The following is a 115,343-nucleotide window of genomic DNA, read 5'->3' on the forward strand; positions in this document are numbered from 1 at the left end:
CACTTTGCCGATAACATCGGTGCAGTCGAAGGTGGGATCGGGCACCACGCGCACAGTGGCAGAGGCCTCACCTGACGCGGCCTGACCTGAGAGTTGGTTGAACATACGGGCGCGGTTAACATATTTGCCCTCGCCCACACCGGAACCCACGACCAGCAACAGTTTTAATACGCGGGTTTCTTCCGCCTCCACGCGCAGATCCGACCACCTCAATTGCAGGCCTTCGCTTTCAGGCTCAACCGCTTCTCCATCAAGGCGCGCCGAGCCCGCGACATATTTGAAGCCTGCCGGGAAGTAATCTACTAGCTGTAGATCTGTCAGTGGAATTGGCAGCGTATTGCCAAAAGTAATGGTGTAAGGAACCAACTGACTGCGGGTTACATTGAGCATGGCCGCGGTTTTGGTGATGGATAGCGCCCCTTCCAACTCCGGGTCCATGGCGACATGGTTGTTGAACAGCTGGCTTTCCCCTGGAATCTGACCATCATCCAAAGTCATTCGCAGGTAGTAGTCCGTTGCCGCATCCCGCGCCTCGACATCAAGAGAGGGGTGAGAGAACGATTCCTGAACCTCACAATGATTTGCGGTCGCAGGAACCATATCGGCGTTGCTGCCCAGGCAACCGGCCACATCAAAACCGGCAGTTTCGCTGTTGGTCTGAGAAGGAATTACCAGTGATTCACCACCCACATAATCCTCATCCGCGATATCCACCTGAATCAGGTAGTCCGCGTTGGATGGACAGGCTGCATCGCTGAAGTTGATATCAAACTTGTAGTAACCCCCAGACTGGGTTACCTGCCCTTGTTGTTTCTCATCATCAAAACAACGCGCAGGCAATTCCTGACCGGAACTCACCCTCAACATAGTGAGGGTGGCACCCTCAATGGCGGAGCGGGTTACTGAATCGTAAACCACGCCATTGGGTGTTAGAGGCAAATTCAAGTCCTGCGGGTTCGCTCCCGAATCTACATAAATTTCAATAATGGACTGCGGGCCGTTGGTGAAATCAGAAACAGAGTTACCCAATGAAGCTGTACTTTCAGTAGCATCTGGTGCGGTGTAACGCATTTCATAGCTAAGGCCACCATAGCTGTTCGGTACAAGCCCCTGGAACTGGAAGTAACCATTTTCATCAGACTGAACTGTTTCCATCAATTCGTCATTGAAATACAGGTCTACCGCCCAATTAAACAGCAGGCTCTCATCCGTATCCAAGGCATCATTGAAATTCACATCGTGCCACAGATAACCAGCCAGGTTGGCAATGCCCGGGGTACCGCCAACGTCAATGGCAACACTGGCCTGAGCGCTGGAAGCCGGATCATTCCACTGTACTTCTGCGGTATTTACTACAGTAAAACCATAATCCAGGTTTTCTGACATCTGCGCCTGGAAACGCAGAGTAACCATCTCTCCCGGTTCCAAATCACCGTAAGTTGTGGCGTAGTCTGCAGTGATTAGTGTATCGACAACAGTTATTCCGTCAGTCTGCCCGTTGAGCATGGCCGAATCAGCGATATAAGTAAGAACTCCATCTCCAGCTATAGCCAGGTCATCGGTGATCTCAATATAAGTTGCTGGGACACCGCTGATATTTTCGACGGTTACCAGGTATTCCAATACCGCACCCGCTTCTGCGGCACCGCCACCGACAACCGCAACTTCTTTCACAATGGAGAGCAACTGGGCATCACCCACAACAACGTCAGTTGGCTGTGCACCATTGGCTGGGTTGCCATCTGCGTCGGTCAGGGTAAGTGCCAACTCATCTGCTTCAACACTACCCTGGTTACTGATAACCGTGCCTGTCGGGGTGCCAGCATTCACCATTACCTCAAATGTGACTGTGGCAGTTTGACCCGAGGTAATAATGCCTTCATTGGCTCCTGGTAGCGGCGGTGTCAGGTCATCGGATGAAACCGGTAGGGCAGAATCCAACTGTGAATTACCACCACCGTTATCCGCTACCACTTCACCATTTAAAGTGGTGGTGCCAGCAACATAAGTAGTGTCATTTGGTACCTGGTCGGTAAGCGCTACTTCGAGAGCATCTACACCACCCATATTGGTGATTGCGATGGTATAGCGAAGTACATCACCCGGATCGACAATCCCTGCGGAAATATAGTCTTCGGCAATCTCCACAGTCTTGTGGGCAATTAACAGGGGTACATCGCCAACAATATCGATCGTGGGATCATTGGGAGCATCGGTATTCGGATCATCGGAGGGCACTTCATCAAAAGTACCGCTACCCGCACCTTCACCATTTACAAATGCCTGGTTTGAAATAACGGTGCCATCATTAACGTCATTAATGGTGACGTCAAAGGTGATGACCGCTGCAGGTGCGCCATTGGCCGTTGCGCCGATAAAACCATCGGCTTCACCATCGGTATTAATGCTCATACCTGCAGCCAGAGGAGAGGTGCCGCTGACATCAGACAATGTGGAGCCATTCAGGGTGGTAGAGCCACTGACATAAGTTGTATTAGATGGGATCTGATCCAATATCAGGGCATTGATCGCATTCTCATTACCGGCATTTTCCACGGTAATGGTATATCGCAGGGTATCCCCAACCATCAGCAGATCTGCATCATCAGTCATATCTGCCGACGTTTTTTCTACCACCAGTAATGGCTCTGACTCAATCAGTACTTCTGTGGGATCTTCATCACCTGCCGTATCCGGATCATCAGTGCCGTTGATATTGGGATCATCACTGTCTTGCAGTAATTGCCCGGGAAGCTGAACCTGGGCCTGGTTGAAGACTTGGGTCCCACTATCAATAACTGCTGCCAGGGTAACTTCATAAACAATCTGGATAGAATCTCCCGCGGTACCGCTCGCCGTAAGATCCAGATTACTGACTTCCAGATAGCCACTATTCCAGGTACCGGCAGAAGCATCGATAGCACTGCTGTCACTGCCAGTCGGAGCACTCACCAACTGTAAAGTGCCCGATTCAAACAGTGCCGAATTATTTAATCGACCCAGGTCATCGGTAATCTCGGCTCCGTTCACATCAACACCACTCGTATTGGTCAGAGTCAATGTGTAACGTAAAACTTCCGTGGGGCTGGCGGCAGTGGCCGGGTTTTCTCCACGGCTGATATTTTCCACAGCTTTGTAGAAAGTCACTGTCGGCACAGAGGCGCTAACCGAATAAGCATCCTCATGATCCAGCACACCGGGAGTACCATCGGTGGGCGCCGCACGGGTGTACTGGCGAACTTCAGTGAGGCTGCTATCCCAGCTGTGCCACTGAGTAACACCAGCAATATTCGTCAGCGTATCCCCATCGACGGTGTCGGCATCCAAATAGGCATCGTAACCAATCAGCAGATGGTAATCCGCATCCAGCATTGCCACTGAACCAATGGAGGTGATTGTGAGGGTGCAGCTATCGTTATCGAATACCGCGCTAAAGTCGGAACCTTCTGTCAGGGTGGCCGTGGTGGTGCCGGCGCTGTCAGTAATTTGCGCGGTGAAATTGGCCGGGGCCGTTTCACACATTCCACCGGGGTTATTATCCGGCAAAATATCGGTAACACTAATATCCCAGGCCGGGCCCGTACCGGTATTGTGCAAATCTAAAGTAAAGGTACCGCCTACACCGGACTGGACACTGGTGGGGCCAGTTTTAGTCAGGGTAATAGCCGTGGGCTCTACTACCGTCATGTCCGCCGTAGTATTGCCGCTACCCGCACCCTGCCCTGCAGAGGAATTATCATTATCGTAGTTGTAGCTGTAGCTGGCACTGGCGGCAAAATTCAAACCGTCCAAATTCGGCGGGTCCATATCCAGCAGTCGCAGTGTTACATCAATAACGACTTGCTCGCCGGCGGGCACATCAATTCCGTTAGTGCTATCTGCAATACTGAGACTGGTGGAGCTGCCGTTATTTTCCGGAGTGAAAGATGCACTGCCAGATACTTTACTGGCACTGACAAATTCCAGATCCGCAGCAGACGTAGTCAGATCCATCAGCACAGTGACATCGTGAAGCGCCGTGGTCTGCACCGTTTCCGGGATGGTAATGCGATAGTTAAACGGCTCGCCAATGGAAGCTGTTAATTGGGTAACTTCAATCAACAGTGGCGCGGCATTGGGAGTATTAAATTGGACACTCACCGGAGAAGTCGGGCCATAATCCTCACGTAAATCGTCAGTGACCGCCACGGAATTCAGAGACGGCAAATCGTTATCATCAAGCGAATAATAAACTTCAACATAGGCCGCATTTTGCAGGCTAAGTCCAGCACCTAAATTAGAATCCGCTTCAACGCGATATACCATTTCCATGGACTCACCAGCGTTGATTCCGTAACCCGTACCTGCGGCAAAATCCCAAACGGCTTCGCCATTACTACTATCGAAAGTAGGCGCAACCACTGTTGCTGCGGCACCATTTACCGTGAGGGACTGGACACTGACTCCCCCTTGGCGCAGACCTAAAGGAATCACATCGCGGAATACCGGATCATAGGCTGGTGAAGAACCGTTGTTGGTAATCGTAACGGTATATTCAATGGTATCGCCGGCGGAAAGCGTGCTGCCATCTGCGGGAGTTGAGCTAATAGCTACGGCGAGATCCGGCTGTAACAGGTCCAGTGTTTCGCTATCACTACGGGTTTCAGCTCCTGTGGCAGCATCAAAATCAAACTCTGCAGTATTGGTCAGCGCGGTGTTCGTTGCTGGCCAGGGGTGGGAATCCTCATTGAGAACCCGCACAAGGTAACGCACAACAAATTCATCGTTGCTGGTATCGTTATCACCCGTGTTGACCAGGTCGGGAATACTCCAGGTAACCGTAGTGGCACCAGTAGAAGGATCACCAGACTGCACTGGCTCTGCAATATCGGTGTGGGTAAAGGGCGCCGCAGCCGTAAATGGTGCAGAAGTCTGGCCATTAATTGAAAGTGTGCTTACAAACACCATTCCCTGGGGCAAAGTATCGACAATAAGCCCATTGGAGGCCGTGCCCTCTGGTAGGGAGAGGGTAATCTGGTATTCAACCAAGTCGCCCACTCGCAATTGCTCGTCAGCGCTACCATAGCTGTCATCTGAACGGATTTTGCTAATTGTACTGTCATTGGCAGCATCTAGCTGAGCAGCAATATTTTCCAGCAAGTAATCATTCAGGCCGCCGCTGCCATCAGCACCGTTACGTTCATAAATACTGCTGTTATCTTCATCGAGACTGGTCCATTCCACACTGGCAGTTGCGGACAGCGCAGCTGCTGGCTGTACGCTGTCGAGTACAACTACATCGAACACCAGTTCACTGTTATCACCTGCGGTGATATCCAGATCACTATTGGCCCTATCCCAAACCAGGTTTTGTGCACTAGTAACTCCGTCACCATTCACGGTGGGATCTGCCTGGGAGGCTCCGGCAAAAGTCACGGTGCCCGGTACAAACTCAAGCCCCAGGGATAACAACTCATTAACCGAAAGATCGTAAGCTGCAGAATTTTCCGCATTACCCGCAGCACTGAGATCCAGGGTAAAACGCAGTACATCGCCCGCATCCGGATCGTTACCGGGGTTGGTTTGATTTGCGACAGAGGCAATTGCACTTATTTCTGGCTCGACGATGGTAAGTGTCGCCGCAGTACCAGTGCCTCCGGACTGAGAAGTGCCGCCATCAGTCGCGGCATAAGAATAAGTCACCTCATTTTCAAAGCTGTGGCCAGCCTGGGCTGTGGCATTGTTGGCAACCCGGGCGCGAACTTCAAAAATTGCCACGGTACCGGCTGGGATAATATCGATTGCCATATCGATATTATTGCCAGTGGTATTATCGGTGTAGGTAAGCCCATTAATCTCCTGCAGTTGCACCAACTCCAGGCTAGTGTCCAATACATCGGCAATTGCAATATCGTAAATGGCCGAGGTGGTGCCGCTACCGGGGACCTGTATCTGGTATACAACCTCGTCACCGACAGCGGCAGTAGTCGCTGTTTGCAGTGTTTTTTGTGGAGCAGTCACACTGGTCGCAACAGTGCCCATCGGATAGGGAGTGCCCAAGGTAACTGCAGAGTACTGTTCGCCATTACTAGCTTCCAGCGACCAGAATTCATCGACGGCAAAAGTGTTAACCCAGCTTTCACCGCCACTAATATCTGTATAGAAACCGATCTGGTAACTGATTTCCAAACAGGTGCCCGCTTCAACCGGCACCAGGAAATCGAAGCCCATATCAGCACCGCGCGTTGCCGGCGCGCTATAGGTGTAATCTGCTCCCTGTGTCAGTACAGCACCGTCGAGGCTCACCTGGAGATTGGCAATGGAACTCTCGTCCATTTGCGTCGCTAAATCGTCAGTTAGCGATAGGTTGTAGGCGGGGGCAAGACCCGAGTTACAGGCCTGCAGGGTAAACTGCATAATATCGTTGGCCGGGTCCACATTCATATGGGAGCTGGGCCAGGTAGCATCGGTCTTGGTGAGATTGTCGATCACCGGTTGCAGTACAGTAATATCGGCGATGTCCTGCAAGGTACTGGCGGCACCGGTGTAATTTAGCTGGGCCGTATTGGTCAGGGTTGCGGTAGGCGCGGTGATTCCCGAACCCGCCACTACTTTAGCGGTGTACTCAATAACAAAGTTATTGGTATTACCGAAATTACTGGTGATATCCCCCAGATCCCAGGTCACCGTGCCAGTATCACCGGCAGTGGGAACCGAAATCGCTGAATAGGTAAAGTCATTCAGGCTATCGTCGTAGGGAGCAGTGGTATCCCCATTTACGCTGAGAACAGTGTCAAACTCCAAGCCACTGGGCAGCGTATCATCAATAGTTACTGCAGGTGTTGTTCCCGCCTGTAAATTCAAGGTGAGCTGGTAAGTGACAGTATCGCCAACACGCAGAGTGCCCACAGCAGTTGCGGTATCTGTGTCGGCAATTACTGCTTTTGTAATGCTGGTATTGTCTACCGTATTAATACTGGCTTCTGCAGGACCAACACAGTAATCATCAGGTGCGGAAATACTGGGGCATCCAGCACCGTCGCGCTCATAGGCCAGGTCATTGATGCTGCCATCGTCCAGGGAGGTCCAGTCCAGCATCACACTGTTGCTGATAGGCGAACCAAAAACGCCTGTAACTTGGGTTCGGTAGGTGAGCACCAGAGTTTGACCCAGCGCTAAATCCAGACTGTTATCGCCGTTGTCACGACCCCATACGAGTGGACCTGCTGGAGCTGCCGCTGGTGTGGCGACAAAGCCGGATACCGCGGTACCGCCTATTTCTGCGGTGGGTGTAAAGCTGCTGTCAAAAGTCAACTCTGAAGGCAGCGTATCGACTAAATTCAGCTCATAAGCTGCGGCACTGGAGCCCGCATCATGTTCCACGGTAATAACATATTCCAGCACATCACCACCCACCGGCAGATTGCCGGGATTGGTGGCATTACTCACTGTCTTGCTAATCTCGAGTAACGGCTCTACTACCGTTACACTGGTTGTGCTGTCGTTGATATTTTCTGTGCTGCCACTTTCCCCATTGCTGTAAGTAAGCGCGGCATTATTTTGGCGATTATCACCATCATTAGTGGCGAGATCATTTTCGATGCGGGCAAAATAGGTAATTCGAATCAGCGGAGCAATTGTGCTTCCGGCCGTGTCATTTTCACTGCTGGTATCGACGGTGCCGATATCCCAGGTAGCATTTCCGGAAGTATTATCCCCCGGAAAACTGTTAAAGGCCGATTCAAATGGCGCGCTGCCATTAATAGTTTCAATACCGACAAAATCGTAAGTGATATCGTAGTCAGTATTGTGAGAGAGCACATAACCCTCAGGGCTACCCAGCTGATCAGTGATAACTACATTTTCACTGATACCTTCCGGCAAACTGATTTCCAGTTGGAATTGTTTATGGGCACCAATGGTGGGAACTACCGAGGTGCCCAAATCCGTTTTAGTCAACGCTAATGAAGGTACTTCAGTCTGGGCATTGGCAGTGATTTCATAATCATTGATAGGATCGCCGACATTGGGCAAAACACCAATACGCATGCCGTCAGCGGTACCATCAATGCCAATAGAATTGCCACTGTTAAGTGCAACATCCGAGCCCGGCAGGGACTGCCAGCGGGCTTCAACGGTGTTGTCCAGAATTTCATGGGGCTCAACGCCCTGCTCTACCTGGACTTCAAAAGTGAATGTTTTTGTATTGCCAACCGCAATAGTGTAATCGCTATTACTGCGATTCCAGCTAAAGATGGGAGCATTGGTGCCCACCGTAGTGACATCGACATTATTGGGTGGATCGTTACCGCCCACATTTCCCAGGTAAATAAGATTACTGCCGGTGAGATCGTCGAGCACCTGCAAGTTGTAGGCATCGGCACTGCCAATATTTTCTGCTGTAACCGTGACTGTCAAAATATCGTCAGCATCACTATTGGTAACAGCAAAGGATTTGGTCAGCTGTATTTGTGGCTCGAGTACTGTTATTTCATGGGCATCAAATGGCACCGCCACCGCAGCACCGGACTCATCCACATAGGTAACTTGCGCAGTGGTATAGCTGCCGCCATTACCCAAAACATCGCCGTCATTGGTGTTACTGCTGTTTTCAATACGGGCAATAAACTCTACCGGAAAATCAAACAGGCTACCGGATACGGTGGTGAGTTCCTGATCACCAAAATCCCACTCAACGTAATCTGCAGTACCTGTGCTGGTACAGGTAGCATTAAAAGTACCTCCCGGTACAAAGCCAGCGGCATCGTAAGGGGAGGCACTTAAATCGATGGTCTCCCCTTCGATACAGCGCATACCTGCCGGCAATTCATCACGAATCACAAAATCTCGCAGTTTCGCTGCCGGAATCTGTGCTGTCAGTTCGTAACGTACCTCTTCACCGACAACCGCTGTGTCACTGCTGGTTCCACTGGCCGTGCCGTTGGAGAACTCAAGGGCTTCTTTCGGCTCTGCCTGTACTTCAATAATCCTCATCTGCGCTTCGGCATCATCGGACTGGTAGTGGCGTGCCCGACCGGCTGCAGGAGTGCCATCACCGACACCATCATTGTCCGTGTCACTATCAATTTGCGGGGAAGTCTGATTACCAAAATCGCCTTCCAAGCTGTCATAGCGAGCAAAGAAAGTATTGGTAAATAGCTGTAGTGGTGCCACTGACTGGTGTGGTTTCACACGGTAATACAGGGTTACGGAGTCACCCGGGTTAATTCGCTCAAGGGCAGTGGAATGCTCATAGGAAAAAGTAATAATAGCCGGAGTACCACCATCACTACAGTGGGTAGCTTCTGAATAGTTATTTGCACCGGAGGTAATTCCCACCAAGCCATCATCACCACTGACAGTTTCCGAACTGCCATCAGCATCATTATCCAGGCTATCGGAATCCATTGCCTGCACACACATCTGGCCGGAAGAATCCAGGGTATCAGTTACTACAACATCGTATGCAGGAGCGCGATCAACACCGCTATCCGCAGCCCGGTTGGTCACCGTGAGACGGAAGATATAAGTCTGGTCCCGGTGCCCTTCATTAGTAAAATCAACGAATTTGCTACAGCTTGTTCCTGTGCCGTAGAGATTTTCATTACAGACTTTTTTGTCGACTTCTATCGAGGGTTCAGTAACGGTGACAGATTCCGACCACTCGGTGATATCCGGAAAACCAGGGACCGTGGTTGGAACACCATCAATATTGGTCAGGGTTCCACTGGTATTGTAGTTATCTACGATAATCGTTTCAGTATCAAAAACCGCAGTAAACTGGGCGCGAGCGTAATCGATACTGTCATTTGCGTGTTGATTCGGATCAGTGTTTTCTGTATCCACTAGGTCATTCAACAAGCGGGTTGTCATATCCGCAAGGAACCAGCGATCTTTCGCTGTAATATTGGTAGTAATATCCCACTGTAAATCTGTCTCACTCAGAGAGTTATTCAGACCACCGCCCTCGACAATATCACTGCTCGAAATAACCACACAATTTGCCTGAGAGGTGGGATCAGGAAGGCTCACGTCTGAACAATTTAGCGGTGAATCCGCAATATAACCCTGGCCGTCGGGAAGATCATCGATAACATCAATGTCCTTCACTTCTATCAAAGTAAATCCCGGTGTATCGAATCCAAACCAACCACCGGCTTGAATTTCAAAACTACACTCTTCACCAATCAATACACTGCTATTTGGGAAAGCAGTTTCACTGGTCAGCTCGGTACATTCATCGGAACGGTCCTTGACCAGGTTAAAACCCATTACCCGCGCGCGCATACCATCAAGGGTATAGTTGTTGGCCAGCTGTTGACTTGGTGTTGTTTCGGTAATTACGGCAGGGCTCGGAAAGTACAGAGGTGTACCATCATTCAGAGTGATCTCACCGATCACATCTGCGCGAAAAGTCAGGTCGTCATCGGTGGCCGAGTGATTCTTTTCAACCACAAAAATCACCCGTTCTGTATCACCGGGTCCAATTTCACCACCAAGATCACCACTGTCACAGCGATACACTGTTGAGGAATCTGGCAAGTAATCCGGCTGGTTCCATACAGGGTGCTGAGGTACAGTGCCTACATTCGGATTGCCCAACGCCGTACAGCTGCGGTCGTTAGACAATACCCTCATCGCCTCACCGAAGGTGACATAAACGGAATAATCATCCGCATCGTGGCCACCGTTATTGGTGATATCCACCGTCAATTCTGAAGTGCCACTATCGCGAACAATATAAAGTGGATGAACAGTACTAACATCCAGATCTTCAGGGTCGGGCGTAACCGATTCCGTATCTACCTGAGTAGCAGGGCTGGTTGAAGAACAGAAATCCTCGTAATCAATAGTGAGGACATTGTTTGCAAGGGCGATATTGCTATTTGGATCGGTACCGGTAGTAGAAGACTCCTCCTCTACATCCAGGTCAGCATCCAAGTCATAGAAATCTGGCTCAATCGTAACGATGCGGAAACGAATTTGAATTTCATCTCCATGTCGCATCATGTGCTCTTGGTCTGAGTATACCGAGTGAACTGTACTACTCAGCAAACGGAATTCCGGTTGGTTATTATTAAGTGGATCTGTATCCCATTGATTCCAAGTAGAACCCACACGCCATTCCAGCGTATCGGCTTTGCCGTCATAGTCTGAGCTGTAGTTAGCGCCATGGTTATCAATACCGCGACGCTCTCGGGTAATTTCCGGTGTAAAGGTGGTATCAACCACATACTCATCGGGCAGATCGCTGACAAACTGGATATCTCTTACCGAGCCACCCGTCCGGTTATTTACGGTTATAGTGACGTAACCGGAAGCACCGAGCGGTTGATTCAAGTTGGTACCGGTAATCTCCTGGGTAATAGTGAGATCAGTTGAAACTTCAACACGCATTTCCGAAGTATCAGAGCCCGGAGCCGAGGCTTCCGCAGGGCTTGAAATACCGCCCACACCCGTATCACCATCAATTTCACAACCCCACTGTAAACCTGACACTGTATTGGTGCCATTAGTGCAGGAGGTATTTACCTTACCTACCAAGTAGATATCCAGGTCGCCACCAGACGGAACGTCAGTGCGCCCTGAACTATTGGAAAAATTACCATCCAGCTCAAAGTTATTAATAGAATTACTTGCGGAAACACAGCTACTGCCACCAGGCGCAACACCATTATTATTGGCAACAGCTTCAGCGGCACTTTCACTCGGACAGGCGTAGTTGATATCCATATTGGGGTTGGACATCAAATCATCAAAACGCGCATCCTGCATATCTGCGTCACCATCATTGGAGATACGAATACGCCAGATCACATCATCTTCAATATTGCCATAGACATTATTGGTGTAGTTTGTTTGCGCCGCATCAATATTACGGCCGCGCTTGTCCATGGAGGGTTCCGGCTCGCGGATCGCCAACTCCATGCTGTGAGTATCTGTAGTGGTGGGGTAACTGCAGTAGTCAAAAGTTGCGGTAGCATTTAGGGTGCGATTATTAACAACCAGCTCTTCCTCTTCTTCATCCTGACTGCGCACGTTGAAGGTGATAGTCAGGGTCGTATTTTCGTCGCGCTCTGCGAGTGCTGACAGGTCATTTTGATCCCAGGTAATTGTGGTACCACTGATAGTGGGCTCACCCAGAACAACCCCGGAACTCACTGAAGTAGAGCCAGTCACATACTCAAGACCGGAGGACCCGAGGTTCTCCCTAATAACGATATCCTGAATAGACTGGGTACCCGATAGGCCACTGAAAATACTGGGTACATCAACTTCGATGGTTACCTGACCATCACCACATAAAACGCACCAACTTTGGCCAGAGCGGTGACTGAGAATATTAAACCCTGCAGGATCATCGGTAATAGAAGGACAGTTGGATTGAGCAAATGCCTGCGGTGCAGTTAGCAGGACCACCGCACAGACCAATAAAAATCCAATAATCACAGACCTGCAGGATTTTTGCTCAACAAATTCCGACTTCATTATCACTTAACGGCCGCCACTTTCTAATACAGATGTTTGGAGATAAATCGGGCATTTACACCAGACACTCCACGGTGGGCGAACTTTAATTACAACCCACTTAGGTAGCCGTGAAACAAGTCATAATTAGCCAGCTGACAAGTGGAACTTTTGTAGGGATTGCCAAGTGGTTCTCAGGCGGGCCCTCAGTGAGGGAAAATTTTTGTCCAGAACGGACAAAAAATAATTGAACAGGTATGACGAAAATTTCATCACCATGAAACGGCCGGAACCCACTATTCAGTGGGCTCCGGCCAATTATCAGCCTAGGTTGGCGGGAAGAAGTCAATCGGATAAAGAATGGTTATGGTCGGTACCCCGGCCTTTTCACCAAAGTTAAATCGTTTGACCCTAGCCACAATTTTTGCATTGAGTGACGGCGAATCCACATCACTGGAATCTACACTCACGGCAGAAACCGATCCGCTGGGCTCAATAGTAATCTTCAACACCATCTTACCTTGCAGCGCGGGATTATTACGCAGCTCACGATTGTAGATACGGTACAAGGTGGCTTTGTAGCGATCAAAAACAATCTGGATTTCCTCATCTGTCCGCGAAGGACCAGCACCATCACTGAGAGGACGGTCCTCACCGGCAAAGTCACCTTCAGTACCGATAGAACTTTCCACTCGCGCAAAGGCAACGCCACCCAAGTCCGAACCAGACCCACCCACATTGCGACTCAGCTCCGCCGTATTGATACCACCACTACCCGCCGTAGATGCTGCAGTGATCAGTGAGCGCTGACTGCGGTTCTCTTTTTTACCGGCCGTGCTCAGCTGGGTTTGCTGGCCGAGGCGGTTATCCAGATCATCCTGTATCAGGTCCTGGAAGTTATCCTTAAAGGCGAGAACACCGGATCGCTCAGCTTTTTTACGCGCCTGCTTTTTCTCCGTCTTGGAGGGTTTCGGGTCCTGCTTGGCTACCTTCTGTTCAGGCTTCTTCTCCGGTTTTTTCTCCTCTTTCTTAGGCTTGGCTTTTTCTGGCTCCGGCGGTGGCTTGGGCTTGGTTTTCTTCTCAATAACCAGCTTGGCCAGGCGCTCGGGAATTTCCACTATTTGAGACTCGGGCTGGGGCACCGTATACAGAGGAATCAGGTAGCCCAGCAAGGCGGCGATAAATAGTGAGGCAAAGACACAGCGGCGAAAACGCTTTTCGTCCTCACCCTGCTTGTGCCATGGCATCACCATAGGACGGAACTTGGGCTGTTCGAATTCCCGTGTTATCTCGAACTCGAACTTTGACTCTTCCTCCTCGCGGCGCAGCTCATCCGCGCGCTCATCCAGCGCAAAGACCTCTTCCTGGCACTCGCTTATGCTGTTCTGTATAGCACTGCGCTCATCGCGCAGCTGCTCCAGGCCCTGGTTGAAACTGCGTGTCGACTGACCGATCCGCTCGATAACCTGCGCAGAAGCATTCTCCCGATAATCTTCCGCCCAGAACATTTCTCCCGCGCCCGCTTCTTCAAGCTTGCGCAGGCGTTCGGAAATCTCGTCGAGCAACTGGTACTTGGACCCCTGGTCCTGCAATTCAGCCAGCTTCTCTTCGATCTGGTGCCGCTCATCCTCGAGCAGCTGCATGCGATGGTGAACCGCCTCAAGCGCCTCACCTACCGCCCGCTGTTGTTGAAGAAAATTACTCACAAACTTCCATTAACCCTGAGATGCTTTCTGAATAACCGCCAGTGAAACTTTGGTATAGCCAGCGTCTGTACAGCTGGACATCACCTTTTTCAGCAAACTGAACGGAATGCCTCTGTCCGCGAGAATATTGACCTCCGGTGGTTCTGGATCCTGCCCCCCTCGACATCACCCTCACCTGAATCTGCCGAGGCCTGTGCAACTCCAATTGCCTTGGCCAGCTCTGCAACCATCGCTTCCTTAATGGCCGCAATAATGGTTTCCTCGCTTTCCAACACTTCGGAGGTGGCAATTATCGAGTTGGACTCCACCAGGATTTCATCATTGGTCACCATCAAGGTCACCGTTTCCCGAGGCTTGGTCTCCACCACAGAGTCCGGCAAGGTAATCACCTTGGGAGGCTCCAGCGCTTCATTGCTGGAGGTATTAGTCAGCAGGAAAAACACCAGGATCGTAAAAACATCCATCAGGGAAGTCAGGTTCATGCCCGAGGTTTTCTTGCGCTTATGGCTTCGCGCCATACGCTTCATGCGTCGGCTTTCATTTCTCATGGCGCATCTCCTATGGAAATATCAGGAAATAAAACCACCTTTTCCACCGCTTCCAGGTCACTGGGATCACTCCCCTCAACACGTACTTCAGCTCCGCGCACAGTATCCATAATGCCCACCAAATGCTCATAGGCGATTGTGGGCTCCATCAGGATGATGGAATCAGTTTTTTCCGGATAACTGGCCTTAACTTCCAACAAAAACTGCGTGAGCTTCTTTAGGTCATACACCTCTGCTGTGGGCAGCACAGCGAGAATCTCAGCCTGTTCTGTATCTGCTCCAACGGGAGCCTCAATAGGAGCATTTTCACCCTCACCTTCGATATTCAGGTTGGGGAAACGTGCGATAACCTTTTCACCATCACTGATTTCCACGGCCTGTTCTCGCACAACCACCTCCACCGTAACTGTGGGATCATCCGGTGCTCCACCACCGGCACCACTCGGCATATTCAGTTCGAGAATTGTCACCCGCGAAAATACCGCCGATACCAATAGAAAAGGCACCAATACCACCATCAAATTCAAGAAAGCAGTGATATCCAGCTCAGGAGCTTCTTTATCCCGCCCGTGGCGCCGCCTTCTCATTACGCAGTTTCCGCTTGCTGTGCTACTGGATTGGTTTTAGCTGGGGCAGTTTTTTCATTAGACGGCTTGGATTTTGCGGGCTCCACTTCAAAACGGCGACGGGTTGCACCATCAATCAGGTTGGATGCTTTTACAGAGACCATCTCCAGGCTATCGATAATTTCACCGGTAAGTGAGTTCAGCAGTGCGTGAACGATCAACAATGGAATACCAGTCATCAGACCAAAGGCGGTGGTGTTCATCGCCACGGAAATACTGGCGGAGAGCAGGTCCGCTTTTTCTGCCGGGTTGGCATTGGCTACCGCCGTAAAGGCCTCGATCAGACCCATAATGGTTCCCAGAAGCCCCAGCAAAGTTGCGATATTGGAAAACAGAGCTACGTAAGGGGTGCGTTTTTCCAGCTGTGGAGTGATCTCCATCATGCTCTCTTCCATCGCGATTTCGATATCTTCACGACGGCGAACAGCCCCCTGCCGGGCCAGCCCCATAGACAGTAATTTACTCACACTGGATTCGTCCTGTTTTACCAGGTTGCGGGCGCGATCGAAGTCTCCTGAAGCTAATACCGGCTGCAGCTTATCCCACATATTGCGGTTGCTGCGGCGCTCCAAATGCAGTCGTATAAAGCGCTCGATAGCCACTGCACCACCCAGTGCGGCAACCACGAGAATCGGGTACATGAAAGTACCGCCCGTCTGGAAAAACTCGATGACGTTATTGAAAAAGTCCATTACAAACCCTCTTGAGAAATACAGCTAAAACTTGGTGCTACTCCGGCGACAGCCAGAATCAATATGGCGTTAATCGCCGGACAGGCTGAGTTGATAGAACTCCAACTCACGCATGAAAACTTCCTTGTCGAGCGGTTTGAGTTTGTCGTCCATCAAGCTGGAGACAAGGTCGCTTTCGACACCCACTTCGGAACTTTTCCAGGGGACAATATAGAGAGACTTAGGGGCTTCCTTGTTACCGATAATAGAAATACCCGACAACTCCTTAATTTTTGAATCCACCTTTTTATCGGTGGATTCTTTTTTCTCCTCTCCCTCAGACTGAGCCAAGGCATAAGGAACAACCATAAAGCTGGCCACGAATGGCAAAGCCCAACGAAGTTTAATCATTTACCAGCCCTCCGTTGAATATCAGCTAACCAGATAGTGACATCCCGGTCCTCTGGTTCCAATTGAACATATTGTTCGAATTGTGCCAGAGCACACTGGAGATCTTGCAGATACAGATCACACAATATGCCCAGATTTTTTATCAAAGGTAGATATTCTGGATTTTCTGCCAAAGCATTCACATATATTTTTCGCGCCTCGGCAAAGCGCCCTTGCTTTCGGTAGAGAACGGCCAGTTCATTAGTTGCCACCGGATGCTTTTCGTCCAACGCCAATGCCTTTAAAAAAGCCTCTTCCGCTTTTGCCTCATTGCCACTTTTGTAGTGGGCAATACCTAGATTGATATAGGGTGCCGGAAGGCGCTGCTCGCGCTCCACCACTGACTGCAGAAGTTCAATAGCACTCGCATAATCCTGCTCGGCAAGATATTCCAGGGATCGCTCAAAGTCCCGACTCACACTGCCCGATACCCGCACCGAAGAATAATCAGAGATTTTTCCAGACTTGGTTTGGGTGCTGGCGCAAGCTGCCAACAACAAGGCTAAGCCCACCAGAAAAAACAAACGCATTTGTTTTTGCATAACTTTCCACTCCAAAAGGCAAATGCCTGTTATTACTGACCCGAAACTGCTGATCCCGCTGAAGGCAATTCCGGCTCTGGCGGCAGGGGTACAATAGTCTGGAGATACTCACCAGCCTCTTCCGCCCGTGCATAGCGAGCGGGCATTAAATTGGCAAGCTTGCCAATACTTTTATCAATCCAGGGGTTATAAATACCGACGCCCAGCAACTCGACATTCTTCTGATGAACAGAAATGGCTTTTTCCTCGAAGGGATAAATCTGCTCCTCCAATGCCAACTCATACTCTTCCAGCTCCAAGGCATTCAGGTTGGTTGGACGCTCCGAGTCCTTCAGGGCCACGCTAAAGTGGAGATAAATTTCAGCCAGGTAAAAGGTTGCCGCAGCGGTCACATCGGCCACCTGATAATCAATCAGGTCAGTAAATACACGGGTGGCTGCTTTCATACGCTTGCGCTTGAGGTTGAGGCTTTTCTCGATAGGCGCAACCAAATCCACCTGGGTGAAAGCCTCAAAGCTGGGTTCAGCCAATAGCAGGGCCGCATTACCTGCGAGATAACGGGTGCGGTCGCTGCGCTGGGAACCACCGCGGGACTCAACTTTCACCAGTTCACGAAGCTCTGCCATATAAAGCTTTTGATTCCCGGACACTTTGTAGATATCGGCAATTTTCTGGCGGGTCTCCAGCGCCGGCTCCATGGGTTCGGGGAAATAATCGACGTAGCGACGCAAAACAGACAGCGCTTTAGCGCTATCTTCTGCCGCTGCATAAAGATCTGCCGCCTGGGTTAAGGCCTCACGGCGTATTTCATCGTCCTCGGATTCCCGCTCAATACGCTCAAATTCCGCAGCTGCTAGCAACAGCTCACCGCTCTCCTGGTAAACCACTGCCAACTTCTTGGTGACATCTTTCGCCAGCTCATGCTCCGGGAAGTGACTGCGGAAGTTATTCAATACCGTTGCCGCTTGTACCCAATCCTTAAGAACGATCAATGATGCGGCAGCATCATACTCCGCCGTAGCCAGAATGGTCGCGCCAGGTGCAGTACCTCGAATACGCAGGAAGTGACTCGCTGCGGTTGCATGATCCTCCTGTTTACGGGCCATATCACCCTGCTGGTAGATGGAAGCCGCCAGGTTATCTACCAGTCCCGCCCTATCCTTTGCATCCTGGGCAGTCAGCGTCAAAGTTTCACCGTAAGCGATTTCTGCATCCGCAAAGGCCGCAGTATCGAAAGAAGCGTGAGCCACCAGCAGCCAGGCAGAACGTCTAATCTCCTGCTCCGCAGCGGGAAACTGCTCCAACAGTGAACGACCATTGGCGATTGTCGGGGCATAGTCTTTTAACCCGTAGAGATCCTCCACCGCTCCTAACATGATCTGTGGTGCTTTGGCATGCTCGGGGAATGTGGCCGCAAAAGTCAGCGATGAACGAATAATTTCCCGCAATAGTGGTGCACGCTGCTCATCCGTTGCATCTTTTAAGTTATTAGCCAGATGTTCGCGATAAGCGTAAACCGCTGCGTAGCCTGCTTCGCTGGAATCCTTATGCGCAGGATATTCATAGGCCGTGCGCTCATACTCCAGAGCTGCACCATGGAAATCCCGGTTTTCCAACATCAATCCGGCAAGCTGATAATTGATTTCCGGTGCGCGCTCAGTTTCCCGGAAGGAATCGAGATAGCTGCGATACCAGTGAATCGCCTCGCGATAATTCTCGGCCTTCTTGTCTTTTAACTTCTTATTCTGGTAAGCCGCATGGTAGTGCCCGGCGAGGTCGATCAGGTTGGTCTGCAGGAAGGCAACCACCTCACCGTATTCGTTAATATCGAAGACAGTCCAGTAATCGGCATTAAGTGCATAAGTAGTGGCGAAATCCTTCTTCGCTTCCAGCACCAGCTTGGGAAAGCCGCCTTTACTGTAGATTTCAATAACACGAATTGAGAAATCCGCAGATACTCTGTGCAACTGGTTTCGATCAACAAACGCAATATAGGATTTTGCCGCATCCTGGTAGCGACGCTTTTCCAAATAGTATTCACCCAGCTGGCTGTATACCCGGAATTCGTAATCTCTATTGCCCTTGCGGGTGAAGTAATCGACAACCGAATCAGGGCCTTCCAGGTAAGAAAAGCTCAAGCTGACCACACGGAAAGTATCGTCAATATGCTTGCGCTCACCCTTATTGTTTTGCTGGTCGAAGTCATAGCCCTGGGAGACTTTGTAATCCAGCATGGCGATATAGTCATCCAGGGCCATTTCATACATATCCTGCTTAAACAGCGCCCAACCGCGTTTATACAGGGCAAGCTCGTAGAAACTGGATATCACACCAATATCGATAACTTTTCCGTAGGACTCTTCCGCATCGAGAAACTTCTTGCGGGTAAAATAATATTCGCCCAGCCGGAACCAGGATTCATCGATATGTCGCGAGTCCGGATAGTTGGCCACCAGCTGACGCAGCACATCCACCGCTGCATCAATCTCTCCCGCTTCTTCATAAGCTCGGGATAACTGATACATCACCTGGTCGTTGCGGTGATACAGGGGGTACTTTTGCAGCAATTTAATATAAAGATCGATGGCCTCGCGGGCATTGGCTGACATCATCTCTTCAGAATCAACGCCCGGCGCTTCAAGCGGGGTTTCATCTGCAGCTATTTCTATGCTGCCACTAGCCCGGGTTTCAAACTCCTCATCAGACTCGACAACCCCAGGGGCCTGCGCCTCAGCCACTACCGGCTCTACCTTCGCCACCGGCGCTGTCTTCTCTGGAGCATCCAGGGTATTTTCAGCCATAGCTTCTGACGCATCGACAGAGATCACCGCCCCGCTTCCAGCAGCTACTCCAGCAAGGTTATCGAATTCTGCATCTTCAGCGCGGTGTGCCTGCTTGATTTTTAGGTCGGCAATCCTGCGCATCGCCTCGGGGGTCAGCTTGGATTCAGGGGTTTCCTGCAAGTACTTCTGGTAGCTGGCCAGTGCCTTCTCCAGGCTGCCATCAATATGTTCTTCCTTAATTTCTACTTCGACATTTTGAAGACTGCCGATTGTCTTGCCGCTGTTTCCCGCACAACCCCCTAGCACTATAAGTGCAGAGAGAAGACCAGCGGCACGATTGAGAGATTTACCAGCTTGAGATTTAGATTTGAGCAACTTACTCACGAATCACCTCCCTCTGCTGACTCTTCTTCCTCCACCTGCTCCATCTCCGGTGGATTCTCCTCAGGAATTTGCTCTTCCAACAGCGCCTTGTGCTGCTCTACCTTAAATTCATCTTCACGCTGCTCCTGCAGCTCATTAGCGCGGTCGTAGCTGTCTGCCAGGGCAAAGCGGGCTTTAATTTGATAACTCTCCAACTGTGCGCGACGGCGTTCTAACTCGGCAATTGCCAATGCCTCAAGCATGGTGCCCTGGCGCGCCATCAGGGTTTTCAGTCGCCGTTGGGTTTGCTGGATACGCGCGCGCAAACGAGTAATATCGCGGTCGTAACCGGTATAGCTGTGAGTTGCCGCCTGGCGACTGCGCACAAAGGAATCGTAAACAGACTGGAGACTTTCGATCTCCTGGTTTAATTCCGCCAGGTGTTTGTAGGCCTCGGTCAAACGCTGGTCGTACTCAAAGGAAAGACGCAGGTCCAATACACCTTTAAGCCGCTGAACCCGCTCCAAAGTAGTTTCAGTAAAGCCCTGGGGATGCTCAGCAATTTTTCCGCTAAGTTCCAGGAGCTTCAATCGCGCCTCCTGCTCTTCGGCCGTTGCCAGGTATTCTGGGTGGCGGGAGATCAGCATCTGCTCTATACGACTGGCAAACTGATCGCGCTGCTCCATCCGCAGCTTGATACGGGCGTCGAGCTCCCGGAATTGCCTGTCCAGCTCCGGCAACAAGGGCTCGTAATAGTTGCGGCGAATACGAATAATATCTTCGTAGGCTGTGAGGCTTTTTAGCCACTCTTCATTGCGCTCATATAAATCGTTGAGGTCGCGATAGTTGCACAGAAATTCCTGATAGTCATTGGACGCCATCAGGTCGAGTAAGTAATGGGTCTCGGGGGCTTCCGGTAAATTGCGCAAGGCCACTACCCAGTTCTGTACCTGGGTAGCCTCTTTACGACGCAACGCCTCAAGGAACTTACCTTTGCGAATACTATGAATAGACTGAGTGAGGGTATCAATCTCGCGCCCGAACGCGTCTAATGCGCGGCCATAGTTAATTGCTGCCGTACTGTGGACATCCAATTTGCCATAGGCATAGGGCACCGCCAACATGACCTCTTGCACTGGCTCACTGGTGCCTTTGCGGTCTTGCAACAGTTTCCAGGGCACCAGTGCCCGGTCATAGCGACCCGCGCGGGCCTCTACCCAGCCAGCGCCCAGCAGCGCCCTATTTGAAAAAGGGCCATCGAGGTTTACACGATCAAAATAGGGGCGCGCCATATCCAGCTTGCCCAGCTCCATTAAATGGGAGCCCAATAAGAGGTTGGTTTTATCGTAAAGGGCCTGCAGGGCCGCCTCTGAACTGCGCTTTCTTCCCAGTGCAGTCAACTCCAGAACACCGCGCGCCTCTTCTCCCGCCTTCAGTTGGGCAATACCCAAATTGAAGGAAACAAAGCCCTCTAGCGACTCTTCACCCTTTAGGTCTTGCAGCAGTTCTACGGCCTCCTCGAATCGACCGAGCTGCATATAGACTCGAGCACGCAAAAACTGCTCATCTGCACGGACCCTCTCGGGAACCCGCCCATCAATCATTTCCAGGGCATGTAAGGCGTTGCGCGGCTGTTGTTTGTGATAGTGAATTTTTGCCAGTCGATACGCGGCTTCATTGCGCACCGGCTGGGAAACATTTCCCTGCAGTACAGCCTCAATAGCCCGCCCAGCCTCCCTGTGCATTCGATAGGACAATTCCAAGTCACCCACCGAAAACTCAGCTTGCCCCAAGTGCGCACTGAAAGGATCGAGTTCAGGCTGATCTAAGCGGTGATACTGAGCAAGTTCTGTGTCCAGTGCCACAATCGCATCAAAATAACTTTCCTGATGGGCATGAAACATTGCCGCACCAAAAAACAGGTCTTTAAGTTCTTCCTGCGGTTCAGTCGCCGCTGCAGCGGGGAGAGCAGCCAAAGAACAAAGGGATAGAGCACCAAGCATCACCCTGGTTTGACAGGACAACACATTTACCAGGGACCTGAGCATGATTACCAGTCCTTGAAGTTTATCGTGGACTCGGTTCCCAGAACCTTAATCTCGACAAATTTAGGACCCACTGCCTTCTCTACAGTGTAGGAAGCTGTGGCCCGATACTCTTTTCCTGATGGGGTTTTACCGAGAAAACTAACCTCTAATGGGTGCCCACCCACTTGCACATTGCCAGTGTATATTTTTTGTACCCCACCTTTTTGCAGGGACTCAATTTCCCGGTAGGTATAGAGGTGATGGGCAACTAATTTGCCATTCAGTGTGACCTCAACCGACTCCAGCTCGAAGGGCTTTTCATCAGCCACCGAGACAAAAAGAGCTACCTGCGTATTAGAGGGGAATAAGAGCTTTTCCTCCAGCTGTGACAACTCAGCAGTGAGATCAATAACATCTTTCTTAACATCCTGAATCTGCTCATCCAGGCCACGGATATCATCTCTATCAATAGTCTGAGCATGCCCAGTACTGGCCAACAGAAAGAAAAGTACAATCTGAAGAATTCTGAACATGTGGCCTACCTCCGACCCAACCCTAAACTATCAATTCCTGTCAGATAATCTGGAACAGGACCGCAATAAACCCAGGCACAACAGAGCCTTGAGCTGCGGCATTGTATTGAATAGAGGGTTAATCAGATGTGAGGAAATTCAAATCTCACAAAAACTCAAAGAATGGATAAATTTTGAAAAAAGCACTTCCAGCAAATAAAAGAGATCTACAGCACAAAAGAAATGAGACGCACTTCACTTGCGATCAAGAAAGCTCTCCGCTTTGGCTCTCTGGCCTACCGATCACAAAGAACATGCAAACAATCAAACCAACCAAGGCTAGGTAAGCATTTACTGTAAAAGCTCTATCTATACCCGAAGGTATATCTGGAGCGAAGGCAATGATTGTAGCATTCATACCCAAACCAACCGCACCGCCACCAATTTTAAACATATAGAGGATAGCGCCTGCCAAGCTGGCACGGTGAGGTTCCACCACCGTAATACCCGCAGTCGTACTGGATGGATTGAACAGCCCAATACCCACTCCCAACACGACCAAGCCCGGACACATATCCAGAAAACCCGTGTCCGAAGTCAGGTTCGAAAGCATGAACATTCCAACACTCATCCCCAAAATACCTAATGAGACGAGTAATTTTGGTCCAGCTAGCTCATAGAGGCGGCCGGAGATAATAGCAACCAGCCCCGATATAACCATTAAAGGGACCAAAGATAAACCGGCCTGAAATGCTGAGTAACCACGAAAATTCGCCAAAAATTGGGGGACATAGAGAATTGCCGATAGGAATACTACGGAGATTAGAAGTGTCGTAACACCTACCGCTAGGAACTTCCGGTTCTTTGCAATATCAGGGGGAATCAGGGCATCTTTACCAACTCGATACTCCACGATTGTAAACAGGCAGAGCAACACCAGGAACACAACGATCAGGCTGATAACCACAGGATGCTTGAAACCAATTTCCGCGGAGACATCCAGTGCAAAAAGCAAACAAAATAGCGAGGTGCACAGTAGTAGCACACCGAAGAAGTCTATTTTTTCCTCAGTGTCACGAGGTTTATCGGGGGGTACTGCCCACCAGCAAGCCAGCATTGTTGCCAGAGTGAGGAGAATATTAACGAAGAAAATCCATCGCCAACTGAAAAAATCTGCGAGCACCCCACCCAAAACTGGTCCAGCTGCATTCGCTAACCCACAGGTGGCCATCAGGATACCACCCGCCAACCCTGACCTTTCATAGGTCAACAGGTTAAAAGTCATTGCCAAAGTGGACGGCCACATCAATGCCGCACCCACTCCCATCAATGCGCGGGATATCAATAACATCCACATATCCATTGCCAAGCCACCCAGCACGGCAAAGAAAACGAATATTCCCGCTCCAATCATAAATACTCTGCGGCGGCCATAGATATCCGCCAAGCGGCCACCGGTTATGATGAAAACACCAAAAACCAAGGCGTAGCCGTTAATGATCCACTGGGAGCTAGTTATGTCTGCATTGAATTCTCTTTCGATGGCAGGTAGTGCGGGGGCAAAAGCAGTATAGTCATTACTAATAAGGAAGGCCGCGAGAACTAATGCAGCCAACCCCAAGTACTGATCTCGTGTAATTTTGCCGCTCTGTTTAGCCATACTGCGTAATTCACTCGACACCCGAGCCGATCAGGTAATCCTTCAGAACCTAATTAGCTTGCGATATATTTTTGTTACTCCCGCCTAGAGCCTAGACCACTCGCTCATTTACACGCCTTTTGACTAGTCAGTTTTCACTGTCGATACCGATCATCATCTGCCTTGTAACTGGCAGCTCATATCTTATGCTTAAAGGACATCCAAGCGCCGTAAAATTGAATTAGTGATTGGATAGCCTAATGAGTTCCCTAAGATCACGCTAATAGATGAGATTAGTAAATGCATAAGTTCATTGTGCTTGTCTTGGTTCTGTTGACTTCTTCTACATTCGCCCAGGGATCTACGGTGAACGACCTAAAAGATTTCCAGTGGAAAAACCGCATTCTATTACTGAATATCCCGGAAGATCCCAATAGCACAATCAATGAATTACTCAAGTTAGCGCCGCAGTTTGCAGAGAGAAACTTGATATGGTTCCTATTCTCTAACAGCACCCTTGAGACTAACTTCCCCGGTAAAGTCACAGACAATTTTGCTAAAAATGTACGGGAAAAATATCTGCAAGGACCAGCAATGCAAGTACTTCTTATAGGGAAGGATGGGGAAGTAAAGTATAAAGCCAATAAATTCTCAGCCGTCGAAGTTTTCCAACGTATCGACAGCATGCCCATGCGACGCAATGAGATGCAGCAAGGATCTGCACAGTGAACAATTATTAAACATCCACAATCTGATAGAGAATTTTTGTATCTTCCAGAATTACTGAGGAATCCCAGAGTTAGATTTCCCTCAGTTAATTACGCTTCGGCCTTCTTTGCTCACCAGACAACCTTTCCAGCTGGCAACTTTTAACAAACATAGACATCTTTGCGCTAAAGTACGCTATTAGCCTTGCGAACTTATAATCAATGGAAATCGACCTCCAATGAGCATAAGAGCCATTATCCTCGGAGCTACGGGCCTTATCGGTGGCCATCTCACAGAGCAACTGGCTGGTGAAGAAGTCTTTGATGAAGTACTTACACTCACTCGACGCCCCAAAGCCACTGCAAGTCAAAAAATACATAATCATATTGTCGACTTTGATCGGTTGGAGGAAGCTGCACCTCTTTTTCAGGGAAATACTCTATTTTCCTGCCTCGGCACCACTCGCAAACAAGCCGGCAGCCTAGCCGCACAGCACAAGGTTGACGTTGAATATCAATACAAAGCGGCCCAATTGGCAGCGGAGGCAGGAGTCAGCCATTACTTACTGGTTTCATCCAGCGGAGCCAATGCCAATAGCGCCAGTGCTTACTTACGTATGAAGGGTGAGCTGGAAGAGAAAATCAAGAAACTTCCATTTAAGCGCATCAGTATACTGCAACCCTCCCTACTCCTCGGAGATCGTGCAAATGCCCGCCCCGGTGAGAAAATCGGAGGCACCCTCCTACCAGTAATTTGTATGCTGCCGGGGCTGAGACGTTATAGACCCATTGAGGGGCGTGAAGTAGCCAAAAAAATGGTTTATTTAAGTCGACAAGAACGAACAGGGATTGAGACCCTGCGTTTGGATGAGCTATTCAATGCTTAAGGAGCCTCCGAATAATTCTACAATGTCTTTGCGGGTCTGGGAGGCTCCTTAAACCCCAAAGGTTAAATTCGGGAGCTTAAAACAAGTAAATCGCCCCCGAAAATTGCGGTTATTCTTTTATCTTAATCCCTAACCAGTGCGGGTATTGAGTCAAAACAATAAGGACAATTGCATCGTAGACTGCGTGCCAAATTATTACTCCCAATAAACTTCCGGACACTTGGTAAACCACTCCTAAAACCACACCAATTCCCAAAGTCAGAAAGAAATTGGTCCACGATGAGAAATGAAGTAGCGCAAATGCAATTGCGGAAATTAATAACCCCAACAATGGCGAGCTAAGTTCTGACAACCAGGACTGCAAAAACCCCCGAAACAAAAGCTCTTCGCAAATTCCGACTACAACAGAAATCAACAGCAGCTGAAAGAAAGACAATCGTGAAAATAGCGGAATCAGGGCGATCGATTGACGCCGCATTGACTTGCCAAGGGTCGTTTCTGAGCGAGTTAACGACAACATCACACCGTAGGTAGCCATTGCACCAATGATGCCAATTGTTACTTGCAACCCTACACTATCACCAATGATCACTACCTTGAGTGAAGCCAGATAAAAGCCCAGAAGGGCCAGCAACAAGCAAACAACCTGAGTGCCAATTAATAAAAGAAAAACTGGTGGATTCCCTTTTGTTTGGTCAACAGCATCCATTTGTGACCGTCCTTTTTATTAGTAGTTTATCGAGGTAGTCGAGTGGCTCAGTACCTAAATAGACTGCCTTAGGATTCCGTACCAACTAGAAACCACACCGAAATTCAATCAGCCGAAATAAGCACACCCGCCATCAGCAATAATCTAACAGAAAATGATGACAGGCATAATCCTCCGCCAACAGCCTATCTCTATCCGTTTAGTTTGACGTCAGACAGCTTATCCCCTTTGAAAAACTGCCTGACTTTAGCCGAAAAGCCAGTCACAGTGCTATGCTCGACAATATCTCTGGAACCGGATAGCTCGTAGAGACTACCCGGTTTCCAGCCCTCTTATCAGTAGATTGTCTTGCAAAGAAACTACACAGCAACTAATTCCAACCATGACACAAGAAATCATAGGACTGGGCCAGCTGCTGAAGGATATTGAGGAGAAAAGTCAGGGGCAGGAGAAAATCTCCATCCAGCATGTTATTGAGGCTGTGGGGCTTCGATCCTTTGCCCCATTCCTTATCCTTATCGGGTTGATCCTGTTTTCCCCTCTGAGCGGTATTCCCGGAATGTCTACCGCGATGGGCGTATTGCTACTACTGTTTGCCCTACAACTGCTGATGAAGCGCAACTATATCTGGCTTCCACAGTGGTTAATCAACCGCTCCATATCCAGCGAGAAGCTGATGGATGCCCTGCACTGGATGGAAAAGCCCGCCCGGTTTGCCGACCGCTGGATTCAGCCACGGATGGATTTTATCGTGCGCCGATATGGCACCTACGCTATTGCTGGAACCTGCATTTTTATTGCATTGACCCTGCCAATAATGGAAGTAATCCCCTTCTCTGCCTCAACTGCTGGTCTTGCTCTCACCATTTTTGGGCTATCGCTGGCAGCTCGAGATGGACTCTTAGCGCTTATTGCTTTTATCCTAACGGCCTCCCTGGTACTAGTGGTGATCGTTGCCGTGATCTAGGGAGCCTCTGAATAACTCCGTGATACCTCTGGCTTGCAGAGCGGTTCACAATCAAGGCGCGGCTTCGCAGGAATGTCTAGACCTTTCAAGAAGTCGCAACGCCTAGGGGCCCGCGAGTAACTCCGTAACATCTCTGTGGGTCTCCAGACCAAAGCTGGCTACTTACCCTCGCTTTAAGACTTGATTTTTTAATCCGAGCAAATGGGGAAAGTGCACTATGGCGAAAATTGCCAAAAGGTCGTATACCGCATGCCAAACAATCGCCCCCACCAAGCTCCCGGACATTTGGTAGAAAATGCCTAAAATAAGCCCAATCATAAAGGTGAGGAAGAAGTACACCCAGGAAACACAGTGCAGTAATGCGAATATCAGTGATGCACCCAATAAACCGAGGAATGGCGTACTGAGCTGGGAGAGCCAAGACTGTAGAAAACCACGAAACAACAGCTCCTCACAAACACCCGCAGCTAAAGCAACCCATACCATTTGTGATGGGGACAACTTGGAAAATAGCGGGGTCAATTGAGTACAGTGGAGCCGCAGCATTTTCCCAAATAGCGTCTCAGAACGAGCTAATGTCAGTACTACCGCAAATGTGACAATAGCGCCTAATAATCCCAACAGCAGTTGCAACCAAACCGTATCACCAATAAATGAAACTTCCATTGGCACAAGGTAGAGCCCCAGAGCCGCAAGCAATAGACAGCCCAGTTGAATATCCATTAAAAAAAGAAAACCGGCAGGCTGCGCCGTGCCGGACCAATCGCTTCCATTCCTGATTTTTCCCTTTGCCTATTGATTTCCTGAGCCTCTGACAACCTTCAAGCTCGCTCGCCCATCCGCAGAAATCATCAATTCGGCCACGCCACCGTCCCGCAGTTGTTTTTCCAGATCCAGGGCTTTTTCCTTTGGAGCAAAGTAGGCTTCAATACCGTAGCGAATCCGGTAGCTATCTGATGAATTCCAAAAATTCTGGCCTGCTACCCGCCCTCGAATAAAGACTCCGCCCTGTGGTTGTTCAAGGCTGACAGAGGCTCGTTCATACAATCCGGATGCCCCTTTTTCTAAGCCCACATAAACCACCTCTCCCTGACGCAGTCGTCCCTGCCCTTTAAACAAGGCTTTATCTAAGGTGGAAAAGGCGTAATTTAATTGGGCATAGTTACCCCGAAACAATGAGCGCGGGTCTACAGGAACAGTTTTCACTGAGACAGGCTGGCCCGTCCACAGCGGCATTTGAGCCTTAATATACATTCCTAACAATATAAAAAACTGCACGCCAATGGCGGCAACCAGGCCAATCACAACTCTACGTTTCATCGCAAACTTCCCCCCGCCTGGTGATATTTCCAATACTTGGCTGCTGCCAGCAATAAAACTGCGAAGAGAATAAACAGGAGAGATGCTCCTATATAGTCGCCAATCAAGTCAATATAACGCAGCAGAGCCGTCAACAGGACCGCCATAACTCCGAGGAAGAAGTAGTGCGAGATACCATCGTGAATACCCCTGAAGATCAACCAGATTCCACAGGCAATCAGGGCGAAGTTTGTAAAAATTTGTAACCAAACTGCGTAGTCACTGGAGCTGGCATTCGTTACGAACGCAAGTACTGCCGCAAAAACACCGCACAACCCCAGTCCGAATAGCAACCTCTGAGACAGCAGCGCCAACACTATCGACACGGCAGACATAACTCCTACTACCGCCCACATAGAAGGTAGGTGACTCCAGGGGGCTTCTATCATCTCCTCCCAGGGATATTCAAAGCTAAAAATCAGTAAGCCAATTAAAGTAAACCGAAGGCACCAAATAGAGATTACTGCTGCGTAGTCCTTGGCTACCGCCGACGGGCGAGTTGCCAACCAATGGGCAAAGCAATACATCAGGATAAAGAGCGAGACTGCAACAGCAAGGTTCTCTGGATAAATATCCGCACTAAATTTCCCATCCTGCAAACGCCAAAATTCTGATAGGGAAAATTCCAGCCAAAAACCTAAGCCAAAGATAAAGGTCAGCAAGAGAATCACGCTCGCACGACCACTTAACAGGATATAGAGGGCCCCCAGCAAGAAAATTGGGAACAGGGCGGGGTAAAAGCCTAAACTCGACTCCAGGAAGAACCAAAGCAAAGCCAAAAGCAAAGACTGCTCTGCAATCCATGGGCTGCGGGTAATTAAAGCAAATGGCAAACTACCCAGTGCCCACCAGAAAATACCATCTGGCATATGCTCGCCCAAGTGGTATACCTGTGCGATTAAAATAATCGCCGCACCAAAAAACAGGTTACCCAACAAGAACAAGCCCTCTCCGGCCTTCCGGTCTCCAGACAGGTAAACCTTAAACGCCACTCCCTGGGTCACCAAGGTCAAAGCGATCAGCCCCCCCATTCGCAGCGCTCTGGGGATTTCCTCCCAATTGGCTCCAATCAGTGTAATCACCGCCAGCCCGATAAAGAGATAGGCCAACCCAATCAAAATACGATATCCAAGTGTTCTTTCTTGCGCCCGGTGGTAATCCACTTCATAGCGGGCACAGATCTGCTCAGCCTGAGCTTCACTGATCACACCGTCTTCAACCCAATCTCCGGCTTCGCGGGCCAGGTCATGCTTAAGCAACCGAATCAATCGCATAGATGCGCCTTGTGAAAAATTACCCATACCCGATGGATGGGTATTAATACTTTGGTCCCGAGTATCCCCGATGTAACCAGCGACCTCAAATTGGTACGGATTGCAGACTAAATTATCGCCAGGCTGCCTAGATAGCAGGAAACTATCTAAGATATTTAAATTGTTAATTTCTATTATTGGTTGCCAGTCAATAGCATAAACAGCATCAAAGTTAAGAGCCAGGCACCCAATAAGGAGCTAACCATGTCCCGCTATATCGAATCCGAACTCAAGCCGTTTAACGCCAAAGCCTACCAAAATGGCGAATTTCACGATGTAAGTGACTCTGACGTCAAAGGTAAATGGGCCGTATTCTTCTTTTACCCCGCCGACTTCACCTTTGTATGCCCCACTGAATTAGGCGATCTGGCAGACAACTATGAGGAGTTTAAGAAGCTGGGTGTAGAGATCTACTCAGTCTCCACAGACACTCACTTCACCCACAAGGCCTGGCACGATTCCTCTGACACCATCGGTAAGATCCAGTACCCGATGATCGGTGATCCTACCGGTACCATTACCCGCAACTTCGGTGTAATGATTGAGGAAGAAGGCATTGCCGACCGCGGTACTTTCGTTATCGACCCGGAAGGCCGTGTTCAAATTGTGGAAATTACTGCTGGCGGTATCGGCCGCGATGCCAGTGAGCTGCTGCGCAAGATCAAAGCTGCCCAGTACATCGCTGCTCACCCCGGTGAAGTTTGCCCAGCAAAATGGAAGGAAGGTGAGGAAACCCTGGCCCCCTCTCTCGATCTGGTAGGCAAAATTTAAGTCTTCCCAAGCCCTCACAGGATTGGAACTGGCCTTGCCCGCCCTTTTGGCGGGCATTGTCGTTAATCAAATATTGCAAATCGGTGTTAATGGCTTCTTTGCTTCGCAATAAGTGATAAAAGCAAGCAACATACAACTCCTCCTAAGAGGAACACAGGAACTACAAAGATTGCTGTTTGTATTCCGTAACTTTCATCTAACCACCCCACCAAAGCATGCGCCAGAATCAAGAAAATTCCCCCCATGCCTAAGGAGAATGAAACTGTAAAAGGGGGATTCTTACTACAATGTGTCAACCATTCCATGGCATAAGGAAACAAGTAGGATAGTGTCAATCCACATACTGGAAACCATAGTGGACTCACCCAGTAGCCCAGAGAAAATACGGCTGCTGTCGATAAAAAGGAGACTATCAACCAGAAAAAAGCACTTCCCTTCAGCAGGATAAAAGTGAAGGCCACTCTCCCCAAACAAAGTAATCCGAAAAAGATTGAAAGCAAAATATCCGCCTCAACGGCCCAATGCCCTCCCCTAGCTTCAAGAAACAGCACCATCCTACTCGCCAATATATGTTCAGCGCCGTTGTAGGCAGAAACAATAAACCCGCCACCAATTGCGATCCACCACTCTTTCGGTTCTTTATCTCGTTGGCTCGCCTCTTTATAGGCGCCAGGGTTAAAAGAACTCCCATTTTTCCTCAGTTTTCCTTTTCTTCTTATTAATCCAGACAAGATGAAAAATAATATGCTTGCTGCTATCCCCCCAAACAAGTAGAAACCGCCCTCCCATCCAAAGTGAAATTTATATAACAACCCGGGTAACAAAGGAGACAATACGGAGGCAACCCCATAGGTACTATGTAATCCACAATAACCTTGACGAGTTAAGTTTTCAGGCACAAAAAGGGGGATTGCCACATTAATCAAAACCATGCTCCCTCCGGCACCCAAACCAAAGAGAAAGCTGCCCAGAATAAGCAGGGTAAACGAGTACAGATATCCAGAAACACCTGAAAGTACCGACCCTACCCCCATAAAAACTACGAATAATGCTAACCCAGAGATCACTCTGATTTTTTTCACCCAGATAGCCCCTGATAAAGTCATCAGTAAGGCTGAAAAAGTGGACAGGAAGAAAAAGGTGGAGCCCTTTGTTGGGGAAACGGAAAAAAAATCTAAAATTTTGGGGTAAATTGGAGCTTTATAGACCTCCACAAAGCCCAGTAAAAATAGAGCCCCATAGCATGAAAGCAATCCAAACCAATAGATGTTGCGTTTCACGCAGCCCTTCTTTTGATATATTGATCACATTCTTCAATCATTCGGATTGCTTGTATAGAATCGGCAAGAGGAAGATCCGGTGATTCTATGAAGTTTTTTTCAATACATAATTGAACGGCCTGTGCCTCATAATAAAGCCCTTCAGAATTTGGATAATTAAACCTGCCTCTTATTCTCGGTAACGGGAATTCGTACAACTTAGTCTCATTATCTGTCCTTCGATCACCAGTGATCCGCGTCACTGACACCCTAGTTGGACAATGTGCCGGGGCAAACACTTTTATTCGCCCTTCTGTACCATAGATTTCCAACTCTTCCGCACCCTCAACCAGATGACTCCAGGAAACTACAGCTGTTGATCCACTATCGAAGTGCGCATAAATGAGCCCGGCACCATCCTTCTGGAAACCGTAGTTATCCAGCACCCCAGAGAACTCCAGGTCTGATATCCCCCTACCCAATACCATCAGCGCCGTGTGGACAGGATACACTCCGGCATCCATACCAGCTCCCACCTTCCATTTTGGAGACTGCAACCCTTCATCCTTGCGCAGGTCAAAGCTCAAATCTGCACGAAGCTGGCTTACCTTACCTATATTTCCAAGACTAATAATATCTCTACAGTATTTAATAGCAGGGAAGAACCTCATCCACATCCCTTCCATGCAAAACAGCTGTTTTTTATTGGCAAGCTCTTTAATCCTTACAGCATCCTCAACTGTTAACGCCAGAGGTTTTTCAATAAGAACAGGCTTACCTGCCATTAATGCTAATTCAGCATGTTGTCGGTGTAACTCGGGGATAGTTGCAATATAGACAATGTCAATATCAGGATCAGAAACAAGTTCCAGGTAACTGCCATAAGCCCTACTTGCTCCATGACTATTCGCAAACTCTCTCGCTCTATTAAAATCCCTGGAAGCTACAGCAAACACTTCTGAGGAATCCAGGTAATCGAGGACTAATGCAAAATCATTTGCTATTCTTCCACAGCCTATAAATCCCCAGCGCAGCCTTCTCAAAGGTAGTTTTTTAGCGCTTTGATGACTGGTCAAGTCTAATTGCTTAGGTAAATACTCCTCCTCTGCTATTTCATCAGGATCCAATATGAGCTCTGGATGACGAGTGAGCCTTTCTTGTAGGTCATACCAAGCGCTTTCCAGATGGTTCGCCTCTATCTTATTGACCCAAATACAGTTTCCTAAAGGGGCTGGGAGAGGCGCTCGCAAAGTACCGGAGCGATGAATCGAGATCTGTTTTATTGCCGTCTTGTATACATCCAGGCTCAGCCCTTTGACACTAGCTGCAAGTCCCAGCTGCACGTAAATTCCAAACAGTAACTCAATGTCTGCCTTGGATATCAATCCCATTTTTTCAGCTACCAGCGAAGTAAACAGGCAATCAATGCCCACAGCTTCACCATGCATCAACCTAAAAGCCTCATCACGCTCCAACCAGCGGGATAACGTATGCCCAAAGTCCATTGGTCTAGATAAGTTCTCTTCTTTTAAGTCTCCCGCAATACTATCCAGCATGGCATCAATACAATTTATCAGCAGTTTATAGGATGCATCTCCCGGCAGGCCATCAGGTTCTAAAAAACTATTTTCCAACAGAGTGGCACCCTGAGCTGACAAGGTATCGAGCACATCCTTGTTGAATACCACTCCAACCTTAATCATTTCACCAATTGCACTTTTTAATACCCGCTGTGGATTAGTTTTCAAGAAGGAGGGATCAATAATGGTATGCAAGGGACAATGAAAAGCACCAATCCCATTCTTAATATTGTGGTTCACACTGACTTTAATGCCGATAGAGGAGTCAATCATTCCCATTAGAGTCGTTGGAATACGTATCCAGGGTGTATTCCGTCGCCACACCGCACTGACAAACCCAATCGTATCGGTTACCGCCCCTCCGCCCATAGCTAAGATTGGCTCCCTGTAACGAAGAGGATTTGCCTTCCATATCTCATCAATCATACTGATAAGACTATTAATATTTTTTGACTGTTCGCCACCCTTCATAACTATCGGGATGAACTCAACCCCCATGGACTCTTGCCACTCGGTAATACCCTTCCCATAGAGTTCCCATACCTTGTCATCAACACAACAAATAATTCTGTTCTGCGGCGGTCTTAGGAGTTCTATAAGGAATTTATTACCAGGATTAAAGAGTCCATGGTGGTACCAGATTCTTTGGTTTGTTGGAGCCTGACAAATAGTATCTGAAATTTGTACGATAGAATGATGGCTTTCATCTTCTCTTAATTGAGCCTTAATACTGGGCTCTATCGCTGCGGCTAATTCGAGAACACCACATGCATGAAGCAGTCGCGGCAGGCTCAAGTATTTCTCATCATCGCTATCTAGAATGGATTCAATAAACAGCCGCTTCAGATTGTAATAATCTCGCTCAAACAAGTAGCAATACCACATCCCTCCCTTTTCTTTTCTAGTAAGCTCAAGTGCCCGATCAAGCACATCTTCCATGGCCTGCCGAATAAAAACAGGGTCACCTCGAAGGCCTTTTCGTATCACTATGCAATTTTCTACGCCTTCACAACGGGTAGCCAGAAAAGAGAAACTCACTCCCAGATTAGTTTTTAGCGTAAAAGACAGCTTTTTGAAGTCCTCGATATCACCGAAGCGCTTCTGCACGGTTTCATCTCGATTCACTACTACATCAGTAATGTTGTGAGGAGCAAGGTTCCACTTTGCTATACAGAGTTCAAGTTCATGGCAACACTGGTTGAGCAGCATACCCTCGGAATTTTGCCTAAAAATGCTTTCCAGGTTGGCTTCCGGATGCGGGTTGTGATGAATGAATCCGACACTCCTGGACTTCAACTTCCATTGCTCGTTAAGCCTCTCGGCTCTATCCACGTAATTTGCGATATGCTTTTGATAGCCAACAACAACATTTACATTATTCCTGTCGGCAATCCTTTCCATTTCACGCAGTTTTTCCAGCGAGTCTGCACCTGGTTTTTCAAGGTATATATTCCTATATCCTTTATTAACTACCGATTTAAAAATCCCCTTCGCGAGTGGAGTCCTCACCGAGATAACAACCAAATTTTTAAAGGAGGGATGCGCATCAGGTATTTGCGCCACCGAGGAATAAGTTTTGAAATCGCCATACTGAGCTTTAAGTCTTGCCATCTCGTTTCGGAAAACCATCCCTTTTTCAGATGACTCGACATCACTGGAAAGCCAATACTCTTCAACAATCGCATCCACCACTACATTTCGCATATTCATTAGCTGAGACAAATGCAGCCATCCGATTGACTCCCCAGGCAGACCGACACCTACCACCGTGACATGCACCACATTCTGATTCATAGCGGCAACATTTAACCTCACATCCGCTGGCACTACCCAGATCATCAGAACCGGGCTTGCACTTCTAACTTATTGCTAATGTGCGCTGATTTACGACTCAACTCTTTTTTGATGCCTGAGGGTATGGACCGCGATCAACACATCTATATGTCGTCTTTGCGGCTCAATAGACATCAGGATGCACCGATAAGGTTTCACCTAACGGCTGTCGCTTTGCCAAAGCCATTAAATAGCGGCTAAACACCCAATCAATCAAATAGCCAACAACGATTGCCAAAAGCTATCACACGCATTTACATTAATAATTTTTATCAAAGAGCATCGACCGATAGTATTGATCCCACTTCCAAACAACGACCGACAAGACAGTGATAAATAAGGAGCTATCCATGTCACGTTACATCGAATCCCAGCTGAAACCCTTTAACGCCAAGGCTTATCAAAACGGCGACTTCTTCGATATCAGCGACGCCGACGTTAAAGGCAAGTGGGCCGTATTCTTCTTCTACCCCGCAGACTTCACCTTCGTCTGCCCCACTGAGCTGGGCGATCTGGCGGACAACTATGAAGAGTTCAAGAAGTTGGGCGTTGAGATCTACTCCGTATCTACCGATACCCACTTCACCCACAAAGCCTGGCACGACTCTTCCGACACCATCGGCAAAATCCAATACCCGATGATCGGCGACCCCACCGGCACCATCACCCGCAACTTCGGTGTGATGATCGAGGAAGAAGGCATAGCCGATCGCGGCACCTTTGTAATCGACCCGGAAGGCCGTATCCAAATTGTCGAGATCACTGCCGGCGGAATCGGCCGCGATGCCAGCGAGCTGTTGCGCAAGATCAAAGCTGCCCAGTACATCGCCGCTCATCCCGGTGAAGTCTGCCCGGCCAAGTGGAAAGAAGGCGAAGAGACCTTAGCCCCCTCCCTAGATCTGGTAGGAAAGATTTAACCCAAATACCTCTGACCCGGCCCATCAAAAGGTGGGCCACAACCAAGCCTTAAATTGTTAGAGAAAGGACACACCGATGTTGGACGCAAACCTGAAAAAACAACTGGACACTTACCTGCAGAATATCGTCAAACCGATCGAGATTCGTGTGTCCACAGATAACAGTGAAAAATCCAAAGAGCTGGAGGCGCTGGTAGATGAAATCTCCGGACTCTCCAACAAAATTACTGCACAGCAGAGTCAAGCCAAGCGCACGCCGAGTATGGCCATCGCCCCTGCCGGAGAGGAACCCCGGGTTAGCTTTGCCGGTATTCCCCTGGGACATGAATTTACCTCACTCGTACTGGCACTATTGCAAGCGGGGGCCATCCCTCAAAAGCAGACCCGGAGCTACTGGAGCAGGTACGAAACCTGAAGGGTGAATTCCACTTTGAAACCTATATCTCCCTCTCTTGCCAAAACTGCCCGGATGTTGTCCAAGCGCTGAACCTGATGGCAACCCTCAACCCAAACATCACCCACGAAATGATCGACGGTGGCCTGTTCCAGGAGGAAGTTGAAAAGCGCAATGTTATGGCTGTACCTGCGGTTTACCTCAATGGTGAACACTTCGGCCAAGGCAGGATGTCCCTCGAAGAGATTGTTGGAAAACTGGATACTGGCGCAGCCGAGCGTAAAGCTGAAGAACTGAATGAAAAAGCACCCTACGATCTTTTAGTGGTAGGGGGTGGCCCAGCGGGCGCAGCGGCTGCTATTTATGCCGCTCGCAAAGGCATTCGCACTGGCATAGTGGCAGAACGCTTCGGCGGCCAGGTAATGGATACCGTAGGCATCGAGAACTTTATCTCTGTACCTTATACCGAGGGCCCCAAGCTCGCAGCCAGCCTTGAGCAACACGTAAAAGAGTATGGTGTTGATATCATTACCGATCAACGCGCAGCCAACTTGCGACGCAACGAAATGGTAGATATCAAACTACAAAGCGGTGCTACCCTATCCAGCCGCTCTGTAGTATTGGCTACCGGTGCCCGCTGGAGAGAACTGGGGGTACCTGGCGAAGCGGAGTACCGCACCAAGGGCGTAGCCTACTGCCCCCATTGCGACGGCCCCTTCTTTAAAGGTAAGCGCGTAGCTGTTATCGGTGGCGGCAACTCGGGCATCGAAGCAGCGATCGACCTCGCCGGAATCGTCGAGCACGTCACCGTACTGGAGTTCGCCGATAAACTGCGTGCAGACGAGGTGCTGGTACGCAAGGCTCAGTTAATGGATAACATTGATATTATCGTCAATGCGCAAACCACCGAAGTACTCGGCGACGGCAACAAAGTTAACGGCCTGGCCTATACCGATCGAGAGAGCGGTGAAAACAAGCAACTCGACCTGGCAGGCGTCTTCGTACAGATTGGCCTGGTACCCAATACGGAGTTCCTTAACGAAACCGATATAGAGATGAATCGCATGGGCGAAATCGTGATCGACGAGCGCGGCGCAACTTCAGTCCCCGGCGTCTACGCCGCCGGCGATGCGACCACTGTCCCCTACAAACAGATAGTGATCTCTATGGGTGCAGGTGCAACTGCTTCGCTGGGCGCATTTGACTACTTGATTAGGTCTTCGGTTGAATAACACCAAAGCGTTAAAAAGGGCCAGTCATTGACTGGCCCTTTTTTATATTCACTTTAAGCATGGACAATATAGGAGAACAGATTTCAAGCTAAGACCTGAGCCCACATAAAATATCATGCGCCATTTATAAACCTATATTTATAATGGACACTAAATCCGCACCTTTAATTTATATATATTATTAACAAACCAAAAACAAACTGATTAAACCCTATAAAATACCACTTGGCATCACCTATCAATTACTAATCGAAAGAAAACTTTAGAGTAAATAATAGACTCATTATCTTGGGAGCCCCCCATGAAGAAGCCAAGCCTAACGCTATTTTTAACCCTGCTACCAACCTTTGGATTACCTTTAGCCTCAAACAGTTTTGCTGTGAGCTGTGGTGACACGATTACTACCCAGGAATCCCTCACAGAAGACCTCTCCTGCGAAACCAATCCAGCCCTCACAATTGACGGCCCCGGTGGCGGGCTGAACTTAAATGGGTTTACTGTTACCTGTATAGAACCATTACATGAGGGCATCTATCTAACAGGGCTAGCTGCAAGCCTGTTTAACGGCGTAATAGACAATTGCAATGACTCAATAGCACTTACGGAAGATGGTGTTCATTTTGTCAGTGATATTGAGATTAACAATCTTGTAGGTGTGGGCGTACGTATTGAAAGTAACAGTAATTTTGTTACCGGCATCGTGATACCTTTTAATGGTACGCAATATGCAATAGGCATAGAAACAGCTAATCCCGCAAGCCTCAATCAGATCACTGGAAATTTTCTAGAGTTCCCGGGATTTTCAGGAATATATATCGAGGGGCGAAGCAATACAGTCACCGGAAATGAAATTCTTAACCCTGGTGATTTTGGCATAGCTCTTGATTCCGATGGAGGGAGCAACTTAATCCTACTTAACACTATAATCAGTGACAGTAAAGCGAGAATATTCAACACTCTCAATGGCGATGGAGATGTGGGAATATCTGTAAGTTCAGATTCAAATCTCATTTCTCAAAATAGTATATCGAACAGTACCACTGGAATCAGAATCAATAACAGTGACAGCAATACAGTAAGCAGCAATGAAGCTGACAATAACATTGACTATGGCATAGTGATCGAGGGAACTAGCGCAGAATTCAATAACATTTTATCTAATACAGCCAATGACAATGGTATATTCGACCTTTACTCCCCTGATGATCCGAACTGCACATCTTCGAACAACTGGATTGGCAATAGTTCTACCATTAATGACCCTAACTGCTTGGATTGAGGCTTTGCCAAACTAAATCCATAAAATTATCTAGTTAAGCAATAGCCGAGCGGTATATTGCTTACTTATAAAGTATAAAAAAAGTAAAGAATCTCTTAGCAATCATTCGTAGCTAATACTCCCCGATAACGGATTGAGAGTGAAATCAATACTCACATCTTCATAGCCCCCAAATTACAACCATGCCAGCACTAATGGGATAAAGCTAAAACTGACTTCTACCAGAAAAACTGCACATCTTCGAACAACTGGATTGGCAATAGTTCTACCATTAATGACCCTAACTGCTTGGATTGAGGCTTTGCCAAACTAAATCCATAAAATTATCTAGTTAAGCAATAGCCGAGCGGTATATTGCTTACTTATAAAGTATAAAAAAAGTAAAGAATCTCTTAGCAATCATTCGTAGCTAATACTCCCCGATAACGGATTGAGAGTGAAATCAATACTCACATCTTCATAGCCCCCAAATTACAACCATGCCAGCACTAATGGGATAAAGCTAAAACTGACTTCTACCAGAAAAAAAGTATTACGCAAAAGTTCCAGACACCCATAAACCTTACTGAAAGTAAGATTCAATATTTACAATGGGTTTTAAAATCAAAGCCATAATTTAAATTAAATATTATCGAAAACAAATAAAAAAGCTAATAATAGTAAAAGTAACGCTAGCCCAGCTTACGCACTCATCCAATCTAACCATAGAAAATGAATCACCCTCAATAACATAACAACCGCGAACAAGGAATGGAAAGTATGAAAAAACTAAAATTAGCCCTTGCCTATTTTCTTTTGCCCGCTGCTGGAATAGCAATTTCCTTCGAAAGCTATGCTGTTAGCTGTGGAGATACCATTACCTCCCAAGAAACACTGACTCAGGACTTAGTCTGTGCCACTAATCCCGCACTAACAATTACCGGTCCCTTGGGCGGACTTGATATGGATGGATTTACTGTTACGTGCTCTGCCTCAACAGACGACGGCATACTCCTAAATGGCCTATCTGCTAGTTTAACCTCTGGAGTTATCGATAACTGTAACAACTCTATTATGTTACAAGACGATGGGTCCCACTATGTTACAAGTGTTGATATAGATGATCCTGATGGAGTAGGAGTACTTATTTCAAGCGATAGTAACTTTGTCACCGGCATCCAGATACAATCTGATGGCGTAACCTCCAGAAATGGTATAGAAACTGAAGATCCCGCTAATTATAACCAAATCATCGGAAATACTATCGATAGCACCGGTGGAGATGGAATATATCTAGAGGGATGATCCTACCCATCAACAACGAACACACCACTAAGCGACTAGTTGTTCCTCAAACGCCTCAGGGCTGAGATAGCCATTGGCGCTGTGTAAGCGATTTCGATTGTAGTCTATCTCTATATACTCAAATACGGTTTCTCGCATGAGGCACCTTGTAGGAAAGCGGTTACCATGGATTGCTTCTACCTTAAGTGAGTGGAAGAACGTTTCTGCACAAGCATTATCATAGCAATTACCTTTGGCGCTCATGCTGCACCGCAGATCATACGCTGTAATTAAAGATTGATAATCTTTAGAACAATACTGGCTTCCCCTGTCAGTATGCACGATAACATTCGTAGGTTTCTTACGTCGCCATAAAGCCATTTGAAGGGCGTCACAGACCAATGTAGCCGTCATCGTTTCTGACATCGCCCAACCAATAATCAGCCGACTATATAGGTCTATCACTACAGCCAGATATAACCAACCTTCTTCCGTTCGTAGGTAGGTAATATCCCCAGCCCATTTCTGATTCGGCGCTTCAGCATTAAAGTTCTGCTCAAGCAAATTTGGAGCTACTGGCAGACCATGTTTTGAGTAGGTTGTGGCTTTATACCTCCTGCCTGCTTTAGCCCGTAGGCCCTGTCGACGCATGCTGGCAGCAATTGTTTTCTGATTATATTTACTCCCCTCACTGGCCAACTCCTTCGTCAGACGAGGGGCGCCGCTACGTTCTTTGCTGGCTATAAAGCGCTGCTGTACCAAGCTATCGAGCTGCATTCGGTACTGCTGGTGCTTGGATTGGTCAGCCGATCTTGAAACCCAGTTATAAAAGCCACTGCGAGATACGCCCAATACCTTGGCCATCGCTTTGATGCTGAATTCATGCCTGTGCTTTTGCATGAAGGCGTACCTCATTTCAGGCTCTTTGCAAAGTACGCTGCGGCCTTTTTTAAGATCGCCAGCTCCTCTGCCTGCTCAGCCAGCTGCCGCTTAAGTCGAGCATTTTCTGTGGCCAGCTCTCTCTCCGCATCCCCTCGGCTCTGATGTAACTTAGACTTACTTCGCCATCCGTAAATCTGGGAAGGATGCAATCCAAGCTGTTTAGCGGCAACGCTTACCCCGACCTTGAGCGCCAGTGCTAGGGCATCCTTCCTATACTCCTCTGAGTATTGTTTACGAGTGGTTTTGGTTGGTTTATTTGATCTTGTCATAGAGCACCTCTGCTGCGTAGTTTATCGCTTAAGAGAGTGTCCATCGTTGATGGGTAGGATCAGGAATCTCAAACAATGTTACTAGCAATATAATCACAAATGCTGGTGGTGACGGTGTTGATTTCGATCCCGATGGTCGTTCAAATATCCTTATATTGAATGTTATTGATAACAGTACAGACGTTGGCATTGAGATAGATTCCAACTCTAATCTCATTTCTCAAAATGTAGTGACAAATAACGTGACAGGTATCAGGGTTGAGAGCGCTGATAACAACACCATTAGTGTAAATAGTGTAAGTGATAACAATGACTACGGAATATCTATTGAAAGTGGAAGCGCCGACGGTAATACCGTCTTATCTAACTCCTCCTTAAACAATGGGATCTTTGACCTTTACTCACCCAACGATCCAACTTGCACTGATAACACTTGGATAGGTAATACTTTTGTTACCCGTGACCCTTCATGTTTAGAATAAATTAAACCCTAAATAACTCAAAACTAAAGGCGATAATCAAGTTCTGTATCGCCTTCTCTCAATGACTATCATTTGGGCAATAGAATACCTTGTAAGTTAAATCATACATTGTTACCGGCAGTCCTCTATCAAGCTTTCTTCAGCAAGAATTTCAAACCGACAATAAGTAATACCTCCCATTAAACTAATGTCCCACTAAATCAGCACTTACCTCTCATAGCATCTATCTAGGCCATCTATCAAACTCATACTTGTATCAACCCCATTCACAAGGAGTACGTGCCAGATTGTCGGCCAAATTCCGATGATCAGGCTAGTGAACGGTGATTGATACGACCTCAACCTTGAAAATGCAATGGAAAACGACATTGGTCGTACAGTCTCATCACTAAAGGAGTTTATGATGAAGAATATTGCACCTCTAGCCGCCAGTATTGCCCTGGCAATCATTAGCCAGGGCGCTATCGCCGACACCAATACTGCAACGGTTTACCAAGAAGGTCTTGGGAACACTGCAACAGCTGATCAAAGTGATCCAACCGCCACAAACAATACCATCGATCAAACTCAGATCGGTGATAACAACACCAGCTATGCGGAGCAATCCGCTAACAGTGATGGTGGCACGATCATTCATAACCAAACTGGCGATATGAATACCGCCGAGTCCTATCAGGATAACTCTGTAGGCGCCTATATCGAGATCAATCAGGGAGACAACAATCAGTACGTCTTCACTCTCCAGTCATTTGTTGACGGTAGCACCATGTCCATTACCCAAGATGGGGATGGCCACAGTGCAACCTTAACTCAAACCAATAGTACCGATGATGTTATTGTGGTGACTCAAGCTGGGGTAAATCAAACCGCATTTGTTACCCAAACACTGACGTCAAACAGTGAAGTCTATGTAGATCAGCTCGGCGACTCCAACCTGGCGACCCACAATCAAGTCAATGGGGACTCCAACTACTCCTACTCATATCAGGACGGTACTACCAACACCCTAAATGTGATTCAAACCAACGATGATCACGAGAGCAACCTCTGGCAAATTGGCGACAACAATGTTGCCATTCATAACCAGACGGGTTCAGATCACTACGCACTGACCGAGCAGCTCGGAACTTCCAACTTTGCCAATATTACGGCAACAGGTATTGGTTCTTCCGCTCAAACTTACCAGAATGGTGTGGGTAACGCCCAAACAACAACACAAATTGGCGATGCGCAATCCGCTATTGCCAATCAAACCGGAAACGCAAACGTAGGTGTAATTCTACAGTAAACGCTTCATCTCGCAGTGCTGCCCATAAATGGGCAGCACCCATGGACTCATTGGCACCGAAAGATCATCTTCCAAAGAATTATTTCCGAAACAACTCTTGCCTTACATACATACCCCCAGTAATGGCCAAATTTTTTACCAACGTATATAGGCGATTCCGTGCTCGTCATAGGTACAATCCGCACTGTTAGTTAGTCTCTCCGTCCCAGCTATCAGGATAAGTCGCCTCTATCTGATGACGTAATATACCTTTGCCCCACGCCTAACTAAACAAAGGGTAGTCAAGACTTCCTCGCCTTTCAGCAGCCCTATTCGCCACTTATCCTAATTTTAATCCAGAAGAATAAGATTCCTCTAAGATGGCAAGCATTCAGCAGGTGAACACAGAGAGAATAGTTATGCGATATATTCAAACTAGATTTTCAAAGACAAACGCAAAGTTAAAGACGCTTTTCTTAGCCGCCGGCCTGTTTTCTACTACAGCAAGTGCTGGTGGCATTGATGGAGAGTGGAAGGCCACTATCCAAACAGATAACGACAAGATACTTCCGATTGTCCTCCATTTTGATCAGGATAACGATAAATGGACGGGCGTACTGGATAGCCCTTCACAAAATGCCTATGGCATAGAGATGTCATCCTTGGACATTAGCGGCAACAACATATCCTTCGAAATTGAAGACTTACAAATCAGCTACGAGGGGGCGTACAACCCAGTAGTTGAGCTTATGTTCGGATCATTTACTCAAGGGAAGTCACAGACTCTTAACTTCAGAAAGATAAATACTGCTAAACCGGATAACCGTCCACAAATACCAACAGGCCCCTATCCCTATACTGTTGAAGAGGTAAGTTTTAAAAGTACAATCACAAATAATATAATCTCTGGAACATTGACCAAACCAAACTCAAGGATAAAAGCTACTGCGATCCTGATTAGTGGTTCGGGGCCGCAAGACCGGGATGAAACCGCATTCGGCCATAAAGCATTTGCGGTAATTGCCGACGATTTAACCCGGCAAGGGTACGCGGTATTACGTTATGATGAACGAGGAATTGGTGACTCTACCGGGAGTTTCTCCACGGCAACTACCGAAGATTTTGCCAATGATACCAGTGCAATTGTGGATTATCTGAACAGTCGTAACGATCTCCCCAAGGGTAAAACGGGCTTGATTGGGCACAGCGAGGGGGGATGATTGCCCCCATGGTAGCCAGCAATCGTGATGATATTGCGTTTACAATTCTTCTCGGCGGCCCAGGGGTTAAAATGCAAGAGCTCTTTTTCGACCAGTGGCACAGGGATAGAAAGCACAGCGGTGTGACTGAGAAAAACCTACAAGAGTTACGCAAGCTTGATAAAATTATTTTTGAACAATTTGCTCGTCTTCCCATAGGGGGAACTATCAGTGATGGCTTACATCAAGCTCTTCATAAGAGTGTTAAACTCGAAGGTTTGGAAGGAGGCAAACTGGAAGCTCAAGTTGAGGTACTTAAGAAACAGTATTCCACCCCTTGGTTTCGTTATGCATTGAACTTCAACCCTGAGCCCTATTTAGAGGGTACAAAATGTCCTATTTTGGCTCTTAACGGCTCACTGGATTTTCAAGTTGATGCGGAAATGAACTTAGGCAATATAGAAAAGGTGTTGAGTAAATCCAATCATAAGGATTATGAAATTATTGAACTCGATAAAATGAATCATCTCTTTCAAACAGCCGAAACCGGCAGCTATGCCGAGTATGCGGAAATAGAGGAAACCTTTTCCCCTATTGCCCTCGAGATGATGTCAACCTGGCTGAACGAGAGATTCTGATTTTAATTAAACTCTGTGGCCCCAGAACAAGGGGCCATTTTATTAACATGTATTAATTTATGAAGTTACTGAAGTCCCCCGCACCTACGACAAAGTTCTTAGCGTATCATTTTGGCGGCTGGCTAATATTCGCCCTAGTGAACTCCATTTCTCGGGGCTTACTTACCGATGAAAGTTTCGAGCAGCTCGCCATACATGCACTCACCCTGATATTAACCTGCGGAGCTTTAACGCTAATTATCCGAGAAGTGATTTATCGCTTTGACCTCTTAGATAAAAACTGGAGGCAACAGTGGCCCTACTTCTTTCTATCTTCAATATCACTTGCATTTGCATGTGCCTATATTTCAGTTATCTTTCTATTCTCATATTATAATTTAATGGGGTATGCCATCCCCGAATCAATTTGGCACAACATACTTGGCAACTGGCTTATCATGACTATTTTATTAGTAAGCTGGACCCTGATTTATGTTACAGCAGTTAATCAAGACCGTTTACTCAAAGCTGAACAGGAAGCCATTCAACTTAACCTACAGCTCAATGAGGTTAAAATGGCAGCACTTATGGGGCAGCTTAACCCACATTTCCTTTTCAATGGACTAAACAATATCCGGGCCTTAATTCTTGAGGATGCTACTAAATCAAGAACGATGCTGACAAACCTCTCTGATCTACTGAGATATACATTGATGGCACATAAACAGAAAACCGTGCCACTCAGAGATGAGCTGGAAATTGTTTGTCAATATATCGACCTCCTCAAAATACAATATGAAGATCGTTTGACTTTCAGGTTGATAACTGATCCAGAATTGATGGGAGAACGAATCCCTCCTCTTATTATCCAACTGCTTACAGAAAATGCGATACGCCACGGAATTGAAAAGTCCAAGCATGGCGGTGAAGTAACCATCAGAGTATCCCATGAAGAGGAACACCTAGTCATCACGGTATCTAACCCAGGGACCTTAGAACTAAACACACCTCTAGAAACAAGGCCCAGCAAAAAGAAAAATGAAAATACCGGATTGGGGCTAGCTAATATAAAAAAACGATTGACTCTTCAATATGGTAACAACACATCCTTCCAGATAAAGCAACAAGGGCAGCAAGTTATTGCCCAATGCCATATTCCTACTTCATCTCTACAGTTGGCGGTATAATAAGTGAAAGCCATTATTATTGAAGATTCCAGACTCGCTCGTAATGAATTGAGAGAGCTGTTAAAGCCTCACAAAAATATAAATTTAGTTGCAGAGGCAAAAGATTGTGAGCAGGCAGTTTCTCTGATTCTAAAAGAACAACCAGACTTACTTTTTTTAGACATTGATCTACCGGACGGGACTGGCTTCGACATACTAGAACAGCTTGAAACTGCACCCCAGGTTATTTTCACAACCGCTTATGATGAATACGCCATACAAGCATTCGAAGTCAACGCATTAGACTATCTCCTCAAGCCGATCAACCCGGAAAAATTAAAGCGGGCCCTTAACAAAACACTAAGTGATTCTTCCTTACAGGATGATAATCACTCATCGAACTACCTAGACACCGACAACAAGATCTTTATCAAGGACGGAGAGCGTTGCTGGCTAATAGAAATAGGAAATATCCGTTATTTTGAAAACTGTGGAAATCATGCTCAAGTATTCTTTGATAGCAACAAACCGTTCATTTATAAATCATTATCTAAAATTGAGCAGCGTTTAAATCCTGAGATTTTCTTTCGCGCCAACCGCCAGCAAATCATAAACCTGAATTTTATTCAGGATATTCAACCATGGGTCAACAGCGGACTACTAATAACAATGACCGATGGAAAAGAAATTGAGGCTGCAAGACGCCCCGCTACTCGCTTACGGGAGATGCTAAGTTTGTAGGTCAGCCGTATAACCTGCTGTCAGTTATCATACTGGCAGCAGCATCTCTATTACTCACCTCGTATACATACTCTGCCGCTAATCTGAAACATCAATCTTAGCGGCAGACTTTTAATCCAGTAAAGTCTAAAGATGGACAGCTTGCCAAACTACCTGAATATCGGTTCACCTTATGGAATATGTGTCCATAATAGGAGATGACACAATTCTTTGCTCATTTTTAATATCGTTCAAAAGACGTCCTGAAACACCCCCTCACTTATGTAAAAAGGAATCTATCAAATGTTCAAACGAGCTTCCTGTTTTGTTTTAGTAGCCCTTTTATTCAGTATTACCAATTTGGTGGTAGCGCAGCCAAATAACCTAGAAGAGAATAAAAAACTCGCAATGCAAGCTGTGGGTTTGTGGCTAAGCGGAAATAAGATAGATCCCATGACAATTTTATCTCCTAACTATATAAACAACCTGGATTCTGCGACAACGGATAGCGCAGGCCCACAAAAGCGTAACCTCAAACAATTTGAACAAGAAGTGGCTAAGTTTCACAAAGCATTCAAAGACATCAAGGCAGTCAGTACCAAGCAAGTAGCTGAAGGAGATCTAGTCGCAACTCATGTTACAGTCAGCGCTAATCATGTCGGCTCGTTTATGGGGGAAACTCCAACCAAAAAAATAATCACCTGGGATGCTGTGGAATTCTCCAAGATTCAGGACGGCAAAATAGTCGAAGCTTGGGTCACTTGGGATAAATATGGATTCCTAAAGCAGCTTGGTGCACTGAAGTAGTCAATTGCGGAGTAATACTATCCTTGACAGCAAGTCAGGATACATTCCCGAATGCGGCATTCATGCTGCTCTGACCCCAAATAATCAAGATCGTCGATATTTTGATCGGTGTCTTTTATGAGTTTAGAAACTCCATCTCGAGAACTTGGCCCACAAGAGGCCTTGTTTATAGAGATGACAAGGCTGTCCTATGGTGGCTTACAATTTGTTTCTTTCATTAGAGTCTGCAAATCGTTAAGTGTTGACACTTTACGCACAGGGTTAGAGTACCTACACAGACGCCACCCTCTTCTACGCGCTCGAATCCAAAGAGGGGAAAAACTTCGCTGGATTTGCGACGTTGACTTCAATGATATCCCGTTAAATATATGCCAAGTTGGTGATACCCTCAATTTAGAGGATGAGTTTAGAGATCACGGCATAAACTGCCTGGACAGTGAAAAATATGTATACAGCATAAAGCTCTACCTCAACAAAGGAGGTCTCGTAGAGTGGATTTCCGTCATCAATATTCATGCGGCATTTGATGGCAGATCAGTAATGACTATATTTTCAGATTTAGACAAATTTCTGCGATCTAACGAAACACTTGAACAGACCAAGTCACTACCACTACAAGAGAGTATTGCAAGCCAGCTAGAGTCAGCTGGATACTATGGAGAAAAAGAAGTTGAACATAAGAACACTGACGATTTCATCTGGCCGGTAGAAAAGCAAGTCGCCCCCAAAGAGCGTAGGTCCTGTGCTATTTCATATGTTATGCCGCCAGAAAAAACTCAAAAACTCGTCAATTGGGGCAAGAGTAACGGCATAAAAATTACTGCAATTTACTGTGCCATTGCATCTATTGCCGCGCGAGCAGTACCGGTTGACAAAAAATTAACAGAAGTCACTTTATCGATGGATGCCAGGGGCTATGCTCCCCTAACATTCCCTTAGGACATATTGGAGCCTTTTCCGAAACTGCTAGCTTGAAGCTCCCCCAAATATAGAGTCTGCCAATGTTGTTGATGTTGCCAAAATGCTACAAAATCAAATCATTTCGGTATTGCTCAAGCAAAGGCCTATGAGTAAAAATCTCAGCTCAGACTATAAGATGAGCGATATAACCCATATGGCTACTGAAATCACAGCACAGCACAAATCATTTCCCGCAGGGATTATTGTTTCCAATGGAGGCAGCATACCCTTTTTAGCTGATGAAATGGAGTACTTTGAAATTCAGATGCCGATGATTACTCTAACTAACGGCATTAATCCATTAATGGCTGCAACCTTTACCACTTACCGTAATTCGGTCTTTGTTTTTGGGTATTGTGAACCATTGATTAGCAGGCATAGTATTGATTTATTTGTTAATGAATATATGCGTATATTAAATGGCCTTATTTCGGAATAGCATTCCATGCAAGCAAATACTTTAAGCAAACAACCTTAAAATGGAAACCCTGAAAGCAGCCATTAAAAAATTAACTCTTATACAAATAAGCACCTCACAAACCCGCTAAAAATCAACTTACTCTTTGAAGTGCCAAGCAATTATTTATATTAGCAAAGCTACTTAATCTGGAACATATTGCTCATCCCATAAGCTGAATAAATTTCTTGCATCGTCTCTTCTGTGGCCTTGTTAATTTTCCCAATCATGGAATTTAATCCTGTACCATCAACAGTTGTTCCAAATGAATGCTTACCAGGCTGAACAATTAGAGACTGAATGCCAAATTGAGCCAGCTCCACGCGGTAGTTTTCTCCGATTCGCTCTATCGCGTGCTTGGTAGCATTATATGAGCCAATAAAAGGTAATACGAATCCTCCCCTAAACACTTGACTTGTGGATAACAGCTCCACTACTACGCTGTTTCATTTGCGGCAAGACCGTGCGAATTATTTGTTACAACCCAAACACATTAATTTCAAAAACCAAGATACATAATCTAGCCGCATTACTTCCGCTAGATATCATTGCATATGCTATATCAATAGAAAGGCGGAGCTTACCAGCGTCGGATTTCGAGACAAGTCACCACCATCTAGAACAATTACACTTTCTACTTAAGCTCCGTGTAAACTCCTTACTATATTGCTTATAGATTTTGATTTATTACCATTCAGTCTTTGAAGATATAAAATAAAAGTTAATATACCCTTGGGGGTTTGTCTTTTAAAAGGCAAAACCCATAAGGAATAGATGGTTTTGGGTACAACATGGCAAGTAAGTTCAACGCCTCTTTCAAAAAGACTATTATTGCACTTGTGTATATTGCTGTTGGTTATGCTTTTTTCGCCTACGTTTATAACAATTTTTTTACGCAAACAACCACATTCCCCCGAGAGTCGGTCACGTATGATCTTACTCACAATACCGATTATCTCCAGCAAAAAGACACGATTAATATCCTCGTCGTAGCAGGCGGAGGAGTCAGAGGCTTAATTCCTCTACATGTACTGCAGTATATTGAAGACAAATTAGGGAAACCCCTTGATCAGGTGTTCGACGTTTTTTCAGGGGTTTCCACTGGAGCCATTATCGCAACAGGCCTCAATATTCCTGATGAAGCTATTCCCAGCAGAAACGGGCAAAAGCTATCCCATCTCGACTATCTGGTTGATATCTATGAGAACGAAGTAAACTACCTTTTCTCTCCCCCTTGGTATCACAAGCTCCTAACCGCAGGCGGTCTGTTTTCACCCTCTTATTTTGGCAGCCGATTACATGAGGTAATGGAAAAACATTATACTAAAGACCTTAATTTTACTGAACTTGAGAACTACGTAATCATTCCTTCTTTAAACTTAAAGGATGGAGAGATACATCTTTTCAAGAACAAAGGTGAGACGGTTAATTATCTCCCCACCGATCGGCTTTATCAATTAATGACAGCCGCAGTAAGTGCTGAAACTGCTTTTCCTCCTGTCGTATTCAATTATTCGGAAGATGAAGGTATCCAGTATTGCGAGCCTGAATCTGCAGAATCGGAAAACGAATCCCAATGTGTGTTTGCAGATGCAGCTATAGCTATGAACAACCCGGCCAGTATGATTCTTCGAGATGTTATCAACGAATTTCCCGATAAAAATTACTACATCCTGGTATTAGGTGCTGGAAGCCCTCGACTCCTTAGTTCCACAACAAACTACGACACATTGAAAAACTGGGGACAAATAAACTGGTTTCGAGATGCATTAACAAATATGCAGCGCTCAATGGATACACACCAGCTCCATACACTGGAAATTGCAAAGTCTTTATCTGAAGAAGGGAGGATAGAATACGACTATCTAAATATCGAAATTCGAGAGCCCTTTATCGGCATATTTGAGCACAAGAAGCTCCCAAAGTTAAAGAACTACTCGGACCAACTAATCAAAGACAATCAAGCCCAAATCGATCTAATTGTCGACCATTTAAAAAGTGAGAGCATTAAAAATTCAAGCGATAAATCTTGACTAATGACTCTTAAATCAACATAAGGGAAACCTAGAAGGTTTCCAGGCATCTATGTGTTACCTCCTTGACCCACCTGTATATTTACAAATGCCTGGTACTGACTTAAAAACACTTCGCCAGAGAGCTTTTGCAAAAAGCTACTTTTCTCCAAACGATCCATCACCGGACCTTTAACTTCAGAAAGATGAAGTCGAACACCTCTATTAAGTAAGATACTGTTTATACTTTCCAGTACTTCCAAGGCACTCCAATCAATTTCATTAACGGCACTACACATCAGGATAATATGCCTGACCTGGGAATTACCTCCTAGACGGCTATAAATACGCTCTTCCAATGTACTTATATTAGAGAACATCAGACGGCCATCTACTCTAAAAGTAAGAATCTCAGAAGCAGTTTTAACTGGGTGTCGATCTATATTGCGGAAATGCTCAGTGCCTTCGATTAATCCTACCTCTGCAATATGAGGCTTTGATGCGCGCCAAATAAATAATAATAGCGATGCACCCACTCCACAGAGCACGCCCGACTCAACGCCAAATAATAGGGTAACGAAGATTGTCACCGCTACAGCAAGAAAATCCGCCTTGGAAAATTGCCAAGTTTTACGCAAGATAGAAAAATCTACCAGTGAAAGTACTGCAACAATAATAGTGGCAGCGAGAGTAGCTTTCGGAAGAAAATATAGTGGTGACGTGAGAAAAAGAGCCGTGAATCCAATGCCCATTGCGGTAAATAGGCTGGCAAACTGTGTTTGTGCTCCCGCGTCAGCATTTACAACTGAGCGTGAGAAGCCACCACTTACCGGAAATCCACCAGAAAAACCTGCCCCAACATTCGCCAACCCTAAAGCCACCAGCTCTTGGTTGGAATCAACTCTTTGTCTACGTTTTGCGGCTAAAGTCTTTGCCACGGATATCGATTCTACATAGCCGATGATAGCAATCATTAGCGCAGGTAGCGCAAGTGACTCAAATAGGGAAACCGACAACTTTGGCAAGGTAAATTGAGGCAGCCCCGAAGGAACACTGCCAACAAGGGCTACTCCCCATGCTTCAAGGTTAAAAGTATATGAGAAGTACACGGTTATCAGCACTGCTACTGCGGGGGATGACTTAGACAGAAGATTAGCGGTATCAGCTGTGATTCCTAATCTTTGCAATAGTTTTGCCGCACAAGCTCTAGATAGGTATAGAAATAGCACCACCCCCAAACCGACTAACAAGGTCAACTGATTATAGCCACCCAAGTTTTCAAACAAGCCAGGCAACAGCTCTAATATTGTATCTCCATGGACCGATAGCCCCAGCAATTGGGTAACCTGATTAAGTGCAATTAATAATGCAGAGGCAGTTATAAAGCCGGAGATTACCGGGTGTGATAAAAAGTTAGCGAGAAAACCTAACTTTAATATACCTAATACTGTGAGAATTCCTCCAGATAAGAGCGCCAATATCGCTGCTGCAGTGAGGTAGTCTACCTCACCGCTCGCTGTTACCTTTCCAAGAGCAGCGGCGCTCATTAAGGAGATTACCGCTACAGGTCCTACGGATAGTGTTCGACTGCTGCCTAACAGGCCATAGACTAGCAGCGGAACAATACTCGCATAGAGGCCCACCTCAGGTGGCAATCCGGCAAGCAAAGCGTAAGCAAGGGACTGGGGAATAAGGAGCACGGTAACAATTGAAGCCGCCAGTAGGTCCTGGGCTAGCAGCTGCCGATTATAGGAGTGAATAGTAGCCAGAATGGGAAACCATCTGGTGAGATGCTGCATCGCCATGATCTGTTTTCCGCTCTGGCCTTACGGCCTGAGTTCTATCGCCTTAAAAGAAGGGTTTGAATTGCAGCACCGAAAGTGCTGCACTTTAGAGCTAGGGTTCAATCGATATCAGCACAGCGCCAATATCAAATCCTGCGGCCTGGGCCTGGGAATTGAGCTGCTTTTTATCTGCCCCCATCAGGACCTTGGCACCGGCCCATACCTGGCTGGAACGATTTCCCGTCCGGCAAAACGCGTGCACTTTGTCTCCTTCCAGCAAAACATCACGAAATGCCTCGCAGTGATTTCGCATCATACGTCCGCGAGTAAAAGGTATAGCCACAAATTTAATGCCCACCGCTAATGCGGCCTGCTCCATATCCACATAGGAAGGGTGAGTTTCACTCTCACCTTCCGGGCAATTGCATACTACAACTTGTACCCCACTCTGAGCCAATGGCACCATACTTTCACAGGCTATATGCTCAGAAACGCTCACCTGTTCATCTAATTGTTTAATATTCATTGTCACCTCAGTTCTATGCATTCAACTGAATAAATATATCGATCAGTAATTTCGTCTAAAGCTGATTAAGCGGTACTTTCAAATAAACCGTACCATTCGATTCTGCCGGGGGCATTTGCCCCGCACGAATATTCACCTGCACAGACGGTACTATCAGCCGCGGCACAGATAAAGTGGCATCGCGCTTGCGGCGCACCGTGACAAAATCCTCCTCGGCAACCCCATCGCGCAAATGAATATTCTCCCTGCGTTGCTCTCCCACGCTGGTCTCACACTGATAGCCCCGCTTACCTTTAGGCGGGTAGTCGTGACACATAAACATGCGGGTTTGGTCGGGAAGGGACAAGATCTTACGCACTGAGCGATACAGCTCTGACGCATCGCCGCCGGGGAAGTCACATCGCGCACTGCCAACATCCGGCATAAATAAGGTATCGCCAACAAAAAGCGCATCGCCGATTAGCCAGGCCATATCTGCGGGGGTGTGACCGGGACTGTAAATCACTTTCGCTGTCAGCTTACCAACCTGGAAAGTTTCACCATCCTTAAAGAGATGATCAAACTGACTGCCATCTGCCAGGAACTCCCGCTCAAGGTTAAATACATCGCGGAAGATTTTCTGCACCTGGCAAATGTGTTCACCGATCCCGATACGTCCACCCAATTGCTGGCGTAAAAACGGTGCCGCTGATAAGTGGTCAGCATGGGCATGAGTCTCCAGTATCCACTCCAGAGTCAGGTCTTTCTCTTGAATAAATGACACCAGCTCCTCAGCACCTCGGCTACTGGTGCGACCCGAGGCTGAATCAAAATTCAGCACAGAGTCCACAATAGCGGCGGAACCCCTTCCCTGTCGTACACCACATAGCTCCAGGTTTCTGTATCCCGATCCAGGAACGGCTGTACCCGGGCACAGTGTTCTTCATGAGCCATCTTCTGCTCTCCCGTATTCACTACACCAACAATATACAATGTGATATTATATAAAACAATATATTGTAATTGTGTAAATTGATTTAGTTCCTATGCCTGATACTGAACATCTCGATCTCAACAAAATGCGCGATTCCGCTGGCCAGGCGGCAGCGATGCTGCGCTCCCTGGCCAATCAGGACCGCTTGCTACTTCTATGTCAGCTCAGCCAGGAAGAGTTAAATGTAGGCGAATTGGAAGAGCGCCTGGGTATTCATCAGCCAAGCCTGTCCCAACAACTGGGTGTCCTCCGTCGCGAAGGCCTGGTCGAAACACGCCGCGAAGGAAAAAACGTCTTCTACCGGGTTGCAGACCCGCGAGTACTCGCCCTGCTGCAAACCCTTTACCAGCTCTACTGTGCGGAGTAATCCCATGACCATCGATTGGACCGCTTTCACCCCGGGCACTGCACTCGCCGGGGGGCTGCTGATTGGCCTCGCCAGTGCCGCTTTACTCGCCTTCAACGGTCGTATCGCAGGTATCTCCGGCATCATTGGCGGACTGCTTGACCAAATCCAGGGTTCCCTGTGGCGCCTGGCCTTTATCGGGGGGCTATTGATAAGCCCTCTTGCCTGGAAAATCTTTGCAACAGTGCCCGACATTGATATCCAGGCAGGTTATCCCACCTTAATTGCAGCGGGATTACTGGTGGGCCTGGGCACGCGGATGGCTTCCGGTTGTACCAGTGGCCATGGTGTTTGCGGCTTGTCCCGACTCTCCACTCGCTCGCTAACCGCCACCCTGATATTTATGGCCGCGGGCTTCACAACCGTGTTTCTAATGCGACACCTCCTGATCGGCCAGCTGGGGCAATGATGATGAAAACCAATATCAGCGCACTTTTGGCCGGGCTCACTTTCGGCCTGGGGTTATTGCTCTCCGGTATGGCCAACCCAGAGAAAGTTCTGGGCTTCCTCGATTTAGCCGGCGCCTGGGACCCCTCTCTGGGACTGGTGATGTTTGGCGCTATCGCTGTGGGTCTGCCACTATTCCATTTCATCAGGCACCGGGGACAGTCTATCTGGAAGCAACCGCTTCACCTGCCGGCAAGTAACCGGGTTGATCGCCGCTTGGTATTGGGCAGTCTTCTATTTGGTGCCGGCTGGGGATTGGCGGGATTTTGTCCCGGACCGGCGATTGTCGCTACCGGGGCGGGAGAGCTAAAAGCGGTAATTTTTACGCTCGCCATGCTCACGGGTATGGGGATATTCCAACTCTTCGGGATCAAGCGCACTGCCGCAGTGGAGTAACTTGCGCCCAAGCACAACGGTGAGGCAGCCGCCGTCTATCTTGTTTGAGCAGTTCACACAATTGCGGCAGGAAGAGAGCGGAAACAAGTGTAAGGATGCGGCTACTCCACCTAATCCCTCCATGGCTTCGACGCTACCAGCCCAAGTGGCTGGTGGGAGATAGTGTTGCCGCCCTCCTGGCCAGCATGATGCTGATCCCACAGGCCCTCGCCTATGCCGCACTTGCCGGCTTGCCCCCTTATCTAGGGCTCTACGCTGGGCTGCTCCCATTAATAGGATACGCACTGTTTGGCTCCAGCTCGGTGCTGTCCGTCGGCCCGGTGGCCGTGCTCGCCCTAATGACCGCTTCAGCTCTCACCCCCATAGCCTCACCGGGAAGTCCCGAGTACATTTCCGGCGCCATATTATTAGCGCTCTTGAGTGGAGTAAGCCTGCTACTAATGGGGTTTCTTGGCCTCGGCAGCCTCGCCAACCTCTTGAGTCTTCCGGTTGTTGACGGTTTTGTCTCCGGCGCCGCGCTGCTGATTATTGCCGGGCAGATTGCCCCTTTACTGGGAATATCAAGCAATGGCGATACGGTTCTCGAGATATTGATCAGCACCTTTAACCACCTGCCCGAAACCGATCGGGAAGCAGCTCTGCTGGGGCTCATTGCACTGGCCAGCTTAATTGCCGCCCGTCTAGGCTTGCCCTTCCTGCTCAGGAAAATCGGGGTCGGCCCAGCACGATCCAAATTGCTTTCGCGGTTGGCGCCCATGCTTATCGTGGTGATTGCCATTGTGCTCACCGCTATTTTTCACTGGGAGAAGGAATTACCCGTTGTGGGGGTTATTCCCGCTGGCCTACCGCACCTAAGTATCCCCTCTATTAATCCGGGGCTGATTTACAAACTGCTATTGCCTGCCCTGATTATTGCCCTGCTCGGTTTTGTCGAGAGCTTATCTATTGCCCACTCTATCGCCCAGCGGCGCGGCGAGAAGCTCAACACTAATGCGGAACTGCGGGGGCTGGGTGCCTCCAATCTACTCAGCGCATTTTCAGGAGGGTTTGCGGTGACCGGCAGCTTTGCACGGACGGCCGTTAACGATGAGAGTGGAGCAAAAACCCCTCTCAGCGGCGTGATAGCCGCAGTGCTAATAGCCCTGCTACTTCTGTATGCCACCAAAGTCTTTACCGAACTGCCAATCTGCGTGCTAGCTGCCACCATCATTGTTGCAGCCGCAAACCTGATCAACGTCCAGGGAATGGCCCACCACTGGCGCTACGACCGCACCGATGGACTGGCTATGGCAGGCACATTTCTCGGGGTAGTGTTTTTTGGCGTGGAGACCGGGATTGCCCTGGGCGTCGGGCTCTCATTCGCCACATTGATCTGGCGAGCCAGCCGGCCACATATCGCTGTCGTGGGGCGTGTACCGGGTACTGAGCAATTCCGTAATGTACTTCGCCATACGGTGAAAACCGACTCTGAAATTTTGTTCCTGCGTATTGATGAGAACCTGTTTTTTAGCAACATTAATGCGATTGAGGAGCGACTTTTTGTAGAGATAAAGCGGCATCGCAATACCCGCCATATGGTGCTGATCTTATCGTCTGTTAACCGGATCGACAGCACAGCGATAGAGCGTCTGTTACAAGTAAACCGGGATTTACAGAATCGAAATATCCAGCTGCATCTGGCTGAGGTAAAGGGGGCTGTACTGGATCGCCTGGGCCACTCTAAGCTACTGCAGGAATTGAGCGGCCGCGTATTCCTCTCCCCCTACATCGCTGAGCTTGCCCTGCGCCACCATCAAATCTCCGATAGCGGCAAACCATCCGAATAAGATAGCGCGACTTGTAAGACAGCAACAAACACTGGCAAAATATCCAGTATTTGAGTAAAGAGCGCGATGGGCGGAAACAACCTTACCTCTGAACAACAGGCAATTGCAGATCACGCCGGTGGTCACGCCAAGATCATTGCCGTTGCCGGCTCCGGCAAAACCACTGCTCTGTTGCACTACATAAAGAACCGCCTTGATGCAGGTATCGCCCCCGAACGATTGCTGGTATTAATGTATAACCGCAGTGCTCGGGAGGACTTCGATCGTCGCTTACGGCAGCTGGCTGAAGGCTCGACACCAGCGGTACATACCTTTCACAGTGTTGGATATCGTTTATACCAACGCATGATCGCCAATGATCATATCGCTGCTGCCAACCTATCCCCCCTGCCCCAATCCACAATCCAATTACAAATCTGGAAGGCCATTGAAGAGTGCGCGCCTACCCACGAACTCGAAGAGATTAGAGCACGAAAGCAATCTGAGATTGAGGCCGCTGAATTTTTTATCGACTACACCAAAACGATTCTGTCGGGAGATCTCAGCGCATTTCAGGAACTGAAGCTCGGCGATGAATACATGTATTTTCTGCAGGTATTTCGCACTTTTGAGGCATGGCGCCGCAGCCAAAATGCGGTTACCTACGCCGATCTGATTTATGACCCAGCCATGCTGCTCAGCATGGATGAGGAGATGGCCGAGCAGTACGGCAGCTATTACGAAGATATCCTGGTGGACGAATACCAGGATATCAATGAGATACAGCACTTTTTATTGCGAGTTCTCTACGGAAAAACTGGCAACGTCATCGCGATTGGCGACCCAGACCAAACCATTTACGAATGGCGAGGCTCCAAACCGGATTTCCTGCTCACATTTTTCGATGGGGATTTTCCCCCTCGAATATTTATCACCTGAGCCGCACTTTCCGTTATGGCCACCAATTATCCCTGGCCGCCAACCACTTTATTGAGAACAATCGCGATCGCGCCGATATATTCTGTGTTTCAGCCAATGAAGATCAGCAAACAGAAATCGAGTTGGTAAAAACCGATAAGGAGGGGCGCTGGCTTGTAGAGCACCTGCGTCGATGTCAAAAGCAAGGTCAGTCATTCAGGGAGGTCGCCGTGCTGGTGCGGCTGTGGTCTATCGCCGCTCCTATTGAACTGGCACTGCTGGCCAATAATATTCCCTACCGTTCAGCAAGCCGCAACACCGTCCTTTCGCGCCGGGAGCTCCGCCCCTTATTTTGGAGTTTAAATATTGCCTCCGGTCGATTCGCCGAACTTCCACCCAAGCGGCGCCAGCAGGGGCTTTACGAATGGCTGACCTCTCCCCATGTGCGTATTCCGCGCAAAGTTCTGGAGCCCCTCTGTTCCTCTCTGGCGGTGTTAGATAAAGGCTGGGGCAAGAAGCTGATTGCCCTGCTGCCTGAAAACCTGAGTAAGCCCCAGACCAAGCGCTTGCGCCAACGGGCAGACCTGCTTACCCAGATCGAGAACTGGCGCGGTCACGCCGGAGAGCTACTGCGTCGTCATATCGGTGAACTGGAACTTCTCAGCGGAATCGCTGACGACGCCTTCACCCGCCAACAAGGGGAGGAAAGGCAGCAAACCATCCTCGCTTTCTGCAAATACCTGGACACACTGAAGCAGCCCCCGCTGAAGCCCTGGCACATCTACAAGAGCTGCAACGCCAACACCGTGAGGGTGAACAAACTGAAGCGGATGCTATACAAATAACGACTATGCACCAGGCTAAAGGTTTGGAGTGGGAACAAGTGATTATCCCCACCCTCACCCAGCACAATATGCCCTATCAACCTCAACGGGACTTCAGCACACCCGCGTCACTGGAGAGCGAACGCCGCTTAATGTACGTGGCGATGACCCGCGCCAAGTCAAAACTCTTCTTGTTGGCCCCTGCAGAAGACTCCAAAAAGAATGACCCCGAGGCTTCGCAGCCTTCATTATTTATTAATGAGATGCAGCTTCCTTTAAGTAAATTGATGGCAGACTCCCTAAAGGAGCGCCCGGAAAAAATCGACACCGATGTACCGGTTTCACGCCAAGCACTCCACTATTTAGAAGCTTGCGATTACAACCCCAATATCAGCGCACCCAGGGCACCAATGCGAAAACCAGAACCTGGAGAGGGGCTGCGGCATCGAAAACTTGGCTATGGAAGGGTTTTGGGATGGGAGGACAAGCGTATCGAGGTTTTATTTAGCGATGGAAAAGCTCGACGGTTTGATTGGGAGACTTTGTCACAATATCTGATGTAGCAATACCCAGGAACGCGTGTACCAAAAAAGATTATTCACTCCGCTATTATCAGGTTACCTAATGCAAATATCTATCAAGAGCCTCCTTCATAATTATCTTTCCCAACTACTTTCAATTGTGACTAAAATTCCGCAGGAAATATTTCACAAGCAGCTGGCATCTAACATGTTCAGCTTAGCCGAGAATGCAAAAATTGCGGCCAATTTTTCTCTTCGTGGATACTGCCCACTCGTTGACCAAAAAATTGTGACATTTGAAGAGGATGGCAGTACAAAGGAGGGTATTCTGAGAACCATCCAGAAAACACTAAATTATTTGGATTCTTTACCCGAAGTAACCGATCTGGACAGTAGTAGAAGAATCAATGATAAAGCAGGTTTTACAACCGTGGATCTCCCACAGCCAAAATATATCCATCAATATATAATTCCAAACTTGCTATTCCATATAAGCATGGTTTATGCAATTGCACGCCACTGTGGTGTAACCCTTAGCAAAGGCGATTTTGATGGGTTCCACAGCTATCCAGCTGAATTTAGCTTTATGTAAAACTCACCAAAATACTTCAATACCAAATTCTACCAGCCCTTTACTATCAAACTACTTCGCCGAACATACACCCTCACGGCATTAACCAGAATATCACCATGAGTCGTAACTATTACTATGGTGCTAAGAATTCAGACTCAGAAATTTCACCTCATTTAAAATAACTTGACCAAGTTCATAAAAAAAAATATAAACGCGATACAATTCGACATCTACACCAAACTTTTCATGGAATAGAAGTAACCGGTATGAAAATCTCCAAACTATTATTAGTCCCCTTAGCTCTAACAATCTCTAATGCCACTTTAGCAGAAGAGAACCCGTTCTATATCGGGTTTGGCTTAGGCTACTATGACCTTGATGGCCAGAAGGCTCAGTCCGATCATTACCTTGATGGCCAGCGCTTTGGCGATCAAACAAATTCTTTAAATATTTATCTCGGGTATAAATTTAACCCGCACTTCTCTGTAGAAGCAGCATACAGCAATTTTGGCAGTGCCTATGACGAATATATCGCCTCGGTTAACTATTATGACGAATGGGAAGGAGAGTACAAACATGCCTACATCGCAGATGACGAAACACTTAAGGTCAGCAGTTTTCAGTTGAGCGGTGTCGCTCACTACCCCGTTCTCGAAAAACTAACCTTGAGTGCGAATCTTGGTGTTTCCTACACCAAAGTCGACAGTGAGTTCAGACCTGTATCCACTTGGTGGTCACTCATATCTCCAATTGAGAGATACAGTGAAAAAGATGTGGATCTAACTTACGGCCTTGGTGCTACCTATGACTTTACCGATAAGTTCTCAGGAAAGCTTCAGTGGAAGACAATCGATAACGACATCGTAGCCGTTAACGGGTTTGACCTATCGCTGGAAGCCCGCTTCTAATCCACCTTGCAAACAGGAGGGGCTACAGAGAAAGCAGCTGCAGCTCCCTTCACTTACTAGAGTTAAGAACAATCAAATGCCTCTCAGCCACCTAGAGGTAACCGGGAGCCAATCGGCAACCAAGAAAATCTCGGCTTGCACTAAATACCCCCAAAATGCCTAATCTTTAGCCAACACAATGATTTTTAAGGGTTTTTTCATTCTTTAGGTTGACTTGCACCAGGGGCATCTATAATATCCGCACCCGTAACGCGCTCGTAGCTCAGCTGGATAGAGTACCTGGCTACGAACCAGGCGGTCGGAGGTTCGAATCCTCCCGAGCGCGCCATACAAACAAAGGGCTTATGCTTAACGGCGTAAGCCCTTTTTTGTTATAGCGCGGTAAAACCCGCATGCATATATCACCGCCAGCACTACCTTTATGCCTGAGTCGGCCCCACCGCTATCAACTCCCCCAGAACTCCACCATAAGGCATCCGTCACCGGGCCGTAATACAAGAACTTCTAGGAAGTATTCCTCACCTTGAACCCATTGCTGGGAGCTAGTGATGGAATTGGCCGTTCACTGCCAGAAACATAAATTGCCAGTGATATAGATAAATTTATATAAGCAGGGGCTGAGCCAGCTCCTCTTTCCCAAGAAGAAAACCAGCGATTGGGTAAGTGGTAGATTTTAACTGAGTTCCACTAGCAATAATTAATTGGACGAACCGCAGTGGGTAAATAGCCAACGAAAAGCCATTATTAGATGCAATAGCATTACGTATCAGGACCCGCTTCTAAAGAGCAATAATTATATCCCCTCGTGTACAGGCAGTTTTAGGTGTTAGAAAAATTGAGGGGCGAGCTTCTCGATGATATAACCAACCTCTTCCCCATCAAGTCATGAATGTAAATGATGCTCTCAACATCACCACCAACCTATAAGCAATACACCTTGTAGTATCGACTCAATAATTCACAACTTAGCTAACGTTACTATGCTAATAGAAACGTAAGATCAAAACAGTCACCATAATCCAGATTGACTGATTGCAAGCAGCCCTCTTTTAAACTTGCTGGCGCGATCGTAATTATCCGAAAAGGAATGACGCAGGCACAAATTATATCGCTTATAGTTAATGAGCACAGAACATGACACATTTCCTATCTTTTCTGACATGGAAAAAAATACTTGTCGGCTATTTTTCAGCAATCTTCATCTTTGCCGCCATATATAGTGGGTGTGACTCCTGTATAAATGAAAAGCTCAATTTCACAAAAAGCATTTACTTCAGCATTGTAACTATAACGACTTTGGGCTACGGAGAAATTCACCCTATCAATGAACTCGGTTATCTACTAACCTCCATTGAAACACTGACGGGAATTGCAACATTTGGGCTACTATTGAATGAATTTACAAAATACCAATCAAACCGACAAGAAAAATTAAGACAAGAAAAAAGAGTCGAACAATTAAAAAATGCATACCACTATTTTCGAGTTCATATGGCCGACTTTTGTGCCGCGGCTATCAGCACCATAACTCACAAAGAACAAGCCCCAGCATCCTATGACATGATGGGTTTTAGAGCATACTTGGAGAACAACAATAATAGAAATGCAAATATCCTTAAGGAAGCCCTCCCTCGCGACTACAAGTTCAGAGTAATGGTCATGACGGAATACAAAATATATGCCCGACAAATAGAACTGGCTTGCTCAACGATAAATCTCCACGATACAAGGCTATTGGACTTCTTCTATACCCATATAAGCCAGTCTGTCCGACTTGAAGCTGTGAGTGAAGCATCAGAGACCTTATCGGAAACTCTATTCAATCTAATCAATGACATTATGGCAGGAGTCGATGCAAATGGAGACAGGCGTGACCGAGACATATATATGGGTTATATCAATTCACTAGAATCGCACGTTAGCCAAGGCTAATAAACCGCCAAGAGGTTAAGGGCAAACTAGATCCAAGCCTTAATATTTATCTCAACCATAAGTCATCCTGTTCGGGGTATACAAGGGCCCCACCTTAATAACAGATACTGCCGGACATGCTATATCCAGCTTCCAAAGTTCCAATTCAAGTATTATTTATCAGTAGCAAGTAGCAATTTTTCGAATTGTACTACGATTTAAGTCGGGAGAGGTCTGCTTAATGGCCTTTCATCTTCGCTGACAATATCCACTACTTAAAACCTAAGATAATTTTTAATAGAAGATATTACTTGGAATTTAATGGGCACTAAAACCTGAACTTTCTTCCTAGTAATTTAACACTGAGTTCCTATGGCAACTTCAACTCAGATCACCAACACTTTCCCTGCACCGATTGACCTGATCAAGATGTCGCGAGAAGGATGGCTGCACCGGGGTTACCCAAAGGGCTTCCCGTGAGACGAGTGACAGAGCATAAATGGGGTCAAGTTGCGTGAAGTCTTTCGCCAGACGCCTCCTACAATTTGATAGCCTCCTTTGCAGTATTTGGCTACAACTGCCCTTAGCGCCACTCAAAACAGCCCCCAATTTTGACACTATCAACTTCCCCTTAGAGGGCAACATAACCAAGTATGCGCATCCTACTGATATCAATCCAACTACTATTTCCATTTACACCCTAGAGGTCGCACTATGAAAGCAAATTTTTTAGTTATGGCAGTTGCACTTACTACTTTCAGTGCACATCTACAGGCAAATAATAATACTTCCATTGTACAGCAGACCGGTACCGGCAACATGGCAATGACGGATCAATCCGACTTCAGTACTCAGAACAGTACCATTCTACAAGTGCAAAATGGCAACAATAATTTCTCTGAAGCAACCCAATTTGGAACTACCCTTAATAGCTCCATCAGCCATACACAAATAGGCAATGCAAATACCAGCCTAAACTTAGAGCAGGAAAATGCTGAATTATCCAGTATGACTATCCTACAGAATGGTGATGGAAACACACTGTCAAATTTTCAGATTGATTCTATTGGAACTACATTATCCCAGACACTTTTTGGGACCAATAATGGAACAGCCGGCACGCAAATTCGCTCTTCTAATGACACTGCCATCTCCTTACAACAAGGCGATTCTAATACTACCTTGCTCACCCAAATAGATAGCACCGATAATTTCATGGATATGACTCAAGATGGTACTAACAATGTCGGAGTATCTATACAGATTGAAAGCTCACTGGGTACCGTTCAAATTTTACAAATCGGGGATCAAAATGAGAGTGGAATATCTCACAGCTTAAGCATTTCTGATTTTGCCAGCTCTACACAATTTGGCACTGGAAATATATTCAGCCTTGGTCAGAGTGCAGGCGGTAATAATTTTGCTATTGGAGATCAAGTTGGTGAGCTAAATACCGTGTCAGCCAATCAATCCAACAGTTCCTTTAGCCAATTAAATATAAGCCAGCAAGGCATGCAAAATTCACAAACACTGTTTCAGACAGGCTCACAAATTAGCTCATGGACCACCCAAAGCGGCATGGAGAACTCTGTAATGTCGAATCAGAGCGGAATGAACCACACTTTAACATCCCTTCAAAACGGGACCCTGAACAGCCTCACAGCTAACCAAAGTGGAACCTCACAGCTTTCCAATGTGACCCAGCTGGGAACAAGCAATAGCGGAACGATTAGTCAGTAGTCGCCGTAGAGCCTCGAAAGCCTCTTATAACCTCTAGAAAGCCCTACCCACGGCTCCTGAGCCAAATCCCTTTGTGCGAAAGCAGAAACAGACAAACAGGCTTTACGGCCACCAAACACCAAAAAAGTGCTTCATATGAAAAAAATGCTTGACTCTACCTACACCAATCTATATTGTGCGCCTCCTCGACGCGCTCGTAGCTCAGCTGGATAGAGTACCTGGCTACGAACCAGGCGGTCGGAGGTTCGAATCCTCCCGAGCGCGCCATTTTCAAGGGGCTTACGTTTTTTGACGTAAGCCCCTTTTTTATTGCGACAACCTCAACACCAAAACACAGCTAGGCTTTGGATTATGGAAACAAGGAGAAGTTTTCAGGGGGTAGCGCCATGGATATCACGACTCTGAATGTACTTAAGCAGCTAGGTTTGTTAGCCGCAGTCTTTACCCTATCTACGGCCGCACTGGCCATTGAATGCGGCGACACTATATCTGAGCCCACCACTCTATCTCAGGACCTGAATTGCGAGTTGAGTATCGCCAATCCTGTAGCACTCACCATTGTAGGCCCATCAGGGAGCCTGAATATGGCGGAGTTTGAGCTTAGCTGCGTATCGCTGGACCCAACCCAAACAGATTTCTACGCAATAGACCTACAGGGCACCGCAGCATATCTCAGCAACGGCCAACTAACCAACTGCACCAATGGTGTCATCACCTCCAGCTCAGGCTTCCACTCCATCTCCAATATGGAAATAAATAGCGCTGTAAGAAATGCAATTTTGCTATTCGGCAACGGCAATACCATCACCAACGTCGATATTACAGGTCCTGCTACTTCAACCATCTCTGATGGTATTGAGGTTTTTGGCGATTACAACACCATTAGTCGCAGTACGGTACTAGGAGGCGGAGACGAAGGCATTGAAATCCTGGGAGACTATAACAATATCTCCTTTACTACCGTTTCTGGGTTTAGCGAGGACGGCTTCGAGATTGACGGCAACTTCACATTTGTATCTAACAGCATCATTGAGAATAACGGTGAAGCTGGAATCCTGATAAACGGTAATTTCAACAACATAGCAAGTAACAATGTGGCGGATAATGGGCAGGTGGGCATTAATCTAAGTGGCGGCTCAAGCAATTCGATTGCAAGCAACACGGTATCCAATAATGGGCTATCGATACTATCAAGCAATGGCGGTATTATCGTTACTGACTCGAATAGCTTAAACAACCGGATTACCGGGAATACCCTAAACGGCAATCAGCAATTTGACCTCGCAGATCCCTTTGACCCCGACTGCAATGAAAGAAATCTTTGGAGTGGAAACCAGTTCACTACTTCAGACCCCACATGCTTAGACTAACTACCCAAACTAGAGAAGTGGCTTGCGCTGCAAGGCCGGACACCTCCAGTCTCACGAAGGCTATATCCGGGGTTTAAACAGAAGCAAATAAGACTCAAGTACCAAAATTACTGTTCAAAGTTAAACCAAGTTGAATCAAGAGTCTCAATAGTTAAAAATGCATGAGGAGCTGTCAAAATCAGAAGTAAGGGACTACATGACTGATATCCTCAAAGATATACTTCAGTTCGTACAGAATGTGGGGCTTAAGAATGGCCTCTTTGTCATATTTTTCATCTTTGCGCATTACCTCCTCTTCTGGATGTACAGTGGGCGCCTGAAGGACCGACAAGTTGAAATTGACCGGCTTGCAGCAGATAATAAAGAATATAGGGACAGGTTTTTAAAGTTGATGGACAACGCCTTCTCTTATTCACCTCCCACTAGGAAAAACGCGCCCAAGAAGCCAATTAATGAAAAGGAGTTTGAGTAGTGCTCTATCTATTGCCGGCAATTGCTCTTGTCTTCATTTTCGCGAAAATATATCAGCTTCTGGAAGTAAAGAAGCATGATCAACACTTATTTGAGTTTTGTCAGCTACGGAGAGATACGATCGGCTATCTCTCCGATTCTTATACCGACCTATCAAGAAATGATTACATAGCCTTACGCAAGATCAATGATGCACTCAGCACCATCATTGCCGGATATAAAGAGCACAGAACGGTTGTGTTTAATCTCAGGTTATTTTCAGAGTATGTCAATCAGCTAAAAGCCTTTGAGAAAAAGGCCGAGAAGATATCAACCAGCAATCCAGATATACAAGAGTTACTAAACAGAGTTCATCAGTCTATATTTAATGCCTTTCTGGCATTTACCCCCTACCTAAAATCAGAACTCGCGTTCAATGTAGTGATGAAATTGATCTCTCTGGGAGTAAATGCCGGGGCCAATTCATTCAAGGCACACTTGCTAAGCCTTAAAGAAGCCAAAACCCTGCTCAATACATTTAAAAAGCATTCCTCTCCTTGCTGAGCCCCTCTTTTCAGCCACCGAGAGCTTTTTGGCTATTTGCATGGCAAGCGCTATCAAGGGCAAATTTGATACCAGCCAGTACGCCAAGCGCTGATATCAATCCTGCTGGGAGTCAGCCAATAAGGCTGGACTCTGTGGACACTCAAGATTCTATGCGTGAAAAGTAACTAAAGGCGGAATTTTCAGTCAAGCAAAAAGCACTGAAAAATTAATGGGTTAATACAGAAATACACTTATTTTTTGAAATGAGTATTATCCTAAATTAGGACAGCACTCCATCCAGCATCAAACTATTGATATTTAACTAAATAGTCATCTTCAGCTCATATTAAACCATCCGGTCATCATCGATATATCGATAATTTCGAAAAAATCGATATACGAAATAATCATTACCAGAAAACTGAAAATAAGACGCACAGACCTAGAAATCGCACTTTTTTCTCACCGAAAGCCCTTACAACCGAGAAAAAACTACGGACCGTTCAACCCATAAAAAGTAATATCATACGTTTTTTCCGCCCCCCTTCTTACCCGACAAAACCCGCTCTCTCCATTTAGTCAATATCAAAGATTCGGTGTCTATATCCTTGCGACGTAAATACCTTATAGGTGCAGAAATGGAACTCAGTTATTTCCTTATTATATGTACAGTGATCATCGTGATTTTCACTGCCTGCGCCTATCTGTACAACTACATCCTTACAGCAAGCGCAACATTTTATCGCTCACCCGTGCAAGAGGATGAGACTGCGATACGCAATCATCTCAATGATAAAGATACGATCAACATACTTGTCATTGACGGTGGTGGTATCCGTGGACTCATACCACTATATGTCATTAAGCACTTGGAAAAAGCACTGGGGCAACCAGTTGACGAGCTTTTCGATGTGTTTAGTGGTGTCTCGACGGGCGCTGTCATTGTTACCGGGTTGAATGTCCGCTCATCTCACCTGGCTAAAAGCTATGCCAATGTCGATTCAAAAACAGACTTGCTTATTAACTTATACAAGTCGAAAAGTAATTATCTGTTTTCAACCCCTTGGTATCATAAACTGCTTACGGCATCCGGTCTTTTTTCTCCAAAATATTTGGGCCGCCGCCTTCACAAAGTGATGGAGAAGCACTATACACCAGAGCTTAACTTCACCGATTTGAAAAATTATGTGATTATCCCCTCACTCAGTGTAAATACTGGTGAACTTCACCTCTTCAAAAACCGAGGAGGAGATACCAGTGAGCTTCCTACCAACAGCCTATATCAACTGGTCACAGCTGCAGTTAGTGGGGTTTCACTGTTTCCCCCAGTTGGCTTTATGGCTGACAGCAAAGAAGTGGGCCATAAATACTTTGCCGACGCAGGTATTTCTGCCAACAACCCTGCAAGTGTTGCGCTCCTGGATATCATCAAAGAGTTCCCTCACAAGAACTACTATGTGCTGATTCTTGGGTCCGGCACCTCCCCGCTAACCAGTTCGCAGGTGAAATATAAAGACCTGAAAAACTGGGGCATACTACAGTGGGCACGAGATGCTATCTCAAGTGTTCAAAGATCAATGGATGAGCAGCAATTGCACGCCCTGGAAATTGCGTCATTACTCTCCAACAATGTAAAGATCAAATATGACTATCTCAATGTAGAGGTAACTGAACCCCATGTCGGTCTATTTGAATACGACAATATCGATTCACTCAAGATTCACTCAGATCGACTCATTAAAAACAATAAACATAAAATACAACAGGTAATTGACCAATTGGCCACTGCCAACGGATAAAAATCTCATCACAATGTAAGGCGGCAACTCAAAAAAAGTTGCCGCCTAGCCTAAGGACAGTGGCATTCACTCTATCAGAAAATACACGCTTAGCACTCATCATCTGCACACCCGCCTGCCAGCAAACCAACCAACAAATATTTTACTGATTTATCGCTAGTGACATTACTCTTCAGGAGCAAAATCAAACGGCGTTTAACCATGCCAAAGCTACGCTATCTAATCACAATTCTAATTACACTGACTTCCTGCCTCTTTGTGAATGTAAGAGCTGGAGAACTTCATGATCGTGAGGCTCGAAACAGGTGTATAAAAACCTGTAAGAATAGCTACTATGACTGCATTAGAGATAATGAAAATCAAGACTGGTGCGTAGAGAAGAAGATCCACTGCGATAATATATGCTATGAGTACGAAGAAGATCGCTGGCGCTGGTATCGGGATAAATCTTCCAACCATTAACCAATAAACAGATATATGTAAGCCGTCCTATAGGACATTAAAGCAACATAGGATAGCTGTGCATTAAGCGTATATTTTGCTAAGATCCAGGTCCTGCATAAATTATCTACCAATAAGAAAATATGAAACTCCTCTCTATAAACGTATCCAAAAAAGTAGATTGCGAATACAGGGGTAAAACTGTAACAACGGGGATCTTCAAGAAGCCAGTCCAAGGAAAACTTTTTGTTGGAAAGAATAATTTGGAAGGAGATGAGCAGGCAGACTTAAAAAATCATGGCGGCAAAGATATGGCCATATATGCGTTTTCTAATGACCACTACCCTTACTGGGAAGACCTGTTAGGCAGAAAGAGCCTTAAGTATGGCGCATTTGGTGAGAATTTAACTGTAGAAGGGCTTCGAGAACAAAATATCTTTGTTGGAGACCAATTCCGCATAGGCAGTTGTATCCTTGAGGTAAGTCAACCCAGAATACCCTGCTTTAAGCTAAGCATGGCCCTAGATAATGACGCTGCAGCCAAGATTCTCACTAGTAGCTTTAATTGCGGTGTATATTTTAGGGTTATTAAGGAGGGGCATATTAAAGAAGGGGATTCGATTTGTAAGATAGCTGAAGCTCCAAACTCAATCGACATACGATCTATGTTCAGAGCTTTTTTTGATAAGCAATTTCCCGATACCAAGCAAGTACTCCAGGCTGCAAGTCAACTACAACCCTTATCCAAAGAGTGGAGAGAGAAAGCTGTAAGACGGCTCTCTAAGCTCTGACAATTGAGCAATTTATCACATCAGCCTACTAACTATGTTCCCTCCGAAAGTGAGCCTCCAGGAGGGCTGTGTAGTAAAAGTTAAAACCCGGCACTCCCCGGACTTAAATGTGTTAACCGTAATTTTTTGGAGAAAAGTACTAACTTATTAAACAAACAAGAATTAATAGGCTTCCTCAAGTTGATATTACTGCGCGAGCTATACTCGAACACCCCCTATTGCCATCTACCAATATATTTGCGGATAAAATGATAGCTATTATCAGGCATTCAATAACTTAAACTGACCCTGTCAGAATTGGCCTTGGCAAAAGGGTTCACTCATGTACTTGGATCCACCCAACACCCTGTAATCTTTTACTAATATCACAGACACCAACCATTTAAAACCATACATCAAGCTACAGCTTATTATATACCCTGCAAAATTTAACATAGGGCTTCGAAGATATTAACAAATAAAAAGCAACTGAAAAAACAATTACCGCCCAAATATACTGGATAAAATATAAAATCCATAAATATATAATAAACGGCAGAACTAACACAGATAATTTCTTAACCCCAATACTGGCAATATGCAATGATGCAAAAATACAGATAAGTACTGACAAAGAGGCGCACACCAACAAAAGGGATGATGAAGTTATGGTAATCATGAGCACCCCCAGTACAGCAAAAACAGCAGCCCCAAAGTATCTCGTGCTAGGTTCAAGTGCTCCCATGCTGATGGGGGCGGCCATATATCCAACTATATGATAGCCAGATACGATCACCATAAGTGCTGCCCAACTATCAGCATGAGCAAGTACAACTGCTGCTATCAACCAATTAGTAAGCATCGAGCGCCTTGATAAATTATGTACAGGATCTAAAACAGCTAACCATCGCGGCATTTGCCCTACAGAGGCCATTGCAAATAGAATTCTTGACGAGGCTCCCAAATAAGTATATCCAGATGCCGAGGGACTTATCACACTGTCTGCAAGTAGTATCATTGCAAGAAAGTGCAAGCCAAGCAGTGTCGCCAAGTCCAAAAGCGGCGAGTCAAAATTAATCCCTTGCCAACCACCATTTTCCACCAGAAGATCGTTCGGCACTGAGGCCATAAAAGCATATTGCAATGCAAGATAAACAAGCGTCATTATTGTAATTGATAAAGTAACGGCCAAAGGAATATTACGCTTGGGATGTTTTATCTCACTGGCAAAGGCAACACTGATCTGAAAGCCATTAAACGAATATATTAGACCTGCCCCAATAACAGCGGAAAAAGCGCTTCCAAACCCAAACTCCTGATTAGAGTCAATTGAAAAATTTGACCCACTTGTATCACTACTAAATACAACTATAAGCAATACAACTATTGCAAAGGTGGGAGTAAATATCTTTAGAACAGTGACAACATTGTTAATCTTGGCAAGAAACCGTATTCCATAATAGTTAATCAGCAAATATACAAAAAGAATACTTAACGCGAGAACCTTCCCCCAAGGAGTCAAGGTGTGATTGTCAATTAACAAAGAGGAATCTATAGCAGATGAGAGGTATTGGGTTGTTGCCTGCGCCTCGGTCGCAACAACCATTAATGTGCCAAACCAATTAGCAAACGCGAATGGCATTCCAAAAATACTATTGTGCGACAATGCACTGGATTGAGCGAGGGCTCCACGGACTGGGTAGAATGCAACGACACGGCTTAGGCACAAGCCAACCATCAAGACCAAAAGCGCCGCTAATACCCAAGCTCCAAAAGCCCAATTACCTGCATAGTTTGCCGTAAGCTGTGCACTAAACAACCAGCCCGAACCTATCATACAGGTGGCACTAAGCAGCGTAGCACTCAACAGAGAAACGCGTTTTTTTCCGCCTTTGGCACAACCCATATCGACCGTTTTCTAGAGTGTTATGCAGGCGTCTTCTCTATTTAATCTGATAGCTCCTGCTACTAGTATCTTTAGTTTAGCCAGCCCAGTTCATCTCAACCAAAAACAGTAAGTTATCTCTTTCTACTTCAGGTATAAGTCAAAATTAAAAATGGAGATATTGTATAGAAGCCTTTAAAGTCCCTATCGAAATTTGACATGAGCATCAACCCGCCTTTCCAAAAGCTCAGGGCTGCCTGCCGGGAGGCACGTTCAACATATGCAGCAATGAAAGTTAACGCAACTATACAGAGGGCTGAAGGAAATCCCAGCGGTTGCATCTTTCAACATCAAGGTATTCTTTCAAGATTGACGCCATACGCCCCCGCATCCGCCAGAACTTTTCTGGCACATAGTTAGTCGCAAAAGCTATAGAAGCCTTACATTCAGGAACAACTAAAAGGTAAGCCGTAGCCGCATCATCAGTCACGCCACCGTGATGCAGTACCAACCATGGCTTATCTTGCTCCCCTAGATTTATGCCACCCACCCGCAATCGAGGAAATATTTTTTCTCTTTGATTTCTTCACTATGTAATTAGGCGTAGTCAACGCAAAACTTGGATTCAATAGATCAATTATTTTTTATATCGACACGCTCTTCAATTATACAGAGACATACTTGACCCATCTCGCATTGGAGCATCCATAAGGGGTGCCCCATATAAGTTGCTAAAGTAGCGCAGCTATTGCTATATCGAGGCTATCAAAATTTGGGTAAGTTCTTTGGGCATATCTAGCATCACATCATGACCACAGGGAAGGTTTATCGTCTCCCAACCAAGTTCTCTCTGGGCTCTCTCAAAGAACGGCCTACCAATTCCTGGTGCCCAGCCCGACGCATAGATGTATCGGTGCCGAGCTACTTGCTTCCATAAGCCCTGTAGTTGAATCGGTTGCTCAAATGATCCGAGAGGATGGTCGACACAGCGCCGATCCACCCATGCCTGATCTTGAATGTTAACCCCGAAATCTATTGCAGGACTTGGCGCTACGCGAAATCCATCACCCTGAGTTCTGGCAATATCCTGAAAACTCAACCCGACCTCTACAGGCAAAAGATCTAAGACATTTTGCCCATCCTCTGGAACTAAGGCATCAAGATAGACAAGGGATCGTATATGCTGGTGCACCTTATCAGCCACACCGGTTATTACCACTCCACCATAACTGTGGCCACACAAGACAATATCCGTTAACTCTTCACATGCGATAACACCCAGAATGTCTTGTATATGCGTATCCAGGTTGATTGTGCCATCTAAAAGGTGCGCCCTTTCTCCGAGCCCCGTCAGAGTTGGGCTATAAACCTCATGGCCGTACCGCCTAAGAAACGCTGATACCCGCTTCCAACACCAGCCTCCCTGCCAAGCACCGTGTACCAGAACAAATGTTGCCATAAAGACTTAACCCCACGACCAGGCACTCCACCTGTATGAATTATCGCCACTTATAGCTTCCACCCCCATCCCAAATGATAAACGGTTGACAAGCCTAGGACGCTTGACCTAGCATTATTGATTCTAGGCCAAGCGTCCTAGTCCCTGTAATGCTAGTTAAAGAGGAAGTACAGCATGGCAAATCTATTTCAATCCTTCGATTTATCAGGTCTTCGACTTACAAACCGCATGGTTATGGCGCCGATGACGCGAAATCGAGCGGACAAAAATGGAGTCGTAACACCTATGATGGTTACGCACTACCAACAGCGGGCAAGCGCTGGCCTAATTATCGCTGAATCATCTCCTATCTCTACGCAAGGTGTGGGATACCCTTACACGCCAGGTATATACACCGCTGATCAAGTTGATGGTTGGAGGAAGTTAACCCATGCAGTGCATCAAGCTGGTGGGAAAATTTTTATACAGCTGCAACATTGCGGGCGCATTTCCCATCCTGACCTACAACCAGATAAAAAGGCCCCCGTGAGCGCATCTGCAATTAAACCAATTGGGCAAGCGGTTACCTACGAGGGGCATAAGGACTTTACTCTTCCCCGTGCACTAGAAACTAGTGAGATTCCAAAAATCGTGGAGCAATTTGGCTTTGCTGCACAAATGGCTAAAGAGGCCGGCTTTGATGGAGTTGAAGTTCACGGCGCTAACGGGTATCTGATTGATCAATTTCTGCGTGACGGGACTAATCATCGCAACGACCTCTATGGTGGAAATATAGAGAATCGCATGCGTCTTTTAAACGAAATAATTGATTCCGTGATGGAAACTTGGCCTTCAAACCGTATAGGCGTGCGTCTAACACCAGAGAATAGTTTTAACTCAATGTCTGACTCTAACCCACAAGAAAATTTCGAGTATGTTTTAGAGCAGCTAAGTAACCGGAATATTGCCTACGTTCATATTCTGGAAGGCGATATGATGAAAAAAGAGAAAACCGTTAATTATCCAGCTTTACGCAAATGCTTTAAGGGTGTGTATATCGCGAATAATGGCTATAATCTCGAACTGGCCCAAAAATCCCTGAAAAGTAATAATGCCGATCTAATTGCATTTGGAGCACCATTTTTAGCCAACCCTGATTTAGTTTACCGACTAAAACAAGGCATATCACTCAATCAAGCCGATCACTCAACTTTTTACGGTGGAGATGAAAAAGGCTACACTGACTACCCATTTGCCTCAACCCAAATAGAAAATCAGTAAAGTAATCGATATGGAAAAACTAGACACCCGCGAGCGAATCATCGCAATAGCAGATGACTTATTTTATCAACAGGGTTTTGAGCATACCTCATTCAAGGATATCGCTAATCTTTTAAATATTTCTCGCGGAAACTTCTACCACCATTTCAAGACTAAAGATCAAATTCTATCTGGTGTTATAGAGAGAAGATTGCAAAAAACCCAAGCAATGCTTGAAGATTGGGAAGCACAAGGAAATACATCTGAGCAACGGATAAAATGTTATATCCGTATTGTCATTACCAACTGGGATAAGATCAGAGATTTCGGCTGTCCCGTAGGTACTCTATCCAATGAACTTGCCAAGTTGAACCATGTAGGGCGAGAGGATGCCAATAAAATTTTCAGTCTGTTTCGGGAATGGCTAAAAACACAATTCACACAACTAAATCCCAATACTGATGCCGATAAACTAGCTCTACAGGTTCTCTCTTGGAGCCAGGGTGTTGCAACCTTAGCAAATGCTTTTCAGGACAAGGACTATGTTGAGTACGAAGTCAATAAAATGTGCTCTTGGGTTGACACATACAAGGCGAAAGCTTAGCGCTATTTACAAGGAACTGTGAGTATATGTTTATTATTTTGTTAAAATTTTCGGAAAAAAAATCACAAGCAGCAAAATATATGACTGGCCACAGAGAGTGGTTACAGAAAGGCTTCAATGATGGAGTTTTTATACTGTCTGGAAGTATAAAACCTGGAATTGGTGGAGGTATCCTAGCATTTAACACCACTTATGAAGAATTGCTAATACGCATCGAACAAGACCCTTTCGTATCTGAAAAAGTGGTTAGTGCCGATGTCATAGAAATTGATTCATCCAAGGCTAGTCCGCAGCTTGAATTTTTATTAGACCCAGAGACAAACGGTTAGGTAATTGGTATGGCCGCGCAACTTATTCAAAGTCATGATGGTAAATACCGTTGCAACTGGTGCGCTTCTGCACCAGATTTCCTGGAGTACCATGACAGAGAATGGGGCTTTCCAGTTAGTGACGATTTTCGCCTATTTGAAAAGCTATGCCTGGAAGGTTTTCAGTCGGGTTTAAGCTGGCGTACAATTCTTGCCAAAAGAGAAAACTTTCGGGAAGCTTTTTATGGATTTAACTTTAATAAAGTAGCCCGTTTTACCAATACAAATATGGAAAAGTTGCTATTAAATGAGGGAATAGTCCGACACCGAGGTAAAATCGAAGCCGTTATTAATAATGCCAAATGTGCCAGGGAAATCGTAAAGAAAGAAGGATCTCTTGCATCATTTCTCTGGAGATACGAACCTAAAAAAGAGATGCTTGGCAAGCCTCAGTCTATGTCTACCTCAAACGAATCGATCACACTATCGAAAGATTTGAAAAAGTTAGGCTGGAAATTTGTAGGTCCAACAACTGTCTATGCCTTTATGCAAGCAATGGGATTAATTAATGACCATCTAGAGGGATGTGTCACGCGATCTAAGATAGAGAGAGCAAGAAATAAGTTTGTAAAACCCTAATGCTTAACTAGAACTAATCCGCACGATCATAGGTAATCTATAAAAGGGTATAGCTTGATAGGGGATGTATGCCAGCTAAAAGATATTACCTCTGATACATCCCCAATCTTACTCACCAAGCTGCTCGCATATAAAATTGTATAGTAATTTTAATCGATAGGAGGACATACGGTCCCCAGGCCTAAGAGAATAGAGGTTTAATTCAGCAGTTTGAAAGCTTGTCAAAATCGGGACTAATCGCCCCTCTCTAAGATCATCTTCAATGATAAAATGGGGGATCAGTGCAATGCCCTTCCCCTCTAACAAAGCACAATGGAGTAATTTACTGTTATTAGAAGTCAACCTAGGTTCCAGATAAATATCGAGCCATTTACCTTTATCTTTAAACTGCCACACGCTGGGTGTTGTGGTCAACTCCAACCGGACACTTCTTTAAGCACATTTCTCAAATTCGATAGGGGCTAGGTCTCCCAGTGTTGTATGTATTCTTCGTGAGTTGTAATAAGCAATATAGGCTCTTACATCTGCTACCGCATCCTCCCTTGTCGGATATAGGTTTCCCGTTACCCACTCCCGCTTCAGGCTGCTGAAGAAACGTTCAGTCGGTGCGTTGTCCCAACAATTTCCCTTACGGCTCATTGAACACACCATCCCATGCTGACTCAATAACGTTTGGTAGGTATGGCTGGCATACTGACTGCCACGATCAGAGTGATGCAGGAGACCTTTTGGGGGCGAACGCAAATTGACAGCCATCATCAACGCACGAGTTACCAGGGCCGTTTCCATCTTGCGATCTAGATGCCAACCAATAATCCGGCGCGAATAGAGATCAATCACTACCGCCAAGTACAACCAGCCCTGCGAAGTCCAAATATATGTAATATCAGTCGTCCAAACTTGATTTTTAGCACTCGGTGAGAACTCCCTATTCAGAAGGTTCTCTGCGACCGGCAGGTGATGTTTACTGTCTGTCGTCAGTGTAAATCGCTTCTTACGCTTTACTGCCAAGCCTAGCTTTTTCATGAGCTTGCGGACTCGATAGCGCCCGACTTCAAAGCCTTCTTTACGTAACAGCTTCATTAACCGACGACTTCCCAGGCTCTGTCTAGATTCTGCAAATAGGGCCTTCAAACGATGGCATAGTTGCCATGTTTGAGCATCTATTGAGCTATTACCACGGCAACACCAATCGTAATAACCAGTTTTACTTACTTGCATTACCCGGCAGAGCACCCTAACAGGAAAGCTGCCTTGCTGTTTTTCAATAAAGCTGTACTTTATTTCATTTCTTTCGCAAAGAAGGCGCTGGCCTTTTTTAGGATTTCTTTCTCCATCCGCAACTGCTTATTTTCACATCGTAATCGCTCTAACTCTGCGCGCTCACCTACATCCAACCTCACACCGTCTTCTTCCTGCTTCAGTTCCTTTATCCAGTGTCGCAGGTTATTGGCTGTTGTTCCTACAGCCTCTGCTGCTTTAGAAATTGAATACCCTTGCTCAGAGACTAGCGCTACGGCGTCTTTCTTAAATTCCGGCTTGAAATGCCGACGTGTACCTTTTGTTGTCATACTTCACCTCGCTTGGTAGTTTTACCATCTTAGCGAAGTGTCCGGAAGGATTAGACCACTACAGGGTTTACCCGGTAGGGTATATACCAAACAGTGATGGTCACTTAACTCACGGGGGTGGCCTGGCTCCCCATATTTTTTAAGGTACTCAGGCGCAGCACAGGCAACTCGATGGTAACTGGTAATTTTTCGGCACAACAAGGCGCTATCAGCTAGTTCATTAGTTAGCCGTAGCACAAGATCAAACTTCTCTTCTAACACATTCACATAATGATCTCCCATTTGAATATCTAGAAGGATTTCCGGGTACCGATCCATAAACATATTCAAAATGGAACCGAACTTGGATAACCCCCAAGACATCGGGACGCCAATCCGTAACTTTCCTCTAGGGCTATCATTGGATTCACATAAGTCATCCTCTAAAGCATCCCACTTGCTGAGCACTTCAAGTGCCCGCATGTAACACCGTTCCCCGGAGCTAGTCACCTGCATATGCCGAGTACTGCGGCGCAAAAGCGTGGTTCCCAGGCGAGATTCCAACCTCTCTACCGACTTAGAAACCCAAGCTGCAGATACACCTAAACGATTTGCAGCAGTAGTAAAGCTTCCACACTCCACGACCGCACTGAAAACCCTCAAGCTCTCTAATTGATTAATTCCTGCCATATTCAATAAATAGTTGAAACTGTAATTACCTAATGTCTGATTTACACAACAATTCGTTAATTGTCAAAATATTAAAAATCTTAATAGGTAAGAAATATTTATGGCCACCAAATATCACAATCTATTCAACACCATTGAAATCGGAAAATTACGTATTCCTAACAGGCTCGCAGTCGCACCCATGACACGGGTCAGCGCCGGGCTGGATGGTCGCGTTGGTCCATTGATGGAGGAGTACTATGAGGGATTTGCCCATGGAGGGTTTGGGCTGATTATTACCGAGGGATTATATACTGACAGACTTTATAGTCAGGGTTACAAGTATCAACCTGGTATGACCTGCCACGATCATGCACAGAGCTGGAAGCCGATTATCACAAGAGTTCATAAGCAAGGAGCCCGGATATATGCCCAATTGATGCATGCCGGCGCCCTTTCGCAATATAACCCTTATGCCAATCAAAATGCTGGCCCCTCTATGGTTCGTCCCCAGGGAAGGCAAATGCCCTTCTACTATGGAGAAGGCCCCTATCCCATGCCGGAAGCCATGACACAGCGAGATATTGCAATGGTTGTTAAGGGCTTCGCTCAGGCTGCCCGCCTGGCACAACTTGCCGGCTTTGACGGTGTTGAGATACACGGTGCCAATGGCTACTTGTTAGACCAATTTTTAACCACCTATACCAACAAACGAAAAGACTGTTATGGAGGAGTACTCACTAACCGTTTACGTATTTACAAGGAAACACTTAAATCAGTAAGGGCAGCGGTCGGAAAGGACTTTGTAGTAGGCGTTCGTTTCTCTCAGAAAAAAGTGAATGATACCAACTATATTTGGCCTGAAGGCGAAGCTGGAGCTGCCGAAGTTTTCGAGCTAATGAAGCAATGTGGTGCCGACTATATTCATACTACCGAACCAAAAATAGACAATCCCGCCTTTGAAAACAGTAACTCATTAGCAAGTCTGGCAAGGAAATATAGTACTCTACCGGTTATTGCCAACGGCGGAATTACAGACCCAAAACTCGCAGCTCAGGTCCTAAAAAACAATGAAGCAGATATCATCTCGCTTGGTAAAACGGCCCTAGCCAATCAGGACTGGCCCAATACCATAAAACGAAATCAGACCCCAAAGAACTTCACTTTTGATATGCTTTCACCCCATGCGACACTGGAATGTGCTCGTGATTATTTTCAAAGAAAAAGCTAAATAGTTACCTGAGGACGGCGGAGGGGTTTAATTACCCTTCCCCTCATTGTAGACCAGACAATGGCTCTAAGCGAGTGAAGGGTAATCTTAAAATTAGCAACTTTAGCTTTCTGACACCTTAAATTGATTAGTTTTTATTATGGAAAATATCTAATGTTTTCAGAGATAGCTCTACCAAGTCAGCCGTTTGATCACTATCTACATTCTTGACAACGCTTATAGAGCGGGCATGATCAGGGCAAAGCATTAGCATGGTACTTCCGCCAACTCCTTCACCACTCATCAATTTAATGTTTGGATGCTCCTCGATAATTCTAATCAGCTCCGCATCCTCCTCCGGATTATACCAATCGCTTAAACTGACAAAGTCAACAATCCAACCAATTCCGTAGCTTACTTCCTCACCACTTGTTAGAGTTCCTGGGCTAAAAAGCTCAGAAAGCGATTCATCACTCAGATAGCCACTATCAAGATGTGACATAGCAAACCTAACCAGGTCACTTGGTGTAGAGAGCATACCTCCGCCAGCATATTTATAGCTACTATTTACTTCTGGAGAGTTGATTAGACTTCCTCCCCAGTAAGAATAAGCTCTTTGCCTGTGGGAAATTATGGGAGAGTTTTCATCAAAAGTACTATTTTTGAGGTTCAAAGGATCAAATACTTCCTCTTGAACTAACTTCTTAAATTCAGTTCCTGATGCAGACTCCATTGCGGCAGCGAGCAATGTCCAAGCATAGGTCGAGTAATTAGAGTCTGTCCCGGGGTAGAAAAGTAAATCGTCATCCTTAAAAAGATCTAACGCATCTATTGTGGAACTATACTCCACATTGTAAAGAAATTCCCCCAAAGATTGGTAGTGGCGAATCCCTGAAGTATGATTTGTTATCTGTCTTAAGCTAATATCAGCGTGTGAATCAGGCCAAGCCTCTACCAGCGAAGAGACATAGGTATCCAACTCAATAATCCCCTGTTCTTTCAACCTCATGAGAGCAGCTGCTGTGATAACTTTCGAAACACTGGCGATTCTCAATTTGGTTCTTCTAGTCATTGGAACATGAGATTCGAGGTCAGCAAAACCATAACCTCTTGCCCATCTAACATGCCCATTTTCCCCTACAGCCACGCTAATCCCAGGCACAGACTCCTCAGAAACCGCATTTATAAAAAGACTATCCAAGTCATTCGTATGCGCTACTGAATTTTCAGCCAGAAATACCGAACATAAAGAAAGTACAGCACTTAAACTTATACGTTTGTACATATTATTAAATCCTTTTAACCTTCACATACTAAATAAAGACATTTACTAATTGACTTTATCACTCAAACATAACCCAGACAATTAAAAAATAACCATCAACTAAACTACATCTCTTTCATAACTCAACTCAATTATTGATATATTGCAGGATTGATAAGAACATACATGAACAGTTTTGAATTTAAGGAACATCATTCTCCGTCCGTATACAAGTAGTCGTTGGCGAAAATCAAAAGTACTAAGTGACCACAACCTGTGACATTATCTTTATCCGATCAAGATTAAAAAAATCTCAACATCCAGCACCCTAATAATACTCAGAATCAAGCATCTTTTTAATTTACATCTTAATAACTTCAGAAATTCCTTTTCCTTCAACTTCCGTTACTCTACACTTACTCAGACCACATTACCTGGAGTTAGGACATTTAAATTCCGCTTCTCCAGCGCCCTAAAACAGATAGGTAATGGCTAAAGTTGTAGCTCCAAAACTGAGGTTCCAAAACCCTCTTTATCTTTTGATAGTTTTCTGTAAATATTCATACTAGTCCTTATCCATTTAGAGAATAATAATGAAGGATTATGTGATTATTGGTGGCGGTCATAACGGCCTGGTCTGCGCTTGTTATTTAGCAAAAGCAGGGAAAAAAGTAACGATCCTTGAACGCCGGTCTATAGTCGGGGGGCAGCAGTAACTGAAGAGTTCTACCCAGGTTTTAGAAATTCTGTAGCAAGCTACACAGTAAGTTTGCTTAACCCGAAAATCATCGAAGATCTCAATCTCCGTGAACACGGCTTGGAAATCAAGTTACGGCCACAAGCTAACTTCTTTCCACTTTCAGATAGTGAAAGTCTCTCTTTCCATAAAAATATCTTGGATACACAAGCTGAGATTGCACGTTTCTCAGAAAAGGACGCAGCCACCTTACCTGACTTTTATGCCATGCTGGAAACCGTAGCAGATATTTTGCGCGAGGAATTACTCCGCTCCCCCTAATGTGGGCGGTGGCTTTGTGGATTTAGTCCGTGCTGGGGGCTTTGGCTTAAGAGCGAAAAAGTTGAGTATGTCATCTCGTCGCGATGCACTTGACCTGTTCACCAAGAGTGCTTCAAGTGTACTGGATGCCTGGTTTGAAAATGACCATGTCAAAGCTGCATTTGCTTTCGACTCTATAGTCGGAAATTATGCAGCTCCCAGCACTCCAGGCTCTGCCTACGTGCTGTTGCACCATGTATTTGGCGAGGCTAACGGTGAGAAAGGTGCTTGGGGACATGCTATGGGCGGTATGGGCGCTATTACTCAAGCCATGCGAAAAGAAGCTGAGCGCCTTGGGGTCAATATTCGTACAGATGCGGAAGTCAAAGAAGTTCTGGTAGACCGCAGTCGTGCCAACGGCGTACGACTGAGCAGTGGAAAAACTATTACGGCTGACAAAGTAATCGCCAATGTTGGTCCCAAGCTGCTTTACTCCCGGATGATTGACGAACAACACCTAGAGCCAGAGTTCCGCCGCCGCGTACGTGGATTCAGGGTAGGTTCCGGTACTTTCCGTATGAATGTAGCACTGTCTGAACTCCCAGACTTCATCTGTAAGCCTGGAACTCACCTACAACAGCATCATCAATCTGGGATAGTCATTGGTCCAACAATGACCTACTTGGAGCAGGCGTTTGTCGATGCAACTCAATACGGCTGGTCAACACACCCCATTGTAGAAATATTGATCCCCTCCACCATCGATCCTACTCTTGCTCCAGAAGGCAAACATGTCGCCAGCCTATTTTGCCAGCAATTCGCTCCAGAACTTCCGCAAGGAAAAAGCTGGGACGACTATCGTGACCAAGCTGCAAAAACAATTATCGATACCGTCACTAACTATGCCCCCAATTTTCGTGATGCGGTAATCGCCCAACAAATTCACTCACCGCTAGATTTAGAGCGCAAATTTGGCCTCATGGGAGGTGATATATTCCATGGTGCCCTAGGACTGGACCAACTATGGAGTAATCGCCCCTTTATGGGCTTTGCAGATTACCGCACGCCGATACAGGATCTGTATCTCTGTGGCTCGGGTAGCCACCCGGGAGGCGGAGTTACTGGAGTACCTGGGCATAATGCTGCTATGGAGATTCTCAGAGATAGATAAGAGTGGCCTGCAGTATGCGGGCCCTTTATCGCTTTACTACCAATTAGCTTTGATTCCAACTAGTAGCTCTAAAGATTCTGCTATTTTAAATAGTTGGAACACCTATTTCGAACACTTCACAGATTCCTCTGACGCTACAAAATATATGAGTGCCAAACAGTTATTTCCTTTGAGGATGATTGAATATCTAGTGCCCAGCGCCACAAAAACCTTTATTTTGATTATCGCCCTCTACCATTTATAGCCATCAAGGTTCTTCACGATTTTAACGGGTATCTGCCGCCGCAGCTGATTTAGAAAATAGCACTTCTATAACAGTTTATTTATCTTGTTGGTTCCTACACTTATGACCTCTATACCTCTTACATAAACATTCCATATTTAAATAATAACCAAGATCATATGCAACCATAAGCTGAGCAAGTGATAATCTTCAGCTGTGAGAAATATTGGATAAATGACATAGACCTCACTATGAACCAATTAATTTAATATTCGCATACTAAAAAATCTTAGCTTATTCACTCAATACTTTAACAAATATTAGCAACCACAAAACCCCCAACACCTAAAGCAATTAATATAATCTTTTAGACAAATATTTTCTGCTTTCCCTCGCATAAAAACTGGCGCCGGTTATTTTCTCATTAACTATCATCGAGTTGTAAACATGTACGATGGTACTATATTATGCGCCCGCACATAAATTAAGTGCGAAAACAAAAATGGCTGTACCACTACTTAAAACCTATTAATTTAGAGGGATCAGATATGAACAGAAGTCATATTTTTCTTTCATTGGTAGTGCTCTCAGGGGCATCCCATGCAGCCCCCTTTACAACTTTGTTGAGATAGACCAAACCGCAAGTTTTATAAGCGGTCATAATGTTGCAAAACAACCAGTAGTCAATGATGCCGCAGTAAGAAAAGAATATACGTTAATGGAACGCACCGCTTCTTTAAGTGCTGTTTCGGTTACTCCAGACGGTAGGCAATATACTGCAGAAGTAGATCAAGAATCCTTATCGCTATTGGAGCAAGCGATCGCAATTATTGAATCTCATGGTTTGGATTCAAGAATTTTTTCATCAAAAGGACAGACGCCCACCATGATTCGTGGTGAGGAACAACTGCTCCCCACAGTTGTAATTGGTACCGACGATAGAGTTCAAATTACTAATACCGTGCAAAATCCTCACTGGTACAATGGCCGCATTGATGTAGGCTGTACCGGCACATTGATTACCGCAAAGCATGTGCTAACAGCAGGACATTGTGTTTCTGATGGCTCCGGCAACTGGTATAGTTCTCTTGATTTTACAGTGGCTCAATCTGGTAATTATGAGCCCTGGGGGAGTGAATCCTGGACAAATGCTGTGACTACCAGTGCTTGGCATAATAATTCAGATACGAACTATGACTATGCAATTATTGTGTTAGCGGAACCACCACACAATGGATATTCCGGATGGGGTGTCTATTCTGGCGGCACTCATAGCGTTACTGGATACCCAGGAGATAAGCCATTTGCTACTATGTGGACAGATTCCGGTAGCACGTCTTCAAGTACATACAGAGTGTGTTACACATTAGATACAGCTGGCGGTCAGAGTGGCAGTGGGATTAAAGACACGTCCAACAGTGTTCGCGGAATCCACACAACTGGATCACCCTCGCAAAACTGTGGAACGCGTATAACCAGCTCCGTCTATAACACTTTGCAGGATTGGATTGAGAATTACCCATAAAATAAATTACTTCACCCAAATTTAGGATAAGGCGCCCTTGGGCGCCTTTTTTAAAAGTATGAGAACGCTAATTTCTTTAATATTTTTTCTAAGTGCATGTGGAATGATGGCAGATGATAAACCCGAATGGCAGCGAATAATGGTGAGAGGCAGCCTAAATACACCTGATCCAGTTTTACAGGAAGTGCAGCGTCTGGAAGAATTAGGAAAGGTAAAAGATGTAGTTATTCTTGAGTCCTATCCTTTACAGATATGGTTTAGTTCCGATTTTAAGACAGCCGAGAAGCTGAAGTCCCTGTCAAATAAATATAGTTCATCTCGCTAGCTTTCTCTTTACCTACGCGCGAATGATAATTTTTTATAGGATCGTGCTAATAGTAGAAGCCCGCCACAGCAGATTATAACTCCGAAACACCGAAATTAATCTAACGACCTTTCCTCCTTGTTATTCTAGTTCAGATTTTTTTCGACCATAGCAATGCTCCACGAATCAAGGAATAATGAGCTTTAAGCAGAAATCTACTCCTCAGCTAGTAATAGGAGCATATGCAAGCTCGAAACACTAACCCGAGATCGTCCGGTCAAATGGTAGTCCCTACCGGTTGCCATAGTTCTTCTAGGAGGGATAGTGGTGAAGCCGCGCAACTGACACAGGCCCCGCCACTCTCATTTCCCTAATCTCCAAATGCCGAGATAACAACATCTTTATCTTGGTCATCACTCCAAAGCAGATAAGATCGATTTTTACGAATGTCAACGATTACGAAGATAAAATGATCGATGCCTTTCCTTTTCTTTATCTCGCCCATAGCAGATTGCAGCTCGTATCTCCTATTAATCAACGGCATTTCCTTACATCTTAACCAGGTTAAGATCTACCACTGCTTATACGCTTCATGTAACTGACACCTTTCGCCAATTCTGAAATATCTTGAATAATTCATTCTGTGAGGAGCTTGGTGTTATAATTCAGGTGTCGTGATAATAACAAGGTGTAAAAATGGCAAAGTATATTTACCTCCCCGTAAACAGTGAAGAAATGCTAGAGTTTGCGGAGAATATGGCGAGCGCATGGAGTATTCCGAAGAATCATATTCTTGCCAACAAGGTTACATCCGGTATTGGTAAGTCTATGTACCGATGGATTGATAAATGTCTTAGTAGCCTAAAGTCTGGTGATACTCTTTATATTGTTTCTCATGGTACCGGCGCTGGCGATGGTGAGCAAATTGGTGCTCAACGCAATAACGGTAAGAATAAACAAACAAAAGTTTTCGAGAGGGGCGTAGAGTCGTGGCAGGGTGGAGAATGGAAAACCTATACTCCCACGCAACTAGCAGCTACTTTGGTTAAAGAAGGTTTGCCTGGTAGTTTTGTGGACCTGCATCTCTGTGCTTGCGGGTCAGGTTATGACGGTGAGAGGCTAAGGCCCTGGGCACAGCGTTTACGTGAGGCGATGGCCACTACCCATAAAAGCCTAGAGGTTACTGGGTACCTTGGTTGGTTTGACGCTACTGGTAGCTCTGTCAAGATTAAGGTTAATACCAAGTATTATGATTTGAATGAGCGTGCAGTGACTTTTTCTTGATGGTTATCGATTTAAGAGTAGTATAAGCATCTACTAGAATACTCAAAATTCTCTGCGAGCTAGAAAGCGAATCGCCAACTGTGGTCGTGTCAGACTCTAATATTGAATCGGGCACGTCCAAGGTTCGGGCATTAAATCTCATTATTTAAGACAAAGTCTGACACATCATTTTTTGATTCATAAATGTAATGCGGCTCACAATTACAAACTTACAAATTAAATTCCCCTCAAAGAGTTATACTTTGAAGATTATTAGGTATTGCAATGATATCCTTCCCCCCTTTGGCTTCCGCTTTAAGCACTTGACAGGCTGAGTTGAACTGATACAGATTATTGAGATATAGCAATATACGGGGTATGGGCCTGTTAAGTTTTTTTACCTTCCATGACCCTACTAGCTAGCGGCCAGAGCGCAGCCTCAGCCGTCAGAAGGGAAGTAGCAACGTACCTGTGATTGTTAGCTGCCTTTGCGTAATTACTCATTATATATTTCCTGTATCTCAGTATAACCAGCTACTCTTGAGCCTTCTCGAACCTGTAGTTTGGCACCTACCTCTAGGCATTTTGGATATGCTTCTAGTTTAATGAGGACGTTATCATTCCCCAGCCTACTAATATTGACTTACTATCTAATCTTTCAAACTTCATACATATAACGACTTAGTCAGCAGTATTTTGGTTCTATTAGAACTTTAACGTAAGGTGGCGCAGCCATGACAAAACGGATTGTAGACCAAAACATCAACTGCGATAAATTATTGTGTATTTTTAGCTCTTCGCTCAATTATCTCTTTTAAGTTCCACACATTGACATATTTTACCCCGGCAGAATCACCAGTCTCAACCCAATACCGCCCACTAGGCCATTCGAAAACATCTCCGCGTTTTACAACCACTGGCTCCGTATTAGAAAATGTTAATTCACAGCTACCAGATATAATAAAGCATAAGCAATTTTCAGAAGAGCCTGACAATTTTCTACCAGCATCATACTCGTACGGACTCACGCGAAACTCTCTTTTGCCTGGGTACAAGGTACGAATTTCTTCAATGTTCTCTTTATAGACGTAACTTACAGGAAATTTTCGTATATTAATACTCATTGCCCATCTACCACACATAGCGTCAGGTACAGCGGCCACGACAAGCGAAGCTTGACGGGGTCCGCTGGAAGCAGAAATGTGCTGCAACCTTTGTTATTTATTTTCACCTATTTTCTTTATAAAAATTATTTTACTTTGCAGAGGGGTTCCTTTATTTTCATACCCACACACTTGGTAGCCGTGAGATATAAGAAGATGCAACATTGAAGGAAATCTATTCATCGATTTAACGCTAATAAACTGAAATCCTTTGTTCATCACCCACCGCTCTTGGAGCTCAAGTAGAGACTTTCCTATACCTCGGCCCCGGTAATCTGGGCGGACTGCACCAGACCAACTATAAAACTCTGTTTCGGATACTTTATAACCAATTTTGTAGCCTACTTTCTTATTACCAACTGAAGCTACCAGTAATAAGTAAAGGCGCCCCTCTAATCTTTGCTCTATTTTATCTTTACTATTTTTAGTGTCGAACTCTGGAATCTCAGAATTGATCTGTATGACATCTTCTATCGTGCCTTCGCTGAAGGAAATGTTCATGTCGCCACCCCGGTTGGTGCATAATGTTCGGCTCTGCGTTAATCAAAAGCGGAGGCCGCTTTTGGCTGGAACTTTTATATCTGACAGCATCCGATTGTTAGGGACGCTGATTTCTTAGCTCAATTTCACCAAATGTCATATAAACAAGAGGTCCACCCGCATCAGCTCTGTAAGCTCCATTTGCTTCAGCCAAACGACTGGCAACGGCTGAAAACTCCCATGCTTGATCTTCGGAAACATGGACCTTTTTTGAGGTAAAGAGCTTTACTCCGTGCTTTTCACCATACTCTTTAACTAAACGTGAATGTTGCTGAAGAGGTTTTAGCACTGAAGGGTGATCCCACCCCCATAGAAAGCTTCTATCTTTCGGATTGTAAGTACCTATTATTTGAACAGGAGCTACAGCGATCCGACCATCCTCAAGCGACCAAAATATAAGGCCTTTGTCTTGGTCGACATTCCATGTTTTAGCAGACCCCAGCCCCCATGTCTTATCGTGAGCATCAGTTTGAATTCTTAAACCTTCAATGCTCCCTTCAATAAACTTTTCGACCTCCACAGAGTAACCTCCAGCATGCGTGTTAATTGATATGAATAGTACAAATATAACTGATACTAAATTTTTCATAACTCTCTGATACTTGATTGCCTTAACGACTGGTTTTTGAGCTGAATTAGAGCAGCGAAAGGATTGTGATTGTCAAACGCAGAGCTAAGCAAGAATCCCAGAACTGAAAACCCAATAGTAAATTGGACCGCAAACAGCCCACCCTGCGACTACAAATTTGAAAAAACTATCCCGCCTTGGCGCTCCTATACTTGCAAGGCCCGTAAGATCTTTCTCTTGAATTGGTTTTATAAGTCTGTAGGTTTTTACCAGCAGCCATCCAACCAGAAGTGGAAGTAATGTCAATAGAATGATAGTGCCGATTGTAAGTAAAGCTTCAGGCGATGATTTTCTCATTTATCTTATCAACTATTTAGAGTATTGGGGATAAATATACCGAGCGCACGCCAGTGCGTCCGGTGCTTTTACTAGTTAGGCATAGTACTGAATCGCCTACCAAAAGGCGGCAGTAGCTACCATACCCACATAACACATGAAAACAGCAGGCCTATGACATGTACATAGCTGGACAAGCTTGTCCGGCCTGATTATGTGTAGCTTTGTTATCCATGGCTTCTAGTCTTCAACATAGATTCAAATAAAAGTATGAAAAAAGCGCCACTTATAACTGGTAAAATTATTCCGAAAATGAAAAAAATAGCAGCCAATGAGCGACTACCTGCCTTATAGCGTCTATAGCCCTCTATGAACGGATACAAGAGGAATCCTATCAATACGCTATATATGATGAACTCCGGAACCCTCAGTAAAGCTCCGCCCCCTAACCTTTCCAGGCCGAGGAGGTAGATTACCGGATAAAGAAGACCGGCCAGTACAAAAATAACTAAAAGATAAAGCCACTTACTCAAAATTCATATCTCTTCATTGGAGCATATAACACTAAGCCTGTGTTTTATACACATCATTTAAGTCCATTTAAAGCCTCTGCTGCCTCCATATAATGGAGAAGTTTAGTGTACCCCTGCCAAACGGTTTTAACTCCAGGCTCACCATCGCCGCTCCGCCCCAGAAAGCCTCCAAGTCCTGCCAGCATACGCGTTATAGCTCTCATACTTGGAGCTTCATTTGGTGGGGAGGTTTTAGCTTGCATTATCCATATCATACGCCACTCTTTTTCAGAGTAGACTTCCGTACACGACGTATCAGGAAGCGTTCGTGCCCGTGTTGTCATGGAGTGTAGACGCCACCCAATAATCATATAGATTGCAATACAGTTCAGCATTCGCTGCTCGGTTCTAAAGCGATTACTTTCTATCTGGCATCCGCCTTTCACCACTCGGAAATAGGTTTCAATTTCCCATCGACTTCGATACCACTCAATAATGATCCTCGCTTGCTTAAAGTCCTCAACTGCAAGATCGGTCAGCAGCATCCATTCAATACCTTTTTCCCCTTCTGGTGGGCTTAATTCCTTAGCAAAGACTGCGTAGAGAGAAAGAGGTCGCTTTGATTTTCCTTTTCCCTGCAATCTTACTTCTGCAATGGATACACTGACCTTAGCTTCCCTTTCTGGCTGTCCATTCCTTTTGGGGATACCTACTGAGTATTTCCCGATGGACTTCTGCTTGGTCATATAGTCCCAAAGTAAAGTCGTATCTTCTCCTTCGATCTCTAAACTACGATTAGCCTTGGCTCGAACAATATAGCTTGCACGCCGCTGTTCATTTTGATCTTCAGCTAATTGAAACCACTCATGAATATCCCCCTCTCTATCCGCGATGCTCACAATCGTGGTTTCAGGGCAGCGCTCTTGTATCTCACAAGCTGATTCATAATGGTCTAACCAGCGTCGACTCTCTTTATCTTGTATCGACTTGGTATAGCGAGAATTAGCACTAGATTCTTTATCTCGCTGCCACATGCTACCCTCAATAATGCCCAGATTATCTCTGGATGGTGTTATAGCGATAGACGTATGTAGGAGCTGCTGATTAGTCTCTTTGCGTCGGAGTGTTCCCATTTCTTTGCTTTCTAAATCGGTAGCAAAATTTAGGAAAGTGGTATCCTGAGGGATAAGAACAACTGGCTGAACCTTGATTCTTTCAAGAGTGGCTGATTTATGGCCACTCATAATGGAGTCAAAGCTGACTTTATCATTTTCGATAAATCGATAGGCTGCAAAGGTTTCTGCCCAAGACTTGTTTGCACAGGGAATGCTACCCTTTGGGTCGGAACTTAAATTACTGAGAATATTGGACAAGCGCTTATTCAATCGTGTATCACCCATAACCTGATTTTTCACTTCGTCCCTGACCCAGTCCTGCATAATTATCCAGCCAAATTTGTAGCCCCTATAACGTACAAACTGTAACTCATTGATTTTTATAATAAAACTGAAAAAACTTGTGTATAAAACTTAGCACTAAGCTTAGGGGTGGGCCACGCAGTGAGCCGCCCCAGCAGCCAAAGGCTGTGACAACAGTGCTCTATTATATATTTATACGCGCCTTTATTGATTTGTAGGTAAATATTATTGCACTGAGAGCAGCACTGTAAATAAACGAGAAAACACCAAACACTATTACCCCGGTTATTAAACCACCCTCAAATTCAACGTTTAGGACAAATGCACTAATCACAGCCAAAACTAAACATATAAATGTGGCAAGATACGGATTGATAGAAAAGATATTTGGCCAGAACTTCTTGCATAAAGCCCAGATCAGTAATGACGGACCTAGAAACACTATCTGTAGGATGATACCAATCACTAAGAACATTAATTCTATCAACCTCTACCTAGATATATAACAACTACAACGGGGGCTGCTGCGTAGTGTAGGCAGTCCCGCGAAGGGCCAAAGCCCCTTAACAACCTGCTTGTATTTGTTAACTTTGACCATATTCCGATAACAGTTCCAGAGCTATAAAAGCAGGCGTTTTCCCAATGCCTTTAGAATGAGCAGACACTTCATGGTAAACTCTAGACCAACCATCAATTTCCAATAACTCTTTATTGGCTCGATCTGTCATTACATCAAACTCGTAGAACTCTTTTTTCTTCGTTAGCCATGTGCCCATCCATTGAGTTCCATACTGCTCAAAGATTTCGGAACAATTCAATAGAATTCCCTCATTCGCGGACATCCCCTTTTGGGACAACAGCAAGGTCAACCATGGGTACATACTTTCATCATTTATAAATTTGTCCACGCACTCTTTCATTTCAAGGAACGAGAGTTCATTTTGTTGTTCAGTATTCTTGTTCCGAATTCGGCGAAGCTTTTCGATATTCATAGTAGGGTTAACGAGGCTGTAGAAAAACAGTTTTAGAAAAAGCTGTCATTCTTCAGGTTCCTCCAAACAAAAATTTCGGTCTACATTTAGCGATACCACTAAATTTCTTTCATTGTATTAAATTTAGGGGCCTTGATGCCCTTAACTTATACTCAATCAGTGGATACTGCCATATCTCATCAACTTTTCTATATTATGTACCAAGCAGAACATCTGCCATTGTCCCTGAACCTTAATTTTTCCTCGTAGCGAGAAGCGATTCAATCGCTTGTTGGTACCAATGTTCCCGAACACTGGCTCGACAACAGACATTCGATGTCCATAAATGGTCTTGCCTTCGATACTATCAACCCGCTTTTTCATCCAGTCAGTGGCTGTCCGTCCGTTTGTCCAAGTTAGGGATACTTGCCCTCCGTGTCCTTTTCGAGAGTTGGCAGAATCCGGGTTTCGCATACACTGATTTTTAAGGCTGCATCCCCTGCAGTCAGTGAGGCGCCCTTCGAACAATAGCTTTTTCTTACCTTCACTAACATGCTCTTCCTTTAATAAAAGCATAGATTTTCCTGCCGGACAGATACAGGTTTTCTTTTTCTTATTGAATGTAAATTCACTAGCAGGGAAAGTCTGCTGGACATTAGCCCTACCTTTTTGTTTACGCTTGCCATACTTGGCTTTTTGCTTAGCAAAAGCTTTATCACGTGAACGGAATTTATTGTCAGGTATGTAGGCATTGATGCCGCTCTCTCGCAGGTAGCTGTAGTTAGCGTCGTTGGAGAACCCAGTATCAGCAGTAATGATGACCTGTTTGGCCAAGATGTCTTCATCTATTCCTATATGCTGATAATGGCAACTGATGCCATCGAGAATAGGCTTCAATGTATGATGTTCTTGCCCCTCACCAAAGGCCTGTGCTTCAACAACTATCTGATGCTTCCTATCAACTGCGGCAACGCCGTTATAGCCCTGGATGGTTCCCTTGCTGGTAGTCATCTTGGCTGACTCATTGTCTGTGATATTACTTTTTACTTCTTTAGGGTTTTTACCTTGTCCCATCCTGGGGGAGTGATTCTTTAAGAACTGATCAATTTTATCAAAGTGTTTCTGAAGAGTATCAGCCGCTTTAGCTACCGCTTGTTTTCGCTCTTTTTCTTTAGGCTTCCTGCCATCAAGCCTCTTGTGCTCTTTGAGGCAATATTTGATCTTCTTGCGAATTTTTTCCTGCTTCTGTTCTAGCTCTTTAAAAGTTCCCGAATGTTCTTTGCTGGCATTGGATGGCATCTTGCATCCATCTATTGCGAAAAGTTCGTTGCCAAGCAGCCCCTGCTGATCGCAGACCAGTAACACTTGCTCAAACACCGACTCAATCGCATCAGGATAACTGCTTACGAAACTCGCAATACTAGTAAAATGTGGAACGGTATCGCATGACAGTGCTTTGAAGAGGATATTGTTCTCACATTGCCATTGAATTTCACGACTTGAGGTAATACCTTTTGAGTAAGCAAACAATATGATTTTCAGGAGGATGGCTGGATCATAAGCGGTTCGCCCGCCGCTATCATTTTGATATTTTTTATGGAAGACAGAGAGGTCGATATGGTCATCAATCAAATGATGAAGTGTAAACTCAAAGGTTTCAGGTTGTAGTTGTTCTTCGAAATTGATGATTACCATTGCATCTTGGTTGTAATCGTAACGTTTGAAATTGGGCATATGGATAATCTCGACATCAAGACCTCCATTTTAACAAAAAAGCTACCTTTTAAGAGTTTTTCTACAGCCTGAACGCCCAACACAGCGGCTGCCAAGCTGGCACGTAATTGCGTAGTAATTTGAGTGACAGGTTTAACAGTCCGTTGCTGCTCCTTATTAGCACTTTTTGCTAAGATACTGTTTCCTACCTTCATAGTCACTCATATTGTTAGGAAAAGGTCTTTTACATTTGGAGCAAATAGCTCTTTGATTTTGCCCTCGACCATAAATAAGCTTGAAAAGTTGTTTGGGTATCAAAGGTTTTTCTATAACTTCGAGGCCGCTCTCTCCAATATAGCCACATTCTGGACATGAGCTTAAAAAGAAAAAACGATCAGGAAGCTCTGTATCGAGAAGTATTATAAACTGTGCAGCAACATCTTTGATGTAACTAGATTTATTTTCACTGGTTAGACCAGAATTAAAGTAACAAATCTCTCTATCATTGACCATCCAGAGATCTTCACTGAGTCCATCCCAAATACTATAGATTGCTTCGTAATCAGATGCCCTAAAAAGCCTTCTAACATGCCTACACCTTGCTCTGGTTCTAGCTCACCAGAAATAATCAGCTCACAAAGAGCTTGTGCGTAGATTTTCAATGCATCTTTATCTAAGGGTACAGCCAACCCAAGATCCTTTAAGCACTTTTGAAAATACGTCTCTATTTCCTCTGGATCAGGATCTCGTTCATATCCCATACTCGCAAGAATGGCGACATTCTCAGAGTCGACATTTTCATACAATAAGGACTCAGCCCATTCGGTGTAATCTTTTGAATAGGCGCTTCCTATTGCTCTTTTTCCTAACAGAAATTCAAATTTCATAGTTGACGCTAACGCCCGTAAAGCCCACCGGAAGCCACGCAGTGTCTGGGGCAAAGTTACTTGTCCTGTTACAAACCCTGCACCTTACGTGAGAGCTCAATTGTCTGTTCTCGATCCTTTGTTACGACGAGCCAATCAAAAATGACTTCACTGTATTGGCCAGTTTTTTCGTAGAATTTGGATACTTTAGTACGCTCGCCGAAAAATTCTTCATCTTCCGCGCTCTTAACAGCCTGAATGATATTTTCCGCAAACTCCAAAAGCTCTTTCTCAGTACCGATAAGAAAGGCTTCTTCCCAACCAGTCTGGGCAGTAATCAACGGGCCAGCATTTCTTTCTTTGTTCATTTGTTCCATACACTCTTTAAATACTTGACGGAGTCTGGTGGAGGGCGAAGGCCGGAACGTACTGCAACTTTTGTTAGGCTATTGCCCATCGTTCGCTCGCAGTTCATTGGTAGTACTAATCTTTGACGCTAGAGATTTTGAGTAATCACAAGCTTCATTTTCTTCATCAATTTGACAGCTCTTCTTCAATGCTAGAATAGCTTTGCTATCATTTCGTACAATGCCAATTCCTTTATGTAGTACCATGCCGTACATCATGCAGCCCCATTCATCACTTTTGGAACAAGTAAATCTAAATGTTTCTGCATAACACCTACTATTCGACCCTTCGTCAAATCTGAGCATTCCAGCAGCATAGTTTGTGCATGAGTTAACTATACCCAATTTGCATGCCTGAGCATAAAGTCGCCTTGAGTATTGAGGATTGTTTTCCATATCTACATATACATGACCTAGGCCTATACAGTGATTCGCGCTTTTAGATAGGCATTTATTTAGGCACCACCTTTGGTCACTTCTACATTCTTCAACTAAATCCTGATACTCTATTTCTCGCCCCTCAAAAAGGTCTTTTGGGCAAAGTGACATATCTCTATTTAATTGCTCATTCTTAGTAATGGAATCTAGAACTTTTCTGTCAAAATAATCCTGAGCAAAAATCACACCACTATAAAAAATCACGAAAAATGTAGCTAATAGTTTCATCAGTTCTCTCTAAAGCCTAACGCCTTATTCAGAGGTTTGTGGAAATGGGAATTTTTTTGCAGCTTTTTTGCAAAACAAGCGGCAGTTTTACTAATCCGTTACAGCAACTTGTTATATTGCATTTTCTAGCCAATTCTCTGCCTCTTCCACTAAGTGCTCTCTAAACTTTATCTCAGCTTTATCTCGTGGAAGATCTGTATGATACAAGATCATAGATCCATCTTTACAATCCCAGATTTCTCTCAGCCAGCAAAATACACGTTCTAGACCTAAATTATCTCCCATATATTCTCTGTCTGGATATTCTTCAGTTATTTCATGATGAACATGCCAATAGAGGAACGACGCGCCTTCCTCAGGATCTAAGGAATTTGAAGTAATCTCTTCTAGCCTTTTTCTTACTATTACATTTGCCGCGTCAAATTTTGAGAGATCTGGGACGTTTAGCTCTGTCATCGTTTGCTCGAAAACGGGGGCTAAATCAGCCATTACCAAGTTTTTCGCTCCACATAGCTCATTTAAACCATCGGTAAAAACTCCATCACACAGCCAAGAATCAGCCAGTGATTTTATGTCATCACTACTGAGCCTTCCGAGCTTAAACAGTGCAAATGCTTCTAAGGGTTCCATATTACCTCAAACAACATAACGAGGCTGTAGAAAAACAGTTTTAGAAAAAGCTGTCATTCCTCAGGTTCCTCCAAACAAAAATTTCGGTCTAAATTTAGCGATACCACTAAATTTCTTTCATTGTATTAAATTTAGGCGCCTTGATGCCCCTAATTTATACTCAATCAATGGATACTGCCATATCTCATCAACTTTTCTATATTATGTACCAAGCAGAACATCTGCCATTGTCCCTGAACCTTACTTTTTCCTCGTAGCGAGAAGCGATTCAATCGCTTGTTGGTACCAATGTTCCCGAACACTGGCTCGACAACAGACATTCGATGTCCATAAATGGTCTTGCCTTCGATACTATCAACCCGCTTTTTCATCCAGTCAGTGGCTGTCCGTCCGTTTGTCCAAGTTAGGGATACTTGCCTTCCATGTCCTTTTCGAGAGCTGGCAGATTCCGGGTTTCGCATACACTGATTTTTAAGGCTGCATTCCCTGCAGTCAGTGAGGCGCCCTTCGAACAATAGCTTTTTCTTACCTTCACTAACATGCTCTTCCTTTAATAAAAGCATAGATTTTCCTGCCGGACAGATACAGGTTTTCTTTTTCTTATTGAATGTAAATTCACTAGCAGGGAAAGTCTGCTGGACATTAGCCCTACCTTTTTGTTTACGCTTGCCATACTTGGCTTTTTGCTTAGCAAAAGCTTTATCACGTGAACGGAATTTATTGTCAGGTATGTAGGCATTGATGCCGCTCTCTCGCAGGTAGCTGTAGTTAGCGTCGTTGGAGAACCCAGTATCAGCAGTAATGATGACCTGTTTGGCCAAGATGTCTTCATCTATTCCTATATGCTGATAATGGCAACTGATGCCATCGAGAATAGGCTTCAATGTATGATGTTCTTGCCCCTCACCAAAGGCCTGTGCTTCAACAACTATCTGATGCTTCCTATCAACTGCGGCAACGCCGTTATAGCCCTGGATGGTTCCCTTGCTGGTAGTCATCTTGGCTGACTCATTGTCTGTGATATTACTTTTTACTTCTTTAGGGTTTTTACCTTGTCCCATCCTGGGGGAGTGATTCTTTAAGAACTGATCAATTTTATCAAAGTGTTTCTGAAGAGTATCCGCCGCTTTAGCTACCGCTTGTTTTCGCTCTTTTTCATTAGGCTTCCTGCCATCAAGCCTCTTGTGCTCTTTGAGACAATATTTGATCTTCTTGAGAATTTTTTCCTGCTTCTGTTCTAGTTCTTTAAAAGTTCCCGAATGTTCTTTGCTGGCATTGGATGGCATCTTGCATCCATCTATTGCGAAAAGTTCGTTGCCAAGCAGCCCCTGCTGATCGCAGACCAGTAACACTTGCTCAAACACCGACTCAATCGCATCAGGATAACTGCTTACGAAACTCGCAATACTAGTAAAATGTGGAACGGTATCGCATGACAGTGCTTTGAAGAGGATATTGTTCTCACATTGCCATTGAATTTCACGGCTTGAGGTAATGCCTTTTGAGTAAGCAAACAATATGATTTTCAGGAGGATAGCTGGATCATAAGCGGTTCGCCCGCCGCTATCATTTTGATATTTTTTATGGAAGACAGAGAGGTCGATATGGTCATCAATCAGATGATGAAGTGTAAACTCAAAGGTTTCAGGTTGTAGTTGCTCTTCGAAATTGATGATTACCATTGCATCTTGGTTGTAATCGTAACGTTTGAAATTGGGCATATGGATAATCTCGACATCAAGACCTCCATTTTAACAAAAAAGCTACCTTTTAAGAGTTTTTCTACAGCCTGAACGCTGCCAACAGCGGCCAATCGTAGCGAGGCCCAGCCTCAGAGGGGCGATGCTCCTTGGCCTTGTTCTCTATTTACTTGAAAAATAAGTCTTAAGGTTTGCCTCTTTAAACACCTTTAGAAGCTCTTCGGATTTCTCAAGTGATACAAGAATTAATGGCAAGGAATCAGAATCTTCATCAATAGCAAGAAGCTTAAAACCTGCTTCGTTAGCGCATTTAAACAAAGAGGGACATTCATCATCCTGTAGGGTTGTTGCAATACCATAGTTACTTGATCTATAGAAATCCATGATCTCATTGTATGAGTCTGCTGTCTGTAGCTTTTCCTCAGAAAGGGTGTTTAATTGTAACAATGCATCATCTGGTTCATGAGCGCCATCTACATATACGAGAAATTTATTCTTCATTAAAATTTCCACTACAATGACGGAATCAGACATGTCATCTACTGATTCGATGTCTCTTTCTCTGAGTTCGAACTCATATTCTTCCAGGAAAGATTCAGGTGAATTTAAATACAGATTTATATCGTTACTTGCCTTCTCACTAGACTTAGAAGCTAATGACACCAACCTACTTAATGGATGTGTTGGTTTACCAGTCTTCTTCATGCTGGCATAGACAGCAAAAGATGCTAAGCACAAGCCAATGATTAGGAGTAAGTTCAAGGTTGTACCTCTTTGTAAATGTTACGCCCCAATAAGCTGTCCAGTGAGGCCCCTACAATAGTGACGGCCTCGTGCCGACCCAGTGGCGCTTACTGAGTCAGACTTCATTGGATTGTTAGGCAGGTTTAAACCAGCGTTCTGGTGCTCTTTTGTTTAGCAGATAGTATACCGCTAGAAAGCATGAAGCTTCGCCGATCCCCGTATATAGTGAGTAAGCACCCAGAGGTGTGAGAATGCTCATGCCGGCAACTACGATAGCCAAGATCAGGAAGGTACTTTTAGGATTCTCGGTCCTTTTTCTGATCATGCCAGAGACCCATAGCAAAATGGCACCCCATATAGGGATGAATATGTAATTAAAGGGATCGAGTATTCCTGTTTCAGAGCTAAGCACGTAGATAAACTCTTCAATCAAGAAAATTAGAAAGCTTAGGGCTATGAGGAGGTACACCATCTTGATACTTGTAGGAGTAGCTAGTTTCTCTAGCTCAATATCTGATTCAGGTGCTTTGTACGGATTCATTAATGGTATACCTAACGTTCACATAACCGGCCGTAAACGGCGCGGCAGTTTGTTGTGGTTCAGCCAGCTCTGCTGGCAAGATTGATGTACTTGTTAACTGTTGATTACTGGATAGATTGCATAGAAAAACAGCCCTATCCCTGTGACGGTAAGCGCTGAGGCAACGACTTTACGTTAAGTGCTAGATAATGTTATGCCCGGATAGTGGCGAATATTATCACCCGACAACCAAAACAATGGGAAAAGACAAGCTACCCACGCGGCTTGCCTTAATAAAGTTATCGTACCGTCTCGGCCGGGAATAACTATTCCATTTGATAGTGCTCCGACAACAAAGTAGGCCAACATCAAAAATGGAATTAGACACAAAGCCAGTGCTTTACCCCTGGGTTGTGCGACTTCGTTCATGACTACCCCAGACAGCTAACTGTTAATTCAAAAGAAGCTTCTTTATATCAGCCCGCTTTATATTTCTATGCCCAATCTCTCCCAAAAGATAAAAAAATCAATAAGTTATCGTGATTCGGTGCAAGTGCGCAAGAACATATACAAAGCAGCGTTTTTACAATTCTGTATTTTCTCTGCTTTACATCACCTTTGGAACCCTTTAAGTATCAATGAGTTACTGAGTTTCAACTAGAAGTAGGAGCCGCTTCTGCTGGCTTTTGTTATTGAAAGTGCAGCTGTACACTTTTCGATCAGTGTCAACCAATTTACATAGCCCAAAACTTATAATTTGAGGGTTATGGCTTGCTAGCCACTTGTGCCCTCTAAACAACCCCATCACTCATTAGCGTTTACGCACGGTGTGCTCCATATCATCAGACATAGCCTCCCATCCAAGCTGTAAATCTATACTTCACTGTCTTGTAAACACAAGTCGATATACAGCACCTTCACTCACCTCACTCCCCCAACCTTATTGATCTCCTAATTTTTTATCACCTGGCGTCAACAGGGTTTCCGTTACTACCATCCTTATAAGTAGCGATAGCGAATCTAGGGGGCTGGTTATACAGGTTCGGAAAAGCGTGATGGATTGAAATCTAGCGATGTGGAGGGGCACTTTGTATGTTAGGCGAGCGCCTGAGACTCCATCCGGGAAAGAATGAGCTGCGAGGAGCAGAAAAACCAAGGCATAGATTCCTTCAAAAGTGGAACCTCCTTTGCTGGCAGATAAATTAATCACTGACTCAGTACACAAGAGCTAGGGAGCATTGACGGGAATATTCCTCCTTCATCAAAAGGCTAGGCATCTTCACTCAGCCTAGGCTCTGTCTTCAGCGCAATCCCGGAGGTTGCTTGAAGCAGCTGGTGGGCTCGGCAACGTTCATCTGGAGGGTCTGTGCATAGCAAGTGACTATGGTTACTCGTCAAGTTTTTAAGCCATACTTTCATCCCAGTAGGTGTTGTTTTTCACCATTGTATTCAGGATCGTAATCTGCTTTCTCATGCAGGCAACCAGAGCAACCTTTTTAGGTTTGCCAGCGTCGACTAATCGCTTATACATGGGCTTTAGTTTGGGATGATGTTGTATGGCCGACATGATGGAAACAAAAAGAACCGTGCGTACGCGATGCCTTCCACCTCGAATATATCGTTTGCCCTGGAAGTTGCCGCTATCACGGTTCATCGGGGCGATACCGACAAGTGTAGCGATTTCTTTACGGTTCAATTGTCCTAGCTCAGGAAGTTCACTCATTAACGTATAGGCCAATACATTTCCGACCCCTTTGGCACTCAACAATAGGTCACGCCTTTGCCGCCACTCAGACACACTGTTAACCAGTTTATCCAGTTGCTTGTCGATACCTTGTAGCTCTTTCTTGATGGTGTTTAGAATGGTCTGTATAGGTTTGTGTACTGATTTCGGCATTCTCTGAAGCCGATTCTTTTGCATTGTACTCATCTCTAAACACTGACTTCTTACCGCCAGTAAGTCACTGATCTCCCTAAGCTTTTCTGGTTTTAGCACCGACAGCCCTGGCTTCATGGCCTCACCAAAATGTGCAATATCCATTGCATCTAGCTTGTCAGTTTTGGCGAGGCGCCCCGCGGATTTAGCGAAGCTCCTTATCTGCGAAGGATTGCAAACAACAATAGGTAATCCGGCTTTGTCGGCGGCGCAAACAAACTCTAACTCGAGCCTTCCCGTAGACTCTATTAATACTCTTTGAGGTTTAAGAGGTTGTAGTTGTTTAATGGCATCTTTAATGCCATTTTTATCATTGGCAACACTAAAGAACTGGCCAGTAGGTCTCACATAAATATCGAGTTGTTTACTGCTGGTATCGATACCGACATTGATCTCTTGAGGTTCCATAAGATAAGCTATCTCCGCCTTGCTATTCGGGCTCGAGGCCCACATGACTATCCGAGTTATGCCTAGTGAGTGCTTATCACGTTCATACTTGTTATCGGTCTTTTACGAACCAGCCAAGCAGCGAACTGTGATAAACAAGGCCTTCGGTGGCCGCCGAAGGTGGGTCTCAATTTACCCGTTAACGAAAAGGATTTTCAACATCAGAATCGGGCAAGAACAACCATACAAGCCAAGCATTGAGTACACATCTTATGGTGCTGGCGAGACTTGCTTACCCTCTCTTCCTGTCGGATAAGAGGGTCTGCTTGTTAAACACCTCCAAGACATCAGCATGGCCATTCCGAGTTCGCTACCTAATCACCTTTGGCACCCTAGAGGCATTCGAATCAGAGCGCGTATATCCCCTTACGAACAGAGGCGCAATGATTCATCTTGGAGTCCCGTTTTCAATTATTGGGTGCCTCAAGTTGCCCCACCCTTATTAGGATATTCAGACCTTCGCTTTCTGCTGCCTTTTGATCCGCACATAGATTTCTTCACGGTGGATGGGGAGTGATTTGGGTGCGCTTATGCCTATCTTCACTTGATTGCCTTTCACCTCCAGCACTTTGACTGAGACATTTGCTCCAATCCTTAGAAGTTCACCTGTCCGTCGCTTTAAGATCAACATACTTATTTCCTTCAATGGTCAAAGTTTGGGCGCTTCCGGGGTGGGGAAGCTTGGGCTTAACATTTGGAGGAAATGTGGGGTGGTGCGCGGGGGCGGTAGGCAGAGAAGAGGAAAAGGCGGGCGCTAGGCTTCCAGAGCTTGGGAACAGGCCTCAAGCCGCTGAATGTACTCCACTTTATTGAAGACGAGCGGGTTTCTAGCGTATTATCCATATAGCCATTTTGATAGTGCGATTATCAATTTGGTCAGCTGGCCCCGGGTGTTCCTAGCACCTTGGGTCAGCGCCTTTTACTTACTCTTACGTCACGCTACCGTTCTCCTTTGAGGGGATGGGTCTTTTAGAAAATTCTCGGCTCTATCGAAGCTTCCAAAATCCTTTAAACTTCTGAGGCGTTTTTAATTGGCTCGCTCAATTACGGCCAAAATACCCAAAATATCTATCGATTTTACGCATCTTTGAGAGCGAAACAAACTGAATAAATTCCAATAGGATTATTTTCGCGCCTATATTTTATTTATTTTTGGCTGAAGAAATCTCAATCAATCATTGGAAAACTCAATTCACATTGAAATTCACCTCATGCTTTTCTTAAAAGATTAAAGATCAATATTCTCAATCACATGGCTAACTAAAGGCTAAACCAGGGAATGTGAAAGTCCACTAATGACTTAATTGGCTCATTAGTTTTATACTCGTATCCACACTCCTTTGTTAAATACTGGAAGAGCGGGATTCCGTTGTTGGGATAAATATTGAGTTCAGCGTGGAGTTACTACCTTGCAAGTCACCTCTCCACACTAGTGCTATTGCTTGATTATTTTGGGTTGAAAACAACCGTGCAAGTAGCCGCTGGTAAGGTCATTTTAGATTCCAGGCTTAGCTCTATCCTTGCCAGTATTGCCAAGATATTGAAGACTCTGATTACACTTGTACTCAAAAGCGCATTCGCACGGTCGTATCTAGTGAGCAACCCAAAGCTCTACTTTATTTATTGGTAGTGAGCGTTTGAAAGAACCTAAAGTACTCCCCTTTCAGTTGGAGCACTACTTCGAGCCAGTGACTGGAGTGGCCGGTATTTAGATCCTTAAAAACGAGGTAGTATTTACGGAATCGCCCCTCCTATCCGAGATACTTGATACCTCTCCACTGGCTATGTAGCAACCATATTTTGAAAGCAGATTAAAGTCTGTAGGTGACTGCCAGTAGCTTCCTCTCAGCATTCCTTATAATCTGGCCTACCCCAAAATCAGCCTTCCCCAAAACCTGAACGTCAATTTCTGGTACTCCACTTCCCCTGCCTCTATGCCAGAGATGGAGAATCTGCAGAAAGCTTTTATGGCTATTTACATCAGAGCCACTGCCATCTGGGGCCATCAGGATAAAGCCTTAACCTTTGCCCTTGAATATGTGTACGGCCGGTATAAGTATCCTCGCTCCCATCGACAGTCTCTCTAACAACAGTACCCCGAAAACGTTGATACCATTTGCCTCTATAATTATGATCTTGAAAATTTTTTAAGCGCAACTTACAGGTTTTTGACGAAATCCCAAAATCCATTTCGGTTTCACTTAAGTCAACATTATTTTTTTCCAGTTCTTCTTTAAACTGCTCCATATAATCGCTAGTGGGCTGATAGTGGCCACTGAAATTATTAATATGCTCTATTATTCCACCTACCACCGAGATATGCCCAGCCGCAGCAACTGGTCGCCCTGAAAAAAATGCTGAATGGTGCTGAATGTCGCCATTTTTGTTACCACAAAAGATACGCCCATTTTTATCCATAACGAATGCCCAAGATCCGCCAGGATTGGTATTAAGTCTCTCTCCGCGCCAAAACAGAAGCCCATCTTGTATCGTAACCTGATATTTTTCTCGTTCAGCTTCACTCATATAGGGCACAACAACTCCACTATAAGTATCTTTACTTAAACCGCTATCTTTTAGCATTCCAAGTTCTTTGTATGGCATGGCAGTTATCTCCTTTATAAATGCGCTTAATAGATAGCCATCAATAATAGCTAGTCATATTGATAACTATTTCAAGAGTATTTCTATCTCCATTCGTAAGTTTGACTCCAATGTAAATCATTGCATTTCTGGTTACATACCCAGGGCTTTTCTTTGTGGGAAAGATGCCCAACCCGAGAAAGATTATGAGCATCAGCGTCAGTGTATTGAGAGTAGAATGCAAAAGCTAGTCGCCATCTTTGCGTTCGATATTGCAGCCTATGCTGTAATGAGCAACCACTACTGACTACTGTATTGTGCTCTATATCGGCGCAGAAGCCGCCAAAACTTGGTCCGATACCGAGGTCATTACTCGCTGGCAAGAGCTTTTAGAACTTAAGTGCTAGCTCAACGTTTCCTCAAGGGACACTCTTGATTCCAGCGAAATGGAAAAGCTCAATGAGCCTATTGCTCGTCAGGACAATGCAGTAGACAAGCTTTTGGGAGGGGCGTTTCAAGTCTCAGGCTTTGTTGGGTAGCAGGCGCTGACAGACTGCATGGCCCATATGGGTCTCAACTCTGTCCGAGCCAAAGTATCCAAAATCCCGGAGGGGCGAATTTCACCTCGATCCGACAGCGAATTAACGCAACGGCTACTGGTAAGCAGCCCAGATGCTCTGCGGTGAACGCAAAGCGGGCTGCCCTTCCAGCTGGATCACTATCTCGAGCGGGTTGACTGGAGTGACCGACAACTTAACTCACAGAAACGGAGAGCTATTGATGAAAATATCCCCCAATTCATCAACGGTTGGGGATTCCAACAAAACACTGGCCCTATATAAACCGCAACTTTGAGAGCCGCTTTAAGTGCTTGGTGGGCTCGGCGGAATTGGTGTGGCAGGTCTGTTCCCAGTAGGGTAAGCGCTGGATACATGGACTGCGAGACTGCCAACTCTTGATTATCCACAAACTCAACCTATCTACGCCGAATCTCCACCTGTATTGGAGTTGATGTACCATCTGCCGTATGGTGACCTACAAATTTTGCCTATTTCCAAGCGCTTCTACTCTGTAGGCTAATCTGCGGGTACTTAATAGGCTGCCTGTCAAGCAACTGACCCCATTCCCTAGTCTTTGGTTGTCCAGGATTACTTCATCCTTATGATAACCATGTTACTCCGTAACTAACGTATTCCTCTTCATTGGTACTTATAGTGTAAATACCCGTATCCAAATCCCTAAGTAAATTTATATAGCGCTCAGCCATACACATGACACTAATACGACCACCTATTATCATTTTACCTAGTACATACTCAATCTTTTCCTCTGTGAAATTCTTTTGGACACCGTCTAAATCAATGCCATTCCACTTAGGATCAAGCATCGTGACAATATCTGTCAAAGTAAACTGTCTAATATTTAGATCTAAAAGGTATCCCAATAAATTGTAAAGCATACTTACATACGGAAAGAGTAGAAAATCACTAAACCTATACCAAGACAACACAGAATCAGGTGTAACTTCCTTGATTAAGGTAAAATTACCTTCTGAAATTTGTCGCTTATTTAACTTAACATTATTCGCGCATAAAGATTTCCAAATTTTTTTCAGTTTATCTTTTTCATTTTTTTTAAGTGGTTTACATTGGGACACGAGGCTTTGGAAATTTTGAGAAGTAACAGATACCTTAGAAATGTCAGCCTTTCTTTCCAATAAAATATCAACCACTTCCGCTACTTTCTTACGCCCCCTAAAATCTCCAATTCCAAAATCACGGCTAAGAGCATGCATTAGAGCTGTAGCCCCATTCAAATCTATAGCATTAACTTCTGCACCATTATCTAGCAGCCAATTAACTTGGGAAACATTTGAAAAAGCACAAGCTCTCATCAATGCTGTAGAGCCTGTCCACTGGTTTTTTGCATCACATTCAACCCCAAAATCCAGCAATTTTTTCATTACCGAAATTGACATTTCAGATCTTTTTTCTACTGATGACTTTATAACGGCATCATATATTACGGGTATTGGAGAATCGGTTAAAAACGGATCACTTTCTATAAGCCAGTAAGCAGTTGCCCATGCGCCTTCATGACATGCTACACCTGTAATGCTTTTTCCTTGACAAATATTTCTGTCTAAGTCCTTTTGTTGCAATTCAGCGAATACGGAAAATAGCTGCTTATTTCTCTTTTCAATTGAATTTATCGAGTCAATGGATTTCTCAATCATAATAATTGACGTGAGCCACAGCGGAGAATTACCAAAAAAAGACAACCCTTCTGGTTTAATATTTACATCTTGTCCAGACTCTATATATTTTATGAAATCACTCGTGTATTGCAGTCCAGCAGACTTCTTCTCACTTACTTTCTTCGAGTTAATTATTATATATGCACTTTCTTTTAATAATTCTACAAGTTCTATATTCAATTTTTTCCATCACCATTATCAGCTACTTTGTTTCAGCATGTCGTTCTATCTGCCATTCAGAATGGTAAATAGGAAACCCTGAACACGCACCAAATAGAAAGTATAAGGGTATTTCCGGACACCCACCAAATAGAAAGTATAAACCGCCAGCCCTATTGACAAAAGGATGAAACCCTTCAGGATACTGTATATTTATACAAACCAATACGCGTGCCGCCAATGACTCTACCCCGAAGCACCCAGATATCTCTGGATGCAACACCTTATTATCACTGCGTTTCCCGCTGTGTACGCCGTGCATTTCTCTGTGGCAGAGATAGTAAGTCCGGAAAAGATTACGAATATCGGCGCGAGTGGATTGAAAACCGTATGTATAAATTGGCCGAGGTGTTTGCGTTAGATATTGCCGCCTATGCAGTAATGAGTAATCACTACCATATAGTGCTCTATATCGACAGAGAAGCTGCTAGCAAGTGGTCTCTCAAAAAGGTAATTACTCGCTGGCAAAAACTGTTCAAAGCTTCCAGCTTGGCTCAGCGCTATCTTCAGGGCGATACCCTCGATCACTGTGAGGTAACTAGGCTAAAAGAAGTCGTTTCTCTATGGCGGGAGCGTCTAATGGATATCAGCTGGTTTATGCGCTGCTTAAACGAATCTATCGCTCGCCAGGCCAACGCTGAGGACAATTGTGCAGGCCGCTTTTGGGAGGGCCGTTTTAAGTCCCAAGCCTTACTAGATGAAAGAGCCCTTGCTGCCTGCATGGCCTATGTAGACCTCAACCCGATCCGTGCCAATATTGCCAAGACCCCTGAAGACTCCGATTACACTTCGATTCAACAGCGTATTCGTGCCGCAGTCTCAGGCAAGCAGCCCAAAAGTCTACTTCCGTTTGTCGGCGGTGAGCGTTTGAGTATGCCGAAAGGGCTACCTTTTCAGCTGGATCACTATTTGGAGCTAGTAGACTGGAGTGGCCGACATTTAGATCCCAGAAAACGAGGCTGTATTGCCGAAAACACACCTTCCATCCTGGAGCGGCTTGGTATCTCACCCAAGCACTGGCTCTATCTCAACCGAAATTTTGAAAGTCGCTTTAAAGGCTTGGTAGGATCAGTGAAGGTGGTACAGCAAGCCTGTAGCCAGCTCAATAAACGCTGGGTACACGGTATTGGTGACTGCCGGCGCTTCCTCTCAGCTACCCCCCACTAATCTAGCCCTACTCCAGACATTCGATAGCACGATTGCCGGTTTTATATCCAAAAATTGCGCTACCTACAGACTGAACACAACCCCCCTGTATTCCACCCCCTTACCCCTAAATCAGAGAGGAAGAACCACCAAAGCTGGTGCTTGCCACGTAACGGACACTTCTCCCCCAATCTTTGGGTGTCCTGGATTTGCTGCCTCTAATCCACCCTTACTCCAAACTCTCTCTGCCAGGAGAGTCAACGCTCTACTCAAGCCCCCTAAAACCTGAATACAAATTCCCTGTATTTCACGTCGCTTACCCATAAATTAGAGATAAAGAGTCTCCAGAACTTGGGTCTATCACGTATCTAACATCTCTTTCCTATCTTTGGGCGTTCAGACTCCTGAGCAATTCTTAAAGAATACAGAGCGCCGTAAAGGGATGAAAGAATGTATGTATGTCACCCCACTTTCTAGATATTTAACACGTTTATTCTACATCCACATCAGTCTTATTTATTTTCCATCCGCTATACTGTACAACTAGGATAGCATTGTAAAAAAAGTCAAACATAGGTATATCTTTATTTTTTATTTCACCCGTGCGCCAGCGATAAAATATATGTAAAATGTTTTTTTCGGTATTAAAAGGTTATATCTTCAGATGGAAGCAAAAGAATGCAAAATTCAAGACATCCTTACAGAAAACAAGAGGTTCATTATCCCCCCATATCAGCGTCCTTACAGCTGGAATCAAGATAACGCAGAACAGTTAATTGATGACATCATCCAAAGTTACATGTCAGATGAGACAGAATACTTCATTGGAAGTATGATTTGTATAAGTCAGGGCCAAAACTCTTTTGAAGTTGTTGATGGACAACAGCGACTTACTACTCTAAGCCTAATCGTCTCTCAGTTAAAAAGACAAATTGATCATCAAGGTGTTAAAGATGACCTTCAGAAACGTATTCTGCCAATCGATGTATATTCAGATGAAACCGATGAGCCAAGACTTGTTGTAAGAAGTAAAGAATTACCTCTCTATAAACACTATATACTTCAAAATAAGGCAGAATATTTACCCGAGAAGCCGACAGATACAGAATTATTATTCATTGAGAATCAAAAAATAATCGGCAATGTGCTTAATTCATATGGAGAATCAGAGCTAAAAAATATCGCTAAATATATCCTTCATAACGTATATGTTGTATTTGTTCAAACTAATGATGTCGCTTCATCATTTAGGCTGTTTAATGTTCTAAATAATCGAGGATTACCCTTAAGTAACGCTGATTTATTAAAAAATAACTTATTTGAATCCGCACGCACACAAAATAAGGATTCTTCGCAGGTAGAGGACGCCTGGGCAGAAATCGAAGACCTAGTCGGAGTTAGTAGGCTTGACAAATTTCTCACCTTACACAAATTTTCTGAGAAAAAAGATCGGGATAGGGTGGTACAGAAAGGGCTTGACAGCTTTACTGCTAGCTTGGCGGATGAATTCAAATCTGATGCGGTGGAAATGTCGCTGGCTTTATTAAGCTCCGCAAAGAACTATACTAAAATTCTAGATATTGATTTTGATGATTATGGACTAGTTCGACGCATCACATCCCTATCTCAATTATCCAATGACGAATGGATGCCTCCTTTAGTTGCTTTTTTAAATAGGATTTCTAGATATGGTGACCTTGATAAGGAGCAATTTTCTCAATTTGTCGAGGTATTTGAAAAGGCATATATGCAGGGCTGGATCAAAAAGCAAGTTAAGAGTCAAAGGGAAATGGTTTGCTACTCCGCTTTAGTTGCAATCAACAATCGCCATTCATTTGAAGAAATACTTGAGTTCATTCGAGCCCATGCTGACAACGATGGATTCATTACTGCTCTAGACTCTGAGCTATATGAGCCAAGACCAAACCAAGTCAACCTAATAAAAGCTATATTACTAAGATATGATGCAGAACAGCAAGATATCAGTGTAACGAAGACATATAATGGCAGAATAACAATAGAGCATATTCTACCTCAGAAACTCTCCAATGATTACTGGCATTCTAGGTTCAATAGCAAAGAACATTCGGAGTGGCTTCATAAGTTAGGAAACCTGACATTGATTAGTGGCTCAAAAAACTCGGAAGCGCAAAACAGTGACTTTATAAAAAAGAAAGCAATCTATGAAAAATTAAATAGCAAAAGCTCTTTTGATATAACAAGAGACATATGTAAAATTGATGAATGGAATTTGACTACATTAAAACAGAGACATGAGAACATGAAGTCAGAGTTAATTAGTTTGTGGGTGGTATAGATCCAACATCACTTAGCCATGTGCAGCGAAATGCCAGCGCTGCACGCGACCTTTCTATAGACAGATACTAGGGTATAACACTATCTCTTTATCTTCGTCCAGAAACTAGAATGACTTCACCGCTTTTCAGTTTCAGCTATCTTCTTTTACGGCTTACATATAAGAATTCAGAATAGTTAACGTCAAAAAAACCTATAGATACTCAGAACTATCGCTCCACATTACCCCAAAAATATCCCTGTAGTTATCGTAAACTATTTTGATTAACAGCACGTACACCTATAAATCGCCTATGATCAACAAATTTTTGCATGAGCTGGCGATACCTGCCGTTAAATTGCCCAACTGAGGCCAAGTGGCCAATTAGCTTGTGAAATCCATAAACCACTTCTGGTGATTCATACACATTCTGCGCCCCCTTTATATCCTCTTTTAACTTTTTAATTAACTCCGATATCAACTTTCTTTCCCTGTCTCTAACTCGAAGTGCCTCTCCCTGCACAACAACTCCTGTCACAATTTTTGGTGTTTTAGGATTGTAAAGTCTCACTTTATGGCATTCATATCCGCCAAGCTCACCTATTTTTTTTGCAACATAGCTTCCAAAATTTTGAGATACCTTTTCTCCTGAAAAAACCAGATCGTCAACATAGAGAGTAAAATTAATACCGCGACTTTTAGAATAAAAGTGTAAATGGTCAAACAGCCCCTTGTTCACCCAGAAAGCTATTGACTGACTGATAGGGCTGCCAGTCGGAAGAATCCCGTTTACGCAGCAAATTTTTGACATGGTTTGAGCAATGTCTTTTGAGCATCTAAAGACTTTATAAAAACACCTGAAGACTTGCTCTTCAGTTGTATTAGCGTAGAAACTCTTAATATCCAACTTTAAAAGCTTGGTTTTTGCAGCATGAACCCTTGCATTTGTAACATTGGACCTTTTCTTAACTCCAGAGTGAAGATATTCAGGAGTTTCTATGCGAGATAGCAATCCGTTTATTCTTCCATGGACACGCTTAAGTTGATATTTAGGAACCTGAAGATCTCTACTTGACTCAAGCTTAGCAAAATAATAATTATCACTCCCTTTCCTTTTGATCGCTCTTAGGGTTGATAATTTGAGACCTAAAATTATTGCAAGTCGACCATGAGACTTGACTTTATAGAGTGCACTTTGATTTAAAGGATGTTTTTTCTTATTTTTCATCAAACTTTTTTAAGTTAAAACCTAATTGAAGGTAAAAAAGAAAAATTGAAAGAGCTGCAGACTGAAGCCCTTGAACAAGTTTACCTTTTTCCATAGGGCCAACTAACAAAGCCTCTAAGTATTTTGGCTTAAGATCTAATTTATATGAATACCAGTCGATGAGCTGTTTGGAGATTGGTGATGAACCTGACTCAATAGAGCAGAGTAGCCCAATTGGTACTTTAGAGTTGTTACTCACTTCTGAGACACTTAAATTAAGTGCTTTTCTCAAACATATCAGTGTACGAAGGTTCTTAGTCATGCTCAGGGGAGGAGTTTTATTGGTTGAATGTAGGCAGATGGTGCTCTTTGGCAGGCACCGAGATGCCTTACTTAGAGAGCCGGTAGAGCGAAACCCAGCGTGGATGCTAGAACAATGATAGCGGTTTTAACCAGCCATATCAGGACTGCTCCCAATACTCTAATAAAAAGAGCTAACACTCTAGGATGCTGTATAAAACGTCCTAGACTACCGACACACCGCCCCCCCAAGGGCCTTCAAGCGAGAAAAAACTGAGTTCATAAAAAAATTATCTCCTATTAGATACGGTGCTTGCGGACCTGCTAACACCTCACAGAGTATCTAGGAGTTCTCACTAGAGAAATATTGGGAGGTTTTATCTGCCTACCAACCAGCACGAGCTCACAGCTCGTGCGATCCGGGCGCGCCCGAGCGAGACTAAGCGTGAGCGCCTCACCGGAACAGTTAGAGATAATCTCCACGGAACCTTAAGTTCCAATTTTTGACTTACGTCTTTCTGTGATAAACATTCCCTGGTAGTAATTTCTCACCACCCGAAAGCCAAATGCATATTAATGAAATTTTATACCAATGTAAATCTATGAAATAGATCAAAATTCCAAGCGGAAAAGAAAATCCTTTGCCAACTTCAAAATGCAGTTAAGAGACTTTTGAACTATTCAGTGATGCCTATGGCTTTCAGAGCAATTCATTATTAAGACCCTTTTCGCAGGAGTACCTAGATCTCTCAAGCAGCCACAGTGTAGAGTGTGAGTCGCTCTGCAGGACACATGCAGCACCCCTTAAAGCCAAAACTACTGGGTTGTTGGTCTTTGACTGCGGCTATTTGCAGCGAGCTGCGCTTAACATCTGCCGCCTTCAAGACCCAAAAATATTGTGAAATTATTAAGAGAATCCTAAGAAAGAGTTTTTCTCAAACCTACCCTTCACAAAGTTCCACCCACAAAAAAACCCGCTAAAAAGCGGGTTTCTTGGCCGTTGCGATGCAACGATATATATGGTCGGAGCGGCCGGATTTGAACCGACGACCACCACACCCCCAGTGTGGTGCGCTACCAGGCTGCGCTACGCTCCGATTTTGAAAAATCGTTCACTTCGCTAAGTGATTGATTTTTAAAGACATCGTGTCTCGATGTGGCGTGAATCATACCTGAGTGCGGCTGGATTGCAAGCCCAGGTTTACAGTTTTTTATAAATTATTTTTCCCCTCCAGCAGGGCCACCACGTCCTTTAGTTCTGCGATCACTTCGGGCAGTATTTGCTGTAGCTGTACCACCTCTGCCCGCTCACTACCGGTTTCGATCTGCTGGCGGGCTCCACCAATGGTATAGCCCTCTTCGTACAGGAGCGCACGGATTTGGCGGATCATGATGACATCTTGGTGCTGGTAGTAACGGCGGTTGCCGCGACGTTTGACGGGTTTCAGCTGGGGGAACTCCTGCTCCCAATAACGCAGGACATGGGGTTTAACGGCGCATAGTTCGCTCACTTCACCAATGGTGAAATATCGCTTACCGGGGATTGCAGGTAGCTGAGCGTTATTGCTCGGTTCCAGCATGCTCTTCTACTCGCGTCTTGAGTTTTTGCCCAGGTTTGAAGGTAACTACTCTGCGGGCCGAGATGGGGATTTCCTCGCCGGTCTTGGGATTGCGACCGGGACGCTGGCTTTTATCGCGCAGGTCGAAATTGCCAAAGCCGGAGAGCTTGACCTGCTCGTTACTTTCCAACGCATTGCGGATCTCCTCGAAGAAATATTCGACGATCTCTTTCGCTTCGCGCTTGTTAAAGCCCAGCTCTTCGTACAGTTTCTCGGCGAGCCCGGCCTTGGTCAGTGCCTCTGTCATTGGATCCTACCAATTGATTCAGAGGCGTCGACTCCAGATCGGAAGCGGCCCAAACCGCGGCGGCTTTCAACCCGGTAGCAGACGCTCTCGGGGTGCAATTCAGCCTGCACCCGAGAGCATCATGCTCTACTAGCGCAGACTAGCGTTATATTTTTCTTCTAGTTTTCCGACCACCGCATCTACAGCGGCATTGATTTCGTCGTCATTAAGGGTGCGTGACGAATGCTGAAACGTCAACCCCAAAGCGACACTTTTTCTATTTAAATCAATACCTTTGCCTTGGTAGACATCAAATATCTTGAGGTCCGTCAAGGTTTCACCTGCAACTTCGACAGCAGTTTCCACCAGACTGGCGGCAGGAACCTCTGCATCAATCAACAGGGCCAGATCGCGGCGTACTTCCGGGAACTTGGACAGCGGACGGAAAGCGGGGGTTTTGCCCTCGCCGATCGCTTCCAGGCTCAGTTCAAATACGAACGCGGGCTTGGCCAGATCCAACTTCTTCTGCAACTGCGGGTGCAGGGCTCCAATAACCCCTACTTCGCGGTCGCCGCACATAATCCTGGCGGTTTGACCGGGGTGCAGCGCGGGGTGTTGGCCAGCGACAAAGCGGAACTCATCGGCTACACCGGTGCGAGCCAACAGGGCTTCTACATCGGCTTTCACGTCGAAGAAGTCCACGGCGTCTTTGCTGCCAGTCCAGTTTTCTGCGTAACGGTTGCCGTAGGCGAGACCGGCAATCATTTGCTCCTGGTGCAATTCGGCACCCGGTACAAAGCGCAGGCCGGTTTCAAACAGGCGCACGCGGTTTTGCTGGCGATTCAGGTTGTACTGCAACGCTTTGCACAGGCCCGGCAATAAGGTGGTGCGCATAACCGCCAGCTCAGCGCTGATCGGGTTTTGCAGGGCCACCGGATCGGCTTTCGGATCAAACAGCGCGGCGCTGTCGCTATCGATAAAGCTGAAGGTAATCGCTTCGTAGTAGCCACGGCTCAGCAGGGTTTGCTCCAGGTTGTCCTGGGCAATAGTGCTCTCCGGGCGCGGGGCGATTTCCAGTTCGGCAGTAAAGCTTTCGCTGGGGATACGGTTGTAGCCGTATACACGGGCCAGCTCTTCCAGCAGGTCTGCTTCGATGGCGATATCGAAACGGAAGCTGGGGGCGAGGAAGGTCCAGCCTTCGTCGTTCTGGTCGATTTTTTCCAGGCCCAGACGGGTGAGAATATCGACGATT

Annotated in this window: 95 protein-coding genes, 3 tRNA genes and 1 pseudogene (2 of these 99 only partly in view); 48 read left to right on the forward strand and 51 right to left on the reverse strand. The window is 45.5% G+C overall.

The genetic code is table 11. From position 1 onward, the window contains the following. From QT397_18580 to QT397_18630, 11 genes are all read right to left on the reverse strand, one after another. Positions 1 to 12,468 carry the 5' portion of an isopeptide-forming domain-containing fimbrial protein gene (locus tag QT397_18580; GenBank protein WNZ54867.1) on the reverse strand. It extends 582 nt beyond the left edge of the window, so 12,468 of the gene's 13,050 nt are visible here — the first part of the coding sequence; the start codon lies at positions 12,466 to 12,468; its stop codon lies beyond the left edge, outside the window. Between the two features lie 305 nt (positions 12,469 to 12,773). Further along, a complete protein-coding gene (locus tag QT397_18585) occupies positions 12,774 to 14,153 on the reverse strand; it encodes an AgmX/PglI C-terminal domain-containing protein (GenBank protein WNZ54868.1) in 1,380 nt (459 codons plus the stop codon). Between the two features lie 89 nt (positions 14,154 to 14,242). Continuing rightward, positions 14,243 to 14,701, reverse strand: a complete 459-nt coding sequence (locus QT397_18590) for a biopolymer transporter ExbD (protein ID WNZ54869.1) — start codon at positions 14,699 to 14,701, stop codon at positions 14,243 to 14,245. Further along, entirely contained in the window at positions 14,698 to 15,288 is a 591-nt protein-coding gene (locus QT397_18595; protein WNZ54870.1) for a biopolymer transporter ExbD, read from the reverse strand. The genes QT397_18590 and QT397_18595 overlap by 4 nt, the downstream gene beginning before the upstream one ends. After that, complete coding sequence (locus QT397_18600; GenBank protein ID WNZ54871.1) at positions 15,288 to 16,019, reverse strand: MotA/TolQ/ExbB proton channel family protein; 732 nt, start codon at positions 16,017 to 16,019, stop codon at positions 15,288 to 15,290. Before QT397_18600 ends, QT397_18595 begins: the two co-directional genes overlap by 1 nt. Positions 16,020 to 16,088: 69 nt before the next feature. Then, a complete protein-coding gene (locus QT397_18605) occupies positions 16,089 to 16,409 on the reverse strand; it encodes a hypothetical protein (GenBank protein ID WNZ54872.1) in 321 nt (106 codons plus the stop codon). After that, entirely contained in the window at positions 16,406 to 16,990 is a 585-nt protein-coding gene (locus tag QT397_18610) for a tetratricopeptide repeat protein (protein WNZ54873.1), read from the reverse strand. The genes QT397_18605 and QT397_18610 overlap by 4 nt, the downstream gene beginning before the upstream one ends. Positions 16,991 to 17,022: 32 nt before the next feature. Further along, the gene (locus QT397_18615) at positions 17,023 to 20,157 is read right to left on the reverse strand and encodes a tetratricopeptide repeat protein (protein ID WNZ54874.1); all 3,135 of its coding nucleotides are present in this window, start codon (positions 20,155 to 20,157) and stop codon (positions 17,023 to 17,025) included. Beyond that, positions 20,154 to 22,184, reverse strand: a complete 2,031-nt coding sequence (locus tag QT397_18620; protein ID WNZ54875.1) for a hypothetical protein — start codon at positions 22,182 to 22,184, stop codon at positions 20,154 to 20,156. The genes QT397_18615 and QT397_18620 overlap by 4 nt, the downstream gene beginning before the upstream one ends. 2 nt (positions 22,185 to 22,186) lie before the next feature. After that, on the reverse strand, positions 22,187 to 22,696 hold the full coding sequence (locus QT397_18625) for a hypothetical protein (protein ID WNZ54876.1): 510 nt from the start codon (positions 22,694 to 22,696) through the stop codon (positions 22,187 to 22,189). 244 nt (positions 22,697 to 22,940) lie between these two features. Further along, the gene (locus QT397_18630; protein WNZ54877.1) at positions 22,941 to 24,335 is read right to left on the reverse strand and encodes an MFS transporter; all 1,395 of its coding nucleotides are present in this window, start codon (positions 24,333 to 24,335) and stop codon (positions 22,941 to 22,943) included. Between the two features lie 279 nt (positions 24,336 to 24,614). On the opposite strand from QT397_18630, the gene QT397_18635 reads away from it, so the two are divergent. Together QT397_18635 and QT397_18640 are read left to right on the forward strand one after the other, a co-directional pair. Beyond that, complete coding sequence (locus QT397_18635; GenBank protein ID WNZ54878.1) at positions 24,615 to 25,043, forward strand: DUF4174 domain-containing protein; 429 nt, start codon at positions 24,615 to 24,617, stop codon at positions 25,041 to 25,043. A gap of 217 nt (positions 25,044 to 25,260) precedes the next feature. Further along, positions 25,261 to 25,908, forward strand: a complete 648-nt coding sequence (locus QT397_18640) for an NAD(P)H-binding protein (GenBank protein ID WNZ54879.1) — start codon at positions 25,261 to 25,263, stop codon at positions 25,906 to 25,908. A gap of 109 nt (positions 25,909 to 26,017) precedes the next feature. Here the strand turns inward: QT397_18640 and QT397_18645 are convergent, their stop codons facing one another. Beyond that, positions 26,018 to 26,617 (reverse strand): CPBP family intramembrane metalloprotease, encoded by a 600-nt coding sequence (locus QT397_18645; protein WNZ54880.1) that lies wholly within the window; start codon positions 26,615 to 26,617, stop codon positions 26,018 to 26,020. 382 nt (positions 26,618 to 26,999) lie between these two features. On the opposite strand from QT397_18645, the gene QT397_18650 reads away from it, so the two are divergent. Beyond that, on the forward strand, positions 27,000 to 27,584 hold the full coding sequence (locus tag QT397_18650) for an exopolysaccharide biosynthesis protein (protein WNZ54881.1): 585 nt from the start codon (positions 27,000 to 27,002) through the stop codon (positions 27,582 to 27,584). Between the two features lie 162 nt (positions 27,585 to 27,746). On the opposite strand, the gene QT397_18655 is transcribed toward QT397_18650, so the two are convergent. From QT397_18655 to QT397_18665, 3 genes are all read right to left on the reverse strand, one after another. Further along, entirely contained in the window at positions 27,747 to 28,307 is a 561-nt protein-coding gene (locus QT397_18655) for a CPBP family intramembrane metalloprotease (protein WNZ54882.1), read from the reverse strand. A 69-nt stretch (positions 28,308 to 28,376) separates the two neighbouring features. Next, positions 28,377 to 28,904, reverse strand: coding sequence for a GDYXXLXY domain-containing protein (locus QT397_18660; protein ID WNZ54883.1), 528 nt, complete (start codon positions 28,902 to 28,904; stop codon positions 28,377 to 28,379). After that, positions 28,901 to 30,217: a DUF2157 domain-containing protein gene (locus QT397_18665; GenBank protein ID WNZ54884.1), complete on the reverse strand. Its 1,317-nt coding sequence runs from the start codon at positions 30,215 to 30,217 to the stop codon at positions 28,901 to 28,903. The genes QT397_18660 and QT397_18665 overlap by 4 nt, the downstream gene beginning before the upstream one ends. 243 nt (positions 30,218 to 30,460) lie before the next feature. Between QT397_18665 and ahpC (QT397_18670) the strand changes: the two genes are divergently transcribed. Next, entirely contained in the window at positions 30,461 to 31,027 is a 567-nt protein-coding gene (gene ahpC, locus QT397_18670) for an alkyl hydroperoxide reductase subunit C (protein ID WNZ54885.1), read from the forward strand. An 86-nt stretch (positions 31,028 to 31,113) separates the two neighbouring features. On the opposite strand, the gene QT397_18675 is transcribed toward ahpC (QT397_18670), so the two are convergent. Next, positions 31,114 to 32,307 (reverse strand): MFS transporter, encoded by a 1,194-nt coding sequence (locus tag QT397_18675; protein WNZ54886.1) that lies wholly within the window; start codon positions 32,305 to 32,307, stop codon positions 31,114 to 31,116. Next, positions 32,304 to 35,705, reverse strand: a complete 3,402-nt coding sequence (locus tag QT397_18680) for an iron-containing alcohol dehydrogenase (GenBank protein WNZ54887.1) — start codon at positions 35,703 to 35,705, stop codon at positions 32,304 to 32,306. The genes QT397_18675 and QT397_18680 overlap by 4 nt, the downstream gene beginning before the upstream one ends. Before the next feature lie 344 nt (positions 35,706 to 36,049). Here QT397_18680 and ahpC (QT397_18685) point away from each other — a divergent pair, with 344 nt between their 5' ends. From ahpC (QT397_18685) to QT397_18700, 4 genes and pseudogenes are all read left to right on the forward strand, one after another. Continuing rightward, positions 36,050 to 36,616: an alkyl hydroperoxide reductase subunit C gene (gene ahpC, locus QT397_18685; GenBank protein WNZ54888.1), complete on the forward strand. Its 567-nt coding sequence runs from the start codon at positions 36,050 to 36,052 to the stop codon at positions 36,614 to 36,616. A gap of 76 nt (positions 36,617 to 36,692) precedes the next feature. Then, a pseudogene (ahpF, locus tag QT397_18690) lies at positions 36,693 to 38,242 on the forward strand (alkyl hydroperoxide reductase subunit F). Between the two features lie 301 nt (positions 38,243 to 38,543). After that, positions 38,544 to 39,521 carry a right-handed parallel beta-helix repeat-containing protein gene (locus QT397_18695; GenBank protein WNZ54889.1) on the forward strand — a complete coding sequence of 326 codons (978 nt, stop codon included), beginning with the start codon at positions 38,544 to 38,546 and terminating at the stop codon, positions 39,519 to 39,521. A 759-nt stretch (positions 39,522 to 40,280) separates the two neighbouring features. Further along, entirely contained in the window at positions 40,281 to 40,805 is a 525-nt protein-coding gene (locus QT397_18700; protein ID WNZ54890.1) for a right-handed parallel beta-helix repeat-containing protein, read from the forward strand. 27 nt (positions 40,806 to 40,832) lie between these two features. Here QT397_18700 and QT397_18705 read toward each other — a convergent pair. Beyond that, a protein-coding gene (locus tag QT397_18705; protein WNZ54891.1) for an IS3 family transposase occupies positions 40,833 to 41,995 on the reverse strand; the annotation gives its coding sequence in 2 pieces (ribosomal slippage) (positions 40,833 to 41,737 and positions 41,737 to 41,995; 1,164 coding nt in all). An 837-nt stretch (positions 41,996 to 42,832) separates the two neighbouring features. Here QT397_18705 and QT397_18710 point away from each other — a divergent pair. From QT397_18710 to QT397_18745, 8 genes are all read left to right on the forward strand, one after another. Continuing rightward, positions 42,833 to 43,765 carry a hypothetical protein gene (locus QT397_18710; protein WNZ54892.1) on the forward strand — a complete coding sequence of 311 codons (933 nt, stop codon included), beginning with the start codon at positions 42,833 to 42,835 and terminating at the stop codon, positions 43,763 to 43,765. A gap of 398 nt (positions 43,766 to 44,163) precedes the next feature. After that, entirely contained in the window at positions 44,164 to 44,964 is an 801-nt protein-coding gene (locus QT397_18715; protein ID WNZ54893.1) for an alpha/beta hydrolase, read from the forward strand. Further along, positions 44,961 to 45,581, forward strand: coding sequence for a hypothetical protein (locus QT397_18720; GenBank protein ID WNZ54894.1), 621 nt, complete (start codon positions 44,961 to 44,963; stop codon positions 45,579 to 45,581). Before QT397_18715 ends, QT397_18720 begins: the two co-directional genes overlap by 4 nt. 59 nt (positions 45,582 to 45,640) lie before the next feature. Beyond that, positions 45,641 to 46,747, forward strand: a complete 1,107-nt coding sequence (locus tag QT397_18725) for a histidine kinase (GenBank protein WNZ54895.1) — start codon at positions 45,641 to 45,643, stop codon at positions 46,745 to 46,747. Between the two features lie 3 nt (positions 46,748 to 46,750). Beyond that, complete coding sequence (locus QT397_18730) at positions 46,751 to 47,467, forward strand: LytTR family DNA-binding domain-containing protein (protein ID WNZ54896.1); 717 nt, start codon at positions 46,751 to 46,753, stop codon at positions 47,465 to 47,467. 282 nt (positions 47,468 to 47,749) lie between these two features. Next, the gene (locus QT397_18735) at positions 47,750 to 48,253 is read left to right on the forward strand and encodes an ester cyclase (GenBank protein ID WNZ54897.1); all 504 of its coding nucleotides are present in this window, start codon (positions 47,750 to 47,752) and stop codon (positions 48,251 to 48,253) included. A gap of 117 nt (positions 48,254 to 48,370) precedes the next feature. Beyond that, positions 48,371 to 49,192 (forward strand): hypothetical protein, encoded by an 822-nt coding sequence (locus tag QT397_18740; protein ID WNZ54898.1) that lies wholly within the window; start codon positions 48,371 to 48,373, stop codon positions 49,190 to 49,192. Positions 49,193 to 49,319: 127 nt separating this feature from the next. Beyond that, positions 49,320 to 49,652, forward strand: coding sequence for a hypothetical protein (locus QT397_18745; protein WNZ54899.1), 333 nt, complete (start codon positions 49,320 to 49,322; stop codon positions 49,650 to 49,652). 158 nt (positions 49,653 to 49,810) lie between these two features. On the opposite strand, the gene QT397_18750 is transcribed toward QT397_18745, so the two are convergent. Continuing rightward, a complete protein-coding gene (locus QT397_18750) occupies positions 49,811 to 50,104 on the reverse strand; it encodes a hypothetical protein (protein WNZ54900.1) in 294 nt (97 codons plus the stop codon). A 357-nt stretch (positions 50,105 to 50,461) separates the two neighbouring features. On the opposite strand from QT397_18750, the gene QT397_18755 reads away from it, so the two are divergent. Then, positions 50,462 to 51,703, forward strand: a complete 1,242-nt coding sequence (locus tag QT397_18755) for a patatin-like phospholipase family protein (GenBank protein WNZ54901.1) — start codon at positions 50,462 to 50,464, stop codon at positions 51,701 to 51,703. Positions 51,704 to 51,753: 50 nt separating this feature from the next. Here the strand turns inward: QT397_18755 and sulP (QT397_18760) are convergent, their stop codons facing one another. From sulP (QT397_18760) to QT397_18770, 3 genes are all read right to left on the reverse strand, one after another. Beyond that, positions 51,754 to 53,487 carry a sulfate permease gene (gene sulP / locus QT397_18760; protein ID WNZ54902.1) on the reverse strand — a complete coding sequence of 578 codons (1,734 nt, stop codon included), beginning with the start codon at positions 53,485 to 53,487 and terminating at the stop codon, positions 51,754 to 51,756. Positions 53,488 to 53,578: 91 nt separating this feature from the next. Beyond that, positions 53,579 to 53,992, reverse strand: a complete 414-nt coding sequence (locus tag QT397_18765; GenBank protein WNZ54903.1) for a TIGR01244 family sulfur transferase — start codon at positions 53,990 to 53,992, stop codon at positions 53,579 to 53,581. Positions 53,993 to 54,047: 55 nt separating this feature from the next. Next, positions 54,048 to 54,812, reverse strand: coding sequence for an MBL fold metallo-hydrolase (locus QT397_18770; protein ID WNZ54904.1), 765 nt, complete (start codon positions 54,810 to 54,812; stop codon positions 54,048 to 54,050). A 205-nt stretch (positions 54,813 to 55,017) separates the two neighbouring features. On the opposite strand from QT397_18770, the gene QT397_18775 reads away from it, so the two are divergent. The 18 genes from QT397_18775 to QT397_18860 all read left to right on the forward strand — a co-directional run bounded on the left by QT397_18775 (position 55,018) and on the right by QT397_18860 (position 70,812). After that, the gene (locus tag QT397_18775; GenBank protein WNZ54905.1) at positions 55,018 to 55,332 is read left to right on the forward strand and encodes a metalloregulator ArsR/SmtB family transcription factor; all 315 of its coding nucleotides are present in this window, start codon (positions 55,018 to 55,020) and stop codon (positions 55,330 to 55,332) included. A gap of 4 nt (positions 55,333 to 55,336) precedes the next feature. Further along, complete coding sequence (locus QT397_18780) at positions 55,337 to 55,780, forward strand: YeeE/YedE family protein (protein ID WNZ54906.1); 444 nt, start codon at positions 55,337 to 55,339, stop codon at positions 55,778 to 55,780. After that, the gene (locus QT397_18785) at positions 55,777 to 56,214 is read left to right on the forward strand and encodes a YeeE/YedE thiosulfate transporter family protein (protein ID WNZ54907.1); all 438 of its coding nucleotides are present in this window, start codon (positions 55,777 to 55,779) and stop codon (positions 56,212 to 56,214) included. Before QT397_18780 ends, QT397_18785 begins: the two co-directional genes overlap by 4 nt. Positions 56,215 to 56,309: 95 nt before the next feature. After that, positions 56,310 to 58,040: a sulfate permease gene (gene sulP / locus QT397_18790; protein ID WNZ54908.1), complete on the forward strand. Its 1,731-nt coding sequence runs from the start codon at positions 56,310 to 56,312 to the stop codon at positions 58,038 to 58,040. 66 nt (positions 58,041 to 58,106) lie between these two features. After that, complete coding sequence (locus tag QT397_18795) at positions 58,107 to 58,958, forward strand: ATP-dependent helicase (protein WNZ54909.1); 852 nt, start codon at positions 58,107 to 58,109, stop codon at positions 58,956 to 58,958. Then, entirely contained in the window at positions 58,883 to 59,782 is a 900-nt protein-coding gene (locus tag QT397_18800; GenBank protein ID WNZ54910.1) for a 3'-5' exonuclease, read from the forward strand. Before QT397_18795 ends, QT397_18800 begins: the two co-directional genes overlap by 76 nt. Continuing rightward, the gene (locus QT397_18805) at positions 59,728 to 60,324 is read left to right on the forward strand and encodes a 3'-5' exonuclease (protein WNZ58563.1); all 597 of its coding nucleotides are present in this window, start codon (positions 59,728 to 59,730) and stop codon (positions 60,322 to 60,324) included. The genes QT397_18800 and QT397_18805 overlap by 55 nt, the downstream gene beginning before the upstream one ends. A gap of 61 nt (positions 60,325 to 60,385) precedes the next feature. Continuing rightward, positions 60,386 to 60,874 carry a DUF1993 family protein gene (locus QT397_18810; GenBank protein ID WNZ54911.1) on the forward strand — a complete coding sequence of 163 codons (489 nt, stop codon included), beginning with the start codon at positions 60,386 to 60,388 and terminating at the stop codon, positions 60,872 to 60,874. Between the two features lie 248 nt (positions 60,875 to 61,122). After that, a complete protein-coding gene (locus QT397_18815) occupies positions 61,123 to 61,764 on the forward strand; it encodes an outer membrane beta-barrel protein (protein WNZ54912.1) in 642 nt (213 codons plus the stop codon). A gap of 251 nt (positions 61,765 to 62,015) precedes the next feature. Beyond that, positions 62,016 to 62,092 (forward strand) — tRNA-Arg (locus QT397_18820). An 806-nt stretch (positions 62,093 to 62,898) separates the two neighbouring features. Further along, on the forward strand, positions 62,899 to 63,696 hold the full coding sequence (locus QT397_18825; protein ID WNZ54913.1) for a potassium channel family protein: 798 nt from the start codon (positions 62,899 to 62,901) through the stop codon (positions 63,694 to 63,696). Between the two features lie 693 nt (positions 63,697 to 64,389). Next, positions 64,390 to 65,415 carry a hypothetical protein gene (locus QT397_18830; GenBank protein WNZ54914.1) on the forward strand — a complete coding sequence of 342 codons (1,026 nt, stop codon included), beginning with the start codon at positions 64,390 to 64,392 and terminating at the stop codon, positions 65,413 to 65,415. A gap of 190 nt (positions 65,416 to 65,605) precedes the next feature. Continuing rightward, positions 65,606 to 65,682: transfer RNA gene (locus tag QT397_18835), tRNA-Arg, on the forward strand. Between the two features lie 119 nt (positions 65,683 to 65,801). Then, positions 65,802 to 66,785, forward strand: a complete 984-nt coding sequence (locus QT397_18840; protein WNZ54915.1) for a right-handed parallel beta-helix repeat-containing protein — start codon at positions 65,802 to 65,804, stop codon at positions 66,783 to 66,785. 157 nt (positions 66,786 to 66,942) lie between these two features. Then, positions 66,943 to 67,257 carry a hypothetical protein gene (locus tag QT397_18845; GenBank protein WNZ54916.1) on the forward strand — a complete coding sequence of 105 codons (315 nt, stop codon included), beginning with the start codon at positions 66,943 to 66,945 and terminating at the stop codon, positions 67,255 to 67,257. An 11-nt stretch (positions 67,258 to 67,268) separates the two neighbouring features. Continuing rightward, a complete protein-coding gene (locus tag QT397_18850) occupies positions 67,269 to 67,799 on the forward strand; it encodes a hypothetical protein (protein WNZ54917.1) in 531 nt (176 codons plus the stop codon). A 620-nt stretch (positions 67,800 to 68,419) separates the two neighbouring features. After that, positions 68,420 to 69,580, forward strand: a complete 1,161-nt coding sequence (locus QT397_18855; protein WNZ54918.1) for a patatin-like phospholipase family protein — start codon at positions 68,420 to 68,422, stop codon at positions 69,578 to 69,580. Positions 69,581 to 70,164: 584 nt separating this feature from the next. After that, positions 70,165 to 70,812: an MOSC domain-containing protein gene (locus QT397_18860; protein WNZ54919.1), complete on the forward strand. Its 648-nt coding sequence runs from the start codon at positions 70,165 to 70,167 to the stop codon at positions 70,810 to 70,812. A 400-nt stretch (positions 70,813 to 71,212) separates the two neighbouring features. On the opposite strand, the gene QT397_18865 is transcribed toward QT397_18860, so the two are convergent. Both QT397_18865 and QT397_18870 read right to left on the reverse strand, forming a co-directional pair. Beyond that, entirely contained in the window at positions 71,213 to 72,697 is a 1,485-nt protein-coding gene (locus tag QT397_18865; GenBank protein WNZ54920.1) for an APC family permease, read from the reverse strand. 730 nt (positions 72,698 to 73,427) lie between these two features. After that, positions 73,428 to 74,135 carry an alpha/beta hydrolase gene (locus QT397_18870; GenBank protein ID WNZ54921.1) on the reverse strand — a complete coding sequence of 236 codons (708 nt, stop codon included), beginning with the start codon at positions 74,133 to 74,135 and terminating at the stop codon, positions 73,428 to 73,430. A gap of 174 nt (positions 74,136 to 74,309) precedes the next feature. Here QT397_18870 and QT397_18875 point away from each other — a divergent pair, with 174 nt between their 5' ends. From QT397_18875 to QT397_18890, 4 genes are read left to right on the forward strand one after another with little or no spacing between them, the layout of a single operon-like run. Further along, positions 74,310 to 75,395, forward strand: coding sequence for an alkene reductase (locus QT397_18875; protein WNZ54922.1), 1,086 nt, complete (start codon positions 74,310 to 74,312; stop codon positions 75,393 to 75,395). 10 nt (positions 75,396 to 75,405) lie between these two features. Further along, the gene (locus QT397_18880) at positions 75,406 to 75,978 is read left to right on the forward strand and encodes a TetR/AcrR family transcriptional regulator (GenBank protein ID WNZ54923.1); all 573 of its coding nucleotides are present in this window, start codon (positions 75,406 to 75,408) and stop codon (positions 75,976 to 75,978) included. 26 nt (positions 75,979 to 76,004) lie between these two features. Continuing rightward, on the forward strand, positions 76,005 to 76,307 hold the full coding sequence (locus QT397_18885; protein ID WNZ54924.1) for a hypothetical protein: 303 nt from the start codon (positions 76,005 to 76,007) through the stop codon (positions 76,305 to 76,307). Between the two features lie 9 nt (positions 76,308 to 76,316). After that, positions 76,317 to 76,925 carry a DNA-3-methyladenine glycosylase I gene (locus QT397_18890; protein ID WNZ54925.1) on the forward strand — a complete coding sequence of 203 codons (609 nt, stop codon included), beginning with the start codon at positions 76,317 to 76,319 and terminating at the stop codon, positions 76,923 to 76,925. A 432-nt stretch (positions 76,926 to 77,357) separates the two neighbouring features. On the opposite strand, the gene QT397_18895 is transcribed toward QT397_18890, so the two are convergent. Both QT397_18895 and QT397_18900 read right to left on the reverse strand, forming a co-directional pair. Then, positions 77,358 to 78,496 (reverse strand): IS3 family transposase gene (locus tag QT397_18895; protein WNZ54926.1). Its coding sequence is split into 2 segments (ribosomal slippage): positions 77,358 to 78,247 and positions 78,247 to 78,496, totalling 1,140 coding nucleotides; the frame shifts between segments, so codons are not numbered across the junction. A 21-nt stretch (positions 78,497 to 78,517) separates the two neighbouring features. Beyond that, on the reverse strand, positions 78,518 to 79,165 hold the full coding sequence (locus QT397_18900) for a LysR substrate-binding domain-containing protein (GenBank protein WNZ54927.1): 648 nt from the start codon (positions 79,163 to 79,165) through the stop codon (positions 78,518 to 78,520). Between the two features lie 100 nt (positions 79,166 to 79,265). On the opposite strand from QT397_18900, the gene QT397_18905 reads away from it, so the two are divergent. Beyond that, positions 79,266 to 80,375 (forward strand): NADH:flavin oxidoreductase, encoded by a 1,110-nt coding sequence (locus tag QT397_18905; protein ID WNZ54928.1) that lies wholly within the window; start codon positions 79,266 to 79,268, stop codon positions 80,373 to 80,375. Between the two features lie 127 nt (positions 80,376 to 80,502). On the opposite strand, the gene QT397_18910 is transcribed toward QT397_18905, so the two are convergent. After that, positions 80,503 to 81,639 (reverse strand): serine hydrolase domain-containing protein, encoded by a 1,137-nt coding sequence (locus QT397_18910; GenBank protein WNZ54929.1) that lies wholly within the window; start codon positions 81,637 to 81,639, stop codon positions 80,503 to 80,505. A 572-nt stretch (positions 81,640 to 82,211) separates the two neighbouring features. Between QT397_18910 and QT397_18915 the strand changes: the two genes are divergently transcribed. The 6 genes from QT397_18915 to QT397_18940 all read left to right on the forward strand — a co-directional run bounded on the left by QT397_18915 (position 82,212) and on the right by QT397_18940 (position 87,122). Then, positions 82,212 to 82,334, forward strand: a complete 123-nt coding sequence (locus QT397_18915) for an FAD-dependent oxidoreductase (protein ID WNZ54930.1) — start codon at positions 82,212 to 82,214, stop codon at positions 82,332 to 82,334. 53 nt (positions 82,335 to 82,387) lie between these two features. Next, on the forward strand, positions 82,388 to 82,636 hold the full coding sequence (locus QT397_18920) for a hypothetical protein (protein WNZ54931.1): 249 nt from the start codon (positions 82,388 to 82,390) through the stop codon (positions 82,634 to 82,636). Positions 82,637 to 82,652: 16 nt separating this feature from the next. Continuing rightward, the gene (locus QT397_18925) at positions 82,653 to 83,786 is read left to right on the forward strand and encodes an NAD(P)/FAD-dependent oxidoreductase (GenBank protein WNZ54932.1); all 1,134 of its coding nucleotides are present in this window, start codon (positions 82,653 to 82,655) and stop codon (positions 83,784 to 83,786) included. Positions 83,787 to 84,727: 941 nt separating this feature from the next. Beyond that, entirely contained in the window at positions 84,728 to 85,534 is an 807-nt protein-coding gene (locus QT397_18930) for a trypsin-like serine protease (protein ID WNZ54933.1), read from the forward strand. Between the two features lie 103 nt (positions 85,535 to 85,637). Next, positions 85,638 to 85,859: a hypothetical protein gene (locus QT397_18935; protein ID WNZ54934.1), complete on the forward strand. Its 222-nt coding sequence runs from the start codon at positions 85,638 to 85,640 to the stop codon at positions 85,857 to 85,859. Positions 85,860 to 86,534: 675 nt separating this feature from the next. Beyond that, positions 86,535 to 87,122, forward strand: a complete 588-nt coding sequence (locus QT397_18940) for a hypothetical protein (GenBank protein ID WNZ54935.1) — start codon at positions 86,535 to 86,537, stop codon at positions 87,120 to 87,122. 755 nt (positions 87,123 to 87,877) lie between these two features. Here the strand turns inward: QT397_18940 and QT397_18945 are convergent. From QT397_18945 to QT397_19030, 18 genes are all read right to left on the reverse strand, one after another. After that, positions 87,878 to 88,225, reverse strand: coding sequence for a hypothetical protein (locus tag QT397_18945; GenBank protein WNZ54936.1), 348 nt, complete (start codon positions 88,223 to 88,225; stop codon positions 87,878 to 87,880). Positions 88,226 to 88,318: 93 nt separating this feature from the next. Beyond that, entirely contained in the window at positions 88,319 to 88,765 is a 447-nt protein-coding gene (locus QT397_18950; protein WNZ54937.1) for a GNAT family N-acetyltransferase, read from the reverse strand. A 97-nt stretch (positions 88,766 to 88,862) separates the two neighbouring features. After that, positions 88,863 to 89,324 (reverse strand): hypothetical protein, encoded by a 462-nt coding sequence (locus tag QT397_18955; GenBank protein ID WNZ54938.1) that lies wholly within the window; start codon positions 89,322 to 89,324, stop codon positions 88,863 to 88,865. A gap of 970 nt (positions 89,325 to 90,294) precedes the next feature. Further along, positions 90,295 to 91,659 carry an IS4 family transposase gene (locus QT397_18960; protein ID WNZ54939.1) on the reverse strand — a complete coding sequence of 455 codons (1,365 nt, stop codon included), beginning with the start codon at positions 91,657 to 91,659 and terminating at the stop codon, positions 90,295 to 90,297. A gap of 563 nt (positions 91,660 to 92,222) precedes the next feature. Next, complete coding sequence (locus QT397_18965; protein WNZ54940.1) at positions 92,223 to 92,630, reverse strand: hypothetical protein; 408 nt, start codon at positions 92,628 to 92,630, stop codon at positions 92,223 to 92,225. Positions 92,631 to 92,786: 156 nt separating this feature from the next. Next, positions 92,787 to 94,343 (reverse strand): IS1182 family transposase, encoded by a 1,557-nt coding sequence (locus QT397_18970; GenBank protein ID WNZ54941.1) that lies wholly within the window; start codon positions 94,341 to 94,343, stop codon positions 92,787 to 92,789. A gap of 156 nt (positions 94,344 to 94,499) precedes the next feature. Next, complete coding sequence (locus QT397_18975) at positions 94,500 to 94,835, reverse strand: hypothetical protein (protein ID WNZ54942.1); 336 nt, start codon at positions 94,833 to 94,835, stop codon at positions 94,500 to 94,502. Further along, positions 94,793 to 95,209: a hypothetical protein gene (locus QT397_18980; protein ID WNZ54943.1), complete on the reverse strand. Its 417-nt coding sequence runs from the start codon at positions 95,207 to 95,209 to the stop codon at positions 94,793 to 94,795. The genes QT397_18975 and QT397_18980 overlap by 43 nt, the downstream gene beginning before the upstream one ends. 68 nt (positions 95,210 to 95,277) lie before the next feature. Further along, the gene (locus QT397_18985; GenBank protein ID WNZ54944.1) at positions 95,278 to 95,565 is read right to left on the reverse strand and encodes a hypothetical protein; all 288 of its coding nucleotides are present in this window, start codon (positions 95,563 to 95,565) and stop codon (positions 95,278 to 95,280) included. Between the two features lie 69 nt (positions 95,566 to 95,634). Next, positions 95,635 to 96,261 (reverse strand): hypothetical protein, encoded by a 627-nt coding sequence (locus QT397_18990; GenBank protein WNZ54945.1) that lies wholly within the window; start codon positions 96,259 to 96,261, stop codon positions 95,635 to 95,637. 111 nt (positions 96,262 to 96,372) lie between these two features. Continuing rightward, positions 96,373 to 96,891, reverse strand: coding sequence for a hypothetical protein (locus tag QT397_18995; GenBank protein ID WNZ54946.1), 519 nt, complete (start codon positions 96,889 to 96,891; stop codon positions 96,373 to 96,375). A gap of 164 nt (positions 96,892 to 97,055) precedes the next feature. After that, positions 97,056 to 98,612, reverse strand: coding sequence for an IS1182 family transposase (locus QT397_19000; GenBank protein ID WNZ54947.1), 1,557 nt, complete (start codon positions 98,610 to 98,612; stop codon positions 97,056 to 97,058). Positions 98,613 to 98,753: 141 nt separating this feature from the next. Then, on the reverse strand, positions 98,754 to 99,353 hold the full coding sequence (locus tag QT397_19005) for a hypothetical protein (GenBank protein ID WNZ54948.1): 600 nt from the start codon (positions 99,351 to 99,353) through the stop codon (positions 98,754 to 98,756). A gap of 115 nt (positions 99,354 to 99,468) precedes the next feature. Further along, a complete protein-coding gene (locus QT397_19010; protein ID WNZ54949.1) occupies positions 99,469 to 99,876 on the reverse strand; it encodes a hypothetical protein in 408 nt (135 codons plus the stop codon). Between the two features lie 1,381 nt (positions 99,877 to 101,257). Next, positions 101,258 to 102,199: an IS110 family transposase gene (locus QT397_19015; protein WNZ54950.1), complete on the reverse strand. Its 942-nt coding sequence runs from the start codon at positions 102,197 to 102,199 to the stop codon at positions 101,258 to 101,260. A gap of 490 nt (positions 102,200 to 102,689) precedes the next feature. Next, positions 102,690 to 102,869, reverse strand: a complete 180-nt coding sequence (csrA, locus tag QT397_19020) for a carbon storage regulator CsrA (protein ID WNZ54951.1) — start codon at positions 102,867 to 102,869, stop codon at positions 102,690 to 102,692. A gap of 1,349 nt (positions 102,870 to 104,218) precedes the next feature. Next, entirely contained in the window at positions 104,219 to 104,842 is a 624-nt protein-coding gene (locus QT397_19025) for a hypothetical protein (GenBank protein WNZ54952.1), read from the reverse strand. A gap of 1,138 nt (positions 104,843 to 105,980) precedes the next feature. After that, positions 105,981 to 107,258: an ankyrin repeat domain-containing protein gene (locus QT397_19030; protein WNZ54953.1), complete on the reverse strand. Its 1,278-nt coding sequence runs from the start codon at positions 107,256 to 107,258 to the stop codon at positions 105,981 to 105,983. Between the two features lie 219 nt (positions 107,259 to 107,477). Here QT397_19030 and QT397_19035 point away from each other — a divergent pair, with 219 nt between their 5' ends. Next, positions 107,478 to 108,464, forward strand: a complete 987-nt coding sequence (locus tag QT397_19035; protein WNZ54954.1) for a transposase — start codon at positions 107,478 to 107,480, stop codon at positions 108,462 to 108,464. 643 nt (positions 108,465 to 109,107) lie between these two features. Continuing rightward, positions 109,108 to 110,760, forward strand: coding sequence for a DUF262 domain-containing HNH endonuclease family protein (locus tag QT397_19040; protein WNZ54955.1), 1,653 nt, complete (start codon positions 109,108 to 109,110; stop codon positions 110,758 to 110,760). Between the two features lie 244 nt (positions 110,761 to 111,004). On the opposite strand, the gene QT397_19045 is transcribed toward QT397_19040, so the two are convergent. From QT397_19045 to pheT, 6 genes are all read right to left on the reverse strand, one after another. Beyond that, positions 111,005 to 111,967: a reverse transcriptase family protein gene (locus tag QT397_19045; GenBank protein WNZ54956.1), complete on the reverse strand. Its 963-nt coding sequence runs from the start codon at positions 111,965 to 111,967 to the stop codon at positions 111,005 to 111,007. Then, positions 111,957 to 112,205, reverse strand: a complete 249-nt coding sequence (locus tag QT397_19050; GenBank protein WNZ54957.1) for a hypothetical protein — start codon at positions 112,203 to 112,205, stop codon at positions 111,957 to 111,959. The genes QT397_19045 and QT397_19050 overlap by 11 nt, the downstream gene beginning before the upstream one ends. Before the next feature lie 1,061 nt (positions 112,206 to 113,266). Beyond that, positions 113,267 to 113,343: transfer RNA gene (locus QT397_19055), tRNA-Pro, on the reverse strand. A 114-nt stretch (positions 113,344 to 113,457) separates the two neighbouring features. Beyond that, entirely contained in the window at positions 113,458 to 113,826 is a 369-nt protein-coding gene (locus tag QT397_19060; GenBank protein WNZ54958.1) for a MerR family transcriptional regulator, read from the reverse strand. After that, entirely contained in the window at positions 113,807 to 114,112 is a 306-nt protein-coding gene (ihfA, locus tag QT397_19065; protein WNZ54959.1) for an integration host factor subunit alpha, read from the reverse strand. The genes QT397_19060 and ihfA overlap by 20 nt, the downstream gene beginning before the upstream one ends. A gap of 129 nt (positions 114,113 to 114,241) precedes the next feature. Beyond that, positions 114,242 to 115,343: the final stretch of a phenylalanine--tRNA ligase subunit beta gene (pheT, locus tag QT397_19070; protein ID WNZ54960.1), read on the reverse strand. The gene runs 1,274 nt beyond the window's last position; only the last 1,102 of its 2,376 coding nucleotides appear in the window; its start codon lies off the right edge, out of view; the stop codon is at positions 114,242 to 114,244.

This window comes from Microbulbifer sp. MKSA007 (assembly GCA_032615215.1).
Taxonomy (GTDB): Bacteria; Pseudomonadota; Gammaproteobacteria; order Pseudomonadales; family Cellvibrionaceae; genus Microbulbifer.

Bases quoted from the DNA above. Each gene is read 5' to 3' on its own strand.
- QT397_18590 (WNZ54869.1), bottom strand. From the start codon at position 14,701: ATGAGAAATGAAAGCCGACGCATGAAGCGTATGGCGCGAAGCCATAAG.
- QT397_18595 (WNZ54870.1), bottom strand. From the start codon at position 15,288: ATGAGAAGGCGGCGCCACGGGCGGGATAAAGAAGCTCCTGAGCTGGAT.
- QT397_18600 (WNZ54871.1), bottom strand. From the start codon at position 16,019: ATGGACTTTTTCAATAACGTCATCGAGTTTTTCCAGACGGGCGGTACT.
- QT397_18605 (WNZ54872.1), bottom strand. From the start codon at position 16,409: ATGATTAAACTTCGTTGGGCTTTGCCATTCGTGGCCAGCTTTATGGTT.
- QT397_18610 (WNZ54873.1), bottom strand. From the start codon at position 16,990: ATGCAAAAACAAATGCGTTTGTTTTTTCTGGTGGGCTTAGCCTTGTTG.
- QT397_18620 (WNZ54875.1), bottom strand. From the start codon at position 22,184: ATGCTCAGGTCCCTGGTAAATGTGTTGTCCTGTCAAACCAGGGTGATG.
- QT397_18625 (WNZ54876.1), bottom strand. From the start codon at position 22,696: ATGTTCAGAATTCTTCAGATTGTACTTTTCTTTCTGTTGGCCAGTACT.
- QT397_18630 (WNZ54877.1), bottom strand. From the start codon at position 24,335: ATGGCTAAACAGAGCGGCAAAATTACACGAGATCAGTACTTGGGGTTG.
- QT397_18635 (WNZ54878.1), top strand. From the start codon at position 24,615: ATGCATAAGTTCATTGTGCTTGTCTTGGTTCTGTTGACTTCTTCTACA.
- QT397_18640 (WNZ54879.1), top strand. From the start codon at position 25,261: ATGAGCATAAGAGCCATTATCCTCGGAGCTACGGGCCTTATCGGTGGC.
- QT397_18645 (WNZ54880.1), bottom strand. From the start codon at position 26,617: ATGGATGCTGTTGACCAAACAAAAGGGAATCCACCAGTTTTTCTTTTA.
- QT397_18650 (WNZ54881.1), top strand. From the start codon at position 27,000: ATGACACAAGAAATCATAGGACTGGGCCAGCTGCTGAAGGATATTGAG.
- QT397_18655 (WNZ54882.1), bottom strand. From the start codon at position 28,307: ATGGATATTCAACTGGGCTGTCTATTGCTTGCGGCTCTGGGGCTCTAC.
- QT397_18660 (WNZ54883.1), bottom strand. From the start codon at position 28,904: ATGAAACGTAGAGTTGTGATTGGCCTGGTTGCCGCCATTGGCGTGCAG.
- QT397_18665 (WNZ54884.1), bottom strand. From the start codon at position 30,217: ATGCGATTGATTCGGTTGCTTAAGCATGACCTGGCCCGCGAAGCCGGA.
- ahpC (WNZ54885.1), top strand. From the start codon at position 30,461: ATGTCCCGCTATATCGAATCCGAACTCAAGCCGTTTAACGCCAAAGCC.
- QT397_18680 (WNZ54887.1), bottom strand. From the start codon at position 35,705: ATGATCTGGGTAGTGCCAGCGGATGTGAGGTTAAATGTTGCCGCTATG.
- ahpC (WNZ54888.1), top strand. From the start codon at position 36,050: ATGTCACGTTACATCGAATCCCAGCTGAAACCCTTTAACGCCAAGGCT.
- QT397_18695 (WNZ54889.1), top strand. From the start codon at position 38,544: ATGAAGAAGCCAAGCCTAACGCTATTTTTAACCCTGCTACCAACCTTT.
- QT397_18700 (WNZ54890.1), top strand. From the start codon at position 40,281: ATGAAAAAACTAAAATTAGCCCTTGCCTATTTTCTTTTGCCCGCTGCT.
- QT397_18710 (WNZ54892.1), top strand. From the start codon at position 42,833: ATGGAAAACGACATTGGTCGTACAGTCTCATCACTAAAGGAGTTTATG.
- QT397_18715 (WNZ54893.1), top strand. From the start codon at position 44,164: ATGCGATATATTCAAACTAGATTTTCAAAGACAAACGCAAAGTTAAAG.
- QT397_18720 (WNZ54894.1), top strand. From the start codon at position 44,961: ATGATTGCCCCCATGGTAGCCAGCAATCGTGATGATATTGCGTTTACA.
- QT397_18725 (WNZ54895.1), top strand. From the start codon at position 45,641: ATGAAGTTACTGAAGTCCCCCGCACCTACGACAAAGTTCTTAGCGTAT.
- QT397_18735 (WNZ54897.1), top strand. From the start codon at position 47,750: ATGTTCAAACGAGCTTCCTGTTTTGTTTTAGTAGCCCTTTTATTCAGT.
- QT397_18740 (WNZ54898.1), top strand. From the start codon at position 48,371: ATGAGTTTAGAAACTCCATCTCGAGAACTTGGCCCACAAGAGGCCTTG.
- QT397_18745 (WNZ54899.1), top strand. From the start codon at position 49,320: ATGAGTAAAAATCTCAGCTCAGACTATAAGATGAGCGATATAACCCAT.
- QT397_18755 (WNZ54901.1), top strand. From the start codon at position 50,462: ATGGCAAGTAAGTTCAACGCCTCTTTCAAAAAGACTATTATTGCACTT.
- sulP (WNZ54902.1), bottom strand. From the start codon at position 53,487: ATGGCGATGCAGCATCTCACCAGATGGTTTCCCATTCTGGCTACTATT.
- QT397_18765 (WNZ54903.1), bottom strand. From the start codon at position 53,992: ATGAATATTAAACAATTAGATGAACAGGTGAGCGTTTCTGAGCATATA.
- QT397_18775 (WNZ54905.1), top strand. From the start codon at position 55,018: ATGCCTGATACTGAACATCTCGATCTCAACAAAATGCGCGATTCCGCT.
- QT397_18780 (WNZ54906.1), top strand. From the start codon at position 55,337: ATGACCATCGATTGGACCGCTTTCACCCCGGGCACTGCACTCGCCGGG.
- QT397_18785 (WNZ54907.1), top strand. From the start codon at position 55,777: ATGATGATGAAAACCAATATCAGCGCACTTTTGGCCGGGCTCACTTTC.
- sulP (WNZ54908.1), top strand. From the start codon at position 56,310: ATGCGGCTACTCCACCTAATCCCTCCATGGCTTCGACGCTACCAGCCC.
- QT397_18795 (WNZ54909.1), top strand. From the start codon at position 58,107: ATGGGCGGAAACAACCTTACCTCTGAACAACAGGCAATTGCAGATCAC.
- QT397_18800 (WNZ54910.1), top strand. From the start codon at position 58,883: ATGGCGAGGCTCCAAACCGGATTTCCTGCTCACATTTTTCGATGGGGA.
- QT397_18810 (WNZ54911.1), top strand. From the start codon at position 60,386: ATGCAAATATCTATCAAGAGCCTCCTTCATAATTATCTTTCCCAACTA.
- QT397_18815 (WNZ54912.1), top strand. From the start codon at position 61,123: ATGAAAATCTCCAAACTATTATTAGTCCCCTTAGCTCTAACAATCTCT.
- QT397_18825 (WNZ54913.1), top strand. From the start codon at position 62,899: ATGACACATTTCCTATCTTTTCTGACATGGAAAAAAATACTTGTCGGC.
- QT397_18830 (WNZ54914.1), top strand. From the start codon at position 64,390: ATGAAAGCAAATTTTTTAGTTATGGCAGTTGCACTTACTACTTTCAGT.
- QT397_18840 (WNZ54915.1), top strand. From the start codon at position 65,802: ATGGATATCACGACTCTGAATGTACTTAAGCAGCTAGGTTTGTTAGCC.
- QT397_18845 (WNZ54916.1), top strand. From the start codon at position 66,943: ATGCATGAGGAGCTGTCAAAATCAGAAGTAAGGGACTACATGACTGAT.
- QT397_18855 (WNZ54918.1), top strand. From the start codon at position 68,420: ATGGAACTCAGTTATTTCCTTATTATATGTACAGTGATCATCGTGATT.
- QT397_18860 (WNZ54919.1), top strand. From the start codon at position 70,165: ATGAAACTCCTCTCTATAAACGTATCCAAAAAAGTAGATTGCGAATAC.
- QT397_18865 (WNZ54920.1), bottom strand. From the start codon at position 72,697: ATGGGTTGTGCCAAAGGCGGAAAAAAACGCGTTTCTCTGTTGAGTGCT.
- QT397_18870 (WNZ54921.1), bottom strand. From the start codon at position 74,135: ATGGCAACATTTGTTCTGGTACACGGTGCTTGGCAGGGAGGCTGGTGT.
- QT397_18875 (WNZ54922.1), top strand. From the start codon at position 74,310: ATGGCAAATCTATTTCAATCCTTCGATTTATCAGGTCTTCGACTTACA.
- QT397_18880 (WNZ54923.1), top strand. From the start codon at position 75,406: ATGGAAAAACTAGACACCCGCGAGCGAATCATCGCAATAGCAGATGAC.
- QT397_18885 (WNZ54924.1), top strand. From the start codon at position 76,005: ATGTTTATTATTTTGTTAAAATTTTCGGAAAAAAAATCACAAGCAGCA.
- QT397_18890 (WNZ54925.1), top strand. From the start codon at position 76,317: ATGGCCGCGCAACTTATTCAAAGTCATGATGGTAAATACCGTTGCAAC.
- QT397_18900 (WNZ54927.1), bottom strand. From the start codon at position 79,165: ATGGCAGGAATTAATCAATTAGAGAGCTTGAGGGTTTTCAGTGCGGTC.
- QT397_18905 (WNZ54928.1), top strand. From the start codon at position 79,266: ATGGCCACCAAATATCACAATCTATTCAACACCATTGAAATCGGAAAA.
- QT397_18910 (WNZ54929.1), bottom strand. From the start codon at position 81,639: ATGTACAAACGTATAAGTTTAAGTGCTGTACTTTCTTTATGTTCGGTA.
- QT397_18915 (WNZ54930.1), top strand. From the start codon at position 82,212: ATGAAGGATTATGTGATTATTGGTGGCGGTCATAACGGCCTGGTCTGC.
- QT397_18930 (WNZ54933.1), top strand. From the start codon at position 84,728: ATGGAACGCACCGCTTCTTTAAGTGCTGTTTCGGTTACTCCAGACGGT.
- QT397_18935 (WNZ54934.1), top strand. From the start codon at position 85,638: ATGATGGCAGATGATAAACCCGAATGGCAGCGAATAATGGTGAGAGGC.
- QT397_18940 (WNZ54935.1), top strand. From the start codon at position 86,535: ATGGCAAAGTATATTTACCTCCCCGTAAACAGTGAAGAAATGCTAGAG.
- QT397_18945 (WNZ54936.1), bottom strand. From the start codon at position 88,225: ATGAGTATTAATATACGAAAATTTCCTGTAAGTTACGTCTATAAAGAG.
- QT397_18950 (WNZ54937.1), bottom strand. From the start codon at position 88,765: ATGAACATTTCCTTCAGCGAAGGCACGATAGAAGATGTCATACAGATC.
- QT397_18960 (WNZ54939.1), bottom strand. From the start codon at position 91,659: ATGCAGGACTGGGTCAGGGACGAAGTGAAAAATCAGGTTATGGGTGAT.
- QT397_18965 (WNZ54940.1), bottom strand. From the start codon at position 92,630: ATGAATATCGAAAAGCTTCGCCGAATTCGGAACAAGAATACTGAACAA.
- QT397_18970 (WNZ54941.1), bottom strand. From the start codon at position 94,343: ATGCCCAATTTCAAACGTTACGATTACAACCAAGATGCAATGGTAATC.
- QT397_18975 (WNZ54942.1), bottom strand. From the start codon at position 94,835: ATGGTCAATGATAGAGAGATTTGTTACTTTAATTCTGGTCTAACCAGT.
- QT397_18980 (WNZ54943.1), bottom strand. From the start codon at position 95,209: ATGAAATTTGAATTTCTGTTAGGAAAAAGAGCAATAGGAAGCGCCTAT.
- QT397_18985 (WNZ54944.1), bottom strand. From the start codon at position 95,565: ATGGAACAAATGAACAAAGAAAGAAATGCTGGCCCGTTGATTACTGCC.
- QT397_18990 (WNZ54945.1), bottom strand. From the start codon at position 96,261: ATGAAACTATTAGCTACATTTTTCGTGATTTTTTATAGTGGTGTGATT.
- QT397_18995 (WNZ54946.1), bottom strand. From the start codon at position 96,891: ATGGAACCCTTAGAAGCATTTGCACTGTTTAAGCTCGGAAGGCTCAGT.
- QT397_19000 (WNZ54947.1), bottom strand. From the start codon at position 98,612: ATGCCCAATTTCAAACGTTACGATTACAACCAAGATGCAATGGTAATC.
- QT397_19010 (WNZ54949.1), bottom strand. From the start codon at position 99,876: ATGAATCCGTACAAAGCACCTGAATCAGATATTGAGCTAGAGAAACTA.
- QT397_19015 (WNZ54950.1), bottom strand. From the start codon at position 102,199: ATGGAACCTCAAGAGATCAATGTCGGTATCGATACCAGCAGTAAACAA.
- csrA (WNZ54951.1), bottom strand. From the start codon at position 102,869: ATGTTGATCTTAAAGCGACGGACAGGTGAACTTCTAAGGATTGGAGCA.
- QT397_19025 (WNZ54952.1), bottom strand. From the start codon at position 104,842: ATGCCATACAAAGAACTTGGAATGCTAAAAGATAGCGGTTTAAGTAAA.
- QT397_19035 (WNZ54954.1), top strand. From the start codon at position 107,478: ATGACTCTACCCCGAAGCACCCAGATATCTCTGGATGCAACACCTTAT.
- QT397_19040 (WNZ54955.1), top strand. From the start codon at position 109,108: ATGGAAGCAAAAGAATGCAAAATTCAAGACATCCTTACAGAAAACAAG.
- QT397_19045 (WNZ54956.1), bottom strand. From the start codon at position 111,967: ATGAAAAATAAGAAAAAACATCCTTTAAATCAAAGTGCACTCTATAAA.
- QT397_19060 (WNZ54958.1), bottom strand. From the start codon at position 113,826: ATGCTGGAACCGAGCAATAACGCTCAGCTACCTGCAATCCCCGGTAAG.
- ihfA (WNZ54959.1), bottom strand. From the start codon at position 114,112: ATGACAGAGGCACTGACCAAGGCCGGGCTCGCCGAGAAACTGTACGAA.